At 72.4% G+C, this 101354-nt stretch carries 94 protein-coding genes (1 of these 94 only partly in view); 57 read left to right on the forward strand and 37 right to left on the reverse strand.

From position 1 onward, the window contains the following. The 3 genes from ACIRPP_RS24615 to ACIRPP_RS24625 form a co-directional block, all read right to left on the reverse strand. On the reverse strand, positions 1-139 hold the beginning of the coding sequence (locus ACIRPP_RS24615) for an ATP-binding protein (RefSeq protein WP_403646621.1). It extends 1376 nt beyond the left edge of the window; 139 of the gene's 1515 nt are visible here — the first part of the coding sequence; the start codon lies at positions 137-139; the stop codon falls past the left edge of the window. A 26-nt stretch (positions 140-165) separates the two neighbouring features. Next, positions 166-2061 carry a glycoside hydrolase family 15 protein gene (locus ACIRPP_RS24620; protein ID WP_403646624.1) on the reverse strand — a complete coding sequence of 632 codons (1896 nt, stop codon included), beginning with the start codon at positions 2059-2061 and terminating at the stop codon, positions 166-168. 232 nt (positions 2062-2293) lie between these two features. Continuing rightward, positions 2294-2785 (reverse strand): DUF6415 family natural product biosynthesis protein, encoded by a 492-nt coding sequence (locus tag ACIRPP_RS24625; protein WP_403646627.1) that lies wholly within the window; start codon positions 2783-2785, stop codon positions 2294-2296. Positions 2786-2974: 189 nt separating this feature from the next. On the opposite strand from ACIRPP_RS24625, the gene ACIRPP_RS24630 reads away from it, so the two are divergent. Together ACIRPP_RS24630 and ACIRPP_RS24635 are read left to right on the forward strand one after the other, a co-directional pair. Then, the gene (locus ACIRPP_RS24630) at positions 2975-4363 is read left to right on the forward strand and encodes a Tat pathway signal protein (RefSeq protein ID WP_403646847.1); all 1389 of its coding nucleotides are present in this window, start codon (positions 2975-2977) and stop codon (positions 4361-4363) included. Between the two features lie 72 nt (positions 4364-4435). Beyond that, the gene (locus tag ACIRPP_RS24635; protein WP_055493703.1) at positions 4436-4936 is read left to right on the forward strand and encodes an SAM-dependent methyltransferase; all 501 of its coding nucleotides are present in this window, start codon (positions 4436-4438) and stop codon (positions 4934-4936) included. A 62-nt stretch (positions 4937-4998) separates the two neighbouring features. Here ACIRPP_RS24635 and ACIRPP_RS24640 read toward each other — a convergent pair whose 3' ends face one another. Then, the gene (locus ACIRPP_RS24640) at positions 4999-5508 is read right to left on the reverse strand and encodes an ATP-binding protein (protein WP_403646631.1); all 510 of its coding nucleotides are present in this window, start codon (positions 5506-5508) and stop codon (positions 4999-5001) included. Positions 5509-5639: 131 nt separating this feature from the next. Between ACIRPP_RS24640 and ACIRPP_RS24645 the strand changes: the two genes are divergently transcribed. Further along, on the forward strand, positions 5640-6881 hold the full coding sequence (locus ACIRPP_RS24645) for a helix-turn-helix transcriptional regulator (RefSeq protein WP_403646634.1): 1242 nt from the start codon (positions 5640-5642) through the stop codon (positions 6879-6881). A 65-nt stretch (positions 6882-6946) separates the two neighbouring features. Here the strand turns inward: ACIRPP_RS24645 and cutA are convergent, their stop codons facing one another. Next, positions 6947-7273, reverse strand: a complete 327-nt coding sequence (cutA, locus tag ACIRPP_RS24650) for a divalent-cation tolerance protein CutA (protein WP_006143010.1) — start codon at positions 7271-7273, stop codon at positions 6947-6949. Between the two features lie 1038 nt (positions 7274-8311). On the opposite strand from cutA, the gene ACIRPP_RS24655 reads away from it, so the two are divergent. Together ACIRPP_RS24655 and ACIRPP_RS24660 are read left to right on the forward strand one after the other, a co-directional pair. After that, complete coding sequence (locus ACIRPP_RS24655; protein WP_403646637.1) at positions 8312-9523, forward strand: tyrosine-type recombinase/integrase; 1212 nt, start codon at positions 8312-8314, stop codon at positions 9521-9523. Between the two features lie 283 nt (positions 9524-9806). After that, on the forward strand, positions 9807-9998 hold the full coding sequence (locus tag ACIRPP_RS24660; RefSeq protein ID WP_058085257.1) for a hypothetical protein: 192 nt from the start codon (positions 9807-9809) through the stop codon (positions 9996-9998). Positions 9999-10271: 273 nt separating this feature from the next. Here ACIRPP_RS24660 and ACIRPP_RS24665 read toward each other — a convergent pair whose 3' ends face one another. Further along, entirely contained in the window at positions 10272-11213 is a 942-nt protein-coding gene (locus ACIRPP_RS24665; RefSeq protein ID WP_334555901.1) for a DUF6551 family protein, read from the reverse strand. 271 nt (positions 11214-11484) lie between these two features. Between ACIRPP_RS24665 and ACIRPP_RS24670 the strand changes: the two genes are divergently transcribed. Next, positions 11485-11643, forward strand: coding sequence for a hypothetical protein (locus tag ACIRPP_RS24670; protein WP_403646641.1), 159 nt, complete (start codon positions 11485-11487; stop codon positions 11641-11643). A gap of 21 nt (positions 11644-11664) precedes the next feature. Here the strand turns inward: ACIRPP_RS24670 and ACIRPP_RS24675 are convergent, their stop codons facing one another. After that, the gene (locus tag ACIRPP_RS24675) at positions 11665-12006 is read right to left on the reverse strand and encodes a hypothetical protein (protein WP_403646643.1); all 342 of its coding nucleotides are present in this window, start codon (positions 12004-12006) and stop codon (positions 11665-11667) included. Between the two features lie 270 nt (positions 12007-12276). On the opposite strand from ACIRPP_RS24675, the gene pcaC reads away from it, so the two are divergent. The 5 genes from pcaC (at position 12277) to ACIRPP_RS24700 (ending at position 16658) form a co-directional block, all read left to right on the forward strand. Continuing rightward, positions 12277-13590 (forward strand): 4-carboxymuconolactone decarboxylase, encoded by a 1314-nt coding sequence (gene pcaC / locus ACIRPP_RS24680; RefSeq protein WP_403646646.1) that lies wholly within the window; start codon positions 12277-12279, stop codon positions 13588-13590. Positions 13591-13627: 37 nt separating this feature from the next. Next, positions 13628-14263 (forward strand): MBL fold metallo-hydrolase, encoded by a 636-nt coding sequence (locus ACIRPP_RS24685; protein WP_403646649.1) that lies wholly within the window; start codon positions 13628-13630, stop codon positions 14261-14263. A 52-nt stretch (positions 14264-14315) separates the two neighbouring features. Then, positions 14316-15107 carry an exodeoxyribonuclease III gene (locus ACIRPP_RS24690; protein ID WP_403646652.1) on the forward strand — a complete coding sequence of 264 codons (792 nt, stop codon included), beginning with the start codon at positions 14316-14318 and terminating at the stop codon, positions 15105-15107. Between the two features lie 242 nt (positions 15108-15349). Then, positions 15350-15757, forward strand: a complete 408-nt coding sequence (locus ACIRPP_RS24695) for a DUF6278 family protein (RefSeq protein ID WP_403646655.1) — start codon at positions 15350-15352, stop codon at positions 15755-15757. Between the two features lie 157 nt (positions 15758-15914). Then, positions 15915-16658 carry an amino acid ABC transporter ATP-binding protein gene (locus ACIRPP_RS24700; RefSeq protein ID WP_164347783.1) on the forward strand — a complete coding sequence of 248 codons (744 nt, stop codon included), beginning with the start codon at positions 15915-15917 and terminating at the stop codon, positions 16656-16658. Between the two features lie 176 nt (positions 16659-16834). On the opposite strand, the gene ACIRPP_RS24705 is transcribed toward ACIRPP_RS24700, so the two are convergent. Both ACIRPP_RS24705 and ACIRPP_RS24710 read right to left on the reverse strand, forming a co-directional pair. Further along, positions 16835-18403, reverse strand: coding sequence for an alpha/beta fold hydrolase (locus ACIRPP_RS24705; RefSeq protein WP_403646659.1), 1569 nt, complete (start codon positions 18401-18403; stop codon positions 16835-16837). Between the two features lie 114 nt (positions 18404-18517). Further along, positions 18518-19276 (reverse strand): hypothetical protein, encoded by a 759-nt coding sequence (locus tag ACIRPP_RS24710; RefSeq protein ID WP_403646662.1) that lies wholly within the window; start codon positions 19274-19276, stop codon positions 18518-18520. A 205-nt stretch (positions 19277-19481) separates the two neighbouring features. Between ACIRPP_RS24710 and ggt the strand changes: the two genes are divergently transcribed. Then, complete coding sequence (gene ggt, locus ACIRPP_RS24715) at positions 19482-21290, forward strand: gamma-glutamyltransferase (RefSeq protein WP_403646665.1); 1809 nt, start codon at positions 19482-19484, stop codon at positions 21288-21290. A 255-nt stretch (positions 21291-21545) separates the two neighbouring features. On the opposite strand, the gene ACIRPP_RS24720 is transcribed toward ggt, so the two are convergent. Beyond that, positions 21546-24086 (reverse strand): ATP-dependent Clp protease ATP-binding subunit, encoded by a 2541-nt coding sequence (locus tag ACIRPP_RS24720; RefSeq protein ID WP_403646668.1) that lies wholly within the window; start codon positions 24084-24086, stop codon positions 21546-21548. Between the two features lie 238 nt (positions 24087-24324). Further along, a complete protein-coding gene (map, locus tag ACIRPP_RS24725; protein ID WP_403646671.1) occupies positions 24325-25092 on the reverse strand; it encodes a type I methionyl aminopeptidase in 768 nt (255 codons plus the stop codon). Positions 25093-25125: 33 nt separating this feature from the next. On the opposite strand from map, the gene ACIRPP_RS24730 reads away from it, so the two are divergent. From ACIRPP_RS24730 to ACIRPP_RS24770, 9 genes are all read left to right on the forward strand, one after another. Next, complete coding sequence (locus tag ACIRPP_RS24730; protein WP_403646674.1) at positions 25126-25443, forward strand: helix-turn-helix domain-containing protein; 318 nt, start codon at positions 25126-25128, stop codon at positions 25441-25443. 55 nt (positions 25444-25498) lie between these two features. Next, complete coding sequence (locus ACIRPP_RS24735; protein WP_403646850.1) at positions 25499-26830, forward strand: hypothetical protein; 1332 nt, start codon at positions 25499-25501, stop codon at positions 26828-26830. A gap of 191 nt (positions 26831-27021) precedes the next feature. Continuing rightward, complete coding sequence (locus ACIRPP_RS24740; RefSeq protein ID WP_403646676.1) at positions 27022-27864, forward strand: nitrilase-related carbon-nitrogen hydrolase; 843 nt, start codon at positions 27022-27024, stop codon at positions 27862-27864. Beyond that, positions 27861-29147, forward strand: a complete 1287-nt coding sequence (locus tag ACIRPP_RS24745) for an aspartate aminotransferase family protein (RefSeq protein WP_403646679.1) — start codon at positions 27861-27863, stop codon at positions 29145-29147. The genes ACIRPP_RS24740 and ACIRPP_RS24745 overlap by 4 nt, the downstream gene beginning before the upstream one ends. Positions 29148-29257: 110 nt before the next feature. After that, positions 29258-30829 (forward strand): PucR family transcriptional regulator, encoded by a 1572-nt coding sequence (locus ACIRPP_RS24750; protein WP_403646682.1) that lies wholly within the window; start codon positions 29258-29260, stop codon positions 30827-30829. A 273-nt stretch (positions 30830-31102) separates the two neighbouring features. Further along, on the forward strand, positions 31103-31945 hold the full coding sequence (locus tag ACIRPP_RS24755) for a nitrilase-related carbon-nitrogen hydrolase (protein WP_403646685.1): 843 nt from the start codon (positions 31103-31105) through the stop codon (positions 31943-31945). A 118-nt stretch (positions 31946-32063) separates the two neighbouring features. Continuing rightward, the gene (gene hydA / locus ACIRPP_RS24760; protein ID WP_403646688.1) at positions 32064-33464 is read left to right on the forward strand and encodes a dihydropyrimidinase; all 1401 of its coding nucleotides are present in this window, start codon (positions 32064-32066) and stop codon (positions 33462-33464) included. A gap of 11 nt (positions 33465-33475) precedes the next feature. Then, complete coding sequence (locus tag ACIRPP_RS24765; RefSeq protein ID WP_403646691.1) at positions 33476-34498, forward strand: TIGR03842 family LLM class F420-dependent oxidoreductase; 1023 nt, start codon at positions 33476-33478, stop codon at positions 34496-34498. A gap of 151 nt (positions 34499-34649) precedes the next feature. After that, the gene (locus ACIRPP_RS24770) at positions 34650-36188 is read left to right on the forward strand and encodes an NCS1 family nucleobase:cation symporter-1 (protein WP_403646694.1); all 1539 of its coding nucleotides are present in this window, start codon (positions 34650-34652) and stop codon (positions 36186-36188) included. A gap of 22 nt (positions 36189-36210) precedes the next feature. Here ACIRPP_RS24770 and ACIRPP_RS24775 read toward each other — a convergent pair whose 3' ends face one another. The 3 genes from ACIRPP_RS24775 to ACIRPP_RS24785 form a co-directional block, all read right to left on the reverse strand. Then, positions 36211-36879, reverse strand: coding sequence for a hypothetical protein (locus tag ACIRPP_RS24775; RefSeq protein WP_403646697.1), 669 nt, complete (start codon positions 36877-36879; stop codon positions 36211-36213). Between the two features lie 213 nt (positions 36880-37092). Next, entirely contained in the window at positions 37093-38157 is a 1065-nt protein-coding gene (locus ACIRPP_RS24780) for a biotin/lipoate A/B protein ligase family protein (RefSeq protein ID WP_403646700.1), read from the reverse strand. A 283-nt stretch (positions 38158-38440) separates the two neighbouring features. Continuing rightward, on the reverse strand, positions 38441-39208 hold the full coding sequence (locus ACIRPP_RS24785) for an SDR family oxidoreductase (protein ID WP_403646703.1): 768 nt from the start codon (positions 39206-39208) through the stop codon (positions 38441-38443). A 95-nt stretch (positions 39209-39303) separates the two neighbouring features. On the opposite strand from ACIRPP_RS24785, the gene ACIRPP_RS24790 reads away from it, so the two are divergent. Continuing rightward, the gene (locus ACIRPP_RS24790; RefSeq protein WP_403646705.1) at positions 39304-39912 is read left to right on the forward strand and encodes a TetR/AcrR family transcriptional regulator; all 609 of its coding nucleotides are present in this window, start codon (positions 39304-39306) and stop codon (positions 39910-39912) included. A gap of 238 nt (positions 39913-40150) precedes the next feature. On the opposite strand, the gene ACIRPP_RS24795 is transcribed toward ACIRPP_RS24790, so the two are convergent. Beyond that, the gene (locus tag ACIRPP_RS24795) at positions 40151-40966 is read right to left on the reverse strand and encodes an SAM-dependent methyltransferase (RefSeq protein WP_403646708.1); all 816 of its coding nucleotides are present in this window, start codon (positions 40964-40966) and stop codon (positions 40151-40153) included. Between the two features lie 170 nt (positions 40967-41136). Between ACIRPP_RS24795 and ACIRPP_RS24800 the strand changes: the two genes are divergently transcribed. The 5 genes from ACIRPP_RS24800 to ACIRPP_RS24820 all read left to right on the forward strand — a co-directional run bounded on the left by ACIRPP_RS24800 (position 41137) and on the right by ACIRPP_RS24820 (position 46779). After that, positions 41137-42960, forward strand: a complete 1824-nt coding sequence (locus tag ACIRPP_RS24800; protein ID WP_403646711.1) for a gamma-glutamyltransferase family protein — start codon at positions 41137-41139, stop codon at positions 42958-42960. A 101-nt stretch (positions 42961-43061) separates the two neighbouring features. Next, positions 43062-43907: an inositol monophosphatase family protein gene (locus ACIRPP_RS24805; protein ID WP_403646714.1), complete on the forward strand. Its 846-nt coding sequence runs from the start codon at positions 43062-43064 to the stop codon at positions 43905-43907. Positions 43908-44359: 452 nt separating this feature from the next. Further along, positions 44360-45769 carry a phytoene desaturase family protein gene (locus ACIRPP_RS24810; protein WP_403646853.1) on the forward strand — a complete coding sequence of 470 codons (1410 nt, stop codon included), beginning with the start codon at positions 44360-44362 and terminating at the stop codon, positions 45767-45769. Further along, complete coding sequence (locus ACIRPP_RS24815; RefSeq protein ID WP_403646717.1) at positions 45766-46278, forward strand: O-acetyl-ADP-ribose deacetylase; 513 nt, start codon at positions 45766-45768, stop codon at positions 46276-46278. Before ACIRPP_RS24810 ends, ACIRPP_RS24815 begins: the two co-directional genes overlap by 4 nt. Positions 46279-46353: 75 nt before the next feature. Further along, the gene (locus ACIRPP_RS24820) at positions 46354-46779 is read left to right on the forward strand and encodes a VOC family protein (protein WP_403646719.1); all 426 of its coding nucleotides are present in this window, start codon (positions 46354-46356) and stop codon (positions 46777-46779) included. Between the two features lie 111 nt (positions 46780-46890). Here the strand turns inward: ACIRPP_RS24820 and ACIRPP_RS24825 are convergent, their stop codons facing one another. After that, positions 46891-48231, reverse strand: coding sequence for a BTAD domain-containing putative transcriptional regulator (locus tag ACIRPP_RS24825; protein ID WP_403646722.1), 1341 nt, complete (start codon positions 48229-48231; stop codon positions 46891-46893). 116 nt (positions 48232-48347) lie between these two features. On the opposite strand from ACIRPP_RS24825, the gene ACIRPP_RS24830 reads away from it, so the two are divergent. Further along, a complete protein-coding gene (locus tag ACIRPP_RS24830) occupies positions 48348-48848 on the forward strand; it encodes a hypothetical protein (RefSeq protein ID WP_403646725.1) in 501 nt (166 codons plus the stop codon). A 41-nt stretch (positions 48849-48889) separates the two neighbouring features. Here the strand turns inward: ACIRPP_RS24830 and ACIRPP_RS24835 are convergent, their stop codons facing one another. Then, entirely contained in the window at positions 48890-49786 is an 897-nt protein-coding gene (locus tag ACIRPP_RS24835) for a hypothetical protein (RefSeq protein WP_403646728.1), read from the reverse strand. A gap of 77 nt (positions 49787-49863) precedes the next feature. Beyond that, positions 49864-50307, reverse strand: a complete 444-nt coding sequence (locus ACIRPP_RS24840) for a hypothetical protein (RefSeq protein ID WP_403646730.1) — start codon at positions 50305-50307, stop codon at positions 49864-49866. Between the two features lie 281 nt (positions 50308-50588). Here ACIRPP_RS24840 and ACIRPP_RS24845 point away from each other — a divergent pair, with 281 nt between their 5' ends. Together ACIRPP_RS24845 and ACIRPP_RS24850 are read left to right on the forward strand one after the other, a co-directional pair. Then, a complete protein-coding gene (locus ACIRPP_RS24845; RefSeq protein ID WP_403646733.1) occupies positions 50589-52070 on the forward strand; it encodes an AlkA N-terminal domain-containing protein in 1482 nt (493 codons plus the stop codon). A 51-nt stretch (positions 52071-52121) separates the two neighbouring features. Beyond that, positions 52122-52607: a methylated-DNA--[protein]-cysteine S-methyltransferase gene (locus ACIRPP_RS24850; RefSeq protein WP_164346775.1), complete on the forward strand. Its 486-nt coding sequence runs from the start codon at positions 52122-52124 to the stop codon at positions 52605-52607. A gap of 24 nt (positions 52608-52631) precedes the next feature. Here ACIRPP_RS24850 and ACIRPP_RS24855 read toward each other — a convergent pair whose 3' ends face one another. Together ACIRPP_RS24855 and ACIRPP_RS24860 are read right to left on the reverse strand one after the other, a co-directional pair. Continuing rightward, complete coding sequence (locus ACIRPP_RS24855) at positions 52632-53375, reverse strand: SIR2 family NAD-dependent protein deacylase (protein WP_403646736.1); 744 nt, start codon at positions 53373-53375, stop codon at positions 52632-52634. A 69-nt stretch (positions 53376-53444) separates the two neighbouring features. After that, positions 53445-53948, reverse strand: coding sequence for an NUDIX domain-containing protein (locus tag ACIRPP_RS24860; protein ID WP_403646739.1), 504 nt, complete (start codon positions 53946-53948; stop codon positions 53445-53447). A 441-nt stretch (positions 53949-54389) separates the two neighbouring features. Here ACIRPP_RS24860 and ACIRPP_RS24865 point away from each other — a divergent pair, with 441 nt between their 5' ends. After that, positions 54390-54860 carry a hypothetical protein gene (locus ACIRPP_RS24865; RefSeq protein ID WP_403646741.1) on the forward strand — a complete coding sequence of 157 codons (471 nt, stop codon included), beginning with the start codon at positions 54390-54392 and terminating at the stop codon, positions 54858-54860. Between the two features lie 42 nt (positions 54861-54902). Here the strand turns inward: ACIRPP_RS24865 and ACIRPP_RS24870 are convergent, their stop codons facing one another. Then, complete coding sequence (locus tag ACIRPP_RS24870) at positions 54903-56000, reverse strand: ADP-ribosylglycohydrolase family protein (RefSeq protein ID WP_403646744.1); 1098 nt, start codon at positions 55998-56000, stop codon at positions 54903-54905. Between the two features lie 169 nt (positions 56001-56169). Between ACIRPP_RS24870 and ACIRPP_RS24875 the strand changes: the two genes are divergently transcribed. After that, positions 56170-57339 (forward strand): glycerate kinase, encoded by a 1170-nt coding sequence (locus ACIRPP_RS24875; RefSeq protein WP_403646748.1) that lies wholly within the window; start codon positions 56170-56172, stop codon positions 57337-57339. 682 nt (positions 57340-58021) lie between these two features. On the opposite strand, the gene pssA is transcribed toward ACIRPP_RS24875, so the two are convergent. The 9 genes from pssA to ACIRPP_RS24920 form a co-directional block, all read right to left on the reverse strand. Further along, positions 58022-58840: a CDP-diacylglycerol--serine O-phosphatidyltransferase gene (gene pssA / locus ACIRPP_RS24880; protein WP_403646855.1), complete on the reverse strand. Its 819-nt coding sequence runs from the start codon at positions 58838-58840 to the stop codon at positions 58022-58024. A 22-nt stretch (positions 58841-58862) separates the two neighbouring features. Continuing rightward, positions 58863-59519, reverse strand: a complete 657-nt coding sequence (locus ACIRPP_RS24885; protein ID WP_192231522.1) for a phosphatidylserine decarboxylase — start codon at positions 59517-59519, stop codon at positions 58863-58865. A gap of 171 nt (positions 59520-59690) precedes the next feature. Beyond that, positions 59691-60896 (reverse strand): acyl-CoA dehydrogenase family protein, encoded by a 1206-nt coding sequence (locus ACIRPP_RS24890; RefSeq protein WP_164346765.1) that lies wholly within the window; start codon positions 60894-60896, stop codon positions 59691-59693. Between the two features lie 3 nt (positions 60897-60899). Continuing rightward, complete coding sequence (locus tag ACIRPP_RS24895) at positions 60900-61412, reverse strand: MaoC family dehydratase (RefSeq protein WP_192231520.1); 513 nt, start codon at positions 61410-61412, stop codon at positions 60900-60902. Between the two features lie 5 nt (positions 61413-61417). Then, a complete protein-coding gene (locus ACIRPP_RS24900; RefSeq protein ID WP_360594217.1) occupies positions 61418-62392 on the reverse strand; it encodes a CoA ester lyase in 975 nt (324 codons plus the stop codon). Beyond that, complete coding sequence (locus ACIRPP_RS24905) at positions 62389-64437, reverse strand: protein meaA (protein WP_403646753.1); 2049 nt, start codon at positions 64435-64437, stop codon at positions 62389-62391. The genes ACIRPP_RS24900 and ACIRPP_RS24905 overlap by 4 nt, the downstream gene beginning before the upstream one ends. Positions 64438-64445: 8 nt before the next feature. Continuing rightward, positions 64446-65789: a crotonyl-CoA carboxylase/reductase gene (gene ccrA / locus ACIRPP_RS24910; RefSeq protein ID WP_362094682.1), complete on the reverse strand. Its 1344-nt coding sequence runs from the start codon at positions 65787-65789 to the stop codon at positions 64446-64448. Between the two features lie 417 nt (positions 65790-66206). Further along, the gene (locus ACIRPP_RS24915; RefSeq protein ID WP_225611065.1) at positions 66207-67022 is read right to left on the reverse strand and encodes a TetR family transcriptional regulator; all 816 of its coding nucleotides are present in this window, start codon (positions 67020-67022) and stop codon (positions 66207-66209) included. Between the two features lie 163 nt (positions 67023-67185). After that, complete coding sequence (locus tag ACIRPP_RS24920; RefSeq protein WP_403646758.1) at positions 67186-68991, reverse strand: 3-hydroxyacyl-CoA dehydrogenase family protein; 1806 nt, start codon at positions 68989-68991, stop codon at positions 67186-67188. 381 nt (positions 68992-69372) lie between these two features. Between ACIRPP_RS24920 and ACIRPP_RS24925 the strand changes: the two genes are divergently transcribed. Continuing rightward, on the forward strand, positions 69373-69984 hold the full coding sequence (locus ACIRPP_RS24925; RefSeq protein ID WP_403646761.1) for an adenylosuccinate lyase: 612 nt from the start codon (positions 69373-69375) through the stop codon (positions 69982-69984). Positions 69985-69999: 15 nt separating this feature from the next. Here the strand turns inward: ACIRPP_RS24925 and ACIRPP_RS24930 are convergent, their stop codons facing one another. Continuing rightward, a complete protein-coding gene (locus ACIRPP_RS24930) occupies positions 70000-71589 on the reverse strand; it encodes an alpha/beta hydrolase (protein WP_403646764.1) in 1590 nt (529 codons plus the stop codon). Positions 71590-71780: 191 nt separating this feature from the next. Further along, the gene (locus ACIRPP_RS24935) at positions 71781-72824 is read right to left on the reverse strand and encodes an Rv2578c family radical SAM protein (RefSeq protein WP_403646767.1); all 1044 of its coding nucleotides are present in this window, start codon (positions 72822-72824) and stop codon (positions 71781-71783) included. A 172-nt stretch (positions 72825-72996) separates the two neighbouring features. Here ACIRPP_RS24935 and ACIRPP_RS24940 point away from each other — a divergent pair, with 172 nt between their 5' ends. The 8 genes from ACIRPP_RS24940 (at position 72997) to ACIRPP_RS24975 (ending at position 84301) form a co-directional block, all read left to right on the forward strand. Next, complete coding sequence (locus ACIRPP_RS24940) at positions 72997-73443, forward strand: SRPBCC family protein (protein WP_192235447.1); 447 nt, start codon at positions 72997-72999, stop codon at positions 73441-73443. Between the two features lie 191 nt (positions 73444-73634). Further along, positions 73635-76073, forward strand: a complete 2439-nt coding sequence (locus tag ACIRPP_RS24945) for an MFS transporter (protein ID WP_403646770.1) — start codon at positions 73635-73637, stop codon at positions 76071-76073. 416 nt (positions 76074-76489) lie between these two features. Next, positions 76490-77323, forward strand: coding sequence for a M55 family metallopeptidase (locus ACIRPP_RS24950; RefSeq protein ID WP_403646773.1), 834 nt, complete (start codon positions 76490-76492; stop codon positions 77321-77323). Next, positions 77316-78620, forward strand: a complete 1305-nt coding sequence (locus ACIRPP_RS24955) for a M20/M25/M40 family metallo-hydrolase (RefSeq protein WP_403646775.1) — start codon at positions 77316-77318, stop codon at positions 78618-78620. The genes ACIRPP_RS24950 and ACIRPP_RS24955 overlap by 8 nt, the downstream gene beginning before the upstream one ends. A gap of 4 nt (positions 78621-78624) precedes the next feature. After that, complete coding sequence (locus ACIRPP_RS24960; protein WP_403646778.1) at positions 78625-80589, forward strand: prolyl oligopeptidase family serine peptidase; 1965 nt, start codon at positions 78625-78627, stop codon at positions 80587-80589. Beyond that, positions 80586-81518 (forward strand): LD-carboxypeptidase, encoded by a 933-nt coding sequence (locus tag ACIRPP_RS24965; RefSeq protein ID WP_403646781.1) that lies wholly within the window; start codon positions 80586-80588, stop codon positions 81516-81518. Before ACIRPP_RS24960 ends, ACIRPP_RS24965 begins: the two co-directional genes overlap by 4 nt. A gap of 137 nt (positions 81519-81655) precedes the next feature. Continuing rightward, on the forward strand, positions 81656-82210 hold the full coding sequence (locus ACIRPP_RS24970; RefSeq protein ID WP_403646784.1) for a GNAT family N-acetyltransferase: 555 nt from the start codon (positions 81656-81658) through the stop codon (positions 82208-82210). A 72-nt stretch (positions 82211-82282) separates the two neighbouring features. Next, positions 82283-84301: a DUF5107 domain-containing protein gene (locus ACIRPP_RS24975; protein WP_403646787.1), complete on the forward strand. Its 2019-nt coding sequence runs from the start codon at positions 82283-82285 to the stop codon at positions 84299-84301. A gap of 67 nt (positions 84302-84368) precedes the next feature. Here the strand turns inward: ACIRPP_RS24975 and ACIRPP_RS24980 are convergent, their stop codons facing one another. Beyond that, complete coding sequence (locus ACIRPP_RS24980; protein ID WP_403646790.1) at positions 84369-84716, reverse strand: VOC family protein; 348 nt, start codon at positions 84714-84716, stop codon at positions 84369-84371. Positions 84717-84849: 133 nt separating this feature from the next. On the opposite strand from ACIRPP_RS24980, the gene ACIRPP_RS24985 reads away from it, so the two are divergent. Continuing rightward, positions 84850-85362 (forward strand): phage holin family protein, encoded by a 513-nt coding sequence (locus tag ACIRPP_RS24985; RefSeq protein WP_403646792.1) that lies wholly within the window; start codon positions 84850-84852, stop codon positions 85360-85362. Between the two features lie 132 nt (positions 85363-85494). Here ACIRPP_RS24985 and ACIRPP_RS24990 read toward each other — a convergent pair whose 3' ends face one another. After that, a complete protein-coding gene (locus ACIRPP_RS24990) occupies positions 85495-86457 on the reverse strand; it encodes an LLM class F420-dependent oxidoreductase (RefSeq protein WP_403646795.1) in 963 nt (320 codons plus the stop codon). A 144-nt stretch (positions 86458-86601) separates the two neighbouring features. Between ACIRPP_RS24990 and ACIRPP_RS24995 the strand changes: the two genes are divergently transcribed. From ACIRPP_RS24995 to ACIRPP_RS25055, 13 genes are all read left to right on the forward strand, one after another. Next, complete coding sequence (locus ACIRPP_RS24995; RefSeq protein WP_403646798.1) at positions 86602-88335, forward strand: NAD(P)/FAD-dependent oxidoreductase; 1734 nt, start codon at positions 86602-86604, stop codon at positions 88333-88335. Beyond that, positions 88332-90179 (forward strand): transketolase, encoded by a 1848-nt coding sequence (locus tag ACIRPP_RS25000; RefSeq protein ID WP_403646801.1) that lies wholly within the window; start codon positions 88332-88334, stop codon positions 90177-90179. The genes ACIRPP_RS24995 and ACIRPP_RS25000 overlap by 4 nt, the downstream gene beginning before the upstream one ends. Further along, the gene (gene ligD / locus ACIRPP_RS25005) at positions 90176-91207 is read left to right on the forward strand and encodes a non-homologous end-joining DNA ligase (protein WP_403646804.1); all 1032 of its coding nucleotides are present in this window, start codon (positions 90176-90178) and stop codon (positions 91205-91207) included. The genes ACIRPP_RS25000 and ligD overlap by 4 nt, the downstream gene beginning before the upstream one ends. 87 nt (positions 91208-91294) lie before the next feature. After that, positions 91295-91768, forward strand: coding sequence for a gas vesicle protein (locus tag ACIRPP_RS25010; RefSeq protein WP_403646807.1), 474 nt, complete (start codon positions 91295-91297; stop codon positions 91766-91768). Between the two features lie 46 nt (positions 91769-91814). Next, positions 91815-92243 (forward strand): gas vesicle structural protein GvpA, encoded by a 429-nt coding sequence (locus ACIRPP_RS25015; RefSeq protein ID WP_164338043.1) that lies wholly within the window; start codon positions 91815-91817, stop codon positions 92241-92243. Further along, positions 92240-93013, forward strand: a complete 774-nt coding sequence (locus tag ACIRPP_RS25020) for a GvpL/GvpF family gas vesicle protein (protein WP_403646811.1) — start codon at positions 92240-92242, stop codon at positions 93011-93013. The genes ACIRPP_RS25015 and ACIRPP_RS25020 overlap by 4 nt, the downstream gene beginning before the upstream one ends. A 4-nt stretch (positions 93014-93017) precedes the next feature. Then, positions 93018-93284 (forward strand): gas vesicle protein GvpG, encoded by a 267-nt coding sequence (locus ACIRPP_RS25025; protein ID WP_164338045.1) that lies wholly within the window; start codon positions 93018-93020, stop codon positions 93282-93284. Further along, on the forward strand, positions 93281-93940 hold the full coding sequence (locus ACIRPP_RS25030; protein WP_403646813.1) for a DNA primase: 660 nt from the start codon (positions 93281-93283) through the stop codon (positions 93938-93940). Before ACIRPP_RS25025 ends, ACIRPP_RS25030 begins: the two co-directional genes overlap by 4 nt. Then, on the forward strand, positions 93937-95124 hold the full coding sequence (locus tag ACIRPP_RS25035; RefSeq protein ID WP_403646816.1) for an SRPBCC family protein: 1188 nt from the start codon (positions 93937-93939) through the stop codon (positions 95122-95124). Before ACIRPP_RS25030 ends, ACIRPP_RS25035 begins: the two co-directional genes overlap by 4 nt. Then, positions 95121-95459: a gas vesicle protein gene (locus tag ACIRPP_RS25040; protein WP_403646819.1), complete on the forward strand. Its 339-nt coding sequence runs from the start codon at positions 95121-95123 to the stop codon at positions 95457-95459. Before ACIRPP_RS25035 ends, ACIRPP_RS25040 begins: the two co-directional genes overlap by 4 nt. Continuing rightward, entirely contained in the window at positions 95456-96232 is a 777-nt protein-coding gene (locus ACIRPP_RS25045) for a GvpL/GvpF family gas vesicle protein (protein ID WP_403646821.1), read from the forward strand. Before ACIRPP_RS25040 ends, ACIRPP_RS25045 begins: the two co-directional genes overlap by 4 nt. Beyond that, positions 96229-96417: a gas vesicle protein gene (locus tag ACIRPP_RS25050; RefSeq protein WP_403646823.1), complete on the forward strand. Its 189-nt coding sequence runs from the start codon at positions 96229-96231 to the stop codon at positions 96415-96417. The genes ACIRPP_RS25045 and ACIRPP_RS25050 overlap by 4 nt, the downstream gene beginning before the upstream one ends. Next, positions 96414-96740 carry a gas vesicle protein K gene (locus ACIRPP_RS25055; protein ID WP_403646825.1) on the forward strand — a complete coding sequence of 109 codons (327 nt, stop codon included), beginning with the start codon at positions 96414-96416 and terminating at the stop codon, positions 96738-96740. The genes ACIRPP_RS25050 and ACIRPP_RS25055 overlap by 4 nt, the downstream gene beginning before the upstream one ends. Positions 96741-96765: 25 nt before the next feature. Here ACIRPP_RS25055 and ACIRPP_RS25060 read toward each other — a convergent pair whose 3' ends face one another. Further along, complete coding sequence (locus tag ACIRPP_RS25060; protein ID WP_164338052.1) at positions 96766-96936, reverse strand: hydrophobic protein; 171 nt, start codon at positions 96934-96936, stop codon at positions 96766-96768. A 42-nt stretch (positions 96937-96978) separates the two neighbouring features. Then, on the reverse strand, positions 96979-97800 hold the full coding sequence (locus ACIRPP_RS25065; protein ID WP_403646827.1) for a class I SAM-dependent methyltransferase: 822 nt from the start codon (positions 97798-97800) through the stop codon (positions 96979-96981). A gap of 169 nt (positions 97801-97969) precedes the next feature. Here ACIRPP_RS25065 and ACIRPP_RS25070 point away from each other — a divergent pair, with 169 nt between their 5' ends. After that, positions 97970-99589 (forward strand): ABC-F family ATP-binding cassette domain-containing protein, encoded by a 1620-nt coding sequence (locus ACIRPP_RS25070; protein ID WP_403646830.1) that lies wholly within the window; start codon positions 97970-97972, stop codon positions 99587-99589. A gap of 93 nt (positions 99590-99682) precedes the next feature. Here ACIRPP_RS25070 and ACIRPP_RS25075 read toward each other — a convergent pair whose 3' ends face one another. Next, positions 99683-100867 carry a Vms1/Ankzf1 family peptidyl-tRNA hydrolase gene (locus tag ACIRPP_RS25075; RefSeq protein ID WP_403646832.1) on the reverse strand — a complete coding sequence of 395 codons (1185 nt, stop codon included), beginning with the start codon at positions 100865-100867 and terminating at the stop codon, positions 99683-99685. A 63-nt stretch (positions 100868-100930) separates the two neighbouring features. On the opposite strand from ACIRPP_RS25075, the gene ACIRPP_RS25080 reads away from it, so the two are divergent. After that, a complete protein-coding gene (locus tag ACIRPP_RS25080) occupies positions 100931-101218 on the forward strand; it encodes a DUF6158 family protein (protein ID WP_403646834.1) in 288 nt (95 codons plus the stop codon). Positions 101219-101354 lie beyond the last annotated feature (136 nt).

Genomic DNA, 101354 nt, shown 5'->3' on the forward strand with positions numbered 1-101354 from the left:
CACCCAGCAGGGCGGCAAGGAGCACTAGGGGCAGTGCGACGGCGCGGTGGACACGGTGCAGGGTGAACGCGTTGATCGGAGGTCGCCGTCGGCGGTGGCCGGTGGCGGCCGGCCGTGCCGAAAAGGCGCTGTCAGGCATGGGAATCCTCGTCAGGGTGGGGGTGGCTAGGCGTGCTGCAGCGTCAGGTCTGCGCAGGTCTTGTGTGTGCTGCGTGCGGTCGAGCGGGGTGACGGAAACGCGACCGCGCCGCGGTGGGAGGACTGCGTCGCCAGGAGTTGAAGCAGCCGGGCGCTCTGGATCAGGCCCATGTGGCTGAATGCCTGCGGGAAGTTGCCGAGCTGGCGCTGCTGGACGGGGTCGTACTCCTCGGCCAGGAGGCCGAGGTCGTTGCGCAGTGCGAGGAGGCGTTCGAACAGGGCGTGGGCCTCGTCGAGGCGGCCGGTCAGGGCCAGGGCGTCTACGAGCCAGAAGGAGCAAAGGACGAATGTGCCCTCGTCTCCGCTCAGGCCGTCCACCCCGGTGTGGTCGCCGATGGTCGGGTAACGGCGCACAAGCCCGTCAGACGTGGAGAGTTCACGGCGCACTGCGTCCACGGTGCCGATGACGCGCGGGTCGTTCGGCGGTAGGAAGCCAACGCGGGGGATCAGCAGCGTGGCGGCGTCGAGTTCCTTGGAACCGTAGGACTGGGTAAAGGTGTTGCGCACCGGATCGAAGCCCCTGGTGCAGACCTCGTGGTGGATGGTTGCCCGCAGCTCGGTCAGGCGGGCCAGGTCGATGTCGAGCGCGCCGGCTTCGGCCAGGCGGATGGTGCGGTCGATCGCCACCCAGGCCATCACCTTGGAGTGGACGAAGTGCTGGCGTGCCCCGCGGATCTCCCAGATCCCCTCGTCGGGCTCCCGCCAGCGCTGTGCCAGGTGCTCGACGAGCCGCTGGTGCAGGACCGCGGTGTCGGCACAGTGGGCCACACCGCTCTCGTGCGCGAGGTACAGGGTCTCGATCACCTCGCCGTACACGTCGAGCTGGAGCTGGTCCGCCGCCCCGTTCCCGACCCGCACCGGCGTCGAGCCCTCATACCCGGGCAGCCAGGGCAACTCCCGTTCCCGAAGATCACGCTCTCCGGTGATCGCGTACATGATCTGCAGGTTCTCTGGGTCGCCGGCCACGGAACGCAGAAGCCAGCGCCGCCATGCCTGCGCCTCCTGCCGGTAGCCGGTCTCCAGTAACGCGGCCAGGGTCGTAGCGGCGTCGCGCAGCCAGGTGAAGCGGTAGTCCCAATTGCGTCGGCCGCCGATCTCCTCGGGCAGCGAGGTGGTCGGCGCGGCGACGATCCCGCCGCTCGGGTGGTAGGTCAGTGCCTTCAGTGCGATCAAGGAACGGACCACGGCCTCACGGTAGGGGCCGTCGTAGGTGCACTGCTGCGTCCAGTCCTGCCAGAAGGCGAGCGTCTCGGTGAGCGCCGCGTGCGGGTCGGGGATCTCCGGAGCCGGTGCGTGGGACGGGCACCAGCTGAGCACGAACGCCACGCTCTGCCCGGCGCGGATGGCAAAGGCACTGACGACGACCCCGTCCTTCTCCGCCTGCGGGACGCAGGTGTCGAGCCACAGTGCGTCCGCGCCGGCCTCCGCGACCATGCGCCCATCGGCCTCGTGGATCCACGGGCTGACGCTGCCGTATCCCGGCCGCGGACGCATGGCCGAAACCATTGCCACCTCACCGGCCAGACCCTCGACGATCCGGATCACCTGCGGTGCCCCGTCGCGAGGCGGCATGAAGTCCAGGACGCGGACCGACCCGGCCGGTGTGCGCCAGATCGATTCGAGGACGAGCGTGTCACCGCGGTACCGGCGCTCGGCCACCGCTTCGGGCCCGGAGGGGCCAGGCGCGGCCGGGGCGATCTGCCAGGTGCCGTGCTTGTGCGTGCCGAGCAGGCCGGCGAAGACGGCCGACGAGTCGAACCGGGGCAGGCACAGCCAGTCGATCGAACCGTCGTCGCAGACGTGGGCACTGGTCTGCATGTCGCCGATCAGGCCGTACTGCTCGATGCGCGGGAGGCGTTTCATCGTGTGGGTCTCCGTAGTCCCCGTGGACCCGGGGGTGGCTTCGGGGCCGCCGGGGCGGCCGGGAAGTGTCGGTGAGAGAGGCACGGTGGTTACCGGTCCGGGGGAGGTCTGTTCTGCCTCGGCCGGGGATCCACGTCCCGTGGAGCAATGCGGCCGGTTACTCGCTCACCACGAAGAGCCAGCCACGCCATGGGACCGAGAATCAGCGCGATCAGAACTGCCCCGGCGGCGGTCATGTCCGGGGCACCGACGCGGCCAGAACCACGCACGCGAGGGCGAGAGCGAAGACCGCGCCGCGCAGCACGTTGATCGGCGGCTTCCACCAGCGCCGTCTCTGGACCGACTTCGCAGGGGCCACGTCGTGGGCCTGCACGGCAGCGATAAGGTCTTGGGTCGCCTCGGCCAGCCTGACCAGATGAACCCTGCTGGGCATGTAGCCATCGGGGAGGCCGCCCGAACAGAGCTGCAGCGCACGGAGCAGGGCTGGCTCTTGCGAAGGCGTCAGAGCTCCGAGCTGGCTGACGTGTCCTCGCAGCCGCAGTGCGAGGTCCTCCACATCGGCGGCAGTATCGGGTAACGGCGAGTCCTCGCCCAGCACGAGCGCCACCGTTTCCGTCGCCGAGGCCGCCGGGTCCCGTCGCAGGATGGGCTCACCAAGGGCGTGGCTTCTCCTTCCCTGATCACTGAGTTGGCACGCCCGGCGAAGGGCCAGCGAGGGACGCATGACGCAACTCCTAGGTGAATCAAGCCAACTTGAGCGAGGAACGCTGTGCACCGCAGGCAACTGACGTGCAAGGTGAGTGATCCTGCGGCTACGTTGAGCGAACCGCGAATCCCTGTCAGGGGGTATGCCTACGCGGCCCTCAAGGCCGTCAAAGGCGTCAAAGATCATTTCGGAACCGAGGGGCAGTACATGGCCCGTGAGAGAAACGTCGCCCTTGCCGCGCTCCTGCGCGAAGCGGGCTGGTCCCAGCCCCAAGCAGCCGCCGCGGTCGCTCGCGTTGCCGCGGAGAGCGGTGTACGCGAACTGGAGGCCATTTCCCGCTCCCACATCGCCATGTGGGTCCAGGGCACGAAGCCCAGTGGACGAGCGCCTCATATCCTGCGTGAGACGCTGTCCCGCAGGCTCGGCCGACGCCTCACCCTCGCTGACCTCGGACTGGAAGATGGGCCGACAGGATCCACTGACAGTAGTTCTGACTGGAGCGTCGACCCTCTGACCGTGCTGGCCGAGCTGGGAAGCGACGATCTGGACATGCACCGACGCAAGCTGTTGGCTACCACCGCGTACTCGGCCGCCGGCCTCGTCCTGCCTGCCGCTCCATGGTGGGCAGCCGCCCCGGCCGCGGCGGCCTCGCGCCCTGCAGTCTCCTCCCGGCTGGTGACTCAGGCTGACATCGACGATGTCCGCAAACTGACCACCTTCTACTCCGCGAGGGACCAGCAGCGCGGTGGAGCCTCGGGGCGCTCGGCCCTGGCCGGCCATCTTCGCGACGAAGCGGTGCCGCTCCTGGGCAGCAGGTTCCGAACGGAACAGCACCGCCGGGATACGTACTCGGCTGTGGCAGAGATGACCTACCTCGCCGGCTGGATGGCCTTCGACGCCTCCGAGCATCGGACCGCCCAGCGCTACCTCACCCTCGCCGCACGCATTGCGGCCGAAGCCGCAGACGGACCGCTGGGCGGCCACATCCTGCGTGCCCTCGCCCATCAAGCAGTCGACCTCGGGCACCCACGCAGAGCGCTCGACCTGGCAGACGCCTCCATGTCCCGCACCCACTACAGCCAGGCCAGCTCGCGGGAGAAGGCCCTGCTCGCGGTAGTCCATGCCCGCGCCCTGGCCGCCGGCGGCGACCGCCGCGGCACTCTCGCGGCCATCAGTCGCGCGGAGAGGGACCTCGCACGTGCCGATAACGAGGATGCCCCCGACCGCGTCAGCTTCTTCCAGGAAGCCTCCCTCGCCCACGAGACTGCGTGTGCCTTGCGGGACCTGGGAAATCCTCTCGACGCGGAGTTGCATTTCCAGCGCAGCGTCGCCACCCGCCGGCGGCAGCAGTATGCCCGTACCCACAGTGTGACGCTCGGCTACCTCGGTGCTGTCCAGGTCCAGCAGGGACGCCTCGATGAGGCATGTGGTACCTGGGGACAAGCGCTGGACGCCATGGCTGGCGTCCAGTCCGGCCGCGCCCGCGACGTCATCGTCCGCATGCAGAGCGACCTCTCGCCTGTGCGGCAACGTGGTGGCCGCCACGTCGCCGAACTGGACCGCCGGGCGCGGGAAATGCTGCGCGCCATAGGCTGACCACAGGGCACGTCCGCAGCTATTGACGGCAGCTGCTGAACACGCGACCCCGTTAGAGAGGAACGAGCGCCGATGGCAACGTACGAGGTCGAATCGATCGCAACGGTGGTCGGGGGCCACACCCGCGTTCAGGACGATTACCAGGGCGGAGTCGAGTCGGTCATCCGACTCAACGAGGCGTACCCCCTTGAGACGCTGCAGGGAATCGAAGAGTTTTCCCACCTGACGGTGACCTGGCTCTTCCACCTGGCGCGACCGGAAGACGTCCAGCTCCACGCACGCAGCCCCCGCGGGAATCCGGACTGGCCGTCGACCGGTACCTTCGTCCACCGCAACCATCGGCGTCCCAATCAACTGGCGATCAGCTACCCGCGGCTGCTCGAGGTCGAGGGACGGGACCTGTTGGTCACCGATCTCGATGCTGTAGACGGAACGCCCGTGATCGACTTGGCACCGTACTTCGAACAGATGGGGCCTCGTGGCCCGATCCGTCAGCCCGCCTGGCCCGGCGAGATGCTCGAACCGAATTACTGGGCGAAGGCAAGCGAACGGCCCTCGGAGCGCCCTGTGTGACAGAAGCGACTGAGCTGCCCGGCTTGCCATTTGCATCGTCGGCAACCAACTGGAGGTCTGGCTCAAGCTGCAGCCCTCGCGTCTTGGAACTCACACCACGTCTCTTCGCCGCTGCTCTCCCATGCGTCTGAGATCGCATCGACCAGCCGGATCCCGCGCCCCGATTCACCGTCGGGTCCGGCATCCTTGAGCACAGCGGGCGCCGGGTTGTGGTCGGTTACCGAGACACGCACCACGTCGACGCCCACCGTGATGCGGAGCACGACTTCGCCCTCACCGTGGACTACGGCGTTGGTGACCAGCTCCGAGACGGCCAGTACGACGAGCCCCGCCACCGGCTCCGAAACACGGCACCGCCGCAGGAACGCCCTGGCTATGCGCCGCATCTCCCCGACCTTCGCGAGGTCGGGGAGAAGGGCCGCCTGACAGGCATGGGATGCCGCCGGTACCTCTGCCCTCGCCCATGCGCCGGGCCCGTCTTCCTGAACCGGCCTGACGCATGACGCGCCTGCTGTAGCCGCACAGCTACGGATGCCCCCGCCGGGCGGGGCCGCCTCTTGGAGCCTGGTCATGTGGGCTATGGCACCGCGCGGCGACGCCGTCGACCAGGGGAATCCAGAGGGGGAAAAATATGTCAAGGGGGAAACTGCAGGGGGGAATTGAGGCCATGATTGGATTCCGCCCACCAACAGAGGTCACACTCATGCCAGACCCGTTCGCCGACCTGCTCCTCCGGCTTCGGCAGGAGGCGGGCCGGACTCAGGAGGAGCAGGCGGAGGCGATCAACGCTGTCTCCGGCCGGGACACCATGACCCGCCGAGAGATCAGCCGTTATGAGAACTTCGAGAACATTCCTACCAACCACACGATCGGCCACATCGCGGCGGCCTGCGGTGTCCCCTTCGAGGAACTACAGCGAGAGGCCAAGGCCGCCCGCGCTCGGAAGAGAAAGGGGCATGCCGATGCAGGGGAGGAGCAAGACGCCGTGAAGCGTCGCACGCTCCTGGGTAGCGCCACCATCGGCGTGAGCGTGGCCGCCGAGCCCTGGGGGCGCCTCGCCTTCGCCCTCAGCAAGGGGGCCAAGATCGATTCGCCCGCTGCCGCTGCGCTCATCGACCGAGCCGCTGAACTGCACGTCCAGGAACTCAACCTCAGCGCGCGGCGGCTACAAAAAACGGTCGAGTCGCATCTTGACGCGATCACTGCGGCCCTGCCTCGTGCAGGCGATCACGAAGGCGCTCTCACCATCGCCGCCGGAGAAACCGCCGCTCTGGCCGGTTGGGTGGCCTGGGACCTGGGGGAGCACGACAAAGCCAACGCCTACTACAAAGTCACGTCGCAGTGCGCGGCGGCTGCCGGGCATCCTCCACTCCGAGCCCTGGCCCTGACCTACAGCAGCTACGGCTCTTTGACGCCAAAGGCGAAGATGGAGTTCCTCTCCCAAGCCGCCAACGACGTGCGCGGCCACGGTAACGCTACTGCTGCCGCCTGGGTTCTCGGTAGGCATGCGGAAGAAGCTGCGGCGGCCGGCGACGAGGTGGGGGCGCTCCGGGCGTTAGACCGAGCGCGCTTCGCTTACGATTTCGCGGACCACGCCAGCGAGCAGGCATGGGTCAGGTTCGTGACCCCATACCGCATGGACTCGTTGGCCCTGTCCGTGTACGGCCAGCTGAGGCGTCCCGAGCTCACGTCCACAGCTGATACCGCGGTCGACCGCCTCGGAGACGGACTACCGGACGGGGGCGTCGTGGTCCTCGGTGATCTCGCTTCGGCCCTACTGCGTGGGGGTGACGTCGACCAAGGCGTCTACGTGGCACGCCAGTTTGCTGCGGCGGCACGGGCCAAGCCCAACACCATGGGCAAGGAGCGGGCGGCGGCTATTGCAGCGTTGCTTCCTGACAGCGAACACGAACTTGCCGTTCATTTCCGGCGGTTCGCATCCTGATCCACCTCGGGTGGCACGCGGCACGCCCAGGGCGCCAACGCCGCCGACGCCCGGCCCGTGGCTCCTCAGTCCGATTCCGTCTCCTCGAAGACCCAGGACAGGTACGCCTCCGACCCGCCGGTTACGGGCAGAGTGATCCATTGGGGGACGTCGTACGAGTGCTTCTCGTGCACCCACGCTTCTAGCGCGGGTAGACGGTCCGTCGTAGTCATATACGAGATGCGCCACTCCCGCGCCGCCTCGACCTTCCCCTTCCACCAGTAGAAGGCGGTGATTGGCGCATCAATGTGAACTCCCGCTGCAAGCTTGCTCTCGACCGCACCTCGGGCCAGCATCGTCGCCTGCCCCTCGTCGTCGCTGGTCGTCTGCGCAATCACAATATCGTGGGCCATGCAACTACCTCTCCAGCTTGGGTACCGCGACCCTACCCAGCCGTCCAGGGCACACCGAAAGCTGGTAGCCACCCCTCAGGGCGAGTGAGGCTCGACCACGTGCCTGTACCAGTCAGGTGCCGGTGGGCCATGCGGGGTGGCGCCTCGCTTCGGCACCGCGGTGGCAGGTTCTCATCAACGAGGTCGTGCGGCTGCATGAGGCAGGCGCCGGGGCTCGTGCGCTTCACAAGCCCACGACAGGAGGATTTGCTGGCTGTCGGCGGCCATTCGCTCACGGCAGACGAGAAATAGGACCACAGGACTGGATACCTCCGTCCGGACCATGTCAACGTACAACGTCCCGGAAAACACCAGGCCAGGATGTGCAGATGCTCCACTGCGGCCCAGGTTGCGAAATGCCTTGGAATCCTGCGCCCGTGTGACTGCCTTGCTGGCAGGGCTCCTACTTGGGGAGGTCCGCCTGTCTGACTCCGCTATTCGATTCGCTCGCTTCACTGCACCCGCTCTTTATACCCGCGGCGCGTCTGAACGCCTGGTACAGCCAGGCAGCCGGCGACTACGGGACCCTTTCCGCCGGGCTGTACGTCTGCCTTTGCGTGGCTGGCCTGTTCGGCGAGGACCTGTTGCAACCCGGCTATCGCGGCGTCAGTGCCGCCCTCGCATACCGTGCGGCACGTCTTGGCGCCGCAACACGGCAAGTGGCACTCGCCATCAGGACGAGCGACTCGCTGCCCGGAATCTCGACCGCCTCACCGATGACGGTCTGCTGGTGCTCGCCACGGACGGCGCGCACCTGGTTGCGCGTCGGCTGGCCCTGGCTGCGGCGGGCCTAAACAGATGCCGCCTTCGTGATGCGGTGCGCAACATAGACGACGATCGCCGGTTAGCAAAACCGGCGATCGTGAGGTTCCTTGAGGACGTTCGCATGCGCGGCTGTGCTTGGCGGCGGAGCTGCAGCGAACTCAGCAGCCCGTGAAACGGAATGGCACTGGTCTGGTGCCAGCCAGATGATCCGGCGCCCTGCTCGTGCAGGTCCCCTTGAAGGAGAGTGAGTACCCCCTGTCCGTTCCGATCAAGAAGCTTCCACCCAACTCCAGGGGACAGGTGCGCTACCGGTTCGTAGTCGACGTAGGCATCGACCCTGCCACCGGGAGGCGCAAACAGCTGACTCGTACGTTCGCCACTCTCAAGGAGGCGAAGGCTGAGTACGCGCGCATCACCAACCGCCGAGAGGAAGGGACGTTCGTACCGCCCAACCAGATAAATGTAAATGAGTGGCTTGATCAGTGGCTGGCCATGAAGGCAGAGGATCTGGAAGAAACCACTATTTACAACTATCGGGTTACCCTCGATCGAGTTCGGGGGAGGCTGGGGCGCATCCGGCTTCAAGAACTCACCGAGGAAGATGTAGAAAATTGGATGCACTGGGCGTTGAAGCATGGGCGGGTACGCGGTGACAAAGCAGGTACTCCGCTTGGAGTGACCAGCGTGGAGATGAGTCTCGCCCGATTGAAGGACGCCCTGAATCGAGCCGTTACGCGTCGGCTAGTAACCATGAATGTAGCCCAACATGTGACCATCCCACGTAGGGCACGTAAAGAAGAGCGAAAGAAGAAGCAGGAGGTGAAGCCGTGGAACGTGCAGGAGATTCAGACGTTCATTCACGGTGTCCGGACAGAACGGCTTTACGCTGCTCTCTTGCTGTCCCTCATGGGTCTACGTCCGGCTGAAGTCTGCGGACTCCGATGGGAAGACGTGGACTTGGAAGCCGCCACGATCACCATAGCCAACACGCGGACAATGATGGGGAATCGGTACGTTGTGGAGAAGGACACCAAGTCCCTGGCCGGGGAACGGGATCTTCCTTTGCCGGCACCGGTGCTGGCTGCCCTCAAGTCGTTCAGGGCTCTCCAAGCCAAGGAGAAGCTCGTCCTCGGTGAGGCTTACTCGGATTCCGGATACGTCGTGGTGCACGAGACCGGGGAAGCCTTCACGATCAAGCAGCTCCGCAGACGCGCTTACCGGCTCATGGAGATCCTTGAACTCCGCAGAGTGCGCCTCTACGACGCTCGCTCCTCCTGCCTCACATACCTCGCCAACAAAGGCGTGCCGGATCACATCCTTGCCCGGTGGGCCGGACACACGAACGTCAAGACCACCAAGAAGTGGTACGTGAAGCCGGACGTGGAGGACCTCCGCGGAGCCGCCACAACGTGGGACGGCCTGCACGGTGCTGCGACGGAGGGGTAAGCCTGACTCAGGCGGCCTGCCGATTGGGCGACCTGCTCAGCCGTATGGCAGTCAAATCGAGGTGACCCGGAGGCCGGCTGCTGGCTGTGGACCAGCGACGGCAACGGGGAGGGGCGGGCAGGCTACGGCCAACGTCTCCCCTCCTGCGAGGGAAGGCAGAGCTTGCCCGCCGTGTGTGCGAGGTACTGGTGGGCTCGCGTATTTAACTGTCGCCAGTTCTCCGCGGTGATCAGCCCGATGGTGACTGACGGTTGATCTCCGGAGACTGCCGTAGCCTTGCGCCATGAACCAGCAGGAGCGTGAAACCTATCTGGCAGCCCGGGCGGAGTTCGCGACGAAGCGTCGGGAACTCGATGAGGTTTGGCCGATTGACCAGACCGAGGAGGAGCTGACCGACAAGCAGTGGGCTGCCCTCGAAGAGGTCGAAAGGGCAGCGGTCGCGTTCACCGCTGCGCGCGACGCGTACTACGGCTGATCGCAGGGGGGCTGGGACGGCGGTTGGAACATCGGTACAGCCGTTGGCGCTGAAATTGATCACGTGCGCTGACCCGGCTCTCGCTCTCCCGGCGCGCTGCGGTTACGTCCTGGGCGCCGTCGAGGACCTGGCGCAGACTCTTCATCTGTGCGGCGTGGCCCAGGCCGGGGACCAGCGTGAGCCGGGGCTGCTGCCGGGCCCAGGGGTAGGGTCGCACGCGGTAGGCCCCCACCCCGTCGGCATCGGGGTGGGGGCCTACCGGCCTGGGGACGGCTACGCGCGGGAGGCGCGGCCCACGGGCGCGATCAGGACCTTCGCGGGGTCCGTCTCGCCCTTGTTGTACTCGGTGATGATGTTCTCGGCCAGCGGCAGGGAACGGGACTGGGAGCCGCCGCCGGACTTCGTCATGCGGATGGCGTTGGTCTTCCACAGGCGGACCGTGTACTTGCGCAGGGCCTTGGCCAGACGATCGAGGTCGACCTTGTCCCAGTTGTTGTCGATGACCAGGCCGACCGCGCGGAGGACCATGTTGTCCCACGAGGAGGCGTCCCGGCCCCAGGCGGCGGCCACGGTGTTGAGGACCTTGGGTAGCAGTCCCTCACGCTTCTCGCCCACGGCCATGACGGCCTGGACGGCGCCCACCTGGTTGACCGTGCTGCTGCCGGTGACGGTCAGACCGCAGGACCGCACTTCGGCGTCGATCCGCGTCACCAGCGGTTCGCCGGCCTTGAGGGCCACCCGGTAGTTGTCCGCGGGCTTGACCGCCTTGCGGTCGCGGTTCGCGGCGAGGAACAAGGCGGCCTCCTCGGAGATGTCCAGCCCTTCGTACACCAGGCAGTGCCGTTCGAAGTCCGGTCCGTGCTTCTCCAGGGCCACCTGATTGCTGTGCTGGCCGTCCAGGACGTAGTACCGGCCGTCGGACCGCCGGGCAACGATCGCGGGGAGCAGGACGGCGGGGTTCCAGATCTTGGCCAGCTTGTTGGCCCAGGGGCGCTGGAACATCCGCTGGGAGTCCAGGCTGGGGTCGACCTCCAGCAGGCCCACCGGAATCTTCCGATAGTAGACGGGCCGGTCGTCGTGCGGCACCGGCTCGTACTGCGGCGGCGCGTCCTTCCCGCGCTGCTTGCGCACGGTGACCTTGCGGACGGGGGCGGTCTTCGTCCCCCGTTTGCCCTCGGCGCCCTTGGGGGCCGGGGCGGTCGTCGTCGTCGCCATGGAGGCAACTCCCGTCCAGGTTGGTGGTTTGGCGGCCAGCCAACCTTAGAAATTTCTCGCATGTCAAACCGTTTCGCATCTCCGAAGTTCTCGCACTTTTGTTCTTCTCGCATGGTCTTGGACCCGACACGCTGGTGACCTGCTAATTGGGGGCTGATTGTGCGTTCGCCCCCGCGCCGGGTGCTCTCAATCGGGCTTCGTGCGCCCCCGCGTCCCGCGCGCCGCCCTGGCCGCGCTGCGTGAGCTGGAGGGGCGAACCGAGCCTCTGAGGGTGATCGCTGTGGCTCGCGCTCGGCACCGGAAGGAGCCCTGGCAGAAGGTCGCCGACGCGCTCGGAGTCACCCGCCAGTCCGCCTGTGAGAAGTACCAGTTCGCTGGGAACGCCGCGTACGCCAAGACCGGCCCACGCCTCGACCTTGACGGCCAGTAGTGAGGCCGGCCCCCGTCCGGGTCAGGCGCCGCCGAGGGCCCAGCCGCCGTCCTGCGGCACCGCGAAAGCGAGCGACCAGGGCTTGTGATCCGGAACGGTGCAGGTCGCCCAGAGGCGGATGGGAGAGGTGCGGTAGCGGTCGCGCCAGCCCTGCTCGCCGTCGGAGCCTTCGTGCCAGGAGGGCAGCGGGGAGGGGTCTACGGCGAGCCGAGTGCGGCCGCCGGGGAGGAGGGGGGACGGGGGGACCGCCAGGCCCAGTGCATCCGCGTAATCGACTCCGGGCCTGAAGCGGTACGGCCCCCAGATGACTTCGTCGGCTTCAGCACGCTGCTCGGGTGTCCGGAAGGTTTTCAGGTGCGCCATGCCGATCCTTGGTGACGGCACTACACGCTTTGCTGCAAACCAGACGGTCTGAAAGCCGTGCCGAAGTGGGATGCTGCGCAGCGCAGGGATCGCGAGGGTGCGCGAGCCAGGAGGACGCGCTGTCCCCACGGTCAGGCGTGCACATCGAAGAACCCGTACGTGGACCCATGAGGGTCTCGGCGGTGCCGGGCGTGCCGCGCCGCGAGGGTCACGAGCCGCCGGGTTCACCTGGCCGTGTGAGATTTCGTGAGACGTGAGAGGGTCTGGGGCGTGAGTGAGACACCCCCGAACACCCTGCAATACCGCTTTGACGGGCCAGAAGACGCTCCGGTCCTGATCCTGGGTCCCTCACTGGGTACCACATGGCACATGTGGGACCGCCAGGTCCCGGAACTGACCCGGCAGTGGCGGGTGTTCCGGTTCGACCTGCCCGGGCACGGAGGGGCGCCCGCCCACCCGGCGGACTCCGTGGCGGAACTCGCCGAGCGGCTGCTCGCCACCCTGGAAGGGCTCGGTGTGCAGCGGTTCGGCTACGCCGGGTGCGCGCTGGGCGGGGCGGTCGGGATCGAGCTGGCGTTGCGGCACCCCGAGCGGCTCGCATCGCTGGCCCTGATCGCCGCCTCACCGCGGTTCGGTTCGGCGGACGAGTTCCGGCGGCGCGGGGTGATCGTCCGGACCAACGGGCTCGACCCGATGGCGCGCAGCGCGCCCGACCGCTGGTTCACCGGCGGGTTCGCGGCCGCGCAGCCCGCCATCACCGAGTGGGCCGTGCAGATGGTCCGCACGACCGACCCCGGCTGCTACATCGCCGCCTGCGAGGCCCTCGCCTCCTTCGACGTGCGGGCCGGACTCGGCAGCGTCGGGGTGCCGACGCTGGTGCTGGTCGGCTCGGAGGACCAGGTCACCGGGCCCGCCGAGGCGCGCAACCTGGTCGCGGGCATCCCGGACGCCCGGCTCGCCGTCGTCCCCGGCGCCTCCCACCTGGTGCCGGTCGAGCAGCCCGCCGCCGTGACCGACCTGCTGGTCCGGCACTTCTCCACCGCCTGGCAGCCCGCCTACGACACCGCCACCGGGCAGGTCGCGCTGCCCCCCGGCGCCGTCCCGCGGCCGGCCCCGGCACCGGCCCCCGCCGCCCCGCCGCCCCCGGCCGCGCCGGTCGCCGAGATCGCCCCGGCGGCCCCGCGGCAGGCCGCCCACGGCGCGGCCGACGCGTACGACGCGGGGATCAAGGTCCGCCGGGACGTGCTGGGCGACGCGCACGTCGACCGGGTGCTGGCCGAGGCCGACGACTTCTCCGCCGACTACCAGGAGTTCGTCACCCGTTACGCGTGGGGCGGGGTCTGGGACCGGCCGGGCCTGGACCGGCGCACCCGCAGCTGCGTCACCCTGACCGCCCTGGCCGCCGGCGGCCACCTGGAGGAGCTGGCCTCCCACACGCGGGCCGCCCTGCGCAACGGGCTCACCCCGGACGAGATCAAGGAGGTGCTGCTCCAGACGGCCGTGTACTGCGGCATCCCGGCGGCCGGGAGCGCCTTCCGGGTCGCCCAGCAGGTCGTCCAGGAGGAGACCACGCCCCAGGAGTGAGGCGCGCACCCAGGGGCCCCGGGGGCAGGATGGGACCATGAGGCTCACGAAGATGTCGCACGCCTGCGTCCGCCTGGAGAAGGACGGGCGCGCCCTGGTCATCGACCCCGGCGGGTTCACCGAGCCCGACGCGGCCGTCGGCGCGGAGGCCGTGCTGGTCACGCACGAGCACCCCGACCACTTCGACGAGGGCCGCCTGCGGGCCGCCCTGGACGCCGATCCGGCCGCGGAGATCTGGACCCTTCCCGCGGTCGCCGAGCAGCTCACGACGGCCTTCCCCGGGCGCGTGCACACCGTCGGGCACGGCGACACGTTCACCGCGGCGGGCTTCGACGTCGAGGTGCACGGCGAGCTGCACGCCGTGATCCACCCCGACATCCCGCGCGTCACCAACGTCGGCTACCTCGTGGACGGCGGCGCGGTCTTCCACCCCGGTGACGCGCTGACCGTCCCCGACCGCCCCGTGCGCACGCTGATGCTGCCGGTCATGGCCCCCTGGAACAAGATCTCCGAGGTCATCGACTACGTCCGTGAGGTGCGCCCCGAGCGCGCCTACGACGTGCACGACGCCCTGCTCACCGACCTCGCCCGCCCGATCTACGACCGGCAGATCGGCGCCCTCGGCGGCACCGAGCACCTGCGGCTGGAGCCGGGGGCGTCGGTGCGGCTGTGAGCCCGCGGGCGGCAGATCCGGGTTGTCACACGTGCCGGGTAGGTTGGGGGACATGCGCATCGCGACCTGGAACGTGAACTCGATCACCGCCCGCCTGCCGAGGCTCCTGGCCTGGCTGGAGAGCAGCGGCACGGACGTGCTGTGCCTCCAGGAGGCCAAGGTCGCCGAGGAGCAGTTCCCGGTGGAGCCGCTGCGCGAGCTGGGCTACGAGGCGGCGGTCCACGCCACCGGCCGGTGGAACGGCGTGGCGGTGCTCTCCCGCGTCGGCCTGGAGGACGTCGTCAAGGGCCTGCCCGGCGACCCCGGTTACGACGGCTCCGTGGAGCCCCGCGCGATCTCCGCCACCTGCGGACCGGTCCGCGTCTGGTCCGTGTACGTGCCCAACGGTCGGGAGGTGGACCACCCGCACTACGCCTACAAGCTCCAGTGGCTGGAGGCGCTGCGGGCCGCCGTCGCCGGTGACGCGGCCGGCAGCCGCCCGTTCGCCGTGATGGGCGACTACAACGTGGCGCCGACCGACGACGACGTCTACGACCGGGCCGCCTTCGAGGGCTCCACCCACGTCACGCCCGCCGAGCGGGCCGCCCTCGCCTCCCTGCGCGGGGCCGGTCTGACGGACGTCGTCCCGCGCCCCCTGAAGTACGAGCACCCCTTCACGTACTGGGACTACCGCCAGCTGTGCTTCCCCAAGAACCGGGGCATGCGCATCGACCTGGTCTACGGCAACGAGGCGTTCGCCAAGGCGGTCACCGACTCCTACGTGGACCGTGAGGAGCGCAAGGGCAAGGGCGCCTCCGACCACGCGCCGGTCGTCGTGGACCTGGACCTGGCCCCCGACGCCTGACCGGTCCCGGCCCGCCCGGACCGCCGCCCCGGCTGCCCGCACCCGCCGCCCCGGCCCGCCCGCACCCGCCGCCCCAGCCGCCTGAACCGCCCTCCTCCGGCCGCCCCGGCCCGCCCGAACCGCCTTCCCGGCCGCCCGAACCGCCCCCGCGCCCGGGGCCGTCGGCGCGCCGACGGCCGCCGCCCGCCGCGGGTCCGCGCGCCCTGTGGTGCACAAGGCGGTACGAATGACAGGCTGGAGGTATGAACATCCCTTTCCTGGGCAACCGGCGCCGGAAGCTGGGGTTCCCCGATCCGGAGGGCATCGCGGACCTCCTCGCCGAGTGCGAACTGCTGCGCTCCCAGGCGTCCCGGGCCGGGGTCCGACTGGACGACTCCCCGGCCTCGTTGGAGGCCCTGGACCAGCTGGTGCCGGGCTGGCGGGACGACGAGGACACCCTGAACTGGCTCGGCAACGACGCCGGTCTCTACCTGGGCACCGTCATCGTGCGGACGGTGCCGGGAGCCCTCTGGGAGATCCGGTCCGACGGGCAGCCGGTCGTACGGCTCGACTCCGGCCGGGTGTTCGACGTCGTGGAATCCGGTCACGCGTGGGCGTCCAGTGGAGTGCCCGAACTGTCCCAGCTCTATGCCGAGGTCGCGGAGGCGTGACAGGCTGACCGCCCGGCCGGCCGCGGGCGGTGGCGAAGGCAGCCGCAAAGGGCGGTAAATACGGCTAATGACCGGAAGGTGCGTGTCGCGCCGTCCACGCGATCTTGCCTGGATACGTTGCGGCAGCACCACACGGCTGAGAGTGAGTAGGGGCGGTATGGCCGTCGATCCGCTGATCGAGCTGCAGGACGTCAACAAGCACTTCGGTGACCTGCATGTACTGCAGGACATCAACCTCACCGTGGGCCGGGGGGAGGTGGTCGTCGTCATCGGCCCCTCGGGCTCGGGGAAGTCGACCCTGTGCCGGGCGATCAACCGGCTGGAGACCATCGGCTCCGGCACCATCCGGCTCGACGGGCAACTGCTCCCGGACGAGGGCAAGGAGCTGGCACGGCTGCGGGCCGATGTCGGCATGGTCTTCCAGTCGTTCAACCTCTTCGCGCACCGCACGGTGCTGCAGAACGTCTCGCTGGGCCAGATCAAGGTCCGCGGCCGCAAGAAGGAGGAGGCGGACCGGCGTTCCCGTGAGCTGCTCGACCGGGTGGGCGTTGCCGACCAGGCCGACAAGTACCCGGCGCAGCTCTCCGGCGGGCAGCAGCAGCGGGTGGCGATCGCGCGGGCGCTGGCGATGGAACCCAAGGCGATGCTCTTCGACGAGCCCACCTCCGCCCTGGACCCGGAAATGATCACGGAGGTGCTGGAGGTGATGAAGGCCCTTGCCGCGGACGGCATGACGATGATCGTCGTCACCCATGAGATGGGTTTTGCCCGCTCGGCCGCCAACCGGGTGGTGTTCATGGCCGACGGCCGGATCGTCGAGGACCGCACACCGGACGACTTCTTCACCCGCCCGAGCAGTGACCGGGCCAAGGACTTCCTCTCCAAGATCCTCAAGCACTGAAGCGGGTGGCGCCGAGCCGTCCGCCCGCCCGGACCTCGACTACGATGGCTCCTCCGCCCCGGTGGAGGAGGGGACTTCGCACCGGGAGCGGGGACGCTGCCGCCGGGAGGGGCCCACCGCCCCGCGCCCGTCGGGTGGCGGCCACATCGGCAGTCCCGTCCGGCCGCAGCCGGAGATCACTGCTCGCCCAGCGGCACCGACACGTACGACGGGTCGTGGGCCGGCGAGGAGAAGGTCAGCTGCGCGCCGGACGGGTTGTGCTCGATGTAGAGCGGGTCGACCGTGTCGACGACCAGGGCGAGCCGGTGCCCGGCCGGCACGTCGTAGGCCGTCGCGAACAGCTCCAGGTCCACGCCGAACGCCCGGCCGGGAGTTCGCCCGTGGAAGGTGTACGGCGCGCTGCTGACCAGCCGGCCGACCCCGAGCGGCCCCACGTCGTACAGGTAGGCGATGAAGGTGCCGCTGGCGGCGGTCGGGGTGAGGGTGGTGTGCAGCCGCGGCGTGCCGCGCACCTGCCGGACCGTCGGGTACCGCTCCGACTGCCACACGGCCGCCCAGCGGCGGGGCAGCAGCGGCACCCACGCCATCGGGGGCAGCCGGGCCACCTGGTCGAGGATGCTCGACAGGAAGACGACGCCGCCGTCCGCACCGGAGTTGACGTTCGTGCGGATGGTGGTGCTGCCCCCCAGCTCGATCTTGCGGCTGGTCGCGGCCACCGACTTCCAGTCCGGGTAGGTCTCGTGGCGGCCGGACGAGCGGGACGTGAGGCGGACCGGCTGCTCGGCCCCGACCCCGTTGGCGATCCCCCGCAGGTGGTGGTCGAACCAGCGCCGGGTGTCGGTCCAGACGTCGTTGGGCAGCCCGAACAGGCCGGTCAGCTCCGGGGTGGCGTGGTCGCCGGGGCGCAGCTGGAGCCGCTTGGGGCCGGACAGCTTCTCGTAGAGGTCGGCGTACTGGTTGGGCGGGAACACGGTGTCGCCCCAGGCGCCCGCGAGCATGACGGCCGCGCCGCTGTCGTTGAGCCGGTCCACGTACGTCGCGGGGGAGCGGACCTTGCCCCAGGCGATCATCTCCTGTTCCCGGGACAGGTCGGAGGCGTAGAGGGCGTCGAAGATGCGGCGGATTTCGGGGCTCGGGCGGCCGGTCAGACGTCCCACGCCGTCCAGGACGGCGGCGGCCTGCACGTGCTGGGTCCGCTCGGAGTAGATCGACTCGATCAGGTCGGCCCAGCCGCTGAGCGCGGCGACCGCTCTGACCCGCCGGTCGTGCGCGGCGGCCAGCAGGCTGATCCCGGCGCCGTAGGAGACGCCCGCCATGCCGATGCGGGCGGGGTCGGCGGGGGTGTGTGCGAGGGCCCAGTCGATCACCCGGGAGGCGTCGGCGGTGTCGGCGGGCCCGGCGACGTCGATCTGTCCGCCGGACTGCCAGAAGCCGCGCACGTTGTAGCTCACCACCACGTACCCGGAGTCGGCGAGCCGCTGGGCCTGGGCCAGGTACTCGGCCTGCGGAAAGCCCCAGCTGGTGGGCAGCACGAGCAGCGGGTGGCGGCGGCCGTCGCCGGCCGCGGCCGGGGTGACGACGTTGGCCTTGAGCACGGTGCCGCCGTCGCCGGTGATGTCGACGAAGCGGACCGGGTGCGGCGCCGCGTGGGCGGCGGGGGCGACCGCGAGTGCGCTCCCGGCGATCAGGGTCGCCGAGGCGGCGCCCACGGCGGTGGTGCGCAGGGCCCTGCGAGGTCGTCGCACGGTCACTCCTCACTCGTGTCAGTGCAAAGTGACCAGACGGTAACCTCGGGCGCCGGTCCGAGGTAACCCGTCGGTAAGTTACGTGCCAGTAAAGAATGTTGAGAGGTGGAGGGGTCAGGACGCGCGGTGCGCCCCGCGTTCGGCCGGAACCGGCAGCGGAGCCTGCGCGGCCCGGGTCACGTCCCCGACCAGCTCGACCACGTCGGGCCCGTACGCCTGGGAGTTGACCACCTTCAGCAGCAGGACGAACGAGCTCTGGCCGTGCTTGCGGGCCAGCCGCTCATGATGGCGCGCGAGATACCGGGTCGCCGCCTGGTTGGTGATCGCCCGCTGCCCGCAGAACAGGAACACCGGCCGTGCCTCCCGCCGGTCCCCGGCCGTCAGCCGTGCCAGCAGCACGTACTCGGTGACCCCCGGCTCCATCCGGTAGCGCTCGCCGCCGATCTGGAACGCGCCCCGGTCCGGGCCCGGTTCCGGATCCACGTTCACCCGCACCCCCGGCAGCATGGCCGCCATGTGCGCCACCATCCGGCGGTTCGTCCCCGGGCCGCCGACGCAGAACTCGGTACGCTCACCGAAGCCCTGATGGGCCGTGTCCTGCGTCACCACCTGCACGTTCGCCCCGCACTCCTTGATCAGCGCGGAGAGTTCGAGCAGCGAGAACACGTCGAAGCGGTGCACCGCCGGTTCCGCCGTCGCCGGGTCCCGGTTGACGACGAGCAGCGACTCGGCGTTCTCCGGCAGCCCGAAGAACGCCTGCTTGCGCCGGAGCCTGCGCCGGTACAGATACGTGCGGGCCATCCAGCCCAGCGCGGCGCCGACCACGGCGGCGATCACCACACCCAGCACCACATTGCGTATGTCGTCCGTCATGGGCGCGCATGCTAGCGGTCCCCGGCAAACCCGTGTTCGACCCACCCCGGCCGGCCGGTGCCGCACCGAGGCGCGCGACGGCCGTGGCCCGCCACCGGACGCCCCGGGAACCGGCCCGGCACCACCGCATCGCCCGGCGAGGCGTTCCTGACGGGAGCATGGCGACGTCGTAGGCTGCGCCAACGGTCCCTCACCGGAGGTGCGCATGCGTCGTCCCGTCGCACGGAAACTGGCCGTCCTCGCGGTCTCCGCCGCCGTGGTCTCGGTGGGCGCCGCCGCGCCGCACGCCGGCCCGCACGACACCGGCCCGCCGCCCGCAAAGGTCCCGGTGGCCGTCGGACATGGCGGCGCCGTCTCCAGCGTCGACGCCGACGCCTCCGCGGCCGGCATCGAGGTCCTGCGCAAGGGCGGCAACGCCGTCGACGCGGCCGTCGCCACGGCAGCCGCCCTCGGCGTGACCGAGCCCTATTCGGCCGGCATCGGCGGCGGGGGCTACTTCGTCTACTACGACGCCCGGACCCGCTCCGTGCACACCCTCGACGGCCGCGAGACCGCCCCGCTGAGCGCCGGCCGGGACCTCTTCCTGGAGGACGGCGAGCCGATTCCGTTCGCCGAGGCCGTCAGCAGCGGCCTCGCCGTCGGCACCCCGGGCACCCCCGCCACCTGGCAGCGGGCGCTGGACGCGTGGGGCCGCAAAGGGCTCGGGACGGTTCTGAAGCCCGCCGAGCGGCTGGCCCGCGAGGGCTTCACCGTCGACGCCACCTTCCGCTCCCAGACCGCCGCCAACGAGACCCGCTTCCGGTACTTCCCGGACACGGCAGAGCTGTTCCTGCCCGGCGGCGACCTCCCGGCCGTCGGCTCCACCTTCAAGAACCCCGATCTCGCCCGCACCTACGCCGAGTTGCGGCGCAAGGGCGTCGACGCCCTCTACCGGGGCGCCATCGGCCGGGACATCGTCGACACGGTCGACAAGCCGCCCGTGGACCCGGACTCCGGCTGGAACGCCCGCCCCGGCGACCTGTCCGCCCGCGATCTCGCCGCCTACCGCGCCAAGGTCCAGCCCCCGACGAAGACCTCGTACCGCGGCCTGGACGTCTACTCCATCGCGCCGTCGTCCTCCGGCGGCACCACGGTCGGCGAGGCCCTCAACATCCTGGAGCGCACCGACCTGTCCAGGGCCGGCGAGACCCGCTACCTCCACCGCCTCATCGAGGCGAGCCGCATCGCCTTCGCCGACCGCGGCCGCTGGGCCGGCGACCCCGCCTTCGAGGACGTACCGACCCGCGAACTGCTCTCCCAGCGGTTCGCCGACAGCCGCGCCTGCCTCATCAAGGACGACGCCGTCCTCACCAGCCCGCTCGCCCCCGGCGACCCGCGCGACCCCGAGCCCTGCGCGGCACGCGGCACCCCCGCCCCGACGACGTACGAGGGCGAGAGCACCACGCACCTCACCACAGCCGACCGCTGGGGAAACGTCGTCGCCTACACCCTCACCATCGAGCAGACCGGCGGCAGCGGCATCACCGTCCCCGGCCGGGGCTTCCTGCTCAACAACGAGCTGACCGACTTCTCCTTCGCCCCCGCGAACCCCGCCGTCCACGACCCGAACCTGCCCGGCCCCGGCAAGCGGCCCCGCTCCTCGATCTCCCCGACGATCGTCCTGGACCGCCACGACCGGCCCGTGGTGGCCCTCGGATCACCCGGCGGCTCCACCATCATCACGACCGTGCTGCAGACCCTGACCGGATTCCTCGACCGCGGGCTGCCGCTGGCCGACGCGATCGCCGCGCCCCGCGCCAGCCAGCGCAACACGGCCCGCACCGACCTCGAACCGGGCCTGTACGACCATGCGGTCCGGCAGCGGCTGGAGGCGATCGGGCACTCCTTCACCCGGAACCCGGAGATCGGCGCCGCCACGGCCGTCCAACGCCTGCCCGGCGGCGCCTGGCTCGCCGCCGCCGAACCCGAGCGCCGGGGCGGCGGCTCGGCCATGGTGGTCCGGCCCCGACGCTAGGCCGTGTCTTTCGGAGCACCCCGGGGCCGCGGGGCTCGGCACGCACTCCCCCGGAGGGGGCACCCCCAGCCGCGTTGTCGTCGGTTGCCGATGCTCCGCATCGGCGCCCTCCTCCGCCTTGCAGCTGCACGCACCAAGCCCCGCTCACCGGCAACTGTCAAGGCGCCGTCGATCCGAGTCGGAGTGTTCCGAAAGACACGGCTCAGAGCCGCGGGGCCCACTCCCGGGCGGAACGGGCCCCGCCCTGCGGCCGGTTCACAGCTCCGGCGCCGGGGTCTGCGCGACGCGGAAGGCGAGACGCCCGTCCTCCGCGTCGACCGTGACCCGGCCGCCCTCCCGGAGCGTGCCGTCCAGGAGCAGCCGGGACAGCTCGTTGTCGACCTCCCGCTGGATGGTGCGGCGCAACGGCCGGGCCCCGTACTCGGGCTGGTAGCCGCGCCGGGCCAGCCAGTCCACGGCCGCCTCGGTGAACTCCACGCCGATGCCCTGGCCCTTGAGCCCGCGACGCGTCGACTCCAGCAGCAGGTCGGTGATCAGGCGCAACTCCTCGGGGATGAGCTGGCGGAACACCACCACCTCGTCGATCCGGTTGAGGAACTCGGGCCGGAAGTGCTCCCGCAGCGGCCGCAGGATCTGCTCGCGCCGCGCCTCCTCGTCGGCCTCCGTGCCGCCCGACGCGAACCCGAGCGTCGCGCCCCGCCGGGTGATCGCCTCCGAGCCGAGGTTGCTGGTCATCACGATGACCGTGTTGGTGAAGTCCACGGTCCTGCCCTGCGCGTCGGTCAGCCGGCCGTCGTCGAGGACCTGGAGCAGGACGTTGAAGACGTCCGGGTGGGCCTTCTCCACCTCGTCGAGCAGCAGCAGCGAGTACGGGTGCCGCCGCACCACCTCGGTCAGCTGCCCGGCCTCCTCGTGGCCGACGTACCCGGGCGGCGCGCCCACCAGCCGGCTGACGGTGTGCCGCTCCTGGTACTCGCTCATGTCGAGCCGCACCATCCGGTCGTCGCTGCCGAACAGCGCCTCCGCGAGCGCGCGGGCCAGTTCGGTCTTGCCGACACCGGTGGGGCCGAGGAACAGGAAGCTGCCGATCGGCCGGTCCGGGCTGGCGAGCCCGGCGCGGGAGCGCAGCACCGCGTCCGAGACGACCCGCACGGCCTCGTCCTGGCCGACGACCCGCTGGTGCAGGTGCTGTTCGAGCTGCAGCAGCCGGGACTTCTCCTCCTCGGTGAGGCGGCTGACCGGGATGCCGGTCTGCCGGGACACCACCTCGGCGATCGCCTCCGTGTCCACCACCAGATCCTGGCCCTCGTCCACCTCCGCGCCGCCGCCGGCCTCCTCGATCCGGCGCTTCAGCTCCGCGATGCGGTCCCGCAGCTCGGTCGCCCGCTCGTACTGCTCGTCCGCGACCGCCTGGTCCTTGTCGCAGGTCAGCTGCTCGGCCTCGCGCTCCAGGGCGCGCACGTCGGTGCCCTTGGTCCGGGCCCGCAGCCGCACCCGGGCACCGGCCTGGTCGATCAGGTCGATGGCCTTGTCGGGCAGACGCCGGTCACTGAGGTAGCGGTCGGACAGCTCCACGGCCGCCACCAGCGCCTCGTCGGTGTAGCGCACCTGGTGGTGGGCCTCGTACCGGTCGCGCAGGCCGCGCAGGATCTCGACGGCGTCGGCGGGGCGGGGCTCGGGCACCAGGATCGGCTGGAAGCGCCGGGCGAGCGCCGCGTCCTTCTCGATCTTGCGGTACTCCTCCAGGGTGGTGGCGCCCACGACGTGCAGCTCGCCCCGGGACAGGGCCGGCTTGAGGATGTTCCCGGCGTCCAGCGACCCGCCCTCGCCGCCGCCCCCGGCGCCGACGACCGTGTGCAGCTCGTCGATGAAGACGATCAGCCGGTCGGAGTGGCTGCGGATCTCGTCGACGATGGCCGTCATCCGCTCCTCGAAGTCGCCCCGGTAGCGGGTCCCGGCCACCACGGCCGTCACATCCATGGCGACGACGCGCCGCCCGAGCAGTACGTCGGGCACGTCCCCGTCGGCGATGCGCTGGGCCAGCCCCTCCACGACGGCGGTCTTGCCGACCCCCGCGTCGCCGATCAGCACAGGGTTGTTCTTGCCGCGCCGGGAGAGCACCTCGACGGTCTGCTCGATCTCCTCCTCCCGGCCGATCACCGGGTCGATGCGGCCCTCGCGGGCCAGCTCCGTCAGGTCGCGCCCGTACTTGTCCAGGGTGGGCGTGCCGGTGGCGGGACGCGGCCGCTCGGCGCGCGTCGGGGGCCCCTCCGGTGCCTCCGACGGGGGCGGGGCGGGCGTGTAGTGGGCCGCGTTCAGGATGTGACCGGCCGCCGAGTCGGGGTTCGCGGCGAGCGCGCCGAGCACGTGCTCCGGGCCGATGTAGCCCGCGCCGTTGGCCCGCGCCAGCTCGTGCGCGTCCAGCAGGGCCCGCTTGACGGCCGGGGTCAGGGACAGGGACGTCGGCGGGGGAGCGGCGTCCGGCGCGTGCTGGGCGGGGCCGGACCGCTCGTCGATCTGCGACGCCAGCGCGTCGGGGTCCGCGCCCGCCCGGCTGAGCAGACTGCGGGTCGGCTCACTGGCGAGGGCGGCCCGCAGCAGATGCTGCGTGTCCAGGTCCCGGCTGCCGTGCTCGGCGGCGTACTGGGCGGCACCGCGCACCAGTTCCCGGGCCGGCCGGCTCAGCAGCCGCCCGATGTCTATCTGCCGGGGGCGCGGCCCACCGAAGAACCGGGCGAGGAATTCTCCGAAGGGGTCCGAGCCGTAGCCCTGCGGACCTGTGAACCCGCTGGTCATGGCGATCCGTTCCGGCGCCTCGCGGGATCCCCCCTGGGGCGGGCGGAGCCGGGACCGAAGGACCCCGGGGCGCGCTCACTGCTCGACGTACCGGTCCGGACGCGGGTGCCCGGCCGGGTCCCGGTTACACACGGGGCTGCCGTGTCATGCGTGTCCCTGGGACGCCGAGGGCGCCCACCTCGTCACCTTCGCACGATCGCCCCGGGGCGGCACCCCGGGGGCGGGCGGGCCCGGCCCGTCAGCGCGCCGTCAGGATCCGGGGGCCGTCCTCGGTGACCGCCACCGTGTGTTCCGCGTGCGCGGCGCGTGAGCCGTCGTCGGTGCGCAGCGTCCAGCCGTCGGCGTCGGCGTGGTACGCGTCGGTGCCGCCGCCGATCACCATCGGCTCGATCGCGAGGACCAGCCCGGCGCGCAGGCGCATGCCCCGGCCGGGCCGCCCCTCGTTCGGCACCGACGGGTCCTCGTGCATGCGGCGGCCGATGCCGTGCCCGCCGAAGTCCTGCGGGATGCCGTAGCCCGCGCCCCGGCACACGGTGCCGATGGCGTGCGCGATGTCGCCGATGCGGTTGCCGACGACGGCCGCCGCGACACCGGCCGCGAGGGCCCGCTCCGCGGTCTCGATCAGCCGCAGGTCCGCCGGGCGCGGGGTGCCGACGACGAAGCTGAGCGCGGAGTCGCCGGCCCAGCCGCCCAGGTGGGCGCCGAAGTCGACGGACACCAGATCGCCGTCGCGCAGCCGGTATCCCGTCGGGATCCCGTGCACGATCGCGTCGTTGACCGACGTGCACAGCACCGCCGGGAACGGGGTCGGGGCGAAGGACGGCCGGTAACCCAGGAACGGGGAGTCCGCCCCCGCCGCCCGCAGCGCGTCCCGTGCGACCTCGTCCAGCTCCAGCAGCGGCACGCCGACGCCCGCCGCCTTCCGCACGGCAGTCAGCGCGCCCGCGACGACCTGGCCCGTCTCGTACATGGCATCGATCGATGCCGGGGTCTTCAGCTCCACCATGCCAATTACTATACCGGTATTAGAATGGGTGACATGGTGCGCACCCCTTTGACCCCGGAAGAGCGCAGGCGCGGCGAGCGGCTCGGCCGGCTGCTCCGCGAGGCGCGCGGCGACCGCAGCATGACCGAAGTGGCGACGGGTGCCGGCCTCTCGCCGGAGACCCTGCGCAAAATCGAGACCGGCCGGGCCCCGACCCCCGCGTTCTTCACCGTGGCCGCGCTGGCCGCGGAGCTCGGACTGTCGCTGGACGACCTGCTCCGGCAGTGCTCGCCGGAGCTGCCGCTCGCCGCCTGGCCCGGGCGGCCCGGCACATCCGTGACCGCCGGAAAACTCCCCGTAGCGCGGACGTAACACGTCTGGTGTTGCCTGACGGAGCTAAGTGCTCCAGTTCTGGCGGGGGTTGGCGATGGTGGCGAAACAACTCCCGGACTCTGTCCGGGAGTTCACGGACTACCTGCACGCACTGGTGGCGCGGCTGGACGGCTCCGGCGGGTGGTGGGCGGTGTTCCGGCAACGGGACCCGGACGGCATGCGGGCCTGCCTCGACGGCCGTGAACTGCCGCCCTGGGACGTCCTCCAGGCGCTCCTCCAGGACGTCGCCGCCGTCCACGGCGTCGCGGCCGCCGACGCCGAGACCCACCGGGCCCGCACCCTGTACGCCGCCGCCCGCGCCGCGCACGACGCCCGCCCCGGCGCCCGGGACGCGCTGAGCGACCGCCTCGACGTGACGCTCCGCGAGCGCAGGTACGCCGCCGAACGCCGGGCCCGGCTGAACCTCCGGCTGACCCGGGCCGCCACCCCCGAGGAGGCCGGGCCCCTGCGCGCCGGCCTCGCCTGGGCCCACGACGACCACACCCGCGCCACGGCCCGCTGCGCGGAACTCCGGGCGCGGCTGGCGGCCCTGGACGACCGGGCCCCGCGCCCGGAGCCGGGGGCGGCCGGCCCCGCCGCCCCGGGCGCCCCCGCACCACCGCACTCCCCACCGCCCGCTCCGCCCCCCAAGCCCCGGCGGGGCGGCGCCCGGTTCGCCGGGGCCGGGGAGGAGGGGTCCGCCGCCCGGGCCGTGCCGCCCGGCGCCCTGCCGCAGCTCGCGCCCCACGCCCCCGCTCCCGGGCGCGGCCCCCGAGGCGCGCGCTTCGCCGGCGCCGCCGAGGAGGCACCGGCGGGGCAGGGCCCGCCCGGGAGCACCCCCGCCCCGCAGCCCTCGGCCGCGGACCGGGAGGCCGTCGCACACACCGCCCGGCTGCTGGCCCGCCGCCGGGCCGAGGGACGCAGCGGGGCCGCGCACGCCCTGCTGGCCGAGGCGGCACAGTGGCCCGCGGTCCGTTTCCCGCTGCTCGCGGCGGGGCTGCGGGCGGCCGGGCTGGAGGCGGACTGGACGACGCTGCTGTGGGAGGCCGCCTCCCTGCCCCTGGGCCGGCTGGCCGCCGTGGCCGGCGCGCTGACCGCGGCCGGCCTGGCGGAGGACGCGCGGGAGGTCCTCCGGCAGGGTGTCGTCCGGCCCGCCGAGGCCGTCGCCCGGGAGGTCCTCGGCCTCGCCGCCGACGGCCGCCACCACGACGTGCGGGCCCTGCTCGACGCCTACGTCCGGATGCGCACCCCGCAGGAGGCCGCCCGCAGCGCCGCCCTCGACCCGCCCCGGCTGGTGCCCCTGCTGCTGGCCGCCGCCCGGGGCGTCTCGGACGAGCGGCACTGGGACGTCCTGCACGCCCTCCGGGTCGCCGGAGCGACCGCCTGACCGGCGCCGGGACCGGCCGCACGCGCCCGCCCGCGGGCCCGGCGACTCACCCACCGGAGTGCGAAACCGCGGGGACTGACCGGCCCGCAGGACGATGGTCTTGGCAAGGACGTCCGAGAGGCTTACGTTCGTCCCTCTACGACCGTTTCTACGGGCGTAGAGGCGCTGACGCCGCGTCGAAGGAGCAGCTCATGGCCAACGTCGTACGTGCCGCTCTGGTCCAGGCGACCTGGACCGGCGACACCGAGTCCATGCTGGCGAAACACGAGGAGCACGCCCGGGAGGCGGCCCGGCGGGGCGCGCGGATCATCGGGTTCCAGGAAGTCTTCAACGCCCCCTACTTCTGCCAGGTCCAGGACCCGGAGCACTACCGCTGGGCGGAACCGGTGCCCGACGGGCCGACCACCCGCCGCATGCGCGAGCTGGCCCGGGAGACCGGCATGGTGATCGTCGTGCCGGTGTTCGAGGTGGAGCAGACGGGCTTCTACTACAACACCGCCGCCGTGATCGACGCCGACGGCACCGTCCTCGGCAAGTACCGCAAGCACCACATCCCGCAGGTCAAGGGCTTCTGGGAGAAGTTCTACTTCAAGCCCGGCAACCTCGGCTGGCCCGTCTTCGACACCGCCGTCGGCAAGGTCGGCGTCTACATCTGCTACGACCGCCACTTCCCCGAGGGCTGGCGCCAGCTCGGCCTCAACGGCGCGCAGCTGGTCTACAACCCCTCGGCCACCCACCGCGGCCTGTCGTCCTACCTGTGGCAGCTGGAGCAGCCGGCCGCCGCCGTCGCCAACGAGTACTTCGTCGCCGCCATCAACCGTGTCGGCCGGGAGGAGTACGGGGACAACGACTTCTACGGCACCTCGTACTTCGTCGACCCGCGCGGCCAGTTCGTCGGCGGCGTCGCCAGCGACAGCAACGAGGAACTCGTGGTCCGCGACCTGGACTTCGACCTCATCGAGGAGGTGCGGCAGCAGTGGGCCTTCTACCGCGACCGCCGTCCCGACGCCTACGAAGGGCTGGTGCGGCCGTGACCGACGACCTGCTGGGACGCCACCGCTCGGTGCTCCCCGACTGGCTCGCCCTCTACTACGAGGAGCCCATCGAGATCACCCACGGCGAGGGACGCCACGTCTGGGACTCCGACGGCAACCGGTACCTCGACTTCTTCGGCGGCATCCTCACCACCATGACCGCCCACGCACTGCCCGAGGTGACCAAGGCGGTCGCCGACCAGGCCGGGCGCATCGTGCACTCCTCCACCCTCTACCTCAACCGGCCGATGGTGGAACTCGCCGAACGCATCGCCCAGTTGAGCGGCATCCCGGACGCCCGGGTGTTCTTCACGACCTCCGGCACCGAGGCCAACGACGCCGCCCTGCTGCTCGCCACCACCTACCGGCGCAGCAACACCGTCCTCGCCATGCGCAACAGCTACCACGGCCGTTCCTTCAGTGCCGTCGGGATCACCGGCAACCGCGGCTGGTCGCCGACGTCGATGTCCCCGCTGCAGACGCTGTACGTGCACGGCGGCGTCCGCGGCCGGGGACCGTTCGCCGCGCTGGACGACTACGACTTCGTCGCCGCCTGCGTCGACGACCTGAAGGACCTGCTCGGCCACACCCGTCCGCCCGCCGCCCTGATCGCCGAACCGATCCAGGGCGTCGGCGGCTTCACCTCCCCGCCCGACGGCCTGTACGCGGCGTTCCGCGAGGTGCTGGACCGGCACGGCATCCTGTGGATCTCCGACGAGGTGCAGACCGGCTGGGGCCGCACCGGGGAGCACTTCTGGGGCTGGCAGGCCCACGGCCGCAACGGCCCGCCCGACATGCTGACCTTCGCCAAGGGCATCGGCAACGGCATGTCCATCGGCGGCGTCGTCGCCCGCGCCGAGATCATGAACTGCCTGGACGCCAACAGCATCTCCACGTTCGGCGGCACCCAGATCACCATGGCCGCCGGTCTCGCCAACCTCACCTACCACCTCGAACACGACCTCCAGGGCAACGCCCGGCGGGTCGGCGGAATGCTCATCGAACGGCTGCGCGCCGCCGCCGCCCACGTGCCGGCCGTACGGGAGGTGCGCGGACGGGGGCTGATGATCGGCATCGAGCTGACCCGGCCCGGCACCGACGAGGCCGACCCGCAGGCCGCGTCCGCCGTGCTGGAGGCGGCCCGGGCCGGGGGACTGCTCATCGGCAAGGGCGGCGGCCACGACACGAGCTGCCTGCGCGTCGCCCCGCCGCTGTCCCTGAACGTCGCCGAGGCCGAGGAGGGCGCCGCGATCCTGGAGGAGGCCCTGCGCAGCCTCCTCTAGGGCCTCTCGTTCGGATCATGCCGGATCAGGGAGCGGGGTCCGGCCTGATCCAAACGAAGAGCCCAGCCGGCACACCGATCACGCGGCCACCGACCGAGGGGACACCCGCCATGACCACCGCCTCGCAGTCCTGGGAAGCACCGGCCCCGGCCCTGTCGGTCCGGCAGGTCCTCGCGCTCGAACGGGTGCTCGCCGGGGAGCCCGAGGTGGTGGCCGGGGCGGGCCTGCTGGACCGGCCGGTGCGCTGGGTGCACGTCGCCGAGGCGGCCGACGTGGGGGTGATGCTCAGCGGCGGCGAGATGGTGCTCACCACCGGCGTGCTGCTCGCCGGCGACGAGGACAAGCAGGCCGAGTACGTGCGCTCCATGCACCGCGCCGAGGCCTCCGCGGTGGTCCTGGGACTCGGCCGGGCCTTCCCCTCCCCGCCGGACGTGATGCGCCGGGTCGCCGAACGCTGCGGCCTGCCGCTCGTGGTGCTCCACCGGCCCTCCCCGTTCGCCCAGCTGACCGAGGAGGTGCAGTCCCGGCTGGTGCGGCGCAAGTTCGCCGCCGTCAGCCTCTCCGAGGCCGTCCGCACCGAACTCACCGCGCTGATCACCGCCGGTGCGCCCCTGCAACGCCTGCTCGACGAGGTCGCCCGGCACAGCGGCTGCCCCGTCGTCGTCGCCAACCTCGCCCACCGCGTCCTGGGCACCGCGGGGGAGCGCCCGGCCGTCGACGACGTGCTGCGGGACTGGGAACGCGTCGCCCGCCAGGCCGGCGGCGGCGAGGGCGACGGCTGGATCCGCGCCGAACTCGGCGGGCGCGGGGAGCGGTGGGGCCGGATCGTGCTGTGCGGCTACCGCGGCGACACCGCGACCGGACGCCTGCTCGCCGACCGGGCCGCCGAGGCACTCGTCCTGCACCGCATGCTCGGCGGCACCACCGACTGCTCCTGGGAGGAACAGTCGGCGCAGAGCCTGCTCACCGACCTGGTCAGCGGCGTCGTACCGGCCCGGCAGCTGCTGCCCCGGGCCCGCGCGGCCGGGCTGCCGGTCAACCGGCGCACCTTCGTGCCGCTCGTCGTGCGCGGCCTCACCCCCTCCGGGCTCGACCGGGTCCTGCGCCTGCTGGGGCTGTCCGGGATCGTCGCCGAACTGACCGACGGCACCAGCGCGGTGCTGCTGAGCCTCGCCCGCGACCAGGACGCCGACGCGCTCACCGCCCACTTCGCGGCCCGGCTGCGCACCGGGGGCCCAGCCCCGGCCGTGGTGGCGGCGGCCGGGGCGCGCACCGCCTTCGACGACGTCCCTGCCGGGCTGCGCGAGGCCCGGCACGTCGCGGACGCCGTCGCCGGGTCCACCGCCGCGCTGGACCTGCCCGCCGTGGTGCGGCTCCGGGACGTGCACCTGCGCGGCCTGGTCCGGCTGCTGCGCGACGACCCGGAGGTGCAGTCGTTCGCGGAGCGGGAGCTGGACGGCCTGCTGGCGGAACCGGACGAGGACCTGCTGTCCGTGCTGCGGACCTACCTCGCCACCGGCCGGAACAAGTCCCGCACCGCCCAGCTGCACCACGTGTCCCGGCCCGCGCTCTACCGTCGCCTGGAGGCGATACAGGCCCGCCTCGGGGTGGACCTGGACGACTTCGAGCAGGCCGCCTCGGTGCACATCGCGCTCCTCGCGCACGACGCGCAACAGCAGTGACCGGCCCGGACGGCGGCGACACGGCGACGACGCCGGCAACGGCAACGACGGCGGCAACGACGGCGGCAACGGCAGCGACGGCGGCACACGGCAACGACGGCGGTACACGGCAGCATCGGCACGGCGGCAACGGCGGCAACGGCGGTGGAAACCATGGCAGTCGGGAAGGTGACACGGTGACATGCCGCGCCCCCGCAGACGTGACACGGTGCAACTCACCGCGCACCGCCCGCGTTCCTAGGCTCACCGGACACCGAGCGACCGGAGGTCCCGATGAGCCCAGTGATCCGTGCCGCCGTCTTCCAGACCGCCTGGACCGGCGACAAGGAGTCGATGATCCAGGTCCACGAGCAGGCCGCCCGCGACGCCGCCGCCCAGGGCGCCTCCGTACTGTGCTTCCAGGAGCTGTTCTACGGGCCCTACTTCTGCCAGGTCCAGGACCCCGCGTTCTACGAGTACGCCGAGCGCATCCCCGACGGCCCGATCGTCAAGCGCTTCCAGGCCCTCGCCAGGGAACTCGGCCTCGTCCTCGTCCTGCCGATGTACGAGGAGGAACAGCCGGGCGTGCTGTACAACACCGCGGCGGTCATCGACGCGGACGGCTCCTACCTCGGCAAGTACCGCAAGCACCACATCCCGCAGGTGAAGGGCTTCTGGGAGAAGTTCTACTTCCGCCCGGGCAACCTCGGGTGGCCCGTGTTCGACACCAAGGCGGGCCGCATCGCCGTCTACATCTGCTACGACCGCCACTTCCCCGAGGGCTGGCGGGCACTCGGACTCGCCGGCGCGGAGATCGTGTTCAACCCCTCGGCCACCTCCCGGGGTCTGTCCGCCTACCTCTGGCAGCTGGAGCAGCCGGCCTCTGCCGTCGCCAACGAGTACTTCGTCGGCGCGATCAACCGGGTCGGAGTGGAGGAACTCGGCGACAACGACTTCTACGGGACGTCGTACTTCGCCGACCCCGAGGGGCAGTTCGTGGGCGAGGTCGCCAGCGACAAGCAGACCGAACTCGTCGTCCGCGACCTGGACATGGCCAAGCTGCGCGAGGTCCGCGACCGCTGGCAGTTCTACCGCGACCGCCGCCCGGACGCCTACCCCCCGCTCACCGCGCCCTGACCGTCCCGGTACCCGGCGCCCGCGCACGCGACGCCACCCGTGCGCGGGCGCCGGGGACCCCGCCGCCGGCCCCCGGCGGCCCGCACCGTCCGACCACGACCCAGCGGAGCGTGCACGCATGAGCCGTACCGTCATCCGGGGTGGACTCGTCATCACCGCCTCGGACGAGATCCACGCCGACGTCCTGATCGAGGACGGCCGCATCGCCGCCCTCGCCGCCACCGGCACCCCCGCCGCCGGGGCCTTCACCGCCGACCGCACCCTCGACGCCACCGGGAAGTACGTCCTGCCGGGCGGCGTCGACGCGCACACCCACATGGAGCTGCCGTTCGGCGGCACCTTCGCCTCCGACACCTTCGAGACCGGCACCCGGGCCGCCGCCTGGGGCGGCACCACCACCGTCGTCGACTTCGCGGTGCAGAGCGTCGGCCACTCCCTGCGCGAGGGCCTCGACGCCTGGCACGCCAAGGCCGAGGGCAACTGCGCCGTCGACTACGGCTTCCACATGATCGTCTCCGACGTGAACGACGACACGCTCAAGGAGATGGATCTCCTGGTGGACGAAGGGGTCACCAGCTTCAAGCAGTTCATGGCCTACCCGGGCGTCTTCTACAGCGACGACGGGCAGATCCTGCGGGCCATGCAGCGCTCCGCCGACAACGGCGGCCTGATCATGATGCACGCCGAGAACGGCATCGCCATCGACGTCCTGGTGCAGCAGGCCCTGGCCCGCGGCGAGACCGACCCCCGCCACCACGGCGAGGTCCGCAAGGCGCTGCTGGAGGCCGAGGCCACCCACCGCGCCATCCGGCTCGCCCAGGTCGCCGGCGCCCCGCTGTACGTGGTGCACGTCTCGGCGGCCGAGGCGGTCGCCGAACTGACCCGGGCCCGCGACGACGGCCTGAACGTCTTCGGCGAGACCTGCCCGCAGTACCTGTTCCTGTCCACCGACAACCTCGCCGAACCGGACTTCGAGGGCGCCAAGTACGTGTGCAGCACGCCGCTGCGGCCCAGGGAGCACCAGGCGTCCCTGTGGCGGGGCCTGCGCACCAACGACCTCCAGGTCGTCTCCACCGACCACTGCCCCTTCTGCTTCGTGGGCCAGAAGGAGCTCGACCGCGGCGACTTCTCCAAGATCCCCAACGGGCTGCCGGGCGTGGAGCACCGCATGGACCTGCTGCACCAGGCCGTGGTCGACGGGCACATCTCCCGCCGCCGCTGGATCGAGATCGCCTGCGCCACCCCGGCCCGGATGTTCGGCCTGTACCCGAAGAAGGGCACCCTCGCCCCCGGCGCCGACGCCGACGTCGTCATCTACGACCCGGGCGCCGAGCAGGTGCTGTCCGCCGAGACGCACCACATGAACGTCGACTACTCGGCGTACGAGGGCAAACGCATCACCGGCCGCGTCGAGACCGTCCTCTCGCGCGGGGTGCCCGTCATCACCGAGCGGGAGTACACCGGGCGCGCCGGGCACGGCGCCTACACCCCTCGTTCCACCTGTCAGTACCTCACCTAGGAGTGGTGCGCATGGACTTCGGACTCGTCCTGCAGACCGACCCGCCGGCCTCGCGGGTCGTCGACCTGATGCAGCGCGCCGAGCGCAACGGCTTCACCCACGGCTGGACCTTCGACTCCGCCGTGCTGTGGCAGGAACCCTTCGTCATCCACAGCCGGATCCTCGCGAACACCACGACCCTGACGGTCGGCCCCATGGTGACCAACCCCGGCACCCGCACCTGGGAGGTGACCGCCTCCACCTTCGCCACCCTCAACGACATGTACGGCAACCGCACCGTCTGCGGCATCGGCCGCGGCGACTCCGCGATGCGCGTCGCCGGACGCGCCCCCAACACGCTGGCCCGCATCAGCGACGCCATGAAGGTCATCCGCACCCTCGCGAGCGGCGGCGAGGCCGACCTCGGCGGCGGCACCGTCGTCCGCTTCCCCTGGATCGGCCCGGACGCCCGCCTGCCGGTGTGGATGGCCGCCTACGGACCCAAGGCGCTGCGCATGACCGGCGAGGAGGCCGACGGCTTCATCCTGCAGCTCGCCGACCTCTACCTCACCGAGTACATGGTCAAAGCGGTCAAGGACGCTGCCGTCGCCGCCGGCCGCGACCCCGCCGAGGTCACCGTCTGCGTCGCCGCCCCGGCCTACGTCACCGCCGACGACTCGCCCGAGGCGCTCGCCCACGCCCGCGAGCAGTGCCGCTGGTTCGGCGGCATGGTCGGCAACCACGTCGCCGACCTGGTGTCCAAGTACGGCGCCGACGGCAGCGTCGTCCCGCACGAACTCACCGACTACATCAAGTCCCGCCAGGTCTACGACTACTCCCACCACGGACGCAGCGGCAACCCGGACACGCAGTTCGTCCCCGACGAGATCGTCGACCGGTTCTGCCTCATCGGCCCGGCCGAGAAGCACATCGAGAAGCTGAAGGCCCTGCGCGCGCTCGGCGTCGACCAGTTCGCCGTCTACGACATGCACGACGCGCAGGAGGCCGTGATCGACGCCTACGGCGAGCGGATCATCCCGGCCCTCGCCGGCTGACCTGCACCGCCGGCCTCCGGCCACCTCCCACGCGTCTCCCCCTTCCCACAGCCCGGGGAAGGGGGCCGCCGGGACGCTCCCCGGCCCCACCCCCCATCGGCGCGCACCCGCACGGCCCTGTCCCGTCCCGCCTCATCCGAGGGGCCCGCCCATGACCGACACCGCTCCCACCGCCATACCCGCCGCGTCCCAGGTCACCCTCGCCGACGGGCGGGTGGAGCTCGCCCCGGACGCCACCGCCCCGAGCGGCCGCTACGCCAACGCCGACCTGCTGCCGGTACCCGTACGGCGCCGCACCTGGACCACGTACAACTTCTCCGCGCTGTGGGTCGGCATGGCCCACAACACCGCCTCCTGGACGCTGGCCTCCGGACTCATCGCGGTCGGCATGGACTGGAAGCAGGCGGTGTTCACCATCGCCCTGGCCAATGTCATCGTGCTGGTCCCGATGCTGCTCACCGGGCACGCCGGCCCCAAGTACGGCATCCCCTTCCCGGTGTTCGCGCGCGCCTCCTTCGGTATCCGCGGCGCCAACCTCCCCGCCGTCGTCCGGGCGCTGGTGGCGTGCGGCTGGTTCGGCATCCAGACCTGGATCGGCGGCGAGGCCATCTACTTCCTCGCCGGCAAGCTGATCGGCGACGGCTGGACGAACGCGGCGACGTTCGGCGGCTACGCCTGGACCATGTGGCTGTCCTTCGCGATCTTCTGGGCGATCCAGGTCGCCATCATCTACCGCGGCATGGAGACCATCCGCCGCTTCGAGAACTGGGCGGCGCCCTTCGTGCTCGTCGGCGCCTTCGTGATGCTGTGGTGGATGAGCGACAAGGCGGGCGGCTTCGGCCCGCTGCTCGACCAGCCCTCCCGGCTCGGCTGGGGCCCGGACTTCTGGACCCTGTTCGCCCCGGCCCTGATGGGCATGATCGGCTTCTGGTCCACCCTGTCGCTGAACATCCCGGACTTCACCCGCTACGGCAAGAGCCAGAAGGCGCAGACCTGGGGCCAGGCCCTGGGGCTGCCCACCACCATGACGCTGTTCGCGTTCCTGTCCGTCATGGTCACCTCCGGCAGCCAGGCCGTCTACGGCGAGGCCATCTGGGACCCGGTGCAGCTCGCCGCCAAGACGGACAACACCGTCGGCCTGCTCTTCGCCCTGGTCACCGTGCTGGTGGCGACCCTGTCCGTGAACATCGCGGCGAACCTGGTCTCACCCGCCTTCGACTTCTCCAACGTCGCCCCGCGCAAGGTCAGTTTCCGCGCGGGCGCGCTGATCACCTGCGTGCTGGCGGTGCTGATCTTCCCGTGGAAGCTGTACTCCGACCCGCAGGGCTACATCTTCACCTGGCTCGGCCTGGTCGGCGGCCTGCTCGGCACCGTCGCGGGCATCCTCATCGCCGACTACTGGCTGCTGCGCCGCGCCCGGCTCGACCTCGTCGACCTGTACCGCACGGGCGGCCGCTACTGGTACGAGGGCGGCTGGAACTGGCGGGCGGTGGCCGCCTTCGGGGTGGGCGGTGTCCTCGCCGTCGGCGGCGCCGACTTCGACCCCATCATCGACGGGCGCCCCCTGCCGGCGCTCGCGCCGCTGGCCGACTACGGCTGGGCGGTGGGCCTGGGCACGTCGATGGTCCTGTACCTGGTGCTGATGACGGCCACCGGCCGTGGCCGGGAGGGCGTGCGGCGCGAGGGGTGAACGGCCGGGACGGCGCCCGGGGTCAGCCCTTGGCGCCGTTCTGCAGCGCGGCCACCGCTTCCTTGGCGGCCTTGATGGCACCCTTGTTGATCTCGTCGGTGGACGGGGCCTTCTTCGACTCGAAGTCACTGCCGTTGTACGTGACGACGACCAGCGCGTTGGAGGCACGGGCCAGCACCACGCCCTCCCGGGTCTGCTGCTTGTCCTCGGTGGTCAGATTCACCACGGAGTACGCCTCGTCACCGAGCCCGGGGACCTCGCCGCCGCCGCTCTTCTCCTCCACCCGCGACCCGTAACTGCGCTCCGCCGCCTCGTCGGAGGCCAGCACCTCGAACGACACGTCGAGCCAGCGGTACTCGTAGCCCTTGAGCGCGTTCCAGGAACAGGTGCGGCGCAGCTTGGAGTCGGTCGACGCGATCTCCTTGCCGGCCGTCTTCGCCCCCGGCACGAGGGACTTGACGCTCTTGGCGGCCAGCGCCCCGCAGGGCGCGGGCGCGGCGGTGTACGTCTTCGACTCCTGCGTCGTCGACGGGCCGGGAGCGGACTGGGTCTGCGTCTTCTCGACCGGCTTGTTCTCGGCAGCCTGCGGCGCCGCCAGGGGACCGGACGACAGCGCCCAGCCGGCCGCGGCGAGGACGACCACCGGCGACAGACGTGCGGTGAGGGCGAGCGGCAGAGGCAAGGAACGCACGGCGCACTTCTCGTGGGGGACGGTGCGGAGGAGGTCCGCACTGCGGACGGGACGGCCAGTCTCACACGAGTCCCGGTGGGGCGGAAGGGCGAACTCGCTCCGTAGGGGGGCGATGACAGCAACGCACCGAACAGCGCCCGTGTTTGTCCTACTTAACCCTGTGAACAGCGGATATGTGTGCGGGGTCGTCGAGCCGCGGGTCCGCCGGGCGGGTCAGGGCACCCGCGCCGTCCACGCGTCGGAGGCGAACTTCTCCCGCGCCAGTTCCGCGGCCCGGGTCAGCTCCTCGTCGGTCACCTTGCCGGCGGTGAGGCCGTAGCGGTCCCCGAAGGAGTCGATCATCCGCTCGATGACCGCCTCGCGGGCCAGCCCGGTCTGCCGGCGCAGCGGATCCACCCGCTTCTTCGCGCTGCCGGTGCCCTTGTCGGACAGCTTCTCCCGCCCGATGCGCAGCACGTCGAGCATCTTGTCCGCGTCGATGTCGTAGGCCATCGTCACGTGGTGCAGCACCGCACCCGGCCCGCCGCCGGACCCCACCAGCCGCTTCTGCGCCGCACCGGCGATCTTGCCCTGGTCGGTGGCGATGTCGTTCAGCGGCTGGTACCACGCCCGGATCCCCATGTCCCCCAGAGCGCCCAGCACCCAGTCGTCGAGATAGGCGTAGCTGTCCTGGAACGACAGCCCCTGCACCAGCGCCTCCGGCACCGACAGCGAGTAGGTGATCGTGTTGCCGGGCTCCACGAACATCGCCCCGCCGCCGGAGATCCGGCGCACGACCTCGATGCCGTGCCGGCGCGCCCCCTCGGCGTCCACCTCGTTGCGCAGCGACTGGAAGCTGCCGATGATCACCGCGGGCGCGGCCCACTCCCACACCCGCAGCGTCGGCGGACGGCGGCCCGCGGCGACCTCCGCCGTCAGCACCTCGTCCAGCGCCATGTGCAGCGCCGGATCCTGGGGGCCCTCGTGGATCAGCTGCCAGTCGTAGTCCGTCCAGTCGGTGGCGTGCGCGAGCGCCCGGCGCACGGCGATGGCGATGCCCTCCGAGGTCAGCCCGTACATCACGGTCCCCGCGGGCAGGGCCGCCTCGATCCGCGCCGCCAGCCCGGCCGCGTCCGTCTCTGCGGGAGCGCCCTCCAGGGCGCGGTTCACCGCGTCGAGGGCCTCGTCCGGCTCCAGGAAGAAGTCACCCGCCACCCGCATGTGGCGCAGCACCCCGTCCTCCACCTCGACGTCCACCACGACCAGCTTGCCGCCGGGAACCTTGTACTCACCGTGCACGTCTGACGCCTTCCACTCCGACCGCGGGCGGCCCGACGGGCCCGGCCGTCCACGTCAACGCGGGACGCGGGCGGGCTGTTCCCGGTGACCTTCACCGCGTCCGGGGCCGCCGCCGTCGTGACGCCGGCCCCGGAGCAGCGACTTTTCTCAAGCGCCCGGCCCGACCCCGTCGGGCGAGGAGCAGCAACTGGTCCGCTGTCCGGTTCGCAGGCCGGGGGAGGTCAACTCCGCGGTCAGCGGGCCGGTTTCCGCCGGGAGGGCGTGGGTGCCCCGAAGGGTGCGGTCAGAGCTGCGATCCGCCCGTGGCGTCGATGACCTGTCCCGTCACCCAGCGCGCCTCGTCGGAGGCGAGGAAGGCGACCACGTCGGCCACGTCGTCGGGGCGGCCGACCCTGCCGAGCGCCGACTGACCGGCCGCGGCCCTCTGGGCGGCCTCGTTGCCGCGCAGCCAGGTGGCGTTCATGTCGGTGTCGATGATGCCGGGCGCGACCGCGTTGACGGTAATGCCGCGCGGGCCGAGTGTCTTGGCCAGGGTGAGGGTGAAGACGTCCACGGCCCCCTTGGTCATCGCGTACGCGATGATGTCGGGGAGCGCGATCCGGGTCGCTCCGGAGGAGATGTTGATGACGCGCCCGCCGTCGTGCAGGCGCTTGAGGCCCTGCTGGGTGAGGAAGAACGGCGCGCGCATGTTGACGGCGACGGCCGCGTCGAAAGCCTCGGCAGTGGTCTCCTCGATCTCGCCGCGCGGGGAGATGCCGGCGTTGTTGACCAGGATGTCGAGGCCGGCGTCGTCCGAGTGCTCCAGGACCTGCCGGTCGTAGCCCTCCCAGAGGGCCGCCACGCCCTCGGGGCCGCTCAGGTCGGCCCGCACGGCGAACGCCCTTCCGCCCCCGGCGCGGACGGCGCCGACGACCTCGTCGGCGGCTGCGGCGTCGCGGCCGTAGTGCACGGCCACCAGCGCGCCCTCGACGCCGAGGCGCTCGGCGACCGCGCGCCCGATTCCGCGGCTGCCGCCCGTGACCAGTGCCGTCCGGCCCGTCAGAGCACCCATGACTTCTCCTCTGTGTAGGCGAGAGTATTTTGTAGCGATCGCTACGTAAAGATGAGCCTACGCTAATTTCCTAGCGATCGCTGTAAAATTCAGGGATGACCTCGACCAAGCGCGGCCGACCGCGGAGTTTCGACCGGGAGGCGGCCCTCCGTCAGGCCACGCTCCTGTTCTGGCGGCACGGTTACGAAGGCACGTCCGTCGCGGACCTGACCGCCGCCATGGGCATCTCCCCGCCGAGCCTGTACGCGGCCTTCGGCGACAAGCGGGCCCTGTTCGACGAGGTCGTCGAACGCTACGGCGACAGCTTCGGCGCGTTCCTCTACCAGGCGCTGGACCAGGAGAGCGACCCTCGCGTGGGGTTCGCCAGGATGCTGGACGAAGCGGCGGTGTCCTACACCGCTCCGGACCGTCCCGCGGGGTGTCTGATCATCAGCGCGGCAGTCAATTGCTCGCCCCGGACGGCCGATGTCGAGCAGGACCTGCGCGCCCGCAGAGTGGCCAACGTCCGCTCCTTCGAGGAGCGCCTGCGGCGGGCGAGGGACCGCGGGTCGCTCGCAGAGGGAACCGACGTGCGTGCTCTGGCGGTCTACTTCGCCGCAGTGATCCAGGGGATGTCGCAGCAGGCACGCGACGGCGCCACCACGGAGGAACTCCGGCGCACAGCCGCATTCGCCATGTCCGCCTGGCCCGGGCCCCACACCTGAGGGACGGGCAGGCCCGACGACCGCCGGGCCTCGCCACCGGCGGTGGCTGCCCACGCCCGGAAGCCGCGGTGCGCGGGGGATCCGGCCGCGCCTTCAGAGGGCGGACGGATCCTCATCCGCCTTCTGGTCGTCGCCGCGGCAGGCGCGGCGCTGAGCCCGGCGGCTCGCGTCTCGGGCACGACGAAGCCCCGGCCGCCTCCCGAGGGAGAGGCGGCCGGGGCCGGGCATCGTCACGGTGTCACGGCTTGCGGGCAAGCCCCCCGTGCTCGCCGATCGGCTCCGGGGACGGACCGTCCGGGGCCGGGCGCCACTGGGTCACCGGCACCACACCGGGCTCGACCAGTTCCAGACCGTCGAAGAACGCGGTGATCTGGTCGACGGAGCGCAGGATGTACGGGGCGGCGCCGCTCTCGTTGTACGCGTCCTGCGCCCGCTCGAACACCGGGTCGATGCCCCGCGAGCCGTCGTTGATCGACAGGTAGCTGCCCGAGGGGAGCTCCGCCATCAGACGGGTGACGATCCCGCGCGCCTGCTCGTAGTCCGGGATGTGCCCCAGGATGTTGCTGAGGATCAGCGCCGTCGGACGGCTGAAGTCCAGCGTGTCGGCCGCGGCGGCCAGCACCCGCTCCGGGTCCCGCACGTCGGAGTCGACGTAGGCGGTCGCCCCCTCGGGCGTCGAGTAGAGCAGGGCACGGGCGTGGGCCAGGACCATCGGGTCGTTGTCGACGTAGACGATCCGGGTCTCGGGGGCGAGACGCTGCGCGACCTCGTGCGTGTTGTCGGCGGTGGGCAGCCCGGTGCCGATGTCCAGGAACTGCCGGATCTTCGCCTCGGTGACCAGGTACGTGATGTTGCGGCGCAGGAAGGCGCGGCTGCTGCGGGCGATGGTGACGATGCCCGGGAAGACGGCGGTGTACGCGTCGCCCGCCTGCTCGTCCACGGGGTAGTTGTCCTTGCCGCCCAGCCAGTAGTTCCAGATGCGGGCCGAGTGCGGCACCGAGGTGTCGATGTTCTGCTGCGCCGAGGGTCCGGGCGGGGTCACGGGGTCGCTCATGGGTACGGTCCATCTCTCAGCCGAGGCACGGGTGATCGAGCACAACCTATGCCCCAACGGGTGGGGCGCGCACTTCAGTTCGCGTTGTCCGCGGGTCGCCCGCCCGGCCGGCCCCCCGCCCGGGCCGCCGGGGGTTCGCCTCGCGCGCGGTGATCGGTAGCCTGCTCCGCATGTTCACCACCCGCCCCACCCTCCAGGGCTGCTTCGGCATGGTGTCCAGCACCCACTGGCTGGCCTCGCAGTCCGCCATGGCCGTGCTGGAGGACGGCGGCAACGCCTACGACGCGGCCGTCGCCGGGGCCTTCGTGCTGCATGTCGTCGAGCCGCACCTCAACGGCCCCGCCGGCGAGGTCCCCATCCTGCTCGCCCCGGCCGGCGGGGAGGTACGGGTGCTGTGCGGGCAGGGCGTGGCCCCGGCCGGAGCGACCCCCGCCCACTACCGCGGCCTCGGCCTGGACCTCGTCCCCGGCACCGGGCCGCTCGCCGCCGCCGTCCCCGGCGCCTTCGACGCGTGGATGGTGCTGCTGCGCGACCACGGCACCAGGCACCTCTCCGACGTCCTGAAGTACGCCGTCGGCTACGCCGAGCACGGACACCCTCCGGTGGAGAACATCGGCGCGACCGTCGAGACCGTCCGGCACCTGTTCGAGACGGAGTGGACGTCGTCGGCGGAGGTCTACCTGCCCGGCGGCCGCGCCCCGCGGCCCGGCACCCCGCTGCGCAACCCCGCCCTCGCCGCCACCTGGCGGCGGATGCTCGCCGAGACCGCCGGGGCGGGGGACCGCGAGGCGCAGATCGAGGCCGCCCGGGAGGTCTGGCGCACCGGCTTCATAGCCGAGGCCCTGGCCCGGCAGGCCGCCCGGCCCACCCTGGACACCACCGGCGAACGCCACCGCGGCACCCTCACCGTCGACGACCTCGCCGCCTGGTCCGCGACCTACGAGAGCCCGGCGACGTACGACTTCCGGGACTGGACCGTGTGCAAGGCGGGCCCCTGGAGCCAGGGCCCGGTCCTGCTGCAGCAGCTCGCGCTGCTCCCGCCCGACCTGCCGCCCCCCGGCTCCGCCGCGTACACGCACCTGCTGATCGAGGGCTGCAAGCTGGCCATGGCCGACCGCGAGGCCTGGTACGGCGACGCCGTCGAGGTCCCGCTGGACGACCTGCTCTCCGCGGAGTACAACGCCGAGCGCCGCACCCGCGTCGGCCACCGCGCCTCCCGCGTGCTGCGCCCCGGCAGCCCCGGCGGGCGCCCCCCGCGGCTGGGCTCCCACGCCCGCGGCGCCGCCGACGCCGCCCGCGCCGCCGCGCCCGGCGTCGGCGAACCCACCGTCGCCAAGCACCCCACGTCCCCCGTGCCCGGCGAACCGGAGGTCACCGGGGACGGCGCGACCCGCGGCGACACCTGCCACCTGGACGTCGTCGACCGCTGGGGCAACATGATCGCGGCCACCCCGAGCGGCGGCTGGCTGCAGTCCAACCCGGTCGTCCCCGAACTGGGCTTCCCGCTCGGCACCCGGCTGCAGATGACCTGGCTGGAAGAGGGCCTGCCGAACACCCTCACCCCCGGCCGCCGCCCCCGCACCACGCTCAGCCCGAGCATCGCCCTGCGCGACGGCCGGCCCGTCCTCGCCTTCGGCACGCCCGGCGGGGACCAGCAGGACCAGTGGCAGCTGCACTTCTTCCTCGCCGTCGCACTGCGCCCGCCCGTGCGCGGCGGACTCGACCTGCAGGGCGCGATCGACGCCCCGAACTGGCACAACGACAGCTTCCCCGGATCCTTCTACCCGCGCGGCATGCGGCCCGGCAGCGTCACCGTCGAGTCCCGCACCGACCCGGCGGTCGTCCGCGAGCTGCGGCGCCGCGGCCACCACGTCACCGTCTCGGACGCCTGGTCGGAGGGCCGGCTGTGCGCGGTGGCCCGGGACCCGGCGACCGGCGTGCTCTCCGCGGCCGCCAACCCGCGCGGCATGCAGGGCTATGCGGTGGGCCGCTGAGCCCATACCCCGGTGGTCCGGCAGCCCATTTTTCGCCGGGCCGTCGCCGCTAGCACACCGGGCCGCTGGGGTTTGTCAAGCGGGCATGGTCTCATGGAGGAATGATCGAGGACAACGAAACCATCGAGGAGTTTCTCGCCCGGCACGCCGTCGACGTGGAGGAATCCGTCCGGAAGGCCGCCGCGCAGGAAATCATGCCGCGCTGGCGCCGGCTCGCCGAACACGAGGTGGACCGCAAGTCGGGCCCGCACGACCTGGTCACCGACGCCGACCGCCAGGCCGAGCTGTACCTGACCGACGCCCTGCGCGCCCTGCTGCCAGGCTCCGCCGTGGTCGGCGAGGAGGCGGTGCACGACAACCCCGGCATCTACGGGGCGCTGCGCGAGGACGCGCCGGTGTGGATCGTCGACCCCGTCGACGGCACCCGGCAGTTCGTCCACGGCGACACCGGGTTCTGCACCCTGGTCGCCCTCGCCCACCGCGGCGTCGTCCTCGCCTCCTGGACGTACGCCCCCGCCCGCGACCAGATGGCCACCGCGGTCCGCGGCAAGGGCGCCTTCCTGGACGGCGAGCGGCTGACCGCGGGCTCCCCGGACCCCTCCCGCGACCTGCGGGTGGCCACCTCCCACCCGGACTTCACCACCGACGAGCAGAAGCGCGCCCTGCTCGGCCTGAACACCGAGGGCGTCGCGCCCCGCTCCTGCGGTTCGGCCGGTCTGGAGTACCTGGCCATCGCCCGCGGCGAGTGCGACGCCACCGCGTTCTGCTGGGAGGCGGCCTGGGACCACGCGGCGGGCCTGCTCCTGGTGGAGGAGGCGGGCGGCGCCCACCTGACCCGTGCCGGAGTCCCCTTCCGCATCACCGGGGACAACGTGCTGCCCTTCACCACGGCCCGCGACGAGGCCACCGCCCGCCGGGTCGTGGAACTGCTGTCGGCCGGGGTCTGACGCGCCGGGGCCGGGCGCCCGGCCGCCCGGCCGGGCAGCCTGGCAGCCTGGCCGCTGGGCCCGGTAGTCCGGCCGCTCGGCTCGGTAGTCCGGCTGCTCGGTCCGGTAGCCCGACCGGACCGGTCGGTCCGGCAGCCCGGTCGCCTCGCCCTGGCAGTCCGGCAGCCTGACTGCTCGGCCCGGTAGTCCGGCTGCTCGGTCCAGCAGTCTGACTGCTCGGTCCGGCAGTCTGACCGCTCGGCTCGGTAGTCCGGCTGCTCGGCCCGGCAGCCTGGCCGCTCGGTCCGGCAGCCCGGTCGCCCGCCCCGCTAGTCCGGCAGCCCGCCCACTCGGCCACCCCGCCCGGTCTCCGCCCCAACTGCCCGTCGCCCACGGCAGGTGGGGCGGGGTCGGTGCCGCCTATGCTGATCCCCCTGGCCGTCGGCTGACGAAGGAGTCCGAAGGTGGCGTCGATGCTCGATGCGGTCGTCGTGGGTGCGGGACCGAACGGCCTGACCGCCGCCGTGGAGCTGGCCCGGCGCGGCTTCTCCGTCGCGCTGTTCGAGGCGAAGGAGACCGTGGGCGGCGGTGCGCGCACCGAGGAACTCACCCTCCCCGGCTTCCGCCACGACCCCTGCTCCGCCGCACACCCCCTCGGCATCAACTCGCCCGCCTTCCGGGCCCTCCCGCTGGAGCGCTACGGCCTGCAGTGGCTGCACGCCGACCTGCCCATGGCGCACCCCTTCCCCGACGGCACGGCCGCCGTGCTGTCCCGCTCCGTCGCCGAGACCGCCGCCTCCTTCGGTCCCCGCGACGCCGGCACCTACCGCAGGCTGGTCTCGCCCTTCCTGCCCCGCTGGGACACCCTCGTCCGGGACTTCATGTCGCTGCCGCTGACCGCCCTGCCCCGCGACCCGGTCACCCTCGCCCGCTTCGGCCTCACCGGCCTGCCCCCGTCCACCTGGCTGATGCGCCGCTTCCGCGACGAGCGGGCCCGCACCCTGTTCGCCGGTCTCGTCGCCCACGTGATGGCCCCCCTCAACGGCGTCGCCACCAGCGCCGTCGGCCTCGTCTTCGCCCTCGCCGCGCACGCCCGCGGCTGGCCCGTCGCCCGCGGCGGCTCCCAGTCCCTCTCCGACGCCCTCGCCGCGTACCTCAAGGACCTCGGCGGCCTGATCCACACCGACTACGAGATCAAGCGCCTCGACGACCTGCCCCCGGCCCGCGCCTACGTCTTCGACACCTCGCCCACCGCGCTGGCCCGCATCGCCGGCTTCGGCACCGCCTACGCGCGCTACCGCTACGGACCCGGCGTCTTCAAGATCGACTACGCGCTGGACGGCCCCGTGCCGTGGACCGCCCCCGAGGCCCGCACCGCCGGCACCGTCCAGATCGGCGCCGACACCGCCGAGATCGGCGCCGCGCTGCGCGCCGCCGCTCGCGAGGACCGGGCCCCCGACACGCCGTTCCTCATCACCGTCCAGCCCGGCGTCGCCGACCCCACCCGCGCCCCCGAGGGACGGCACGTCTTCTGGGCGTACGGCCACGTGCCGCACGGCTGGACCGGCGACCTCACCGACGCCATCGAACGCCAACTGGAGCGCTACGCACCCGGGTTCCGCGACCGCGTTCTCGCCCGCGCCACCGCCGGACCACCCGAACTCGCCGCCCGCAACGCCAACTACGTCGGCGGCGACATCGGCACCGGCGCCGCCTCGGGCCTCCGGCTGCTGCTGCGCCCGAAGCCCTCGCTGTTCCCGTACGCGACCCGGCACCCCGCCGTCTACCTCTGCTCCTCGGCCACCCCGCCCGGCCCGGGCGTGCACGGCATGTCGGGCCACAACGCGGCGAAGGCGGTATGGAGAAGGCTCCGCCAGACATGAGCGCCACCCTCACCCTCGTCCAGGGCGACATCACCCGCCTGCGGGTCGACGCGATCGTCAACGCCGCCAACTCCTCGCTGCTCGGCGGCGGGGGAGTGGACGGCGCGATCCACCGCCGGGGCGGCCCGGAGATCCTCTCGGAGTGCCGGGACCTGCGTGCCTCCCGGTACGGCAAGGGCCTGCCCACCGGCCGCGCCGTCGCCACCACCGCGGGCCGGCTGGACGCCCGTTGGGTCATCCACACCGTCGGCCCCGTGTACAGCCCGGACGAGGACCGCTCGCAGCTGCTGGCGTCCTGCCACCGGGAGGCGCTCCGCGTCGCCGACGAACTCGGCGCCCGCACGGTGGCGTTCCCCGCCATCTCCACCGGTGTCTACGGCTGGCCGCTCGACGACGCCGCCCGCATCGCGGTGGACACCGTGCGGGCCACGTCGACTACGGTCGAGGAGGTCACCTTCGCCCTCTTCGACGACCGCGCGTACGAGGCGTTCGCCGCACGGCTGGGCTGATCGCGCCGCTCTCCCGGAATGAACCGTCCGGCGGGCGGGTTGAGGCCGGGTAACGACGATCTCCGAGGAGCCCGCATGTCCGACGAACCCGCCGTCCGCGAACTCCGGTTGGTGGTCACCGCGGCCGACTACGACGCGGCCCTGCACTTCTACCGCGACGTCCTCGGCCTCACCGAGCGCGAAGCGTTCAACTCGCCCGACGGCCGGGTCACCATCCTCGAAGCGGGCCGGGCCACCCTGGAGCTGGCCGACCCCCGGCAGGCCGATTTCATCGACGAGGTCGAGGTCGGCCGACGGGTCGCCGGGCACCTGCGGGTCGCCTTCCAGGTGGACGACTCCACCGCCACCACGGCGCGACTGGCCGCCGCAGGCGCCGAAGTGATCGCCGAACCGACCCGCACCCCCTGGAACTCCCTCAACTCCCGCCTGGAGGCCCCGGGCGACCTCCAGCTGACCCTCTTCACGGAGCTGGACGACGGCGGGGACACCGGCGCGTCATAGGCGTCCTGGGGGCCGGGAGGTTCAGGCGGTTACGGAGGGCCGCGGTCCCCGGAGGCCCAGAAGTTCTGGAGGTCCTGGGGCCTCAGCACCTCTCGGTCCTACTTCTCGGCTCTACCTCTCGGCCTTGCGGCGGGCCCCGCACGTCCCCAGGCTGCACCACCGCCGCCGTCCGCTCTCGTCGAGGAACAGCCAGCCGCAGTCCGGGCTCGGGCAGGTGCGGACGGTGAAGCGGCGGGGGTCGGCGAGCAGGTCGCCCGCCGCGAGGGCGACGGCGCGCAGCGGCAGGCGCAGTCCGGACGACGGCGACGGCTGCCAGCGCCCCAGCCCGTCCTCGCCGCGGACGAAGACGGAGGAGCGAGCGGCCTCCTGCACGTCCCCGGCCACCGCGGTGAAGGCACGGCCGTCCTGCGGGTCCCTCAAGCAGGCGTGGAGCGCCGCGCGGAAGCGCCGGGCCTCGTCGAGGACGGCGGCGGCCTCCCCGGGCTGCCGTACCGCCTGCTCGCGCAGCCCGGCGACCTGCCGTGCCCCGACCAGGTCCAGGTGCCCGGCCCACACGGCGAGCGTGCCGTAGTCCCGCAGCCACTCAGAGCCGGGCAGCCGCTCCCCGCTCCAGCCGGCGTAGGTGTTGCAGAACTCCAGGGCCGGGTGCCCGCCCGTGCTCCAGGGCAGCCACTGGTCGTCGACGCGCACCGCGTAGACGGGCCCGGGGGGCCGGTCCAGCCGGGGGTCGGCCCGGAGGATGCGCTCGTGCAGGGTGCGCAGATCGTGCTGGGGCTCGACACCGAGTTCCGCCGCCAGCAGGCGGCGCGTGCGGTCGTACAGCTGGAGAGCCTCGGCCTGGCGGCCCCCGCGGTACAGGGCGGTCATCGCGGCGACGACCAGGGCCTCGCGGGTCGGGTGCTCCACGACCACGGGGAGCAGGTCCGCGAGCACCCGGTCGTTGAGCCCCATGTCGAGCTGAGCCTGCGCGCGTTGCTCCACCGCGGACAGCCGCAGCTCGGTCAGCCGCACCCCCAGGGTGCCGCGCAGCCGGTCGTCGGCGACGTCGGCGAGCAGCGGGCCCTTCCACAGCGCGAGGGCGTCGTCGTAGTGGCCGAGCCGCTCCGCCGGATCGGTGGCCGCGGCCGCCTTCCCGGCGAGCGCGGTGAACTCCTGCGCGTCGACCGAGAACGGCCCGGGCTCCACGACGTACCCGTCATGGCGGGTCCCGACGGAGATCTTGAACGGCTCCAGCGCCGCCCGCAGCCGCCGCACGTAGGTGTGGACGGTGGCCCGTGCCGACGCGGGCGGACCCGCCTCCCACAGCAGATCGATGAGGCGCTCGGTCGTGACCGCACGTCCCGCATGCAGCAACAGCACGCCCAGCAGGCACCGTTCCTGCCGGCGGTTGCCGAGCTGCACCAGCCGTCCGTCATGGCGGGCGGCGAACGGACCGAGCAGCTGAAACTCCATGGTGGGCCGGGAGCCTAGCAGCGGACAGCGCCGGCGGAGTGGTCAGATCTTGGTCAGCGGCCACGGGAAAACTGCGACGGACCACCGTTCGAGCCTCGAATTCCTGGAGGAACCTCATGCGACGAGCCGCTCTCGCCCCGCTGGCGCTGACCGCCGTGCTCCTCGGCGCGAACCCGGCGAGCGCCGGGACGGGACCGGGCTGGGAGCCGGCGCCCTCCGCCCCCTGGGACGTGGCCGCCGGCGCGCGCTGCGACTTCCCCGTCCACGGCGAGCCGGTCGTCGACGAGGTGGTGCAGCGCGTGCTGAGCACCCACCCCGACGGTTCGCCCCGGCGGGTCGCGTACAAGGGCGACCTGGTCGTACGCGTCACCAACACGGAGACCGGCGCCCACCACGACGCCGACGTGAGCGGCTCCGCCCTGGTCGAACTCCGGCGCGACGGCTCCCAGTTCTGGACCGTCGCGGGCCCGGTGCTGGTCGGCGTGGCAGAGGGCAGCCTGCCGCGTGGCCTCTACGTCGTCGATGGGGTGTACACGATGGACATCAGCGCCTCCGGCTACAAGGACATCCGCCTCCTCCACGGCACCACCGACGACCTCTGCGCGCACATCGACTGACCCGGCCAGGTCGGGCGCGTGCGGCACCGGCCTCCGCCGTCTCACACGTCCGCGTAGCTGACCTTGATCTCGAACAGCAGATAGCCGCTGTGCTGGTACAGGTACCCGTCCTGGTCGTCTCCCAGCAGAGCTCCCGACCTGCCGACCAGCCTGTCCCTCGGGTCCCGGGTCTCCTTGAGCGGAACTCCGCCGTCGGCGACTCCGCGCGTGTGCATCTCCGCCGAACCGGTCACGTAGGTGAACCGGACGGCGCGCGGGGCGACGAAGTTGCAACTGTCCCACACGGAACCCGAGTTGTCGGCGCTGAGGTGTCCTCTGACCGCCGGGTTGTACAACGGCTCGGCGGGGAGGAGCACCCTGGCCCTGGCGTTCTGCAGAGCGCCGGCGGGATTCGGGTACTCCTTCCCGTCGACCACCCTGGTGTCGAAGCCGGGCGCGATGTCGTTGCTGAAGAACAGGTAACACACATAGGTGTGGCCGTCGTTCGCGATGACCTGGTCCCAGTAGGCCTCGTTGCCGTCCCGCTTGTCGCGGCACTGGAGGAAGTTGCGCGCGTCGCCGTGATGAGTGTGGTCCGTGATGGAGTTGAAGACCGGATGGATGGCCGGCTTCTTCATCGTGTAGGTCTTGCGGTCCGGGCCCCAGCCCCCCGAGTTGTCCAACTTCATGCGCGGGGGCTCGGAGACGGTCGCCGAGGGCCGGGGCGTGGCGTCGGCCGCGGTGCCGGACCCTCCTTCCGCACCCGGCAGCCACCCCCGCTGCACCGCGATCCCGAGAGCCAGGGCCACGGTGACCAGGACGGCGGTGGCCGCCCCCAAGGCCGCCCTGCCCGGGTGCCGGAGGTGCTGCACGGTGATGTTGGTGACCCGGCTGTGGTCGCCCAGTGCGGACCCGCTGATGTCCCGCCCGGCGGCCGTACCGCCGGTGCGCGCGGACACCTCGGTCGGACCCCCTTCCGATGCCGCCCCGCCGGGTCTGCCGGACGCCTTTCCGCCCTGCGGTGAGGAGTGCGGGGTCACCTCTCGCTGCCTTCGCCCAGCGCGCTGTCGGTGACGTCCCCGCCGACCGCGATGCCGTCCTGTCGTGCCCGCACGTCGTCCCGGGTGTCACGCGGGGCGGGGCGCGGGGTGCCGGGGCCGGCGGACGGACCGGTCACCTTCGCGTTCCGGCCCAGCGCGGAGCCCGTGACGTCACCGCCGACGGCGATGCCGTGGTCGTCGGCCCGCACCCGTCGGCCCGTGGCCGCACCGGCCGGGGCCGCGGTACCGCCGCCGCGGAGGAGTGCCACCACCGAGACCAGCAGCCCGATCAGTCCGACGACCGCCCCCGCCACGCTCGCAGCCTGCCCGGCCGTGTCGAGGTCCCGCAGGACGACCAGCAGGATCAGACCGGCCGCCGTCAGCCCGGTCACCACCGCCGTCGCCCACACCCACACCCGAGCCGACCCCGTCAATGCCATCGGATCACCGTTCCCTGTCGCCGCCCGACCGGACCCCGACAACGGGTGCACACCACGCCCCCGCCGTGTTGATGCCGACGGTAGCGGCACGAAACCCTGTGGATCACCTGATCAGTACAAAAACAGCTACATGGGCAGGACTGCCTGGGATGTGCGTGCCCGGACCGGCCGGACACCTCGCCGGAAGGAGGGTGGTGGGCGATCCGGCGAGTCGCAGCACCGGGGAGGTCCATGTCGGATTTCCGCCGGAACCGGGGCGGCCGATGCCGGATCCTTGAGGCATGCAGAAGGGGATGCACACCGACACCGAGCGCTGCGTGCGCGCCGTGCGGTCCAAGGACGCGCGGTTCGACGGCTGGTTCTACACCGCCGTCCTGACCACCGGCATCTACTGCCGGCCCAGCTGCCCGGTGGTGCCGCCGAAGGCCGAGAACATGGTCTTCCACCCCAGCGCGGCGGCCTGCCAGCAGGCAGGCTTCCGCGCCTGCAAACGCTGCCGGCCCGACACCAGTCCCGGCTCCCCGGAGTGGAACCACCGGGCCGACGCGGTCGCCCGCGCCATGCGGCTGATCACCGACGGCGTGGTGGACCGCGAGGGCGTGCCCGGGCTCGCCGCCCGGCTCGGCTACAGCACCCGGCAGGTCGAACGCCAGCTGCTCGCCGAGCTGGGCGCGGGCCCCCTGGCGCTCGCCCGCGCCCAGCGCGCCCAGACCGCCCGCCTGCTCATCGAGACCACGGCGCTGCCGATGGCGGAGATCGCCTTCGCCGCCGGGTTCTCGTCCGTGCGCACCTTCAACGACACGGTGCGCGAGGTCTTCGCGCTCTCCCCGAGCGGCCTGCGCGCCCGGGCGCCCCGCGAGGACGACCACCACTCCGCCGGCGCGCTGTCCCTGCGGCTGCCGTTCCGGACCCCGCTCAACCCCGACAACCTCTTCGGCCACCTCGCGGCGACCGCCGTACCGGGCGTGGAGGAATGGAGGGACGGCGCCTATCGCCGCACCCTGCGCCTGCCGTACGGGCACGGCATCGTCGCCCTCGCCCCGCGCCCCGGCCACATCGCCTGCCGTCTCACCCTCAGCGACCTGCGCGACCTGCCCGTCGCCATCAGCCGCTGCCGCCGCCTGCTCGACCTGGACGCCGACCCCGTCGCCGTCGACGGCCACCTGCGCACGGACCCCGTCCTCGCGCCCCTCGTCGACAAGGCCCCCGGCCGGCGCGTGCCGCGCACGGTCGACGCGGCGGAGTTCGCGATCCGCGCGGTCCTCGGCCAGCAGGTCTCCACGGCCGCCGCCCGCACCCACGCCGCCCGCCTGGTCACCGCCCACGGCGAACCGGTCCACGACCCCGAGGGCGGCCTCACCCACCTCTTCCCGACCCCGGGCGCCCTGGCCGCGCTCGACCCCGGCACCCTGGCGCTGCCCCGCGCCCGCCGCACCACCCTGACCACCCTGGTCCGCGCCCTCGCGGACGGGAGCCTCCCCCTGGGCGTGGACAGCGACTGGTCCGAGACCCGCGCCCGGCTCCTCGCCCTGCCCGGCTTCGGCCCGTGGACCGCCGACGTCATCGCCATGCGCGCCCTCGGCGACCCCGACGCCTTCCTGCCCACCGACCTCGGCATCCGCCGCGCCGCCCGCGACCTGGGCCTGCCCTCCACACCGGCCGCCCTCACCGCCTGCGCGGCGGCCTGGCGGCCCTGGCGGGCCTACGCGGTCCAGTACCTGTGGGCGACGGACAGCCACCCGATCAACGTCCTCCCGGTATGAGCCCGTATATGCCCGTATGAGCCCGACATGAGCACTGGAGAATCGAAGCCCATGAAGCAGCACACCGTGATCGACAGCCCCTACGGCCCGCTGACCCTCGTCGCCGACGACGACGGCGTCCTGTGCGGCCTCTACATGACCGAGCAGCGCCACCGCCCGGCCGAGGAGACCTTCGGCGACCGTGACGACACTCCCTTCGCCGAGGCGCGGGAACAGCTGTCGGCGTACTTCGCGGGCGAGCTGAAGGAGTTCACCCTCCCGCTGCGCCCGCACGGCACCCCGTTCCAGCGCCGCGTCTGGGACGAGCTGCGGCGCATCCCCTACGGCGAGACCCGTTCCTACGGCCGGCTCGCCGACGCCCTCGGCAGCCCCAAGGCGTCCCGCGCCGTCGGCCTCGCCAACGGCCGCAACCCCATCGGCATCGTCATCCCCTGCCACCGCGTCATCGGTGCCTCCGGCAGCCTCACCGGCTACGGCGGCGGCCTGGAGCGCAAGCAGCGCCTGCTGGACTTCGAACGGGGCGCGGGCCTGTTCTGACCGGCGGGGCCGGAGCCGTCGGTGTCAGCCGGGCTCGCCCTCGGCGCCGATCCGGTGCAGCAGCGCCGGCAGCGCCGTGCCGATGGGCTCGCGGACGACCTCGTCGGCGATCTCGTCGTACGGGGTGGGTTCCGCGTTGACGATGACCAGCCGGGCCCCGTGGTCGGCCGCGACGCCGGCGAGACCGGCGGCGGGCTGGACCTGGAGGCTCGTGCCGACGGCGAGGAACACCGAGCAGGCCTTGGCGATCGCGAGGGCCTCGGACAGCACGACCGGGTCGAGCGGCTCGCCGAACATCACGGTCGCGGACTTCAGGATCCCGCCGCACACCTCGCACGGCGGGTCCGGCTCGCCGGCCTCGACCCGCGCCAGCGCGTCGGCCATCGAGCCCCGCGCGGAGCAGTCGGTGCACACCACCTCGCGGACGGTGCCGTGCAGTTCCAGCACCTTGCGGGCGGGCATCCCGGCGAGCTGGTGCAGACCGTCCACGTTCTGCGTGATCACCCGCACCGCCGCCGCCCCGGACCGCTCCAGCTCGGCGACGGCACGGTGCGCGGCGTTCGGCTCGGCGGTCAGCGCGCCGTTCTTCCGGCGCAGCTGCCAGGACCGGCGCCGGATGTCCGGGTCGCCCATGTAGTACTCGTACGTCACCAGCTTCTCGGCCTCGGGGTCGCGGCGCCAGACACCGTTCGGCCCGCGGTAGTCCGGGATGCCGGAGTCGGTGCTGATCCCGGCACCGGTGAGGAGCGCGACGAGGGGCTTGCTCATGGGCCCGAGGGTAGGTGGCGGGGCCCCGCTGGAGCCACCGCATATCCGCAGGCCCGGCCCCCCTCCCGCTCACTGCACCCGGTGGCCGTCCTCCAGCTCCGCGGTGCCCGCGCCCTCGTCCAGGACGTCCAGCGCGGCCAGCACCCGGCGGCCCAGCGCGCCCGGCAGGTAGGAGGCCAGCTCCGCGCGGGGCACCAGGCGCCAGGACAGCAGCTCCTCCTCCTGCAGCCGGATCGCCCCCAGCTCCCGCTCACCGAGCACCCCGCCGTCGTAGAGGTACGCCACCAGCGGCGGCCGCCCCGCACCCCGCACATAGTCCACCGCCAGCAGCCGCCCCAGCTCCCGGTCCAGCCCGATCTCCTCGGCCGTCTCCCGCCGCGCGCCCTCGCGGGGCGTCTCCCCGTCGTCGGACTCGATCGTGCCGCCGGGCAGCGCCCAGCCCTCCCGGTAGTTCGGCTCCACGAGCAGCACCCGCCCCGCCCCGTCCCGGAAGAGCGCACCGGCTCCGGCGAGGACGCGGGGAAGGGAGGCGATGTAGGCGGCGAAGTCCTGGACGTCCTGCGTGGTGGTCATGCCGGGAAGGGTAACCAGCCGGCCGACCCGCATTCCGCACAACCGGAAGCCCCGGTCCCGGCGCACGGCAGCACGCGCGGGTCCCATGATCCGCACCGGAGGCGCAGACGCGGGCGCACGGGGCGGAGGGCCCCCAGCGGGCACGTCTGGAGGACGCTGCCGGTCGGCCGGCCAGGGAGCGCCGAGCGGATGCGGAACGGTGGCCTGAGGTTCCCTCACCTCCCCGTGGGAAAGCCCACGGCGTCCCATCCTTCGCATTCCGGGGCAGGAGTCACCTTTCGGTGATGTGCGCTCACCAGCCGCGCAGTAGCTTTACGCCGCCGCACCGCTCTCCACCCGACCGACCGAAGGCCGCACGCCACGATGTTCGCACCACACCCGAGAGCCGAGGCCGTCGTCCGGAGGGCGAGGATCGCGGCCCTCGCGCTGACCGTTGTCGTCGTGGGCGTTCTGACCGGCTGCACCTCGGACGAATCACTGACCTACCAGACGGACTACAGCAACCACCGGCCCCTCCGGGTCGTCGGATACCCCTCGACGGGCAGCCTGCGGACGGTGCAGGAAGCCGTGTGGCGGCTCGCCGACGGTGACGTGGAAGGGCTGGCCGCGCTCGCCGTCGACGACGACACGCACGCCACGTCCACGGCCCGCAACTGGGTCAAAGCCTTCGGCAGCGCCGCGCGGGGAGATGTGACGGCGGACTTCTACGACGACGGCCTCGTGCGCCAGGTCGTGGTCCTCTACTTCGCCCGGAGCGGCCTCACGAAGGAGATCGAGGTGCGCGTGGGCGAGGACGACACCTGGGGGCTCACCCTCGCCGAACCCGACCCGGCCGACGCCGCGGTCACGCCCACATGGGCCCCGCCGACTCCGGGCGGTTCGGGTTCCCGCACCTCCGGCGCCCCGTCCTGACGTCGTCCGCAGGGACCGCCCGCGGCCCTCACCGGGAGGCCCTCACCAGTCCGATTCCTGCGCCTCCCGGGCCAGCCGCACCGTGCGGTCCGCCAGTTCGGTGATGCTGATGCCGTCGTAGCCGAAGACCGCGCTGCGGACCGTGTCGGCCAGGGGTGTGCGCCACTGTTCGGGTACGGCTGCCGCGCCGCACAGGACGCCGGCCACCGAGCCGGCCGTCGCGCCGTTGGAGTCGGTGTCGAGGCCGCCGCGGACGGTGAGGGCGAGGGTGCGGGTGAAGTCGCCGTCCCCGTACAGCAGGCCGGTGGTGAGGACGGCGGCGTTCGGCACCGTGTGGATCCAGCCCAGGCCGGCCGTCTCCCGTTCCAGCGTGGCGAGGGTGTCCTCCCAGGCCAGGCCCGTCTCGTGCAGGGAGGCCGCGCGGCGCACCGTGCGGGCCAGGCGGCTGCTCGCCGGGATCACGCCCAGCGACGCCTCCACGGCCTCGCGCACCGTCTCCGCCGTGAACGCCGCCGCGATCAGCGCCGCCGCCCACATCGCGCCGTACACCCCGTTGCCGGTGTGCGAGAGCACCGCGTCGCGGCGGGCCAGCGCGGCGGCGCGACGTGGGGCGCCGGGGGAGGTCCAGCCGTGGATGTCGGCGCGGATGAGGGCGCCGATCCACTCCTGGTGCGGATTGTCGTACGTGGCGGTCAGCGGGGGCTTCAGCCCGTTCGCCAGGTTCCGGTACGCCGCCCGCTCCGCCGTGAACGTCTGGAGGTAGGGCAGCCGCAGCAGCCACAGGTCGCCGACCTGCTCCGTGGTGAAGGCGGAGCCGTGGGTCTCCAGCAGGTGCAGGCCGAGGATCGAGTAGTCGATGTCGTCGTCGCGGCAGCTGCCGTGCACCCGGCCGCGTACGCAGGCCCGCCACTCCGGCCGCAGCAGGGCGGCCTCGCTCTCGCCGGGCGGCTCGGGCAGATAGTCGGTCAGCGGCAGCGCGTCCGCCGACCGCAGGTACCGGTCGATGCGGTCCCGCGTCCACACCTCGCCCTGCTCGACCGGTTTGCCGAGCATGTTGCCCGCGATGCGGCCCAGCCAGCCCCCGAGAACGCGATCGGCCAGCCCCGAGTCCGTGCCCACGTCCGTACCCACTGCGGTCATGGGTCCGGTCTACCCGAATCCCGCTCCGCCCGCCCCCGTCACCACGCGGGTCGCCGCCGTTCCACCGGCTGGGCAGCGCATGACGTGTGACACACCCGCCGGTTAAGGTCGCACCGGCGCGACTGGTTCCGCACCGGTGTGCGGGACCCGGAGAGCGAGGGGATGGCTAGTGGCGGACACTGCAGCAGGAGGAACCCGACCGGCCCGGCCGGTGCAGCGGGTGCTCGTCGCCGCGGACAAGTTCAAGGGCTCGCTGACGGCCGTGGAGGTCGCCGACCGGGTGACGGCCGGGCTGCGCGGCATCGTGCCGGGCCTGGAGGTCGAGGCGCTCCCGGTCGCCGACGGCGGCGACGGGACCGTGGCCGCGGCGGTGGCGGCCGGGTTCGACCGGCGGGAGGTACGGATCCAGGGACCGCTCGGAGACCCGGTGACCGCGGCGTTCGCGCTGCGCGGCGACACGGCCGTCGTGGAGATGGCGGAGGCCAGCGGACTCCAGCGGCTCCCGCAGGACACCTTCGCACCGCTCACCGCGTCGACGTACGGCTCCGGCGAACTGCTGCGGGCCGCGCTCGAGGCCGGCGCGCGCAGCATCGTGTTCGGGGTGGGCGGCAGCGCCACCACCGACGGCGGGGCGGGGATGCTGGCCGCGCTGGGCGCACGCTTCGTCAAGGCCGACGGTGAGGCAGTGGCGCCGGGCGGCGGCGGGCTCGCCGAGCTGGACTCGGCCGACCTGTCCGGGCTCGACCCGCGGCTCGGCGAGGTCGAGCTGGTCCTCGCCAGCGACGTCGACAACCCGCTGACCGGCCCGAAGGGCGCCCCCGCCGTCTACGGACCGCAGAAGGGCGCCTCCGCCGAGGACGTGGAGCGCCTCGACGTGGCCCTCGCACACTTCGCGAAGATCGTGGAGGAATCCGTCGGCCCGCGGGCCGCCGCGTACGCCGCCTCCCCGGGCGCGGGCGCCGCGGGCGGCATCGGCTACGGCGCGCTGCTCCTCGGCGCCCGGTTCCGGCCCGGCATCGAGGTCATGCTCGACGTCCTCGGCTTCGCGTCCGCGCTGGAGCGGGCCGACCTGGTGATCACGGGGGAGGGGTCGCTGGACCCGCAGACCCTGCACGGCAAGGCCCCGGCGGGCGTCGCCGCGGCGGCCCGCGCGGCCGGCAAGGAGGTCGTGGCGGTGTGCGGCCGGCTGGCCCTGCCCCCCGAGGAGCTCGGGCGGGCCGGCATCCGCAGGGCGTACGCCCTGACGGACCTCGAACCGGACGTCACCCGGTGCATCGCCGAGGCGGGCCCCATCCTGGAACGCACGGCGGCGCGCATCGCCCGCGATTTCCTGACCTGAGCCGGCCCCGGGGGGCGGGGGCCGGAGCAACCCGCTCCGGGCCGTGCCCGCGCCGCGGGGGCTGGGCCCCCAGGCCCCCGGACCTCCGGTCCCAGGAGCCCTTGCCCACCCGGCGCCCGCCACCCGACTCGGTCGGCAGCAGGGGGCCCGGCCCGAGCTCGCCGAGACCGTCCGGAAACTTCCTGGCGGGCTCAGGCGTCAGAGACGGCCGCCAACCCGAGAGTGGCCGGGGGCCGGGTGGCCGGGGCCAATCCGACCCGCCCCTCGGGCCCCCCGGGTCCCGTGGGGCCCCTTGTCCACCCGGCGCCCGTCTCGGTCGGCAGCAGGGGGCCCGGCCCGAGCTCGCCGAGGCCGTCCGGAGACTTCCTGGCGGGCTCCGGCACAGCCAAGAGCCCCGAACCCGAGAGGGCCGGGGCCGGGGCCAACCGGCTCGGTACTTGGGCCCCCGGCCCCCGAACGGGCCGGGCCTCCGGGCCACCCTCCACCCGCCACCCTCCACCCGCCCCGACCGGGAGCAAGGCCCCCGCCCCGAGCCCGCAGCACCACAGCACCACCACCACCAAAGCACCGCCCCCGCGGCCGGGCGCAGCCGCACAGCAAAGGCCCCCCGAACCCAAAGGGTCCGGGGGCCCACACAGCCATACCGGCCAAGCCAAGCCGACCGCTCCGGCCGAGCGCGGCGCTACGGCATCTGCGCCGCCCGCGCCTCTCGCCGGTTGCCGCGGAAGTTGTTCACCCGGCGTGCCGTGGCGAACAGCGGGATGACCGCGCCCATCACCAGCTGCAGCGCGCACCCCGTCTGCAGCAGCAGCTGGCCGCTCGGCGCGTCGAACGCCCACGCCGCGAGCAGGCCCATCGACAGGACGATCCACGACAGCATGGCCACGGCGAGGCGCCCGCGCGGCTTCGGGTACTCGACCCGGCTCACCATCAGCCAGGCGGTGCCCAGGATCGCCAGCAGCGTCGCCACGAACGGCAGCTCGAGCAGCACGATCGAGACGACGGTCAGCGCACCGAACGGCGAGGGCATGCCCTGGAAGGTGCCGTCCTTGACGGTGACACACGAGAACCTGGCCAGCCGCAGCACCACCGCCAGCAGCACCACGATCGCCCCGACCGCCGCCACTCTCTGGTGCGCGTCGTCGGCGACCATGCCGTAGACGAGGACGAAGTACGCCGGCGCCAGACCGAAGCTGATCAGGTCGGAGAGGTTGTCCAGCTCCGCGCCCATCGGCGAGGAACGCAGCTTGCGCGCGACCAGGCCGTCGAAGAGGTCGAAGACCGCCGCGCACAGCATCAGGATGACGGCGGTGGCCGCGCTGTGGCGGGCCATGCCGGTCTCCTGGCTGCCCGTGAGGTGCGGGATCAGGATGCCGGTGGTGGTGAAGTACACCGCCATGAAGCCACAGGTGGCGTTGCCCAGGGTGAGGGTGTCCGCTATCGACAGGCGGAGCGAGAGCGGCATCTCCTCCTCGTCCTCGTCCTGGTCGGCCTCGGGCACCCACCCGGCCTGTGTGTCGGGATCAATCACGGTCAATGCGAGTCACCCCAGCCACGGTCTTCTGACCGACCTCGACCGCGACCTCCACGCCCTCCGGCAGGTAGAGGTCGACACGCGAGCCGAAGCGGATGAGACCGATCCGGTCGCCCTGCTCGACCTTGGTGCCCTGCGGCACGTAGGGGACGATGCGGCGGGCGACGGCGCCGGCGATCTGGATCATCTCGATGTCACCGAGCTCGGTGTCGAAGTGCCAGACCACCCGCTCGTTGTTCTCGCTCTCCTTGTTGAAGGCGGGAACGAAACCACCGGGGATGTGCTCGACGGACGTCACGGTGCCGTCCAGCGGTGCGCGGTTGACGTGGACGTTGAGCGGGCTCATGAAGATCGCGACGCGCGTGCGGCCGTCCTTCCACGGCATGATGCTCTGCACCACTCCGTCGGCGGGCGAGATGACCCGGCCGCGGGTGATCTCGCGCTCGGGGTCGCGGAAGAACCACAGCATCCCCGCCGCCAGGGCGGTGGCGGGGACGGCGACGGCCTTCGCGGCACCCGAGCGGCGGGCACGCAGCAGACTGACGGCTGCGGTGGCCACGGTCGGCAGAAGCCACGGCGAGGCTCCGCGCGCGAGGCGTACGCCGGTGAGGCTGTCGCGAGGTGCAGAGGTTTGGCTGTGGGGCATGGATGACCTTCGTAGCGGATCGTGCCGCGCACTGACGGGGGACGGCGGCTTTCCGGCGATCGTAGCGGCTCCGGGCGACAACTGGGTAAGGCAGGCAACCGAGTCGACGGCCGAGGAGTGCTGACGGGGTGTGATCCTGTACTCCAAGAAAACACCCCGTATCCGGACAAGTCAGCCCTGGAATCGATACTCTTCGAGCAGTCGCCGACCGATGATCATTTTCTGGATCTCGGCCGTCCCCTCACCGATCAGCAGCATCGGGGCCTCCCGGTAGAGGCGCTCGATCTCGTACTCCTTGGAGAAGCCGTAGCCGCCGTGGATCCGGAAGGCGTCCTCCACGACCTCCTTGCAGTACTCGGAGGCGAGGTACTTCGCCATGCCTGCTTCAAGGTCGTTTCGTTCCCCGGAGTCCTTTTTGCGCGCTGCGTTCACCATCATCGCATGCGCCGCCTCCACCTTGGTAGCCATCTCGGCCAGCTTGAACTGGATGGCCTGGTGCTGGGCGATCGGCTTGCCGAAAGTGTGACGCTGCTGGGCGTACTGGACGCCCAGCTCGAAGGCACGCTGAGCGACGCCGCAGCCACGCGCGGCGACGTTCACGCGGCCGACCTCGACGCCGTCCATCATTTGGTAAAAACCTCGGCCGGTGACCCCGCCGAGCACCCGATCGGCGGGAACCCGCAGGCCGTCCATGATGAGCTCGGTCGTGTCGACGCCCTTGTAGCCCATCTTGTCGATCTTGCCGGGGATGGTGAGGCCGGGACGTACCTCGCCGAAGCCCGGCTCCTTCTCGACCAGGAACGTGGTCATCGACTTGTGGGGCGCCGTACCCTCGGGGTGTCCTTCGTCACTCCGGACCAGAACGGCCACCAGCGACGAGGTTCCGCCGTTCGTCAGCCACATCTTCTGGCCGTTCAGGACGTACTCCTCGCCGTCCTTCACCGCCTTGGAGGTGATCGCCGACACGTCCGAGCCGAGGCCCGGCTCCGACATGGAGAACGCGCCGCGGATGTCGCCGGCCGCCATCCGGGGCAGGAAGTGGTCCTTCTGCTCCTGCGTGCCGTGCTGCTTGAGCATGTACGCCACGATGAAGTGGGTGTTGATGATGCCGGACACCGACATCCAGCCGCGGGCGATCTCCTCCACGCACAGCGCGTAGGTGAGGAGCGACTCGCCCAGACCCCCGTACTCCTCGGGGATCATCAGACCGAACAGACCCAATTCCTTGAGCCCGTCGACGATCTGCTGCGGATACTCGTCGCGGTGCTCCAGCTCGGTGGCGACCGGGATGATCTCCTTGTCCACGAAGTCGCGGACGGTGGTGAGGATCTCCTGCTGGACGTCGGTCAGACCGGCGGTCTGGGCGAGACGGGCCATGGCCTACTTCTCCTGCTCCCTGAGTTCCGGGCGGCCGGGCTGCTCGCCGCCGCGCTCCTTGATGTACGTCTCGGTCGGCACCATCACCTTGCGGCGGAACACGCAGACCAGCGTGCCGTCCTGCTTGTAGCCCTTGGTCTCGACGTACACGATCCCGCGGTCGTTCTTCGACTTCGACGGCCACTTGTCGAGCACGGTCGTCTGGCCGTAGACCGTGTCCCCGTGGAAGGTCGGCGCCACGTGCCGCAGCGACTCGATCTCCAGGTTGGCGATGGCCTTCCCGGAGATGTCCGGCACCGACATGCCGAGCAGCAGGGAGTAGATGTAGTTCCCGACGACGACGTTCTTGCCGAAGTCCGTCGTCTTCTCCGCATAGTTGGTGTCCATGTGGAGGGGGTGGTGGTTCATCGTGAGGAGGCAGAACAGGTGGTCGTCGTACTCGGTGACCGTCTTGCCGGGCCAGTGCTTGTACGTCGCCCCGACCTCGAACTCCTCGTAGGTGCGTCCGAACTGCATGGCGCTCAGCCCTCCGGGATCTCGAACTTGCTGGTGCGCTGCATGCCGGCGGCGCGCCCCTTGCCGGAGATGACCAGGGCCATCTTGCGGCTGGCCTCGTCGATCATCTCGTCGCCGAGCATCGCCGAGCCCTTCTTGCCGCCCGCCTCGGAGGTGTAGTAGTCGTACGCGTCCAGGATCAGCTCGGCGTGGTCGAAGTCCTCCTGCGAGGGGGAGAACACCTCGTTGGCCGCGTCCACCTGGCCCGGGTGCAGCACCCACTTGCCGTCGAAGCCGAGGGCGGCGGCCCGGTCGGCGACCGCGCGGAAGCCGTCGACGTTGCGGATCTGCAGGTAGGGGCCGTCGATCGCCTGGAGGTTGTTGGCGCGGGCGGCCATAAGGATCTTCATGAGGATGTAGTGGTAGGCGTCCGCCGGGTAGCCGGGCGGCTGCTCGCCCACGACCAGCGACTTCATGTTGATGGACGCCATGAAGTCGGCCGGGCCGAAGATGATGGTCTCGACGCGCGGGGAGGCCTGCGCGATCTCGTTGACGTTGTTCAGGCCCTGCGCGTTCTCGATCTGCGCCTCGATGCCGATCCGGCCGACCTCGAAGCCCATCGTCTTCTCGATCTGCGTCAGCAGCAGGTCCAGGGCGACGACCTGCTGGGCGTCCTGCACCTTCGGCAGCATGATGCAGTCGAGGTTCGGGCCGGCACCCTCGACCACGGTCACCACGTCGCGGTAGGTCCACTCGGTGGTCCAGTCGTTGACCCGGACCACGCGCGTCTTGCCGGTCCAGTCACCCTCGTTGAGGAACTTCACGATCGTGTGCCGCGCCTCGGGCTTGGCCAGCGGCGCGCACGCGTCCTCCAGGTCGAGGAAGACCTGGTCGGCGGGGAGGCCCTGGGCCTTCTCCAGGAAGCGCGGGTTGGAACCCGGCACCGCCAGACAGGAGCGCCGGGGGCGCAGACGGTTGACCTGGGGAGCGGGGCTGGTCATGCGGGGACCTCCAGGGGGTCGAGCTTGTTCGCTGTGCGGATCTCGTCGACGATGCGGCCGATGATCCCGGTGATGTCGAAGTCCTTCGGGGTGAAGACCGCGGCCACTCCCGCGGCCCGCAGCGCCTCGGCGTCTCCGGTGGGGATGATGCCACCGGCGATCACCGGTATATCTGTGGCACCGGCCACACGGAGCCGCTCCAGCACGTCCGGGACCAGCTGGGCGTGCGAGCCGGAGAGGATGGACAGGCCGACGGCGTGCACGTCCTCCGCCAGGGCCGCGTCCACGATCTGCTCCGGGGTGAGCCGGATGCCCTGGTAGACCACCTCGAACCCGGCGTCGCGGGCCCGCACGGCGATCTGCTCGGCGCCGTTGGAGTGACCGTCCAGGCCCGGCTTGCCGACCAGGAAGCGCAGCTTGCCGACGCCGAGGTCCTTGGCGGTCAGTTCCACCTTGCGGCGCACCCGGCCGAGCGCGGTGCCCTCCTCGGCGGTCACCGCGAGCGGCGCGGACGACACGCCGGTCGGCGCGCGGAACTCGCCGAACACCTCGCGCAGGGCCCCCGCCCACTCGCCGGTGGTCACGCCGGCCCGGGCGCACTCCAGGGTGGCCTCCATCAGGTTGTCGGTGCCCTTCGCGGCCTCCTTCAGCCGCTCCAGCGCCTTGCAGGGGCGCGGGTGGTTGAACGGCGGCTGGTAGCGGGTGTCGCGCCACTCCTGGAGGGCGGTGACGACCCGGGCCTCGACCGCCGGGTCGACCGTCTGGATCGCGGTGTCCAGGTCGGCGGTCAGCGGGTTGGGCTCGGTGCCCTCGAAGGCGTTCACACCGACGATCTTCTCCTCGCCGGACTCGATCCGGGCGCGGCGCGCGGCGTGCGAGGCGACGAGCTGCGACTTGAGGTAGCCGGACTCGACGGCGGCCATCGCGCCGCCCATCTCCTCGATGCGCCCCATCTCGGCGAGGGAGTCCTCGACCAGCTGCGCGACCTTGGCCTCGACCACCTTCGAGCCCTCGAAGATGTCGTCGTACTCCAGCAGGTCGCTCTCGTAGGCGAGGACCTGCTGGATGCGCAGCGACCACTGCTGGTCCCAGGGGCGGGGCAGGCCCAGCGCCTCGTTCCAGGCGGGCAGCTGCACGGCGCGGGCGCGGGCGTCCTTGGAGAGGGTGACGGCCAGCATCTCCAGCACGATCCGCTGGACGTTGTTCTCCGGCTGCGCCTCGGTCAGTCCGAGGGAGTTGACCTGCACGCCGTAGCGGAAGCGGCGGTGCTTGGGGTTCTCGATGCCGTACCGCTCGCGGGTGACCTGGTCCCAGATGCGGCCGAAGGCGCGCATCTTGCACATCTCCTCGACGAAGCGGACGCCCGCGTTGACGAAGAAGGAGATGCGGCCGACGACGTCGCCCATGCGCTCCTGCGGCACCTGGCCGCTGTCGCGCACCGCGTCGAGCACGGCGACGGCGGTGGACATCGCGTACGCGATCTCCTGCACCGGCGTGGCCCCGGCCTCCTGCAGGTGGTAGCTGCAGATGTTGATCGGGTTCCACTTCGGGATGTGGGAGACCGTGTACGCGATCATGTCCGTCGTCAGGCGCAGGCTCGGCCCGGGCGGGAACACGTGGGTGCCGCGGGACAGGTACTCCTTGACGATGTCGTTCTGCGTCGTGCCCTGGAGCCTGGTGATGTCCGCGCCCTGCTCCTCGGCGACGACCTGGTAGAGCGCCAGCAGCCACATGGCGGTGGCGTTGATCGTCATCGAGGTGTTCATCTGCTCCAGGGGGATGTCCTGGAACAGCCGGCGCATGTCACCGAGGTGGGAGACCGGCACCCCGACCCGGCCGACCTCGCCGCGGGCGAGGACGTGGTCGGGGTCGTAGCCGGTCTGGGTCGGCAGGTCGAAGGCGACCGACAGACCCGTCTGCCCCTTGGCGAGGTTGCGCCGGTACAGCTCGTTGGACGCCTCGGCGGTGGAGTGGCCGGCGTACGTCCGCATGAGCCACGGCCGGTCCCGTTCCCTGGGCGCCTGCGGCGCCTGACGCTCTGTCATGTCCGACCTCAGATGTTCCGGAAGCGGTTGATGGCGTCGATGTGCTGGGCGCGCTTGGCGTGGTCGCGCACGCCCAGGCCCTCCTCGGGCGCCATGCACAGCACGCCGACCTTGCCCTGGTGCAGGTTGCGGTGGACGTCGTAGGCGGCCTGCCCGGTGTCCTCCAGGGAGTAGGTCTTCGAGAGGGTGGGGTGGATCTTGCCCTTGGCGATGAGGCGGTTGGCCTCCCACGCCTCCCGGTAGTTCGCGAAGTGCGAGCCGATGATGCGCTTCAGCGACATCCACAGGTAGCGGTTGTCGTACTCGTGCATGTAGCCCGAGGTGGAGGCGCAGGTGGTGATGGTGCCGCCCTTGCGGGTGACGAAGACGGAGGCGCCGAAGGTCTCGCGGCCGGGGTGCTCGAAGACGATGTCGATGTCCTCGCCACCGGTGAGTTCGCGGATGCGCTTGCCGAAGCGCTTCCACTCCTTGGGGTCCTGGGTGTTCTCGTCCTTCCAGAACCTGTAGCCCTCGGCGTTGCGGTCGATGATCGCCTCGGCGCCCATCTTCCGGCAGATGTCCGCCTTCTGGTCGCTGGAGACGACGCAGATCGGGGTGGCGCCGCCGGCCAGCGCGAACTGCGTGGCGTAGGAGCCGAGTCCGCCGCTGGCGCCCCAGATGAGGACGTTGTCGCCCTGCTTCATGCCGGCGCCGTTGCGGGACACCAGCTGCCGGTAGGCGGTGGAGTTGACCAGGCCCGGCGCGGCGGCCTCCTCCCAGGTGAGGTGGTCCGGCTTGGGCATCAGCTGGTTGGACTTGACCAGGGCGATCTCGGCGAGGCCGCCGAAGTTGGTCTCGAAGCCCCAGATGCGCTGCTCGGGGTCGAGCATGGTGTCGTTGTGGCCGTCGGACGACTCCAGCTCGACGGACAGGCAGTGGGCGACGACCTCGTCACCGGGCCGCCAGGCGTTGACGCCGGGACCGGTGCGCAGCACGACGCCGGCGAGGTCGGAACCGATGATGTGGTACGGCAGGTCGTGGCGCTTGGTCAGCTCGCTGAGCCGGCCGTAGCGCTCCAGGAAGCCGAAGGTGGGCAGCGGCTCGAAGATCGAGGTCCACACCGAGTTGTAGTTGACCGAGGAGGCCATGACGGCCACCAGGGCCTCGCCCGGGCCGAGTTCGGGCAGCGGCACGTCGTCGAGGTGGATCGACTTGCGCGGGTCCTTGTCACGGGTCTCGAGGCCCGCGAACATCTCCGTCTCGTCCTTGTGCACGGTGATCGCGCGGTACGACTCGGGGAGCGGCAGGGCGGCGAAGTCCTCCGACGTGGAGTCGGGCGACTGGATCGCGGCCAGGATGTCCTTGACGGTCACGGTGTTGCCTCCGGCGGTGAGCGCCCTGAGGGAGGGGCGCTGAGGGTTACGTCGGTGTGCTGCTGAGGGTTGTCGGGGGTGCCGTCGGTTCGGCGGTGGTGCTTCGGCAGCGCTGGTGGCGCGGGAGGTGCCTGTGACGCAGGCGTCCGGGCGGGCAGGCCGGGGGCTCCGGCTTGCTGGGACAGCCGGCGCACGATCTGTCTCTGCGCGCCGGCCGCCCGGACTTCCTTCAACGTATGGCACGCCGTGTCATCCGGCAAGGCACTGCGTGCCAGAACTTGGTCTCAGATGAAATCTTTACGTGACAAATGAGCGATGATCGATCGAACGGGGTCCGCGAGGCGCCAGAAAAGGGCCCCTGACATGCCAAAACGGCCACCCGGTCGGGTGGCCGTCATCACAGCGGGCGAGCGGTCCTCAGCGCTCCTTGAGGGCCTGCTCGATGGTGCGCATCACCTCGTCCAGCGGGGCGTCGGTCCGGGTGACCGTCACCAGCACCTCACCCTGCCCGTCCGCCGGAACCGCCGGCCGCGACGGCGCGGAGGTACGGCTGCGGCCCGCCACGATGCCGCTGCCGAAGGTCTTGCGGACGATGGCGAAGGCGTGGTCCAGCTGGGCCTCGACGTCGCCCTGGCCGCCCGCCCGCAGCCAGCGCCGCAGCACGTGGTTGTGGGCGGTGACCACGGCGGACGCGGCCACCTCGGCCAGCAGCGGGTCGTCGTTGCTCGCGTCGTGGTGCGCGTGCTCGTCGAAGTGGCCGAGCAGATAGCGGGTGAACAGCCGCTCGTAGCGGGCCACCGAGGCGATCTCCGCCTCGCGCAGGGTGGGCACCTCGCGGGTGAGCTTGTAGCGGGCGACCGAGATCTCCGGATGCGCCGCGTACATCTTCATGACCTCTTTGATGCCGCGGCACACCGTGTCGAGCGGATGCTCGTGCGCCGGTGCCGCGTTGAGCACCGCCTCGGCGCGGACCAGGGTGTCGTCGTGGTCCGGGAAGATCGCCTCCTCCTTGGACCGGAAGTGCCGGAAGAAGGTGCGGCGCGCTACCCCGGCCGCGGCCGCGATCTCGTCGACGGTGGTCGCCTCGTACCCCTTGGACGCGAAGAGTTCCATCGCGGCGGCCGCCAGCTCCCGGCGCATTTTCAGCCGCTGGGCGGCGGCACGGGACCCTGCGGCGCTCTCCGGCGCCTCGGTCGTGGCGGGTGTACGTACGGACTTGGCGGGCTGGGACATGCCCCGAACGTACTGCATGTGCGCAGCTCGGTGCGCGTGACCGGGGGCTCCCCCGCCCTTCCCGGGCGGGGGAGACGTGCCGTTGCCGGACGGAGGGAACCGGTCGGGGTCGAGCAGCCCGCCCCATTCCGCCCCGGCCCCGAACCAGTCGCCGGGGCGATGCTCAGCGCTTGGCATATTCGCGGAAGCCACGGCCGGTCTTGCGGCCGAGGCAGCCCGCGGCCACCAGGTGCTCCAGCAGCGGGGCCGGGGCCAGGCCCGGGTCGCGGAACTCGCGGTGCAGCACCTTCTCGATGGCCAGCGAGACGTCCAGCCCGACGACGTCCAGCAGTTCGAAGGGGCCCATCGGATAGCCGCCGCCCAGCTTCATGGCGGCGTCGATGTCGTCGAGCGAGGCGTAGTGCTCCTCGACCATCTTGATCGCGTTGTTCAGGTACGGGAACAGCAGCGCGTTCACGATGAACCCGGCCCGGTCACCGCAGTCGACGGCGTGCTTGCGGATCGTCCCGCACACCTCGCGCACGGTCGCGTGCACGTCGTCGGCGGTCAGCACGGTGCGCACCACCTCGACCAGCTTCATGGCCGGCGCGGGGTTGAAGAAGTGCATGCCGATCACGTCCTGCGGACGCGAGGTGGCGCGTGCGCAGGCGACGACGGGCAGCGAGGAGGTGGTGGTGGCGAGCACCGCACCCGGCTTGCAGACCTTGTCCAGCGTGGCGAAAAGCTGCCGCTTGACCTCCAGGTCCTCGGCGACGGCCTCCAGTGCCAGATCGACGTCCGCGAAGTCGTCGTAGGTGCCGGTCGGGGTGATCCGCTCCAGCGTCTGCGCGGCGGCCTCGGCGGTCATCCGGCCCTTGTCGACCGAGCGGGCCAGCGACTTGCCGATCCGGGCCTTGGCGGCCTGCGCCTTCTCCTCGCTGCGGGCGGCGAGGACCACGTCGTAGCCGCCCTTGGCGAACACCTCGGCGATGCCGGAGGCCATGGTGCCCGACCCCGCCACACCCACCGAGCGGACGGTCCGGCCGCCACCGGCCGCGCCGTCGCCGCCCGGGGTCAACGCGTCCGGCACGACGGTGGCGCTGTCCGGCGCGTCGTAGGTGTAGAAGCCGCGCCCCGCCTTGCGGCCCGTCAGGCCCGCCTCGCTGAGCTGCTTGAGGATCGGGGCGGGCGCGTGCAGCCGGTCCTGCGACTCGGCGTACATCGCCTCCAGGACGGTGCGCGCGGTGTCGATGCCGATCAGGTCCAGCAGCGCCAGCGGCCCCATGGGCAGACCGCAGCCCAGCCGCATCGCCGCGTCGATGTCCTCGCGGGAGGCGTACTTCGACTCGTACATCGCGGCGGCCTGGTTCAGGTAGCCGAACAGCAGCCCGTCGGCGACGAATCCGGGCCGGTCGCCGACCGCGACGGGCTCCTTGCCCAGGTCCAGGGCGAGGTCCGTCACCGCGGTGACGGCGCCCGGAGCGGTCAGCACCGAGGACACCACCTCCACCAGCTTCATCGCCGGCGCGGGGTTGAAGAAGTGCAGCCCCAGCACCCGCTCGGGACGCGCCGAGTCCGCGGCGAGCCGGGTCACCGACAGAGCGTTGGTGCCGGTCGCCAGGATCGCCTCGGGACGCACGATGGCGTCCAGTTCACGGAACACCTGCTGCTTGGCCTCGTACGACTCGGGGACCACCTCGACGACCAGGTCGGCGTCGGCCGCGGTCGTCAGGTCGGTGGAGACGCGGACCCGGGCCAGCAGCGCGGTGCGCTCCTGCTCGGTCAGCCGGCCGCGCTGCACGGCGCGGGCGGTGGAGGCCTCCAGGGCGGCCACGCACTTGGCGGCCTGGACCTCGCTGATGTCGATGCCGACGACCTCGCGGCCGGCCGCGGCGAGGACCTCGGTGATACCGGTGCCCATCGTGCCGAGGCCGACGACGGCGACGGTCCGGAGCGGGGAAACGGGGGTGTGGGACAGGGGAGCGGCCATCGCGGGACTCCAGGAATGAGGGTGACGACGGAAAACGCCGCCCGGGTGCGCCGAGGGGGCGCACCGGGCTCGCGTGCGGAGTGCGGGTGTGATTTCCGGGCTTGACGAGCGCACACGCCCGGTGCCGGTACGGGGAGGGCGTGCACACGCCCCGCCCTGCGGCGGATCCGGCCGGCCCTGTCCCGGGGCCGGGCCGTACTGCGGTACGAGACGTACCGAACCGACTGCGACTCGCAGCGGCTGCGTCACCAAACCGCCGCGAGGAGGGTCGCGAGTGGGTAACTCGCTCGTCTGAGCTTAACCGGCCGGTAACGAGCGCGCCAGCCCCCATGTTTGTGATGTAGGTCCCGAGCGGCCCGACTCGCCTCTACGCTCGGGGACATGGACGAGGAGTGGCGGACGCTCACGCAGCGCTTACGGACCGAGGCGGGCGGATCGGCGGACTTCGACCGCCTCGCGGGGACGGAGGACACCGGCACCCTCGCCGCCGTCCTCACCGCACCCGGACAACCCCTGTGGGCCCGCGAACTGGCCGCCTTCCGGCTCGGCCTGGCCGGCGACCGCCGCGCCTTCGAGTCGCTCGTGCTGCTCCTCAACCACCGTGACCCGCCGCGCTGTGCCGCCGCCGCCCACGCCCTCGCCCGCCTCGGCGACCCGCGCACCGCCCGCGCCGCGGCGGCCCTCGCCACCAACGAACTCCGTGTCGCCTACGCCCTGCACCCGGTCCGCCTGCTGACCGCACTGCGCGCCCCGGAGGCGGTCCCCGCCCTCGTCACCACGCTGCGCCGCCGCCTGCGCCCCCAGGACCCGCACCACCGGGTGGCCCTGGCGTGCGTCGAGGGCCTCGGCGAACTGGCCGACCCGCGCGCCGAACCCGTCCTCACCGAAGCCCTCGCCCACCCCGTCCTCGCCGAGGCCGCCACCCGCGCCCTGGCCCGCATCCCGCGCCCGCGCCCGGCCGGCGGGCACGTTCCGGGCCCGCGCCGGCCGTGACCGCCCTGCCCTGCGTCAGCCGCGGGTGCCCAGCAGGCCGTGCAGCATCGAGCCGCGCGATGTGGCCGGAGCCGCCTTCGATGTCGGAGGCTCCGGGTCCGGCAGCGCCTCGCACACCGCGTCGGCCACCCCGGCCCCGCCTCCGCGGGGCACCGTCCCGTCGGTCAGGTAGGCGGCCAGATGCCGGTCCAGGCAGGCGTTGCCGCTCAGCGTGATGCCGTGGTTGCCGCCGCCCTCTTCGACGACCAGGGCGGACCGGGCCAGCAGGCGGTGGACCGTGACGGCGCCCCGGTAGGGCGTCGCCGCGTCGTCGGTGGCCTGGAACAGCAGGGCGGGCGGGATCAGCCCGTTGGCCACGGACACCGGGCGCAGCGACTGAGTGGGCCAGAACGCGCACGGGGCGTTGTACCAGGCGTTGTTCCAGGACATGAACGGAGCCTCCGCGTGGACCGCCGCCGTGTCCTTGCGCCACTGCCGCCAGTCGCGCGGCCAGGGCGCGTCACGGCACTCGACCGCCGAGTAGACGCTGTAGCCGTTGCCTGCGCCGGGCTCCGGGGCGCCGAAATTCTCGTACGCGGTGAGCAGCGGCCCGGTGTCGGCGTCGTTCACGTAGGCCGCGAACGCCTCCGCGAGGTAGGGCCAGTAGCCGTTGTAGTAGCCGCCCGGGATGAAGGTGTCCTCCAGCTCGGCGGCGCCCACCGTGCCGTCGGCGGGCTCTTCGGCCAGCGCGTCCCGCATCGCGTACCAGCGGGCCTCCACCCGCTCCGGGTCGGTGCCGAGCCCGTACGTCGCGTCGTGCTCGGCGATCCAGGCCATGAGGGCGCGGTGCCGGTGGTCGAAGGCCCGGTTCTGGTGCAGGTTGGCGTCGTACCAGACCTCGTTCGGGTCGACCACCGAGTCCAGCACCAGGCGCCGCACCCGCTCCGGGAACAGCTTCGCGTACACCGCGCCGAGATACGTGCCGTAGGAGTAGCCGAAGTAGTTGATCCGGTCGGCGCCGAGGGCCTCCCGGACGACGTCCAGGTCGCGTGCCGCGCTCACCGTGCCGATGTGCGGCAGCAGATCCGCGTACTTCTCGCCGCACGCCTCGGCGAAGGACCGCACGCGCGCCAGGTTCGCCTCCTCCACCGCCTCCGTCACCGGCGCGGAGGCCGGCCGCACCGCGTCGAAGTGGTCCGGGGCGCAGTCCAGCGCGGGCCGGCTCGCCCCCACCCCGCGCGGGTCGAAGCCGATCACGTCGTACTGCGCGGCCACCTCCTCGGGCAGCGACGCGGCGACGAACCCGGCGAGCGTCCGGCCGCTGCCGCCGGGCCCGCCCGGGTTGACCAGCAGCGGCCCCTGGTACGTCGACGCGGTGTGCGGGACGCGGGACAGCGCGAGCGTGATCGTGCGCCCGCCCGGGTCCGCGTGGTCCAGCGGCACCTCGACGGTCGCGCACTGGAGCCTCGGGTAGTGCTCGGTGGGGCACTTCTTCCAGGCGGGCGCGGAGGCGGGGACGGGGGTGGGGCCGGCGGCCGGCGGGGTGCCGGCCGAGGCGGGCAGGGCCGTCAGGCTGCCGGCCACGACGGTGGCGGCACCGCACAGCACGGCTGCGCGCTTCCTCATCAGGTGCTCCCGGGACGGAGGGTCGGCGGACCGCGCGACGCACGGCCCCTCGCCGGATCGTCCCGGGTCGCCGCCCCCGTGCGAACCCGTTCCGCGCACAGTTGACCCGATCGGGTCCCGTCATGCGCTCCAACGCGCGTCATGCGGGGGTGTGTCCGAACCGGCGGCGGACCCGCTTCTACCCGGCGCGTCTAGAGCAGCGTCAGCTGCGTCGGCTCCGCCGGGGAGGACTCCTCCGGCGCGGGGGCGGCCGGGCGGATGCGGCGGGGCAGGCCCGGCGCCGACGGTCCGATGCCGTACGCGCGGGCCAGCTCGTGCACCTGACGGGTGATCCGGCGCTGGTACCACTTCGGGGCGTAGGCGCCCTCCGCGTACAGCCGCTCGTAGCGGTTCACCAGGTGCGGGTGGTGCCGGCCCAGCCAGGACATGAACCACTCGCGCGCCCCCGGCCGCAGATGCAGCACGAGCGGGGTGACGGACGTGGCGCCCGAGGCCGCGATCGCCCGTACGGTGTCGCGCAGTTGGTCCGGCCGGTCGCCCAGGAAGGGGATCACCGGGGCCATCAGGACCCCGCAGCCGATGCCGTGCCGGGCGAGGGTGCTGACCACGTCCAGCCGCCGCTGGGGCGCGGGGGTGCCCGGCTCCACGGTGCGCCACAGCTCCTCGTCGACGAAGCCCACGGAGACCGAGATGCCGACATCGGTGACCTCGGACGCCTGCTTCAGCAGCTCCAGGTCGCGCAGGATCAGCGTGCCCTTGGTCAGGATCGAGAACGGGTTCGCGTGGTCGCGCAGGGCGGCGATGATGCCCGGCATCAGGCGGTAGCGGCCCTCGGCGCGCTGGTAGCAGTCGACGTTCGTGCCCATCGCGATGTGCTCGCCCTGCCAGCGGGCGGAGGCGAGCCGGTGGCGCAGCAGTTCGGGCGCGTTGACCTTGACGACGATCTGGGTGTCGAAGTCCAGGCCGGAGTCGAGGTCGAGATAGCCGTGGGTCTTCCGGGCGAAGCAGTACACGCAGGCGTGGGAGCAGCCGCGGTAGGGGTTCACGGTCCACTCGAAGGGCATGCGGGAGGCCCCGGGCACCCGGTTGACGATCGACCGGGCCCGGATCTCGTGGAACGTGATGCCACGGAATTCGGGCGTGTCGACGGTGCGGGTGGTGACGGCGTCCGCGCCGAACAGCGCGGCGTCGGCCCGGCTGTGGCCGTCCCCGGTCGAGAGGTTCTCCCAGCGCATGACGCCTCCTCGGTAGTGCAGGCCCACAGAATAGAACAAGTGTTCCCTTGATCGTGCGGGTGACAGGTTCGATCACCCTTCCGATCAGTTCCGGACTCCCGATTTGGGCGGCCGGGTGCGGGGGTGGTTGGCTTGGCCGGACCCCCGACACACCAGGTCCTGGAGGAAAGCGATGGCGCAGGTCGAGGCCACTACGGAGCGGATCGTCGCGGCGGACGCGGAGACGGTGTTCGACGCCCTCGCCGACTACAGCGGCACCCGGTCGAAGGTGCTGCCCGAGCAGTTCAGCGAGTACGAGGTGCGCGAGGGCGGCGACGGCGAGGGCACCCTCGTCCACTGGAAGCTCCAGGCCACCAGCAAGCGGGTGCGCGACTGCCTGCTGGAGGTCACCGAGCCCCGTGACGGGGAGCTGGTGGAGAAGGACCGCAACTCCTCCATGGTCACCGTCTGGCGGGTCACCCCGGCCGGGGAGGGCCGCTCCCGGGTCGTCGTGACCAGCACCTGGCAGGGCGCGGGCGGCATCGGCGGCTTCTTCGAGCGGACCTTCGCGCCCAAGGGGCTGGGCCGCATCTACGACGCCCTGCTGGACCGGCTCGCCGCCGAGGTCGAGAAGAAGTAGCCCGACCGGAGGGGTGTCAAGTAGCCCTTCACGGTGGGGAGATGGTCAGGGCGGTCGGGCCGGTGCCGGCCGCCCTCACCGGTTCGGGTGATCTCCGGACGGCCTCTGTGTGTGCCGTAACTCGCCACGCTTGCTCGTAGTTGTCGCTTTTACTCGGGAATGGTGCGGCAGTGCGACAAGGGGAGCGGTACGTGGGCGGGATCACTCTGACGAAGGACGAACCGGCCTCGGCGCCGCCGGTTTCCGACCCGCCCCCGGCGCCCCCTGCCCCCGCCGGACTGAGCCCCCGCCGGGTGCGCCTCGTCTTCTTCGCGCTCATGCTCGCGCTGCTGCTCGCCGCCCTCGAGCAGATGATCGTCGCCACCGCGCTGCCCCGGATCGTCGGCGAACTGCACGGCCTGGACCGGATGTCCTGGGCGATCACCGCCTACCTGCTCACCTCCACCATCGGTCTGCCCGTCTACGGCAAGCTGGGCGACCTGCTGGGCCGCAAGGGCGTCTTCCAGTTCGCCATCGTCGTCTTCGTCGTCGGCTCCGCGCTGGCCGGCCGGGCGCAGACCATGGACCAGCTGATCGCCTACCGCGCGGTGCAGGGGGTCGGCGCGGGCGGCCTGATGATCGGTGTCCAGGCGATCATCGCGGACATCGTCCCCGCGCGGCAGCGGGGCCGCTTCATGGGACTGATCGGCGCGGCCTTCGGTCTCGCCTCCGTCGCCGGCCCGCTGCTCGGCGGGTACTTCACCGACCACCTGTCGTGGCGCTGGTGCTTCTACATCAACGTGCCGTTCGGCATCCTCACCCTGGCCGTGGTCGCCCTGGTGCTGAAACTGCCCCGGCCCGCGGCCCGCGCCCGCATCGACGCCCTCGGCACGCTGCTGCTGGCCGCCGCCTCCACCTGCCTGGTGCTGCTCACCAGCTGGGGCGGCACCGAGTACGCCTGGGACTCGCGCGTCGTCCTGGGCCTGGGCTCGGGCGCCCTTGCGGCCACCGTGCTGTTCCTCGTCGCCGAGCGCCTCGCCGCCGAACCCCTCATCCCGCTCCGGCTGTTCCGCGACTCCGTCTTCAACGTCACGGGCCTGGTCGGCCTGGTGACCGGCGTGGCGCTGTTCGGCGCCGCCAGCTACCTGCCGACCTACCTCCAGATGGTGGACGGCGCGACCGCCACCGAGTCCGGCCTGCTGATGCTGCCCATGATGGCGGGGATCGTCGGCGCCTCGGTCATCTCCGGGCAGCTGATCAGCCGGACCGGCCGTTACCGGTCGCATCCGATCATCGGGTCCGTGCTCTCCGTCGTGGGCATGGCCCTGCTGTCCCGCCTGGAGACCGGCACGCCGCGGCTGCACTACAGCATCTGGATGGCCGTCCTCGGCGCCGGCATCGGCATGGTGATGCCGGTCCTCGTCCTCGCCGTGCAGAACAGCGTGCGGCCCGCCGACCTCGGCACCGCCACCAGCGCCAACAACTACTTCCGCCAGATCGGCGGCAGCGTCGGCGCCGCCGTCTTCGGCACCCTGTTCGCCGACCGCCTCACCGACGCGCTGGCCGACCGCCTGCCCGCCGCCGCCGAAGGCGCCCTGCCCGACGCCGAGTCCCTCACCCCGCAGGCCGTGCACGCGCTGCCGCCCGGCCTGCGCGACGCCTACATCCAGGCATACGCCGACGCCATGCCGCGCATCTTCCTCTACCTGGTGCCGGTCCTCGTCCTCGGCCTGCTGCTCGCCTTCTTCCTCAAGGAGAAACCACTGGTGTCCCACAACGCCCCCACCGCAGCCCCGGCACCGGACGCGCCGTACACCACCGCGTCCGTCCCGCAAGCCCGCCCCCACACCGCGGGCGGGGCGGGCGCCACCGCGGCCCGCCCGCCGCACGCCGGGGGCGTCCCCGTGTGCGGCACCGTCCAGCACCCCGACGGGACGGTGGTGCCGCGTGCCGCGCTCACCCTCATCGACGTCGCCGGGCGGCAGATCGGGCGGGGCGCCAGCGGCGACGACGGCCGGTACGCCCTGGCCACGCCCGGCTCGGGTTCGTACGTCCTGATCGCCGCCGCGGGCGGCCACCAGCCGCAGGCGGTCTCCGTCACCGTCGGCGAACGCCCCGTCGAACTGGACGTCGTCCTCGGCGGCGCGGGCCGCCTCGCCGGGTCCGTCGTCACCGCCGACGGCAGCCCGGTCCGAGACGCCGCCGTCACCCTCACCAACGTCCACGGCGAGGTCGTCGCCACCACCCGCAGCGGCCGTGAGGGCGGCTACGTCATCACCGAGCTGGTCGCCGGGGAGTACACCCTGGCCGCCAGCGCGCCCGCCTTCCGGCCCGCCGCGCTGCCCGTCACCGTCCAGGCGGCCCGCGAGACCCGCCAGGACGTCGAACTCGCCGGAGGTGCCGTGCTGCGCGGCACCGTGCGCGGTGGCGGCGGACGGGCCGTCGAGGACGCGCGGGTCACGCTGCTGGACGCCGCGGGCAACGTCGTCGACACCCTCACCACCGGGGCCGACGGGATGTTCCGGTTCGTCGACCTGTCCTCCGGCGAGTACACCGTCATCGCCGCCGGCTACCCGCCGGTCGCCACGGTGCTCCAGATGGCCGGAGGCGGCCGCACCGAACGCGACCTGCAGCTGGGGCACGAGGACTGAGGCCTGTCCGGCGGATCATGCCGGAGACGTCGGGTCCGGCACGCTCGTCTGCGGCGTTGTCGTCGGTTGCCGACTGCCCCACGCTCGGCTTCGCGGACGCGGGGGCGCCCCATCGCGTCGACGCCCTCCGCCGCCTTGCGGCTGCACGCACCGGACACCACTCGCTCCAGCTGCATGGACATCGGCGGTCACCTCCGAGCTGCTCCGCCGGCCCTCGCGGGCGGCCGGGCGGGCCGCAGCTCCTCGGCCTGCCGTCGTCCGGGCCGGCGGCCCGCTTGCCCGGACGACGGCGTCCCGTCCCGGTGGCACTCCGTGCCGGTCCGCGGCGCCGGGTCCGGGCCCGCGGCGCGGCCGGTGCGGTGAGAGTTTTCCACAGGCCTGGCAGGGGTTCGGGCCGAGCACGTAGCGTGCCAGGCATGAAGATCCTCATCAGCGCCGACATGGAGGGCGCCACCGGGGTCACCTGGCCGGCCGACGTGCTGCCGGGGACACCGCAGTGGGAGCGGTGCCGGTCCCTGTTCACCTCGGACGTCAACGCGGCCGTGCTGGGCTTCTTCGACGGCGGCGCCGACGAGGTGCTGATCAACGAGGCCCACTGGACCATGCGGAACCTCCTCCTGGAGGAGCTGGACGAGCGGGCGACCATGCTCACCGGCCGGCACAAGGACCTGTCCATGGTGGAGGGCGTGCAGCACGGCGACGTGGACGGCATCGCGTTCGTCGGCTACCACGCGGGTGCCGGCATGGAGGGCGTCCTCGCGCACACCTACCTCGCCAACTCCGTCACGGGGGTGTGGCTGAACGGGGAGCGGGCCAGCGAGGGCCTGCTCAACGCCCATGTCGTCGCCGAGTACGGCGTGCCGTTGGTGCTCGTCACCGGGGACGACGTGGCCTGCGAGGACGCGCTCGGCTACGCGCCCGGCGCGCTGAAGGTCGCCGTCAAGGACCACGTCTCGCGGTACGCGGCGGTGTGCCGCACCCCGGGGAGAACGGCGGCCGACATCCGGGCGGCGGCCAAGGAGGCCGCGGCCCTGGCGGTGCGTCAGCCGCCCGCCGACGCCGGGCCCTTCACCGTGGAGGTGGAGTTCGACGCCGAACACCTGGCCATGGCCGTCACGGTGGTGCCCGGGGTGCGGCGCACCGGGGAGCGCAAGGTGGCGTACACGAGCGCCACGATGTACGACGGGATCCGCACCTTCAAGGCGGTCACCACGATCGCCTCGGCCGCGGTGGAGGAGCAGTATGGCTGACCTGCAGGCACTGGACGAGGTTGTGACGTTCACGTCCGACCTGATCAGGATCGACACCACCAACCGCGGCGGCGGCGACTGCCGGGAGCGCCCCGCCGCCGAGTACGCCGCCGCCCGGCTGGCGGAGGCGGGCCTGGAACCCACGCTCCTGGAGCGCACCGAGGGGCGCACCAACGTCGTCGCGCGCATCGAGGGCACCGACCCGTCGGCCGACGCCCTGCTGGTCCACGGTCATCTGGACGTGGTGCCCGCCGAACCCGCCGACTGGCAGGTGCACCCCTTCTCCGGGGAGATCCGCGACGGGGTCGTGTGGGGGCGCGGCGCCGTCGACATGAAGAACATGGACGCGATGATCCTCTCCGTGGTGCGGTCCTGGGCCCGGGAGGGCGTCCGGCCCCGCCGGGACGTCGTCGTCGCGTTCACCGCCGACGAGGAGGCGAGCGCCGAGGACGGCTCCGGGTTCCTCGCCGACCGGCACCCCGGCCTGTTCGAGGGCTGCACCGAGGGCGTCAGCGAGTCCGGGGCGTACACCTTCCACGACGGCGCCGGGCGGCAGATCTACCCCGTCGGGGCGGGGGAGCGGGGCACCGCGTGGCTGCGGCTCACCGCACGCGGGCGGGCAGGCCACGGCTCCAAGGTGAACCGGGAGAACGCGGTGACCCGGCTCGCCGCCGCGATCAACCGCATCGGCGCGTACGAGTGGCCGCTGCGCCCCACCCCCACCGTGCAGGCCGCGCTCGGTGAACTGGCCGCGCTGTACGGGATCGGGGCGGACGTCACCGACGTCGACACGCTCCTGGAGAAGCTGGGCCCGGCCGCAAAGCTGGTCGAGGCCACCGTCCGCAACAGCGCCAACCCGACGATGCTGGACGCCGGTTACAAGGTCAACGTGATCCCCGGCACCGCCGTGGCGCAGGTCGACGGACGCTATCTCCCGGGCACCGAGGACGAGTTCCGCGCCACCATCGACCGCCTCACCGGGCCGGACGTCGACTGGGAGTTCGTGCACCGGGAAGTCGCCCTCCAGGCACCGGTGGACTCGCCCACGTTCGCCGCCATGCGCGCCGCGATCGGGGAGTTCGCCCCCGAGGGACACGTCGTGCCGTACTGCATGTCGGGCGGGACGGACGCCAAGCAGTTCTCCCGGCTGGGCATCACCGGATACGGTTTCGCCCCGCTGAAGCTGCCCGAGGGCCTCGACTACCAGGCCCTGTTCCACGGAGTGGACGAGCGCGTCCCCGTGGAGGCGCTGCACTTCGGTGTCCGGGTCCTCGACCGGTTCCTGCGGACGGCCTGAGCGAGTGGGGGAGACAGTGCGGATCCTGGAGTACGGCGCGTGGCCCTCGCCCATCGACGCGGCCACGGCCGCCGCCCACGACGGCAGCCCCGAGTTCGCGGACTTCGTCGGCGACGAGGTGTGGTGGACCGAACCGCGGCCCGCCGAGGGCGGCCGGCGCACCCTGGTGCGGCGGCACCCCGACGGCCGGGAGGAGTCCGTCCTGCCCGAACCGTGGAACGTGCGCAGCCGTGTCCACGAGTACGGCGGACGGCCCTGGACCGGAACCACCACGGACACCGGCCCGCTGATGGTGTTCGTCGACTTCGCCGACCAGCGCCTGTACCGCTGGGAACCGGACACCGATCCCCGCCCGCTCACCCCCGTCTCCCCGGTGGGGCAGGGGCTGCGCTGGGCCGAGCCCACCTGGGTGGCGGACCGCGGCGAGGTGTGGTGCGTGCTGGAGGAGTTCACCGGTGACGGACCCGGCGACGTGCGCCGCGTCCTGGCCGCCGTCCCGGTGGACGGCTCGGCCGCCGGCGACCGGAGCGCGGTACGCGAACTGACCGACGACCGGCACCGGTTCGTCACCGGCCCGCGCCTCGCCCCCGACGGGCGGCGCGTGGCCTGGCTGGCCTGGGACCACCCGCGCATGCCGTGGGACGGCACCGAGCTCCTCGTCGCCGACGTCACCCCCGACGGCACCTTCGGTGAGCCCCGGACGGTGGCGGGCGGGCCGGAGGAGTCCGTCGCCCAGGCCGACTGGACCCCCGACGGCCGGCTGCTGTACAGCAGCGACCGCACCGGCTGGTGGAACCTCTACCGGGACGGCGAACCGGTCTGCCCGCGCGACGAGGAGTTCGGCGGCCCGCTGTGGCGGCCGGGATGGCGCTGGTTCGCCCCGCTCGACAACGGACTCGTCGCCGTCCTGCACGGCCGGGGCGCCACCGCGCTCGGCGTCCTCGACCCCGAGACCGGCGAGGTCGTCGACGCGGCCGGCCCCTGGACCGAGTACGCGCCCTTCCTCGCCGCCCACGGCGAGCGGGTCGTCGCCGTGGCGGGCAGTCCGCGCAGCGCCCCCGAGGTCGTGGAGCTGGACACCCGCACCGGCCGGGCCCGCGTCATCGGCGCCGAACACGACGACGTCGTGGACCCGGCCTACTACCCCGAACCCCAGAGCCGCACCTTCACCGGCCCCGACGGCCGCGAGATCCACGCCCGCGTCTTCCCGCCGCACAATCCCGGCTGCGCCGCGCCCGGCGACCGGCTGCCGCCCTACGTCATCCGCGCGCACGGCGGCCCGACCAGCCGGGTGCCGCTCGTCCTGGACCTGGAGACCGCCTACTTCACCTCGCGCGGCATCGGCGTCGCCGAGGTCGACTACGGCGGCTCCACCGGATACGGGCGCGCGTACCGCAACCGGCTCCGTGAGCAGTGGGGCGTGGTCGACGTGGAGGACTGCGCCGCCGTCGCGCTGGCCCTCGCCGCCGAGGGCACCGCCGACCGCGACCGGCTCGCCCTGCGCGGCGGCAGCGCCGGCGGCTGGACCACGGCCGTCTCCCTCACCACCACCGACGTCTACGCCTGCGGCACGATCCTCTACCCGGTGCTCGACCTCACCGGCTGGAGCACCGGCGGCACCCACGACTTCGAGTCCCACTACCTGGAGAGCCTGATCGGCCCCCGCGCGGAGGTCCCCGCCCGCTACGAGGAACGATCGCCGATCGCCCACGCGGAGCAGCTCACTGTGCCGTTCCTGCTGCTCCAGGGACTGGACGACGTGATCTGCCCGCCCGCGCAGTGCGAGCGCTTCCTGGCCCGGCTGGCCGGCCGGCGGGTGCCGCACGCCTACCTCACCTTCCCGGGCGAGGGCCACGGCTTCCGGCGGGCCGAGACCATGGTGCGCGCCCTGGAGGCGGAACTGTCCCTCTACAACCAGGTGTTCGGCCTCGACGCGCCGGACGCCGCACCCCTGGAGCTGACCGGATGAGCCACGTCGAGCCCTTCCGGCGACCGTCCCGGCTCGCCCCCGGCGCCCGGGTGGCCGTCGTCGCCCCCAGCGGGCCCGTCCCCGAGGAGAGACTCCGGGCCGGTCTGGACGTGCTGCGCGGCTGGGGCCTCGATCCGGTCGTGGCCTCCCACGTCCTGGCTCGGCACCACGCCTTCGACTACCTGGCGGGCACCGACGCCGACCGGGCGGCCGACCTCCAGGCCGCCTGGTGCGATCCCGCCGTGGACGCGGTGATCTGCGCCCGCGGCGGCTACGGCGTCCAGCGCATGACCGAGCTGCTCGACTGGACGGCGATGCGCGCCGCCGGACCGAAGGTGTTCGTCGGGTTCAGCGACATCACCGCGCTGCACGAGGCGTTCGCGACCCGGCTCGGCCTCGTCACCCTGCACGGGCCGATGGCCGCCGGACTCGACTTCGTCAAGAGCACCCGCGCCCAGGACCACCTCAGGGCCACCCTGTTCGACCCGGAGAACGTCCGGGTCCTGCACTCCCAGGGCACCGCGCTGCTGCCCGGCCGGGCCCGCGGTGTCACCTTCGGCGGCTGTCTCTCCCTGCTCGCCGCCGAACTGGGCACCCCGCACGCCCGGACCTCCGCCCGTGGCGGTCTGCTGTGCCTGGAGGACGTGGGGGAGGAGACCTACCGGCTCGACCGTTACCTCACCCAGCTGCTGCGCGCCGGAATGCTGGACGGGGTCGCCGGGGTGCTGCTGGGCTCGTGGCGGGACTGCGGTCCCCCCGAGGAGCTGCGCGCCCTGTTCGCCGACCGGCTCGGACCGCTGGGCGTGCCGGTCGCCGAGGAGTTCGGGTTCGGGCACTGCGACGGGGCCCTGACCGTGCCCTTCGGTGTCCCCGCCGAACTGGACGCGGACGCGGGCACCCTGACCCTGGACCGGCCGGCCCTCGCTTGAGCCCTGGCCGGCCGGCCCTCGGCTGAGCCCTGGACCGGCGGCCCTCACCTGAGCCCTGAACCGGCCGGCCCTCGCTTGACCGGGTGCCCCGTCCGCGCCGGAAGCGGGGCGCCGGGGGCCCGTCGTAGGGTGGCGGGGTGCCGCATTCCGCTTCCCCCTACCTCACCGAGGGCCCCCGTGTGGGGCTGCGCCCCTTCACCCTCGCGGACACCGCCGAGTTCACCGCCCGCGCACGGGAGAGCAAGGACCTGCACCACCCCTGGCTGTTCCCGCCGGACACCGTCAGCGCCTACACGGCGTACGCGAAACGCCTGATCGAGGACCCCGCCAAGGCCGGGTTCCTGGTGTGCGAGAAGGACGACGGCGGCGCCATCGCCGGGTTCGTCAACATCAACAACATCGTCGAGGGCGGCTTCCAGTGCGGCGCGCTCGGCTACGGCGCCTTCGCGCACGCGGCCGGGCGCGGGCTGATGAGCGAGGGTCTGGACCTCGTCGTGCGGTACGCGTTCGGGCCGATGCGGCTGCACCGCCTGGAGATCAACGTGCAGCCGGGCAACGCCGCGTCCATCGCCCTGGCCCGCCGCGGCGGCTTCCACCTGGAGGGCTTCTCACCCCGGATGCTCTACATCGACGGGGCCTGGCGCGACCACCAACGCTGGGCCCTCACCCGGGAGATGCTCCGGCCCCGCTGACCCCGCCGACGGGCGGCGCGCTCCCGGCCGGTCCGTGCCGCCCCCTGTTCAGGACCGTCCCGGGCAGCTTCCATGGAGATCGTGACGACGATCCGACGTGAGGTACTGACGCTGCCCGCGGCCCCGCTGGGTCCCGACAACCCCCTGCCCCCGCTGCGGCCCCTCGACGAGATGCACCGTATCGAGGACCGCGACAAGGAGGATCTGCCGCGCGACATGGCCCGGCAGATCGGCCACGCCCCCCTGCACAGCCTGCTGCCCGTCCGCGTCCGGGACGGCTACGGCCGACGGCGCGACCCGGCCCGCATCGACACGGTGGTGATCGAGAACGACCGGCTGCGGGCCACCGTGCTGCCCGGTCTGGGCGGCCGGATCGCCTCCCTCGTCCACCGGCCCACCGGCCGGGAACTGCTGTACCGCAACCCGGTGCTGCAACCCGCCAACTTCGCGCTCAACGGGGCCTGGTTCTCCGGCGGTATCGAGTGGAACATCGGCGCCACCGGCCACACCACCCTGTCCTGCTCGCCCGTCCACGCCGCCGTCGTCCCCGCCCCCGACGGCGGGCGGATGCTGCGCCTGTGGGAGTGGGAGCGGCTGCGCGACCTGCCGTTCCAGGTCGACCTCTGGCTGCCCGACGGCTCGGACTTCCTGCACGTCGGCGTCCGTGTCCGCAATCCGCACGACCGGCCGGTGCCGACCTACTGGTGGTCCAACATCGCCGTCCCCGAGGAGTGCCGCGTCCTCGCCCCGGCGGAGGAGGCCTGGCACTTCGGCTACACGCGCCGCCTGCGCCGGGTGCCGGTGCCCGAGTACGAGGGCGTGGACCGCACCTACCCGGCCCGCAGCACCTACCCGGCCGACTACTTCTACGAGGTGCCCCCGGAGCGCAGGCGCTGGATCGCCGCCGTGGACGCCGAGGGCCACGGTCTCGTACAGACGTCGACCGACGTGCTGCGCGGCCGGAAGCTGTTCGTGTGGGGGCGCGGCCCGGGCGGGCGGAGCTGGCAGCAGTGGCTCACCGAGCCCGGCACCGGCGGCTACTGCGAGATCCAGGCCGGACTCGCCCGCACCCAGCTCGAACACGTCTCGCTGCCGCCCACGAGCGAGGTGACCTGGCTGGAGACGTACGGCCCCTTCACCAGCCGGCCGGAGGGGGAGTGGACGGGCGTCCTCCAGGAGGCCGAGGCCCGGCTGGAGACCGTCCTCCCACGCGCCGACGTCGACGCGGCCCACGCCGCCTGGCTGCCCCACGCCGACACCGAGCCCGGCGAACGCCTCGCCACCGGTTCCGGCTGGGGCGCGCTGGAAGTGCTGCGCAACGGCTGGAAGCTGCCGGGCACGCCGTTCGACGAGACCGCCCTGGGCGAGGAGCAGGAGCCGTGGCGGCAGCTGCTGCGGGCCGGTTCCTTCCCCGAGCCGTCGGACGGGCGTCCGCCCGGGCCCACCCTCGTCGCCCCGCACTGGCGGGACATGCTGGAGACGGCTCCCGCGACCCCGCTCGCCGAGTACCACCTCGGCGTCGCCCAGTGGCACGCGGGCGACCGGGCCCAGGCGGTGCGCAGTTGGGAACGGGGACTGCGCGGCTCCGGGCCGGTGTGGCCGTCCCTGCGCTGCCTCGCGGTCGCCGACCAGGAGGACCGCCATCACCAGCGGGCCGCCGACCGGTACGCGGAGGCGTTCGACGACCTGTGCCGCCGGGCGGGGGAGACGGCCGGGGACGCCGAGGGCGCCGGGGACGCCGAGGGCGCCGCATCGGGCACCGCGGCCGGGCGGGATGCGTGGACCGCCGTCGCCGCAGCGCTCGGGCGGGAGGCGATCGAGGCGCTGCTCGCCGTGGGCCGCACGGCCGACGCCCGCTCGGTGTGGGAGCGGCTGGATCCCGGCACCCGGGCCCGCGGCCGGTTCCGGCTGGTCGAGACCGGGCTGCTGCTCGCCGAAGGCCGGCGCGAGCAGGCCCGGGCCGTGTTCGACGAGGGCTTCGAGGTCGCGGACCTGCGGGAGGGCGACGAGGTCATCGGGCGGCTGTGGAGCGCGCTCACCGACGAACCCCTGCCGGAGCGCTACGACTTCCGGATGCGGCCGCCGTCCTGACGACGGGTTCCGGCGGCGGGCCGTTCCGACCGGGCGGGTGCCCGGCGGGACCCGCCGCCGGCGGGGGTCAGGACCGGCGGTCGGCGTACTCGTAGATCGCCCCGTCGGGGTGACGCACGATCAGGTTGCGGCCCACCGGCGTCGGCACCGGGCCCGCGATGATGTCGGCGCCCATGTCGGTCAGCACCCGGTGGGCCTCCTCGACGTCCTTCACCGCGATCGTCGCCGCGACCTTGCGCAGCACCTCCAGCTCGGCCGGGGGACCGCTCATCAGCAGGAAGCAGCCCACCGCGGCCACGTGGACGCCACCCCGCTCGAAGCGGAGGGCCGGACCGCCCGCCAGCCGCTCGTAGAAGGGGATCGCGGTCTCGATGTCCTCGACGCAGACACGCAGTGTGGCACCCAGAATCTCCATGACCACGAGCCTAGTTGGGCCCGGTCCAGGACGGGGGCCGACGGCGGCTCCGGGACGGCGCCCGTCCACGTCCGATCCGCGACGCCCGGTCGCGCGGCGTTACGTCGCCGGGCGGGCGGGTACCCGGCGCGCCATGCAGCGTTTGGAGCACTTGCAGCATCTGGACAAGCACCTGGTCGACGAACTGGCCCAGGTGGCACGCGAGACGGTGCGCGACGAACTGCGCGAGCAGACCCGCAAGCAGCGCCGCAAGGCGGCGCTGTACGCCGCGTCCGGCGCGACCGCCCTGTACGCGGGGGCCGCGCTGGCGCTCGCGGTGGGGCTCGCGCTCGCCCTGGTCCTGCCCGACTGGGCCGCCGCGCTGATCACGGCCGTGATCCTGGCCGCGGCGGCCTACGCCCTGCGCGGCGCGGCCCGGCCGGCGCCCGCGGCGTCCACGACGCCCGGAGCGCCGGCCCGGCCGGACGTCCCCGGTCAGGCGGGCCCGGCCGGCGGCCACGGTGCTCCCGTGCCGCCGACCGCCCCGCCCCCGGGGCCGAACGTCCCCGGTCAGGTCCCGCCGGTGCCGCCCGCTCCGCCGACGGCGGGCGTCGAACCGCCGCACCCCGGCGGGACCGGCCCCGGGGACCACGGCCACCGGTCGTGACCCGGGCCCGGACGACAGCAACCCGGACGACGGCGGACCCAGGGGCCGTGGCGTACGCGGTCCGCGGGCCGCACGGCTGAGTCCCCGCGGCGGACGGTCCCTGCCGCGGCTCCGTCAGGGGCCAGAGGCGGCCTACTGCCCCTGCCGGAGCTGCGGCAGCACCTTCGTGCGGTAGAAGTCGAAGAAGCCCTGCAGGTTGGGACCGATCTGGTTGACGTAGATGCGGTCGAAGCCCGCGTCCGCGAAGGCCCGCAGCTCCGCCACGTGCTCGTCGACGTCGTCCCCGCACACCCTGCTGTCCCGGACCATGTCCTCGGTCACCAACTGCTGGGCCTGCTCGAAGTGTTTCGGAGAGGGCAGCACCTGCCCCAGCTCGCCGGGCAGCTGTTCGTTGGCCCAGAGGCGGTGGACGGTGCGCACGCACTCCTCGCGGTCGGTGCCGTAGCAGACCTTGGTGCCGCCGCTCACCGGCTTCCCGCCGCCCCCGCCTTTGCGGTACTGCTCGACCATCGAGGCGTCCGGCATCATCGTGATGTAGCCGTCGCCGACGCGGGCGGCCAGTTTCGTCGCCGCCGGTCCGAAGCCGGAGATGTCGACCGGTACGGGCTCGTCCGGGACGGTGTACAGACGGGCGTTCTCCACGGTGTAGTGCGTGCCGTGGTGGTTGACCTCCTCGCCGGAGAACAGCCGCCGCATGATCTGGACGGCCTCCTCCAGCATGTCCAGCCGGATGTGCGCGGGGGGCCAGGCGTCGCCCAGGATGTGCTCGTTGAGCGCCTCGCCGGTGCCGACGCCCAGGCGGAACCGGCCGTCGGACATCACCGCCGCCGTCGCCGCCGCGTGCGCCACGACCGCCGGATGCGTCCGCACCGTCGGGCAGGTCACGGCCGTGCCCACCGGCAGGGACACCGCCTCCGACAGCGCGCCGATCACCGACCACACGAAGGGACTCTGCCCCTGCTCGTCGTTCCAGGGGTGGTAGTGGTCGGAGATCCACAGGGACTCGAATCCGGCCTGTTCGGCCATCCGGGCCTGTTCGATCAGCTCCGCCGGACCGTACTGCTCGCACGAGAGGAAATAGCCGTACTCGGGCATGAGGGCGCCTTCCGCGACGGGGGCGGCTCGGGTCCGGTTCCGGGTACCCGGGGCCCCGGGCGGAAACCGGCCCACGTTTGGCCGGGGCGGCCGGGGGGACGCGGAAGTCTCCCGAGGTACGCCGACAGCGCCGGAGGACCAACCGTGAGCCGAACCTCGAGCCGACCCCGCATCCTGATCGTCGGTGCGGGCTTCGCCGGGTACCGCACCGCGCAGACCCTGTCCCGGCTGGCCCGGGGCCGGGCCGAGATCACCCTGCTGAACCCGACCGACTACTTCCTCTACCTCCCGCTGCTGCCGCAGGTCGCGGCGGGCATCCTGGAGCCCCGCCGGGTCACCGTCTCCCTGTCCGGCACGCTGCCGCACGTCCGGCTGGTGCTGGGGGAGGCCGACCGCATCGACCTCGACGGGCGCACGGTGCACTACACCGGGCCGGAGGGCGACGGCGGCAGCCTGTCCTACGACCGGCTGGTGCTGGCCGCCGGCAGTGTCAACAAGCTGCTGCCCATCCCCGGTGTCGCCGAGCACGCGCACGGGTTCCGCGGCCTGCCGGAGGCGCTGTACCTGCGGGACCACGTGACCCGGCAGGTGGAGCTCGCGTCCGCCACCGACGACCCGGCCGAGTGCTCCAGCCGCTGCACCTTCGTCGTGGTCGGCGCCGGCTACACGGGCACCGAAGTCGCGGCGCACGGCAAGCTGTTCACCGACTCCCAGGTCCACAGGCACCCCATGCGCACCGGGATGCGGCCGCGCTGGATGCTGCTGGACATCGCCGACCGGGTCCTGCCCGAACTGGACGAACGGCTCTCCCGCACCGCCGACCGGGTGCTGCGCGAGCGCGGGGTGGACGTGCGGATGGGCACCTCCGTCAAGGAGGCGAAACCCGACGGCGTGCTGCTCACCGACGGCGAGTTCGTCGACACCCGGACGCTGGTGTGGTGCGTGGGGGTGCGGCCCGACCCGCTCGCCGAGTCCCTCGGCCTGCCCATGGAGCGCGGACGGCTGCTCGTCGACCCGCACCTGCAGGTGCCGGGACGTCCGGAGGTGTTCGCGTGCGGTGACGCGGCGGCCGTGCCGGACCTGGAGAAGCCGGGGCAGTACACCCCGATGACCGCGCAGCACGCCTGGCGGCAGGGCAAGGTCTGCGCGCAGAACATCGCCGCGTCCCTCGGCGACGGGGAGCGGCGCGCCTACCGGCACAAGGACCTGGGGTTCGTCGTGGACCTGGGCGGTGTCCAGGCCGCCGCCGACCCGCTGGGCGTGCCGCTGTCCGGGCCGGTGGCCGGGCTCGTGACCCGCGGCTACCACCTGGCGGCGATGCCGGGCAACCGGGTGCGGGTGGCCGCCGACTGGCTGCTGGACGCGGTGCTCCCCCGCCAGGCCGTCCAGCTGGGCCTCGTCCGGTCCTGGTCGGTGCCGCTGGACACGGCGTCCCCGGAGCTGGCCCGGATGCCCGGCCCGCCGGAACGCGGGCCGTCCGGCGAGAACGGCGGCACCGGCCGGCCCGCCGAGGACGGCGGGCGGCGCGACGCCGAGGACGCGTCCAGCGCGTCCGACGGGTCCGACGGGTCCGACGGGTCCGACGGGTCCGACGGGTCCGACGGGTCCGACGGGTCCGACGGGTCCGACGGGTCCGACGCGTCCTCCGGGGACCGGGCGGACGGCGGACCCGCGAAGGACCGGGCCGGTGACGAACCCGCGAAGAACCAGCCCGGTGGTGAGCCGGCGAAGAACCAGCCCGGCGGCGAACCCGCCAGGAACCAGCCGGGCGGTGTGCCCGCGAAGAACCAGCCCTCGCGGGCGGGCCCGGCCCACGACGCCCCCGGCCCCGTCAAACGCACCGACAACCCCGGCGACCGCGCCGAAGGAGACTCATGAACACCGGTGAACTCACCGAGCTCGGACAGCAGTTGCGTGTGGACAGCGTGCGCGCCGCGGCCGCCGCGGGCTCCGGGCATCCCACGTCCTCGATGTCCGCCGCCGACGTGATGGCCGTGCTGTTCGCCCACCACTTCCGGTACGACTTCGACCGCCCCGGCCACCCCGGCAACGACCGGCTCGTCCTCTCCAAGGGCCATGCCTCCCCGCTGATGTACGCCGCCTACAAGGCGGCCGGCGCCATCGACGACGACGAACTGCTCACCTTCCGCACGGCGGGCAGCCGCCTGGAGGGCCACCCCACGCCCCGGCAGCTGCCCTACGTGGAGACGGCCACCGGTTCGCTCGGCCAGGGCCTGCCGGTCGGCGTGGGGATCGCGCTGTCCGGGAAGCGGCTCGACCGGGCCGACTACCGGGTCTGGGTGCTGTGCGGGGACAGCGAGATGGCCGAGGGATCAATCTGGGAGGCCGCGGAACACGCCGCCCACGAGCACCTGGACAACCTGACCGTGATCGTGGACGTCAACCGGCTCGGTCAGCGCGGCCCCACCCGGCACGGCCACGACCTCGCCGCCTACGCCCGCCGCTTCCAGGCCTTCGGCTGGCACACCACCGAGGTGGACGGCCACGACGTGGACGCCCTCGACCGGGCCTTCGGGGAGGCCGTCTCGACCCTGGGCCGGCCGACCGCGATCCTCGCCCGCACCCTCAAGGGCAAGGGCGTCGCGGCGGTCGAGGACCGGGAGGGCCAGCACGGCAAGCCGCTGCCCGAGGCCGAGGACGCGATCGCCGAACTGGGCGGCCGCCGCGACCTGCGCGTACGGGTGCCCGAACCGCCCGAGACCCACGCCCCGCACGCCGTGCCCACCGGTGAGGCGGCGCTGCCCCGCTGGGACCGGGGCGAGGAGGTGGCGACCCGGAACGCCTTCGGTGAGGCCCTCACGGCTCTCGGCACCGCGCGCGCCGACGTCGTGGCCCTCGACGGCGAGGTCGGCGACTCCACCCGCGCGGAGTTCTTCGCCAAGGAGCACCCCGAGCGCTACTTCGAGTGCTACATCGCCGAGCAGCAGATGGTGGCCACCGCGGTCGGGATGGCCTCCCGGGGCTGGGTGCCGTACGCGTCCACCTTCGCCGCGTTCCTGACCCGCGCCCACGACTTCATCCGGATGGCGTCGGTCAGCGGCTCCTGCCTGAACCTGGTCGGCTCCCACGCGGGCGTCGCCATCGGGCAGGACGGGCCGAGCCAGATGGGCCTGGAGGACCTGGCGATGATGCGGGCGGTCCACGGTTCGACCGTGCTGTACCCGTGCGACGCCAACCAGACGGCCCGGCTGGTGGCCGCGATGGCGGGCCTCAACGGCATCCGCTACCTGCGCACGTCGCGCGGGGAGAGCGCGGTGATCTACGGGCCGGACGAGGAGTTCCCGGTCGGCGGCAGCAAGGTGCTGCGTGCGTCGGACCGGGACCGGCTCACCCTGGTCGGGGCCGGGGTGACGGTGCCCGAGGCACTGAGCGCGGCGGACGCGCTGCAGGAGGAGGGCATCGCGGTCCGGGTGATCGACCTGTACTCGCTCAAGCCGGTCGACCGCGACACCCTGCGCCGGGCCGCCGAGGACACCGGCTGCCTGGTCACCGTGGAGGACCACCACCCGGAGGGCGGGCTCGGCGACGCCGTAGCGGAGGCCTTCGCCGACGGGAGCCCCGTGCCGCGCCTGGTCCGGCTCGCGGTGCGCGACATGCCCGGGTCGGCGTCCCCCGAGGAGCAGCTGCGGGCCGCCGGCATCGACGCGGGGTCGATCGCGGCGGCCGGGCGGCTGCTGGTGGAGGAGGCGATCGTGCCGTGAGCGACGGCGGGGGCTCGGCGCGCACGGTCCGGGCCGGCCGCCGCAGCGTGCGGATCCGCCGGCCGGACAAGGTGTTCTTCCCCGGCGGGCGGGGCACCCCGGAGTACACCAAGGGCGATCTGGCCGACTACCACCGGGCCGTCGCGCCGTACCTGCTGCCCCACGTGCGGGGCCGCCCCCTGATGCTGGACCGGCGTCCGGACGGCATCGACGGGCCGGCCTTCATGCAGAAGAACACCCCTGAGCACTACCCGGAGTGGATCACCCGGGTCGAGGTCGGCAAGGAGGGCGGCACGGTCACGCACACCGTGTGCGACGACACCGCGACGCTGCTCCACCTCGTCGACCAGGCGGCCGTCACCCTGCACCGCTGGCTGTCCCGGGCCGGCCCGTCCCGCTCCCGGCAGGGCAGGGACGGCGCCGACCCCCTGGAGCGGCCCGACCGGCTGGTCTTCGACCTCGACCCCTCCGGGGAGGGCCGGGACGCCTTCCAGACGGTGCGGTGGACCGCGCGGGTGCTGGGGGAGCTGCTCGACGAGCTGCGCCTGCCGTCCGCCCTGATGACCACCGGCTCGCGCGGTCTGCACGTCATCGTGCCGCTGGACCGCGGGCAGGGCTTCGACGCGGTGCGCGCCTTCGCCCGCGACGTCGCCGACACCCTGGCCGCCGCCCATCCCGACCGCCTCACCACCGCGGCCCGCAAGAAGGACCGCGGCGACCGGCTCTACCTCGACGTCCAGCGCAACGCCTACGCGCAGACCGCGGTCGCCCCCTGGACCGTGCGCGCCCTCCCCGGTGCCCCCGTCGCGGCTCCCGTGCCCTGGGAGCAGCTGGACGACCCGGAGCTGCACGCCCGCCGCTGGACCGTCGCCGACGCCGTCGAACACGCCCGCACCGACCCCTGGGGCGGGCTGCTGCGCCGCGGCCGTGCCCTGGGCCCTGCCCGCCGCAGACTCGACGCCCTGCGCGGCTGGCCCGCGGCCCGTCCGGCGGGCTCCGGCCGTGAACGGAACGTGCCCGCCCGGTGACCGGAACCGCGACCCGGGTGTGGCAATCGGGTGAGCCGGTGGAGGTTTGACGAACTGACTTGCGGCCACACGGAGGGGGAGGTGGCCATGTCGAACGAGAACACCGAGGAACCACAGAGTTCCCGCGAAACCCAGGAACCCCAGGAAGACCAGGAGACGCAGGAACCCCGTAAGAAGTCCCCGGCCCCGCGGAGAACCCGGAAGACCGGGACGACGGCCCGGAAATCCGGGGAGTCCGGCGGATCGGGGCAGACCGGAAAGCCGACGGAGACCAGCACGCAGACCCGGCAGATGGGCCCGATGGAGGTGCTGCGCCAGGCGCGCGGACAGCTGGCGGAGCTCACCGGCCGGGAAGCCGAGTCCGTGTCGTCCTTCGAGCGGACGGAGCAGGGCTGGGCACTGGAGATCGAAGTGCTCGAACTGGAGCGCGTGCCCGACACGATGAGCCTGATGGCGAGCTACCAGGTGGAGCTGGACCACGAAGGTCTGCTCACCGGTTACCGCCGCGTCCGGCGCTACGAGCGAGGACGTTCCGACGCACGCAGGGGCGGCGGCCGCTAGGCCGCCCGACCGGACCCACATATCTACCGAGGAGGATAAGCCGCACATGACAGTCGTACCGGCACAGCAATCCGGTGGCGGAGGCGGCAGCAGCGGCCTCTACGACGTACTCGAGCTCGTACTCGACAGGGGGCTCGTCATCGACGCATTCGTGCGCGTGTCCCTGGTCGGCATCGAGATCCTCAAGATCGACGTGCGGGTCGTCGTCGCCAGCGTGGACACCTATCTGCGGTTCGCGGAGGCGTGCAACCGCCTCGACCTGGAGGCCGGGCCCCGCAAGGACCCGGGTCTGCCCGATCTGGTCGGCGAGATGACCGAGTCGGGAGCCCGCGGGAAGTCCAAGGGGGCGCTGTCCGGCGCCGCCGAGACCATCTCGGACGCCTTCAAGCAGGCCCGGGGTGAGTCGGAGGAGGAGACCGAGTCCCGCCCCCGCGCCCGTAAGAGCACCTCCTCGCGCCGGAAGGAGGAGCAGTGAGCACCTACGTCTACGGCATCACGGCGAGCTCGCACCCCGCGCTGCCCGAGGGCATGGGCGGCGTCGGCGACCCGTCGCGCCCCGTGCGACTGCTGACGGTGGGCTCCCTGACGGCTCTCGTCAGTGACGCCCCCGAGGGGCTGCGTCCCAAGCGGCGGGAGCTGCTCGCCCACCAGAACGTGCTCAGCGAGACCGGCGCCGCCGGCTGTGTGCTGCCGATGCGCTTCGGCTCGGTCGCCGAGGACGACGAGTCGGTGACGGCGGTGCTCGCCGAGCGCGCCGACCACTACGAGGAGCGCCTGCGCGCCCTGGACGGCCGCGTCGAGTACAACGTCAAGGCCAACCATGTCGAAGAGGCAGTCCTGCACCACGTGATGGCCGGCAACCCGGAGATCCGCGCCCTCGCCGAGGCCAACCGCCAGTCCGGCGGAGGCAGTTACGAGGACAAGATCCACCTGGGCGAGATGGTCGCCGGTGCGGTGCAGGCCCAGGAGGCGGAGGACGGTGCCGCCGTGCAGAGGGCCCTGGAACCGGCCGCGGACGCGGTCAGCGTGGGCCCGGAGTCCTCCGGCTGGCTCGCCAACGTCTCCTTCCTCGTGAAGCGGGACTCGGCGGAGAACTTCCTGTCCGCAGTGGAGCAGCTGCGCAAGGACATGCCCCACCTGGAGGTGCGGCTGAACGGCCCGCTGCCCCCGTACAGCTTCGTCGAGCCCGGACCGGCCGAACCGGCGGCCAGCACGGCGGGCGGGGCGGACGCCGGAGCGGGGTGACGTCATGGGTCTGATCTCGGAGGTCCTGCTGCTGCCGTTCGCCCCGGTGCGCGGCAGCGGCTGGGCCATCCGGCAGGTGCTCCGGGAAGCGGAGCGCATCTACTACGACCCTGCCACGATCCGTGCAGAACTGGCCCGGCTCGAAGAGCAGTTGGAGGCCGGAGAGATCACCGAGGAGGAGTTCGACCGGCAGGAGGACGAACTCCTCGACCGGCTGGAGACCGCAACGCGCACAGGCGCGGGTACAGGGGACGGGACGGCACCACAATGAATCGAACGGGACTCGGCCTCGCGATAGGGGCCGGCTACCTTCTCGGCCGGACGAAGAAGCTGAAGATGGCGCTGGCCGTCGGCGGACTCGTGGCCGGGAAGAAACTCAACCTCAGCCCGAAGATGGTCGGGGAGCTGGTGTCCCAGCAGCTGCGGAACAACCCGCAGTTCAAGGAGATCGGTGACCAGCTGCGCGGCGATCTGCGCGGGGTCGGCAAGGCCGCCTCCGGTGCGATGATCGAGCGGCAGCTCGACTCGCTCGCCGACCGGCTGCACGGCCGGACCGCGCAGATGCGCGACCAGCTCGCGGGCGGCGGCGCCACGGACCGGGGCGAAGACGAGGACGAGGACGCCCGCGACGAGGCGGACGAACCCGAGGACGACCTCGACGACGCCGACGACACGGACGACACCCGCGGCACCCGCGACGACGAGGACGAGGGCGAGGACGAACCGGAGCGGGAGGAACGGGCTCCCGCGCGGGCCAGGAAGTCCGAGCCCGCCAAGAAGGCCGCCAAGAAGGCGCCGGCGAAGAGGGCGCCCGCGAAGAAGGCGGCGCCGGCGAAGAAGGCCGCCAAGAAGACCGCAGCCAAGAAGACCTCGGCCGCGGCGCGCGGTGCCCGCTCCCGCTCGCGGAAGGGAGGCGGTGAGGGATGAGCGACACACTCGGCTCGGCCACCGGCGCGGGACGCGACGGGGAGAAGCAGAACCCGCTCGCCGATCTCGCCCACAGCGAGGCCGCCGACCGCCTCAAGGCCGAGGTGCAGGAGTACCTCGCGGCCCAGGCCACCCGCCTGCTGACCGGAGTCGGCACCAAGCTGGGGGAGACCACCAACAAGCTGAACGACATCGCCGAGGGCAACAGCCCCGGCTTCGCCCGGCTCGCACTCGACGGAGGCCGCAAGATCGCCGAGGGCAAGAGCCCCCTGCGCAGCGCCGTCGAGGTGGGCGCCTCCCGTGCCAAGGACAACGTCATGGGCGCACTCAAGGGACTCGGCGGCGGAGGGAAGAGCAAGCGCAAGCGCTCCGCCGGCAAGAAGCCCACCGTCATCATGGAGCAGATCGACATCGGGGTGCCGGTCCGCACCGCCTACGACCAGTGGACGCAGTACCAGGACTTCAGCACCTTCGCCAAGGGCGTCAAGAGTGCCAACAAGTCCGACGACACCACCTCGGACTGGCAGGCCAAGGTCTGGTGGTCCAACCGCAGCTGGAAGGCGCAGACAACCGAGCAGGTCCCCGACGACCGCATCGCGTGGACCTCGGAGGGCGCCAAGGGCACGACGAAGGGCGTCGTCTCCTTCCACTCCCTCGGCGAGAACCTCACGCGGGTGCTGCTGGTCATCGAGTACTACCCCTCGGGCTTCTTCGAGAAGACCGGCAACATCTGGCGCGCCCAGGGCCGCCGGGCCCGGCTCGACCTGAAGAACTTCGCCCGCTTCATCACCATCAAGGGCGAGGCGGAGGACAGCTGGCGCGGAGAGATCCGCGACGGCGAGGTCGTGCAGAGCCACGAGGACGCGGTCGCCGAGGAGGAACAGGAGCAGGACGAGACCTCCGGCGACGAGGGCGACGGCGAGGGCGGACCCGAGGACGAGGCGGAGGACGAGGGCGAAGCCCGGGCCGAGGACGAGACCGACGACGCCGACGAGGAGTACGAGGACGAGCCCGACGACGAGTCCGCGCGGGACGAGGAACCCGGGGACGAGCCGGAGGACGAGCCGGCCGACGAGTACGACGACGAGTACGAGGACGACGAGGAGTACGACGAGCCGGAGGCGGAGGACACCTACGAGGACGAGGCCGAGGACGAGTACGCCGAGGGCGGGAGCCGGCGATGACCACCCCCCGTCGGGCACCCGACCCGTACTACGGGCAGGGCAGCGGAGCCAATCTGGCCGACATCCTGGAACGGGTGCTCGACAAGGGGATCGTCATCGCGGGTGACATCCGCATCAATCTGCTCGACATCGAACTGCTCACCATCAAGCTGCGCCTCATCGTGGCCTCGGTCGACAAGGCGAAGGAGATGGGCATCGACTGGTGGGAGACCGACCCGGCACTGTCCTCGCGTGCCCGGCGCGACGAACTGGCCCGGGAGAACGCCGAGTTGCGTGAGCGACTGGCCCGGCTGGAGGAGCTGGAGCCCCGTCGCGCCCAGGAGGAGGCCCCGTGACCGGACTGCGGTACGTCTACGCCGTCTGCCGGCCCTTCGGCACCCCGCTCCAGGCCCAGCTGACCGGGGTGGCCGGCGCGCCGCCCCGGCTGCTGGGCCACCACGGCCTGGTGGCCGTCGTCAGCCATGTGCCGGAGGCCGACTTCGCCGAGGAACCGCTGCACGCGCACCTCGAGGACCTGGACTGGCTCACCGCGGTCGCCCGCGCCCACCAGGGCGTCATCGACGCGCTGACCACCGTCACCACCCCGCTGCCGCTGCGGCTGGGAACCGTGTTCCGCGACGACAGCGGCGTCCGCACGATGATGGAGACCCGCGAGGAGGGCTTCCTGCGCACCCTGGACCGGCTGGAGGGCCGGGTGGAGTGGGGCGTCAAGGTGTACGTGGAGGACGAACCGCCGCCGGCGCCGGCCGAGCCCGCGCCGAAGCCCGCCTCGGGCCGGGACTATCTGCGGCAGCGCCGCATGCAGACGAAATCCCGGGAGGACCGGTGGGGAAAGGCCGAGACCTTCGCGGCCCGGCTGCACGAGACACTGCGGGAACACGCCGAGGACTCCCGGCTGCACGCACCGCAGAATCCCACCCTCTCCGGCGCCTCCGGGCGGAATGTGCTCAACGCGGCCTATCTGGTTCCGCGCGCACAGTCCGAGGCGTTCGTGGAAAGGGTGGAAAGGACGAAGGACGGTATGCCGGGAATTCGCGTGGAACTCACCGGACCGTGGGCCGCCTATTCGTTCGCCGGTGAGGAATCCACCGTGGGGGAGGGGTCGTGACCGTCGTCGAACACCGGGAGATCGCCCTGGTGGACCTGCTCGACCGGCTGCTGGCCGGCGGGGTCGTCATCACCGGCGACATCACCCTGCGCATCGCGGACGTGGATCTCGTCCGGATCGATCTGAACGCGCTCATCAGCTCGGTCAACGAGAACGTCCCGTCACCCTTCCAGGAGCTGCGGTGACCGGCCGTCCGCACGACGAGCACCCCGACGGGCGGCCGCATCGCGGCCGCCGTCACCGGGTGGACCTGGAACCCGACACGGTCGAGCGGGACCTCGTCAAACTCGTGCTCACCGTAGTGGAGTTGCTGCGCCAGCTCATGGAGCGCCAGGCGCTGCGCCGCTTCGACGTCGGGGACCTGACCGAGGAGCAGGAGGAGCGCGTCGGGCTCACCCTGATGCTTCTGGAGGAGCGCATGACGGAACTGCGCGAGCGCTACGGACTGCGGCCCGAGGACCTGAATCTGGACCTCGGGCCGCTGGGACCGCTGCTGCCCCGGGACTGACGCCCCGGGGCACCTCACCGGCGGGTCACCACCGGTACCAGCGGCCCCTGCCTCCGCCCGCCGTGGTGCTGCGCATCACGAATCCCAGCAGCCAGACGACCAGCACCGCCACCGCTATCCACCAAAGAGCCTTTACCGCGAATCCCGCACCGAAAAGGATGAGGGCCAGAAGCAGTACGAGCAGAATCGGAACCATAGTGTCAACCTCCTGACACTCTGATTGCCCCTAATTCTGGTTTCAGGCTTCCTTGCGGCAAAGAATTTCGCCGTGCAGCACACTGAACCATCCGTCGTCCCGAGCGCCCCATTCCCGCCAGGCGTCCGCCACCGCCCGCAGCCCGGCACGGGTGGTGAATCCGCCGTCGACGGCCCGCTCCGCATAGGACGACGCCACGGTGCGGTCCGCCCACAGGCCGCTCCACCACGCCCGCTCGTCCGCCGTCGAGAAGGTCCAGGTGGACGAGGTGGCCCGCACATCGGTCCACCCGGCCGCCAGGGCCCAGGACTTCAGCCGCCGCCCGGCATCCGGCTCGCCCCCGTTGGCACGGGCCACCCGGCGGTACAGGTACAGCCAGTCGTCCAGGCCGGGGGACGCCGGGTACCAGGTCATGGCGGCGTAGTCGGAGTCCCGCACGGCGATCAGCCCGCCCGGCCGCGTCACCCGCCGCATCTCCCGCAGGGCGCCCACCGGATCGCCGACGTGCTGGAGCACCTGGTGGGCGTGGACCACACAGAACGTGTCGTCGGGGAAGCCCAGCGCGTGCACGTCGCCGACCGTGAAGTCGACGGCGGTCAGGTCCCGCTGACGGGCCGTCGCCCGCGCCTGCGCCAGGATCCCGGGGGCCCGGTCCAGGCCCGTGACGTGACCGCCGGGAACCCGCTCCGCCAGGTCGGCGGTGATGGTGCCGGGCCCGCAGCCCACGTCCAGGATCCGCATGCCGGGCTCCAGCGCGCCGAGCAGGTATCCGGCGGAGTTCTCGGCCGTGCGCCAGGTGTGCGACCTGAGGACCGACTCGTGGTGCCCGTGCGTGTAGACGGCGCTGTCCCGCGGTGCGGACATGGTGCTCCCACCCCTCCCGTGTCGTGGTGACGGCCCTCACGCTACGCCGAAGCGCCATCATGTGAGACCGGCGTCTTGCCATGCGGACGGAGGGGATGGTGCCCCCGGCTCGGAGGACCGGCCCGTAAAGCGTTTGTCACCTGCCCGCACTCCCCGGACAATCGCGTCCATGGGTCATCTGGAAGCCGCGCACCTGGAGTACTGCCTCCCCGACGGGAGGCCGCTGCTCGGCGACGTCTCCTTCCGCGTCGGGGAGGGCGCAGTCATGGCCCTCGTGGGTCCCAACGGGGCGGGCAAGACGACCCTGCTCCGGCTGCTGGCCGGTGAGCTGAAGCCGCACGGCGGATCCGTCAGCGTCTCGGGCGGGCTCGGCGTCATGCGTCAGTTCGTCGGTTCCGTGCGGGACGACAGCACCGTCCGCGACCTCCTCGTCTCGGTCGCCACGCCCCGCATCCGCGAGGCGGCCCGCGCCGTGGACCGGGCCGAACACGCGATCATGACCGTCGACGACGAGGCCGCCCAGCTCGCCTACGCCCAGGCCCTCGCCGACTGGGCGGAGGCCCGCGGCTACGAGGCGGAGACGCTGTGGGACATGTGCACGATGGCGGCGCTCGGCGTGCCCTACGAGAAGGCGCAGTGGCGTCAGGTGCGCACCCTCTCCGGCGGTGAGCAGAAACGCCTCGTGCTGGAGGCCCTGCTGCGCGGCACCGACCAGGTCCTGCTCCTCGACGAGCCCGACAACTACCTCGACGTGCCCGGCAAGCGGTGGCTGGAGGGGCGGCTGGAGGAGACCCGCAAGACCGTGCTGTTCGTGTCCCACGACCGCGAACTCCTCGCCCGCACCGCCCAGCGCGTCGTCTCCCTGGAACCGAGCCCCACCGGCGCCGACGCCTGGGTGCACGGCGGCGGCTTCGCCACGTACCACGAGGCCCGCCGGGAACGCTTCGCCCGCTTCGAGGAGCTCCGCCGGCGCTGGGACGAGAAGCACGCCCAGCTGAAGAAGCTGGTGCTGAACCTCCGTCAGGCGGCGTCCGTCAGCCCCGACATGGCCTCCCGGTACCAGGCGGCCCAGACCAGGCTGCGCAAGTTCGAGGAGGCCGGCCCGCCGCCGGAGCCGCCGCGCGAGCAGGACATCACCATGCGCCTGAAGGGCGGCCGTACCGGTGTCCGCGCGGTGACCTGCGCACGGCTGGAGCTGACCGGCCTGATGCGGCCCTTCGACCTGGAGGTGTTCTACGGCGAGCGGGTCGCCGTGCTCGGCTCCAACGGCTCCGGCAAGTCGCACTTCCTGCGCCTGCTCGCCGGCGACGACGTCCGCCACACCGGCGACTGGCGGCTCGGCGCCCGCGTCGTGCCCGGGCACTTCGCCCAGACGCACGCGCACCCCGAGCTGGAGGGCCGCACCCTGCTGGACATCCTCTGGAAGGAGCACGCCCAGGACCGGGGGGCCGCCATGTCCCGGCTGCGCCGCTACGAACTCACCGGCCAGGCCGAGCAGACCTTCGACCGGCTGTCCGGCGGCCAGCAGGCCCGCTTCCAGATCCTCCTGCTGGAACTCCAGGGCGTCACCGCCCTGCTCCTCGACGAGCCGACGGACAACCTCGACCTGGAGTCGGCGGAGGCGCTCCAGGAGGGCCTGGAGTCCTTCGAGGGCACGGTCGTGGCCGTCACCCACGACCGCTGGTTCGCCCGCTCCTTCGACCGGTTCCTGGTCTTCGGCAGCGACGGCCGGGTCCGGGAGACACCGGAACCCGTCTGGGACGAACGCCGGGTGGAACGCGCCCGCTGAGCGGCGCCGGACCCGAGGAAGCCCCCGCGGCCCGACGGCCGCGGGGGCTCCCTCCTGCTCACCGGGCCCACCGTGGCCACGGTGGGCACCGGATCATTTCCAGCGGAGCAGGGCTCCCAGTCCGCCGACCGGGGCGTCGTCGCCTGCCGCCCGGTCCGGCGCGTCACCGGTGCCGCCGGAGTCCCGGTCCGTGTTCAGGTCGCCCTGCGTGCTGCGGTCCAGATCCGCCCCCACGACCAGCGCGGACGCGTCCGTCATCGCCGCCGACCGGATCAGCGCGTCATCCGCCCGCGCCGACCAGGACCGCTGCTCGCCCAGGATCTTCAGATCGGTGCGCCGCACCGCGACCTGGTCGGGGTCCTCACCGATCCACACCTCGCGGTGCGCGTCGGGCCCGTCAGGGCGGATGAGCAGCTCGTCGATGCGGTGCTCGCGCGCCGCCTCGACCAGCGCGGGGACCCCCTCGACGGCCGCCGCCCGGCCCGCGTCGTCCGGCGCCCGCGCGGCCAGGAACCGTTCCAGTTCCGCCGCCTCCCGCTCCCGGACGTGCGCGGTGCGGATCCGCTCCACGTCCTCGTCCAGCAGCCGGGAGCCGCTGCCGTGCGGTGCGTCCACCACCAGACCGTGCAGCCGCTGCGGCAGCCGCTCGTGCACCGCCCGCCGCTCACGGTCGTCCCCCACCAGGATCAGCAGGTCGGCACCGGTCTCCTCCTGGCACACGGCGAGCGCGTCGGCGATCTCCGCCGCGTTGTGCTCCCAGGTGTTCTCCACCCGCAGCTGGAAGTGCCGCTCCGACCAGTCGGCGGACGCCGTGCGGTGCACCGGCCACTGGCGCCCGGTGACCCCGCCGGCGTCGTCCCGGCCGAGCACGCTGCGCAGCTCGAAGTCCGCGCCCTTGCGGTCGACGTAGGCCACCACCGCCATGGGGTCCTCGCCCAGCAGCTCCAGCAGCGGCGCGACCCGGGGCAGCGGCGCCCACCGTGCCCAGTCACCGCCGTGCGGCGGACGCGCGAGCGGCGCCTCCAGCACCACCTCACCGTCCCGGGCGAACAGCACCCGGCCGTCCGGTCCGGGGGAGGGCGGCGCACCGTCGACCGCGTCGAGCACGGCCCGGCACGTCGCCTCGTCCGCACCCTGCTCGGTCAGCTCCCGGGCCATCGCCCGGGCCGTCAGGTGCCGCTGGTGCGCCGTGTCCTCGGAGTGCCGGGAGGTGTCGACGTACACCGAGGCCCAGGGGCCCGGACGTTCGTAGAGTGGGTGCAGAAACGCGAGATCCATGGGGTCCCTCCCGGAAACCGCTCGGGGTAGTGCTTGTGCTGACCGGGCGGGTACCCGGGGACCATGAACGAACACGACGAGCGGGGCACCACGATGACCGGAGTCGAGCCGGACCGCCTGGACGACCAGCAGCTCATGAAGGAGCTGGAGACGATCCACCGCACGCGTCACGACACGCTGCTGTACGGCTCCGACGACGCGCTGCGCACCCACAACGAGCGCATGGCCCAGCTGGAGGGCGAGTATCTGCGCCGCAACCCGCACCGTCCGGTGGCCGCCGGCCGCACCCGCGAGGGCGCCCGCGAACGCACCGGTTCGGACACGGCGACACCGTCCGCCCCGGGCACCTGACCCGGCCGGACGGTCACGCCCGCCGGTCTTCCGGTGCGCGCGGGGGGTGCCTCTATGTCTTTCGTCAAGCTGCGAGGGGGCTTCTCGGTTCGTAGAAGGTTCCGTCGCGGAGCATGGCGAACAGGACGCTGATGCG

It is taken from the genome of Streptomyces sp. NPDC101219 (assembly GCF_044767675.1).
Classification (GTDB): Bacteria; Actinomycetota; Actinomycetes; order Streptomycetales; family Streptomycetaceae; genus Streptomyces.

Coding starts and splice junctions, on each gene's coding strand:
- ACIRPP_RS25065 (WP_403646827.1), bottom strand. CDS start 97,800: ATGTCCGCACCGCGGGACAGCGCCGTCTACACGCACGGGCACCACGAG.
- ACIRPP_RS24985 (WP_403646792.1), top strand. CDS start 84,850: ATGCAGCGTTTGGAGCACTTGCAGCATCTGGACAAGCACCTGGTCGAC.
- ACIRPP_RS24860 (WP_403646739.1), bottom strand. CDS start 53,948: ATGACCACCACGCAGGACGTCCAGGACTTCGCCGCCTACATCGCCTCC.
- ACIRPP_RS24720 (WP_403646668.1), bottom strand. CDS start 24,086: ATGACCAGCGGGTTCACAGGTCCGCAGGGCTACGGCTCGGACCCCTTC.
- ACIRPP_RS24770 (WP_403646694.1), top strand. CDS start 34,650: ATGACCGACACCGCTCCCACCGCCATACCCGCCGCGTCCCAGGTCACC.
- ACIRPP_RS24765 (WP_403646691.1), top strand. CDS start 33,476: ATGGACTTCGGACTCGTCCTGCAGACCGACCCGCCGGCCTCGCGGGTC.
- ACIRPP_RS25000 (WP_403646801.1), top strand. CDS start 88,332: ATGAACACCGGTGAACTCACCGAGCTCGGACAGCAGTTGCGTGTGGAC.
- map (WP_403646671.1), bottom strand. CDS start 25,092: ATGGTGGAGCTGAAGACCCCGGCATCGATCGATGCCATGTACGAGACG.
- ACIRPP_RS25025 (WP_164338045.1), top strand. CDS start 93,018: ATGGGTCTGATCTCGGAGGTCCTGCTGCTGCCGTTCGCCCCGGTGCGC.
- ACIRPP_RS24895 (WP_192231520.1), bottom strand. CDS start 61,412: ATGCAGTTCGGACGCACCTACGAGGAGTTCGAGGTCGGGGCGACGTAC.
- ACIRPP_RS24630 (WP_403646847.1), top strand. CDS start 2,975: ATGGCCCGTGAGAGAAACGTCGCCCTTGCCGCGCTCCTGCGCGAAGCG.
- ACIRPP_RS24710 (WP_403646662.1), bottom strand. CDS start 19,276: ATGACGGACGACATACGCAATGTGGTGCTGGGTGTGGTGATCGCCGCC.
- ACIRPP_RS24800 (WP_403646711.1), top strand. CDS start 41,137: ATGTTCACCACCCGCCCCACCCTCCAGGGCTGCTTCGGCATGGTGTCC.
- ACIRPP_RS24695 (WP_403646655.1), top strand. CDS start 15,350: ATGAACATCCCTTTCCTGGGCAACCGGCGCCGGAAGCTGGGGTTCCCC.
- ACIRPP_RS24790 (WP_403646705.1), top strand. CDS start 39,304: ATGACCTCGACCAAGCGCGGCCGACCGCGGAGTTTCGACCGGGAGGCG.
- ACIRPP_RS24920 (WP_403646758.1), bottom strand. CDS start 68,991: ATGGCCGCTCCCCTGTCCCACACCCCCGTTTCCCCGCTCCGGACCGTC.
- ACIRPP_RS24660 (WP_058085257.1), top strand. CDS start 9,807: ATGAACCAGCAGGAGCGTGAAACCTATCTGGCAGCCCGGGCGGAGTTC.
- ACIRPP_RS24965 (WP_403646781.1), top strand. CDS start 80,586: ATGAGCCACGTCGAGCCCTTCCGGCGACCGTCCCGGCTCGCCCCCGGC.
- ACIRPP_RS24830 (WP_403646725.1), top strand. CDS start 48,348: ATGCGACGAGCCGCTCTCGCCCCGCTGGCGCTGACCGCCGTGCTCCTC.
- ACIRPP_RS24905 (WP_403646753.1), bottom strand. CDS start 64,437: ATGACAGAGCGTCAGGCGCCGCAGGCGCCCAGGGAACGGGACCGGCCG.
- ACIRPP_RS25075 (WP_403646832.1), bottom strand. CDS start 100,867: ATGGATCTCGCGTTTCTGCACCCACTCTACGAACGTCCGGGCCCCTGG.
- ACIRPP_RS24690 (WP_403646652.1), top strand. CDS start 14,316: ATGCGCATCGCGACCTGGAACGTGAACTCGATCACCGCCCGCCTGCCG.
- ACIRPP_RS24900 (WP_360594217.1), bottom strand. CDS start 62,392: ATGACCAGCCCCGCTCCCCAGGTCAACCGTCTGCGCCCCCGGCGCTCC.
- ACIRPP_RS24975 (WP_403646787.1), top strand. CDS start 82,283: ATGGAGATCGTGACGACGATCCGACGTGAGGTACTGACGCTGCCCGCG.
- ACIRPP_RS24885 (WP_192231522.1), bottom strand. CDS start 59,519: ATGCCCCACAGCCAAACCTCTGCACCTCGCGACAGCCTCACCGGCGTA.
- ACIRPP_RS25035 (WP_403646816.1), top strand. CDS start 93,937: ATGAGCGACACACTCGGCTCGGCCACCGGCGCGGGACGCGACGGGGAG.
- ACIRPP_RS24820 (WP_403646719.1), top strand. CDS start 46,354: ATGTCCGACGAACCCGCCGTCCGCGAACTCCGGTTGGTGGTCACCGCG.
- ggt (WP_403646665.1), top strand. CDS start 19,482: ATGCGTCGTCCCGTCGCACGGAAACTGGCCGTCCTCGCGGTCTCCGCC.
- ACIRPP_RS24795 (WP_403646708.1), bottom strand. CDS start 40,966: ATGAGCGACCCCGTGACCCCGCCCGGACCCTCGGCGCAGCAGAACATC.
- ACIRPP_RS24620 (WP_403646624.1), bottom strand. CDS start 2,061: ATGAAACGCCTCCCGCGCATCGAGCAGTACGGCCTGATCGGCGACATG.
- ACIRPP_RS24665 (WP_334555901.1), bottom strand. CDS start 11,213: ATGGCGACGACGACGACCGCCCCGGCCCCCAAGGGCGCCGAGGGCAAA.
- ACIRPP_RS24925 (WP_403646761.1), top strand. CDS start 69,373: ATGGACGAGGAGTGGCGGACGCTCACGCAGCGCTTACGGACCGAGGCG.
- ACIRPP_RS24815 (WP_403646717.1), top strand. CDS start 45,766: ATGAGCGCCACCCTCACCCTCGTCCAGGGCGACATCACCCGCCTGCGG.
- ACIRPP_RS24825 (WP_403646722.1), bottom strand. CDS start 48,231: ATGGAGTTTCAGCTGCTCGGTCCGTTCGCCGCCCGCCATGACGGACGG.
- ACIRPP_RS24935 (WP_403646767.1), bottom strand. CDS start 72,824: ATGCGCTGGGAGAACCTCTCGACCGGGGACGGCCACAGCCGGGCCGAC.
- ACIRPP_RS24930 (WP_403646764.1), bottom strand. CDS start 71,589: ATGAGGAAGCGCGCAGCCGTGCTGTGCGGTGCCGCCACCGTCGTGGCC.
- ACIRPP_RS24740 (WP_403646676.1), top strand. CDS start 27,022: ATGGCCAACGTCGTACGTGCCGCTCTGGTCCAGGCGACCTGGACCGGC.
- ACIRPP_RS24755 (WP_403646685.1), top strand. CDS start 31,103: ATGAGCCCAGTGATCCGTGCCGCCGTCTTCCAGACCGCCTGGACCGGC.
- ACIRPP_RS24640 (WP_403646631.1), bottom strand. CDS start 5,508: ATGACCAGGCTCCAAGAGGCGGCCCCGCCCGGCGGGGGCATCCGTAGC.
- ACIRPP_RS25015 (WP_164338043.1), top strand. CDS start 91,815: ATGACAGTCGTACCGGCACAGCAATCCGGTGGCGGAGGCGGCAGCAGC.
- ACIRPP_RS24750 (WP_403646682.1), top strand. CDS start 29,258: ATGACCACCGCCTCGCAGTCCTGGGAAGCACCGGCCCCGGCCCTGTCG.
- ACIRPP_RS24845 (WP_403646733.1), top strand. CDS start 50,589: ATGCAGAAGGGGATGCACACCGACACCGAGCGCTGCGTGCGCGCCGTG.
- ACIRPP_RS24915 (WP_225611065.1), bottom strand. CDS start 67,022: ATGTCCCAGCCCGCCAAGTCCGTACGTACACCCGCCACGACCGAGGCG.
- ACIRPP_RS24675 (WP_403646643.1), bottom strand. CDS start 12,006: ATGGCGCACCTGAAAACCTTCCGGACACCCGAGCAGCGTGCTGAAGCC.
- ACIRPP_RS24870 (WP_403646744.1), bottom strand. CDS start 56,000: ATGACCGCAGTGGGTACGGACGTGGGCACGGACTCGGGGCTGGCCGAT.
- ACIRPP_RS24850 (WP_164346775.1), top strand. CDS start 52,122: ATGAAGCAGCACACCGTGATCGACAGCCCCTACGGCCCGCTGACCCTC.
- ACIRPP_RS24990 (WP_403646795.1), bottom strand. CDS start 86,457: ATGCCCGAGTACGGCTATTTCCTCTCGTGCGAGCAGTACGGTCCGGCG.
- ACIRPP_RS24735 (WP_403646850.1), top strand. CDS start 25,499: ATGGTGGCGAAACAACTCCCGGACTCTGTCCGGGAGTTCACGGACTAC.
- ACIRPP_RS24855 (WP_403646736.1), bottom strand. CDS start 53,375: ATGAGCAAGCCCCTCGTCGCGCTCCTCACCGGTGCCGGGATCAGCACC.
- ACIRPP_RS24805 (WP_403646714.1), top strand. CDS start 43,062: ATGATCGAGGACAACGAAACCATCGAGGAGTTTCTCGCCCGGCACGCC.
- ACIRPP_RS24840 (WP_403646730.1), bottom strand. CDS start 50,307: ATGGCATTGACGGGGTCGGCTCGGGTGTGGGTGTGGGCGACGGCGGTG.
- cutA (WP_006143010.1), bottom strand. CDS start 7,273: ATGGCCCACGATATTGTGATTGCGCAGACGACCAGCGACGACGAGGGG.
- ACIRPP_RS24730 (WP_403646674.1), top strand. CDS start 25,126: ATGGTGCGCACCCCTTTGACCCCGGAAGAGCGCAGGCGCGGCGAGCGG.
- ACIRPP_RS24940 (WP_192235447.1), top strand. CDS start 72,997: ATGGCGCAGGTCGAGGCCACTACGGAGCGGATCGTCGCGGCGGACGCG.
- ACIRPP_RS25080 (WP_403646834.1), top strand. CDS start 100,931: ATGAACGAACACGACGAGCGGGGCACCACGATGACCGGAGTCGAGCCG.
- ACIRPP_RS25040 (WP_403646819.1), top strand. CDS start 95,121: ATGACCACCCCCCGTCGGGCACCCGACCCGTACTACGGGCAGGGCAGC.
- ACIRPP_RS25070 (WP_403646830.1), top strand. CDS start 97,970: ATGGGTCATCTGGAAGCCGCGCACCTGGAGTACTGCCTCCCCGACGGG.
- ACIRPP_RS24980 (WP_403646790.1), bottom strand. CDS start 84,716: ATGGAGATTCTGGGTGCCACACTGCGTGTCTGCGTCGAGGACATCGAG.
- ACIRPP_RS25060 (WP_164338052.1), bottom strand. CDS start 96,936: ATGGTTCCGATTCTGCTCGTACTGCTTCTGGCCCTCATCCTTTTCGGT.
- ACIRPP_RS24635 (WP_055493703.1), top strand. CDS start 4,436: ATGGCAACGTACGAGGTCGAATCGATCGCAACGGTGGTCGGGGGCCAC.
- ACIRPP_RS24625 (WP_403646627.1), bottom strand. CDS start 2,785: ATGCGTCCCTCGCTGGCCCTTCGCCGGGCGTGCCAACTCAGTGATCAG.
- ACIRPP_RS24645 (WP_403646634.1), top strand. CDS start 5,640: ATGCCAGACCCGTTCGCCGACCTGCTCCTCCGGCTTCGGCAGGAGGCG.
- ACIRPP_RS24950 (WP_403646773.1), top strand. CDS start 76,490: ATGAAGATCCTCATCAGCGCCGACATGGAGGGCGCCACCGGGGTCACC.
- ACIRPP_RS24785 (WP_403646703.1), bottom strand. CDS start 39,208: ATGGGTGCTCTGACGGGCCGGACGGCACTGGTCACGGGCGGCAGCCGC.
- ACIRPP_RS25030 (WP_403646813.1), top strand. CDS start 93,281: ATGAATCGAACGGGACTCGGCCTCGCGATAGGGGCCGGCTACCTTCTC.
- ACIRPP_RS24890 (WP_164346765.1), bottom strand. CDS start 60,896: ATGGCCCGTCTCGCCCAGACCGCCGGTCTGACCGACGTCCAGCAGGAG.
- hydA (WP_403646688.1), top strand. CDS start 32,064: ATGAGCCGTACCGTCATCCGGGGTGGACTCGTCATCACCGCCTCGGAC.
- ACIRPP_RS24810 (WP_403646853.1), top strand. CDS start 44,360: ATGCTCGATGCGGTCGTCGTGGGTGCGGGACCGAACGGCCTGACCGCC.
- ACIRPP_RS24955 (WP_403646775.1), top strand. CDS start 77,316: ATGGCTGACCTGCAGGCACTGGACGAGGTTGTGACGTTCACGTCCGAC.
- ACIRPP_RS25010 (WP_403646807.1), top strand. CDS start 91,295: ATGTCGAACGAGAACACCGAGGAACCACAGAGTTCCCGCGAAACCCAG.
- ACIRPP_RS24685 (WP_403646649.1), top strand. CDS start 13,628: ATGAGGCTCACGAAGATGTCGCACGCCTGCGTCCGCCTGGAGAAGGAC.
- ACIRPP_RS24700 (WP_164347783.1), top strand. CDS start 15,915: ATGGCCGTCGATCCGCTGATCGAGCTGCAGGACGTCAACAAGCACTTC.